Genomic DNA, 111,335 nt, shown 5'->3' with positions numbered 1-111,335 from the left:
ATCACATTCCCAAACGGAGTGAGCGTAGCGGAGCCACGAAGTGGATCCATTACCGAACGAGTGCCGGGAACGAAAGCCTGCTTGCATTGCCGAGCGAGTGCCGGGAACGAAAGACTACTTGTATACCTTCCATTTGTCAGTAAACTGTAAGTTTATGCAAATTTATGTATGTGCTTTCAAGAAACCCCTCGGTTCAGCTTGAAGAACCTAGCCTATTCTTTTATGATGTGGTACGTTTTCGAAAAATAGTTGTCCAAGGGGTTTTTATTTCATGAGGATTTCAATGAAGCAGTTGAATCGTACCTATGGTTCTCTGCATGCAGTACATGATATTTCTCTCAACATACCGTCCAATACAATCTATGGGATTATAGGAAAAAGTGGTGCGGGAAAATCTACCTTGGTACGTCTGATAAGCCTCTTGGAACGACCCGATAGCGGTGAGATCTATTATGATGATAAACGCGTCGATAATCTTCCCAAGGATGAATTAATTGCACAACGGCGGAAGATTGGGATGATCTTCCAGAATTTTAACCTGTTCTCCTCAAGAAATGCCGCAGAGAATATTGCTTATCCCATGGAGATTGCTGGAGTTCATAAGGAAGCCATTAATACCCGTGTTGAAGAATTACTTGAAGTGGTTGGACTAGCTGGAAGAGGAAAGGCCCCCATCAGTACCCTCTCAGGAGGTCAGATGCAACGGGTCGCAATAGCTAGAGCTTTAGCTAACCATCCCGATGTTCTGTTTTGTGACGAAGCTACCAGTGCATTGGATCCCCAAACTACGAGATCTATTCTCACTTTGCTTAGCGACCTACAAAAGAAAATGAACCTTTCTGTGGTTATGATTACTCACCAGATGGAAGTTGTTAGGGATGCTTGCGAACATGTGGCGGTGCTGGAAAATGGAAGTGTTGTCGAAGAGGGCAAAGTATTGGATGTATTTGCTGCTCCAGCTTCGGCCACAACCAAGGATTTCTTAGCTAATCTTGCACCTTTGGTTGAGCCTGATGAGGTCAAGCGTGACGATATGGTCCGTTGGTCCGATGAAGGAGGCCGTTTCACCTTGCGTTTCAGGGGAGATTCGACAGGAGAACCTGTCCTCAGCAGGATTCAGAAGACATACGATGTCGAATTCAATATCCGAGCTGGAGGTGTACAACGCGTATCTGGTGAAGATGTGGGAACCTTGATTTGTGATATTATCGGAGAATCAGATGAAGTTGACAAAGCGGTTGCTGCTCTTCAGCTGTCGGGAATATTGGTAGAAGAGGAGGGTCAGTAACCATGGACATGTTGTTCTCGTTAGTCTGGAATGCAACAGTTGAGACCCTCGCAATGGTATTTGCATCAACCTTATTTTCCCTTGTGTTGGGATTGCCGTTAGGGATTCTCCTCTGCATTACTGGTCCTGAGGCTCAGGGAGGAATCATTCCAAAACCAGTTTTAAACAATGTTCTGGGAAGAATCGTAAATGTCTTACGTTCTTTTCCGTTTATTATTCTCATGATCTTGTTATTTCCTTTATCGAGGATCATCGTAGGCACAAGCATTGGAACCACAGCCACAATCGTTCCGCTTTCGATAGCGGCTGCGCCGTTTGTAGCCCGAATCATAGAAACAGCGGTCAAGGAGGTGGATCCGGGGGTCATTCAGGCCGCCCGCGCAATGGGATCCACAACTATGCAAATCATAAAAAAGGTGTTGATACCTGAGGCTATGCCGTCATTGGTATCGGGAATCACCTTAACCATCATTAATCTGATTGGCTATTCAGCGATGGCCGGTGCGATTGGTGGTGGTGGATTGGGAGACCTTGCCATTCGCTATGGGTATCAGCGGTTCCGCCCAGATGTCATGTTGGTATCAGTCATCGTGATTCTGGTATTGGTCGAGGTTGTCCAAGTTGTCGGAAATAAAATTAGTGCCCGCATGATGGCGAAACGTTGAGAATTACGTATATTCCATCTACTAGATACAAATCAAAGGGAGATTTTAGTATGAAAAAAATTGCTGCAATTGTTTTGGTTTCATTGATTGTGGTTTCATCCATCTTTGCCGCCGGATCCAAGGAGAGTGTGAATACCTTGACCGTAGGCGCGACACCAGAACCACATGCTGTGTTCTTGAACCTTATCGTTGATGACCTCGCTGCCGAAGGTATTACCCTCAAGGTAGTTGAGTTTACCGATTATGTCACACCAAACAAAGCACTCGAAGATGGGCAGATAGATGCAAACTTCTTCCAGCATATCCCATACCTTGAGTCCTTTAATGAAGAGCAGGGTTATCATCTGGTTAATGCCGGCGGAATTCATATCGAACCGATTGCACTCTACTCACGCAAACATTCGAGTCTCAACGCTATCGGTCAGGATGCGACTATCGCTATCCCTAACGACCCTACCAACGGTGGACGGGCTTTGTTGCTTTTACAGAGTGCAGGTCTGATTACCTTGAAGGATGGTGCTGGAATCACTGCTACTGTGTTCGATGTGGTCGATAATCCAAAAGCTATCAAATTCCATGAGATAGAAGCCGCTTCCCTTCCCCGTGTATTGGATGATGTTGATGCTGCTGTAATCAATGGAAACTATGCTATTCCTGCCGGACTGAAGGCTAATCAGGATGGTCTTGCCGTTGAAGGCGCAGACTCCCCATACGTGAATGTCGTTGCAGTTAAGCAGGGAAGTGAAAACGATCCTGCCATCGCTGCTTTGGTGAAAGCCTTGCAGAGCAAAGAAATCAAGGACTACGTTGCCGAAAACTATCCTAACGGCGAAGTTGTGGTGGTTTTCTAGTTACTTGGGGTTACACCCACATCCACCTAGCGTTATGATGTTGATAGGAGAAAAGTCATGTCTATCGTGTACATAACCCTAATCGGCATCATCGCTATGGTGGTAGTGTCATTGATTACATTATTCAGTGTTCGAATAGGGTTGGAGCGGATGAGGATGAGAATGTCCGAATCGCTCCAATCTTCGCATAGAGAGTCGGTGGGGACGCTTACGGATATCGCGTCTCTTACTCAAAGACAACTGGAAAGTGTTAGTGTACGGACACAGGAGTTGGGAGATAAAACGGAACGGCAATTGCTTGCCATGCGAGAATCAATCGATGCCAAACTGGAGTTGATCCGTTCAGACAATGAACGAAAGTTGGAGCAGATGCGGATTACCGTCGATGAAAAGTTACATGAAACATTGGAACGCCGACTTGGAGAATCCTTCAAGTTGGTAAGTGAACAACTTTCAGTAGTCAATAAAAGTCTAGGTGAAATGCAGACACTTGCTGATGGTGTTGGAGATCTCAAGAGGGTACTTTCAAATGTAAAGTCCCGAGGTATGCTAGGAGAATTTCAACTCCATGCGATATTGCAAGATGTACTGTCACCAAACCAATATGCTATGAATGTCGCAACTAAAAAGGGGAGTTCGGATCGCGTAGAATTTGCAATCAGACTTCCTGGTCAACAGTCTGACAGGGGAAATGATGGAAGAGGTGTTTGGCTTCCGATCGATGCAAAGTTTCCAAAAGAGGATTATGAGCGGCTAGCTGGGTGTCAACAAAATGGAGATATCGAAGGGGTTGAGGTTGCAAGGAAAGCTCTTAGACAACGTCTTCGCTCTGAAGCGAAGGATATCTCTACCAAGTATTTGGATCCACCGGAGACAACCGACTTCGCTATCTTGTTCCTTCCTATGGAGGGTCTCTACGCCGAAGTACTGAATACAGAGGGGTTGGTCGACGAGTTACAGCGTAACCATCGCATCGTTGTTGCTGGGCCAACTACACTTACGGCATTGCTCAATAGTTTGCAGATGGGATTCAAGACATTGGCGATACAGAAACGATCGAGTGAAGTATGGCAGATCCTTGGCATAGTTAAGACAGAATTTTCGCGTTTCGGCGAATTGTTGGAAAAGACGAAGAAGCGTCTTGATTTAGCTTCGGGAGATCTTGATCTGGCATATCGCAGGACTGAAAGGATTCAAAGAAAACTAATATCGGTGGAGTCCGTTCCCTCCACTGGACAGGAAGAAACAGAGGAGTTGATGCAATGAAACTTACAGGAAGAAGTTTTCTCACACTGAAGGATTTCACTTCTGATGAGATAGGGTATCTCTTGGATCTCTCGGACAAGTTGAAGGCAAAAAAACTATCAGGTAACCGCGACTTGCTATTGGAGGGGAAGAATATCGTATTGCTATTCGATAAACCTTCCACACGAACTCGATGTGCATTCGAAGTAGCGGCATTTGATGAAGGTGCCCATGTGACTTTTTTGACAAATAGCCAGATGGGAAAGAAAGAGTCCATTGAAGATACGGCCAGAGTTCTCGGCCGATATTATGATGGGATGCAATATCGAGGAAGTAGTCAGGCTTTAGTAGAAGATTTAGCCAAATACTCTGGTATTCCCGTTTGGAATGGTCTTACCGATGACGACCACCCTACACAGGTTTTAGCGGATTTTATGACTGCTCGTGAGCATCTTAAGAAACCGTTGCACTCGATGAAATTCGTGTATGTTGGGGATGGAAGGAATAACATGGCCAATGCTTTGATGATCGGTGCAGCGAAAGTGGGAATGGACTATGTGATAGCAACACCGCAAGAGTTGAACCCTTCGAGATCCTTGATCGACTCACTAGCCGATGACTGCAAGAGGACCAAAGCTACCATATCCGTGGAGAGTGATCCTTTTAAGGCCGTCCAAGGTGCCGATATCATTTATACCGATGTGTGGGTCTCCATGGGAGAGGAAGACAAGATGTCCAGTAGGATAGCTCTATTACAGCCATACCGGGTTACTATGGAATTGATGAAAGCCGCCGGTAATCCCAATGTTCTGTTCGAGCACTGTCTACCGGCATTCCATGATCTTGAGACCAGTATTGGAAAAGATGTCTTCGATAAATTCGGACTAAAGGAGATGGAGGTCTCAGATGAGGTTTTCCACAGTCCATATTCGGTTGTTTTCGATGAAGCCGAGAATCGTATGCACACGATCAAAGCAGTGATGGTCGCAACAATGAGTGATAAACTCCAATAAGATTCAATATGTTACTCCCGGGAATCTTGGATAATGAGAGCTTGGTAGAAATCTATCGCCTTTCCAAGATTCTCTAGGGAGAACCGTTCATCTACATTATGCATCCGTTGCAGTTCGGACGCATTCATTATCGCAGGTGTGAAGCGATAGACATGGTCACAGATAGCTTCATAGTATAGAGCATCGGATCCCCCGGTCATGAGATAAGGAGTGGGAACCGCAGCAAAAACCTGTCTAATAGTTTTTTCGAGAATCTCGAAACCTTCTCCATCAATGCGGGAAACACGTGAGCGGATCGAATCATCAATCACCGATATTTCGATCGTATCATCAGCAACTGTTCTTTTGACCCTTTCCACAATCTTTTCTGTAGATTCCCCTGGAAGTGTACGGATATTCGCAACTGCAGAGGCTGAATTCGCAATAATATTTGTTGCGGAACTTCCTTTTACCATAGTAATGGCAAGAGTCGTGCGCACCAGTGCATTCATTGAAGGAATATGGTTGCATAGCATAACTATCAAAGGTTTGAAGAGCCATGGATTCAATAAGGGAATGGCAAGATGAAAAGGAGCTTGCTCTCCAAGAGTTCTAAAGAGCATTTTTACCGGAGAGCTGAATTGAACTCTGTTCCTTTTTGTTTCCAAACGCCAGATTGCCCTAGCCAAGGTTCCCACGGCAGTTGGATTCTGTGGACTGGAAGAGTGTCCTCCCTCTTTCGTGCAACGTAACTTGAGATTGAGATTTCCTTTTTCCGCAATACCTATCACGGCGATAGGTATGTCGATACCTGGAACAAATCCTTTTGTAACTACGCCACCTTCATCCAGAACGTAGGAGAAGCGAATTTCTTTGCTAATAAAATATTTGACGATAGAACGGGCTCCTTTGGATCCCCTTGTCTCTTCATCCCAGCCAAATGCAATATACCAAGTACGAGAAGGACGGAAATCGTCTGTGAGCAATTGCTCAATAGCCTCAAGTATTGCTATCAATTGTCCTTTGGCATCAAAACTACCTCTTCCCCAGACATACCCCTCCGCAACGGTTTTTTCAAATGGAGGATACGTCCATTCCTTTTCTTGAGCTGGAACCACATCTTGATGGGCCATAAGGAGTGCAGGAGGCCTCTCTGGAGATGTTCCCTTCCAACAGAAAACAAGATTCTTGGTATCTCCAACATCGATTCTCTCCAGCTTATTATGGATTTGAGGAAATGTATGTTCGAGATAACGATGAAATGAGAAGAACGAATTGTTCGTTTCTTGGTTGTCGTGTCCTTCAGGTTGAGCGACTGTCTGGAAGGATACCGCTTCTGCGAGATGTTCAGCGACCGTAAGAAGATTAATTCCTTCTTGGGTGGTATTGAGTCTTAGCCTAGGTCTCTTGGAAAGTCTTACCTTGACTACTAAGGTTCTTACGATGGCAAAGAGCAGGAGCGACACGATGATTGTGGCTGCAAATATGATAGTTGACTGCATGTGCTTCCCGCCTTTCTTGTTTTGGATAGTGTGTTTTACAAAATCATGGTATAGTGTAACATAAGAACCAATGAACAGAGTAGCAGGAATGATAGCATGCCAAAGAAAATCGATCATGAGGAACGGAAAGAGAAAATTCTGCAGACAGCATTGAAGGTCTTTGCGAGAGAGGGGTATCGGGACTCTAACCTCTCTTTGATAGCAACCGAATGTGGAATATCTCGACCGACAATTTACCAGTATTTCAAAGATAAGGAACAAATCTACTACTATGCTGTGAAGTTGGTGACTGGTAGGATGTTCACGAAATATGCGGATTATGCATGGACAACCACCGATGGGATAATTGTCCGTATCCTTACAATCTGTAACGATATTATCGATATTTCCACCCAACATAGGGGAGAACTTACTTCTCTAATGGATGTTATGTTGCAGTTGAAGAAAGAGGGGACTGATTTCTCCGATATTATTCTCAGGCGTACTGCCAAGCTACATATTCTCTTCAAGCGGTTGTTGCGATTAGGAATATCCATGGGAGAAGTTGTCCAATGTGATGTCAATCGGATAACTCAACACCTAGTTATTCTCTTGGAATCCTTTTGTTTCCAATTGGCTTTCCTCGATTCATTCGATGTCAATGGTTCGAAGGAGTTGGTGAATAACTATCTTGAGCTGATACGGCCGCAAGCAGACCAACGCTTCATCCGCTGACCCTTCGATATAGTCAAAAAATTTGCCCTTGCATCAATCTCTCAGTATATTACACATGGATGTACCTGTAATTCCAAGAGGTAATATATGAACATTGATAAGATGACAATCAAACTACGAGAGGCCTTACAGGCGGCCGACTCGTTGGCACACGCATACAAGAATCCGACGATTGGCCCTGAACATCTATTCCTTGCGCTACTACAGCAACGGGATGGACTACTCGTACCCCTATTCGATCGCTTGGGGGTCTCTCCTTCCATGCTAGAACAGGAAACTACGAGTATGGTGGAGCGTTTGCCAAAAGCATACGGTGATACCGCACAGAGCTCCCTTTCTCCGAAACTGGCTGAGATTTTCTATGCTGCAGAACGTGAAGCGGCAAACTTCAAGGATGAATACATCAGTGCCGAACATTTGCTACTTGCACTTTTGGTTGAGGATACACCCATCTCAACCATGCTCAGGGAACGTGGTGTCTCAAAGGATGGTATTTTGAAAGCCCTCCAACTGGTACGTGGTAACAACCGGATAACTGATGAGAATCCAGAGGATCGTTATCAATCATTAGAAAAATATTGTAAGGATATGACTGCTCTCGCAAGACAACAGAAACTTGATCCGGTGATTGGACGAGATGAAGAGATACGACGTGTCATGCAAGTTCTATCGAGAAGAACGAAAAACAACCCTGTTTTGATTGGTGAACCTGGTGTAGGAAAGACTGCTATTGTGGAAGGTCTGGCTCAGAGAATTGTCTCTCGCGATGTCCCTGAATCACTCTCATCAAAGCGCTTATTGGCATTGGATCTTGGAGCTCTAATCGCAGGGGCAAAATTCAGGGGCGAGTTCGAGGAGCGATTGAAAGCAGTCATCAATGAAGTTGTCGGCTCGCAAGGTGAAATTATTCTCTTCATTGACGAATTGCATACTTTAGTGGGAGCTGGAGCAGCAGAGGGATCTACCGATGCTTCAAATCTATTGAAACCGGCCTTGGCTCGTGGTGAATTACGTGCGGTTGGGGCAACGACATTGGACGAGTACAGAAAGCATATCGAGAGTGATAAAGCCCTGGAAAGGAGGTTTCAGCCTGTATACACTAAAGAACCTAGCGTTGAGGATACCGTTGCGATTCTACGTGGTCTGAAGGAAAGATATGAGGTCCACCATGGAGTACGGATTAAGGATGAGGCGTTGGTTGCTGCAGCGATCTTGTCAGATCGCTACATTACTGCTCGCTTCTTACCTGATAAAGCAATCGATCTAGTTGATGAGGCGGCAAGCCAGTTGAAGATGGAGATAGAGAGTCAGCCTGTGGAATTGGATCAAATCGAGAGGAAAATCTTGCAGCTGAACATTGAAGCCCAAGCTCTTGGACGAGAAACCGACAAGAAATCGATCCAACGTTTGGGGAAGATCCAATCCGAATTGGCTGACTTGCAGAGCTTGAAAGATAGTCTACAAATGCAATGGACGAATGAAAAGGAGGCTATTGCCAGTATCCGAGACAATAAAGCGAAGTTGGAGCGATTGAAACAGGAAGAGATCCAGAGTGAGAGAGATGGTAATCTAGCCCGGGCAGCCCAGATCAAACATGGGCTAATTCCCGAGTTGCTTAAGCAGATTGAAAGCCAAAGTGAGTCGTTGGACAAGGTACAGCAAGGGAAACGGATACTCCGGGAAGAAGTTTCGGACGAGGATATCGCAAGAATTGTTTCCAATTGGACAGGCATTCCAGTCACGAAGATGCTCTCTTCGGAGATGGAAAAGTACGTGAATCTGGAAAAGATTCTCGGAGAGCGAGTTATTGGCCAAGAAGAGGCGATCCGTGCAGTAAGTGATGCCATTCGGCGGAACAAGACTGGTATTGGTGATGAAAGGAGGCCTTTGGGGACCTTCTTGTTTGCCGGTCCTACAGGTGTAGGAAAAACAGAATTGGCAAAGGTTTTGGCCTCATTTCTCTTCGATGATGAGAAAGCTCTGACGAGAATCGATATGAGTGAATATATGGAGAAGTTCTCGGTAAGTCGATTGATTGGTGCCCCTCCAGGATATGTGGGCTATGACCAAGGCGGACAATTGACTGAGGTGGTACGTCGTAGGCCATATTCGGTAATCCTTTTTGATGAAATCGAAAAAGCTCATCCCGATGTTTTCAATATTCTCCTTCAGGTTCTTGATGATGGTCGTTTGACCGATGGTCAAGGACGAATCGTTGATTTTACGAATACCATTGTAATCATGACGAGCAATCTTGGCAGTGAGCTGTTGCTTTCTGCTAAGACATTCGAAGAGGCAAGGCATGCGGTCGAAAGTGTTGTCTCAAAGGCATTCAAGCCTGAATTTATCAATCGTATAGATGAAATTATCGTTTTCCATCGTTTGGAGAAGAGTCATATTAGGAAGATTGTTGGCCTGCAATTGGATATCCTTGCAAAACGATTGGCGAGACGTAATCTCACCATTACCTATGACGATACTGTTTTGGATGCAATAGCCACAATCGGTTATAACCCGGATTTCGGTGCGCGTCCACTCAAGAGAAGTATCCAATCCCTTGTGGAGAATCCGATGGCAAAAATGATCATGTCCGGGGAGTTCCTTGAAGGTGATACTATTACACTGACGGTCGGAGATGAAGGTGGTATAGATTTAGTCAATCCCAAGAAGAAATAGCAAGTAGCCGTTCATAGGATTCTGGAGTATCGATGTCGGTGATCCATGCCGGGTCATCGGTATCGAGCCTTCTTACATTCCTTGAAGCTAGGAACTCTCTCATGGAATAGGATGGGGGGAGTTTGAGAATTTCTTCACGGAGTGTATTTGCACACAGGACAGGGTGTCCAGGTATGTCCCCACAGAAGGGTCTTACAGCCTCGTAGCCCTCAAGATAGGGAGCCAGCTGTCGATAATGTTCCGATGTGATAAGTGGAGAATCCCCCATCGCGATGGTGAAGCTCTCATCCGTCTGAATTTCCGCAACCCCTGAAAGTGTAGAGGAAAATTGTCCAAGTTCCGGTGAAGGATTTCTAATAATGCGTAGGCGATCGGAACCAAGCTTCCTATAGGGTGCGAGAAGTGGAAGGATCTGTTGTTCGTGATATCCGATGATAATAAGGACTTGTCGTGAGCTTTCCAAGGCAGCTTCGAGTGAGTATCGTATGATGGATTTCCCTTTGTAGGGAAGGATGAGTTTTGGTCCTCCCATCCGGGAAGCTTTTCCAGCAGCCAATAGAACGGTAATCAAAAGGTTCTTCCTCCATTAATAGCCTACCATGATTGCAAAAAGTATGCCATTGTGATTATACTCGCATGCATGATTGCCACCTATATCAATAGTCTCTCAGTAATAATTGGCTCACTTCTTGGGTTGCTTATCGGTTCTCGACTGAAAGAACAATTCAAAGAGGTTGTTTTCACCTCCGCAGGTTTGGTTACCATTGTAATTGGAATCCAGATGGCCTTACAGACTAAAAGCTACCTCGTGCTTCTCTTCTCAATCGTCGTGGGAGGACTTCTCGGTTATCTGATCGGGATAGAAGATGCGATTCTCCGACTGGGAGACTGGATGGAAAAGAAGACCTCCAGAAAAGAGTTGGCGTCCCCTAATGGTCACACGTCAGCGGGTTCTTTGTTTGCACATGGATTCTTAAATTCCTCTGTACTATTTTGTTCTGGGGCAATGGCTGTGGTTGGATCTATTGCTGCAGGAACCCAGAATGATTATACATTGATCCTGATAAAATCTGTGATGGACGGAGCAATGGCAATCATTTTTGCTGCAGCCTATGGTCCTGGTGTTATAGGTTCTGCTGCCGTAATCTTGGTGTATCAAGGATTCTTTACTTTAGCTGGGAGTTGGCTCTCTCCATTAATGGGGGAGGCTGGGTTGGCTGAGCTTTCCGCTGCCGGTGGAGTCCTCCTGATTATGATAGCGTTCGGTCTTATCCATGTACGGCAATTCAAGACAGGAAATTTTATTCCAGCACTGTTGGTGGCACCATTCTTCAGTCGTCTCGGGACTTGGTTTGCCTCCTTCCTTCCTTGGTTGAACTGAAAAGATGACCCCCGTAAAATCAATTACGGGGGTACGCACTTAACGATCAATTCCAGACAACGACAGAAGCCATTAAAGCGAAAGCGCTCTTACCTTCGGTGTTTTTGTGCTCTCATTTCTTTCGGGCTGCCTTGAGTGTGGAGCTAGCCGACTGGTCTCTATCGATTGGAACCCGGCGAGTTTTCCAAATATCATTCGCATACTCCATAATGGTGCGGTCGCTAGAAAATTTCCCCGATGCAGCGATATTTAATATCGCTTTCTTTGCCCAGGCATCTTTGTTATTGGTATAGAGGAAAGTTGCTTCATCATGCGAGTCAGCATAACTTCGTAAATCTGCAAAGTGGAAATAGCGATCTTCGTTAAGTAAAGATTGTCTAAGTGGGTCGAAAATATGAGGTTCCATGACATTGAAATAACCTGAAAGGAAAAGATCCATAACCTTTCGGATTTCTGGGTCTCGGGTAATCCATTCGTACGGATCGTATTGTGCCCTCATCCGTTCAATTTCATCAGCTGAGTGTCCGAAGATGAACATGTGCTGCCTTCCAACCTCTTCAGCCATTTCTACTGTAGCGCCATCCATCGTCCCGATGGTCAGTGCTCCATTGCACATGAATTTCATGTTTCCCGTGCCGGATGCTTCGAACCCTGCTGTTGAGATTTGCTCAGAGAGGTCTGTTGCAGGAATCAAGCGTTCAGCCATCGTGACCCGGTAGTTTGGAAGGAAGTGGACTGAAATAAGTTCTCGTACAGCGCTGTCGTCGTTGATGACTTTAGCAATATTATTTATCAGCTTGATGATAAGTTTTGCATTGACGTATCCGGGAGCAGCCTTTCCTCCGAATATGAAGGTCGTTGGAGAAAAATCTTGTATCCTTCCCTCCTTGATCCGTTGGTAGAGCAATATGATATTGAGAGCATTGAGCAGCTGTCGTTTATACTCATGGATTCTCTTTACCTGAACATCAAACATAGAATCGGGTCTCAGTATGAGTCCACAATCCTTCTTTATGAATTCGACAGCGTGTTCCTTTGCTTTTTGCTTGATTGTAAGGAAGTCTGTGCGGAAGTTGGCATCCTCAGCAAATGGTTCCAGATCCTTGATTCTCTCGTAATCGGTAATCCAACCATCTCCAATAGCTTCCGAGATCTTCGATGCGAGCAGGGGGTTGGCATCCAATAGCCAGCGTCTTTGGGTTATTCCATTGGTCTTATTGTTGAAGCGATCTGGGAAAACAACTGAAAATTCGGGAAACATCCTTTCAGTTAGAAGTCGTGAGTGGAGTTCTGCCACACCGTTTGTGGAATGGGAGCCTATTATTGAAAGGTTTGCCATGCGGATCTGTTTTGAAGGACCTTCTTCCACAATGCTTAATCGTTCTATGGCTTGTGGACGAAGAGGGAAGAAAGAAACAGCATGCTGTAAGAATCTGTGGTTGATTTCAAAAATGATCTGGAGGTGGCGGGGAAGGATGCTCTCCAACATGGTCAATGGCCATTTTTCCAAGGCTTCTGGCATGAGTGTATGGTTTGTGTATCCCATGGTACGAACGGTGATGTCCCACGCTTCTTCCCATTCCAGGTGCTCTAAGTCTATGAGAATGCGCATGAGTTCGGGGATTGCGAGAGATGGATGCGTGTCATTCAGTTGGATAGCAGCGAATTTTGGAAGTTCTTTCCACGAAGTTTCCTGACGTTTGAACCGTCGGACGATATCTGCCAAGGAGCAGGCTACAAAAAAGTACTGTTGCTTAAGGCGCAGTTCTTTTCCCATGTACAAGGTGTCATTCGGATAGAGTACTTGGCTCAGATTCTCGGCGAGGATCTTGGAACGCACAGCCTCAACATAATCGCCCTCATTGAATTCTTGGAAATTGAACTCATCAGTCGCTTTTGCACTCCAGAGACGAAGCGTATTCACCGTCTTTCCACCATACCCAACTATTGGCATGTCGTAAGCGACACCTTGCACCTGATCTGCACTAATCCATGTATACTGGTCTCGGCCACTTTCACGGAGCGTTCGGACTTCACCTCCGAAGCCAACGGTAAAAATGATGTCTTCGCGAGCGATTTCCCATGGATTGCCGTGCCTTAGCCAATTGTCGGGCTGTTCAGTCTGCCATCCATTACGGACCTGTTGCTTGAAAATCCCATAGTTATAGCGGATTCCATAACCATATGAAGGTATATCCAGGGTGGCCAACGAATCAAGAAAACAGGCCGCTAGTCTACCGAGACCTCCATTTCCCAGCCCTGCATCTGGTTCCACCTCCGCCAATTCCTCATAGGCATATCCCAGATCGGCCATCGCATCTTTAACCTCATTCTCAAGGCCAAGATTGATGATATTGTTGGTCATTGCGCGACCCATGAGAAATTCAAGTGAAAGATAGTAGACTCGTTTGGAACCGGTTTCCCTTTGGGTCTCCCGTGATTTATGCCATTGATGGATGATCCTGTCCCTGATGGCATATGCCAAGGCGGTGTATCGTGTTATATCGGTATTATGAAACTCGTCGGCATCCAATGAATATTTCAAATGTTCGGCAAAATCGAGTGATATGGCCGCTTTTGTTGGCGAAAAACGAGTATGCTGTTCTTGTGTGCCCATAAAATCCTCCAGCAACAATAGGGTTGTCGCATCTAAAGCAATAGTATATCAATACTGTAGGCGAATCAACTGTACCAACATCCTTGGGATTAGAGTTAAAACTCTGTAATGGAAAGGATTTGTGAAATGTTGGAGTAATGTTATTGACAAAAAACAGGTGATTTGCTACGTTGACATCTGCTCGACCGCGGAACGGGGTTTCCTGTGTGTTCCGCCTAGACGCTGATTTGCCCTTGTAGCTCAGCTGGCAGAGCACCACCATGGTAAGGTGGGGGTCATCGGTTCAAATCCGATCGAGGGCTTTTTTTCTCTATGATTCGTTAGAGCGTAGCCGGTTTTTTCCGGTAAGGAGTTTTTAAGATGGCTAGCAGTAAGAAAAAGGGGCCGGTTGAAAAAATCGCCTTGCAGTGCACAGAGTGCAAGCAGAAAAATTATACTACAGAAAAAAATCGGCGGAATACCCCGGGAAAGCTTGAGTTTAATAAATACTGCCCGTTTGAGCGCAAGCATACCCTTCATCGCGAGACGAAGATCAAATAGCCTTCCAAGGCGTTCCGAGAGGCGAATAGGTCAGTAGCTCCAATGGCTAGAGCGCTGGTCTCCAAAACCAGATGTTGTAGGTTCGAGTCCTACCTGACCTGTCCGCTTCCCGTGCAAGGAGTTGGTTGATGAAGAAGTTGATTCGTTATTTTAAGGAATCTCATATTGAATTGAAAAAGGTTGTGTGGCCTACTCGGGATGAGGTGCTGACATCAACCAAAGTTGTGTTGATATCCACTGCAATCTTTGCCCTGGTCCTCGGCTTGGTTGACTTCCTGCTCGTTCAGGGTGTCGACCTGTTATTCTAGGGAGAGGTCATGGCAAAAGGCTGGTATGTCGTACATACATATTCGGGGTATGAGAATAAAATCGAAAAGACCATCCGGAAGATAATGGAAAGCGACCCGCAATTCAGCGAGGTCGTTTCCGATGTCAAGGTGCCCACAGAAGAAGTTGTTGAGGTTAAAGACGGTGTTAAGAAAACCGTCAAGCGTAAAATCCTTCCCAGCTATATTCTTGTGCAGATGGATTTACCCGAGTATCAATGGGAATTCTTTTGTTCGCAAATTAAGCGAATCCAGGGAGTAACTGGATTTGTGGGGTCTCTGGAAGGGCGTAAGCCTGTTCCACTTTCCAGTGAGGAGCTCAAGGGTATCCTTCAGAAAACCGGTGAGATCAAGACCGAGAAGGTATTGCGACCGAAGCAGTCCTTCAGTCAAGGCGAGCACGTGAAAATTGTGGAAGGACCTTTTGAGTCTTTCACAGGTGTTATTGAAGAGGTGAATATGGAAAAAGGCCGACTGCGCGTATTGGTCGGTATCTTTGGAAGATCCACCCCTGTTGAAGTTGATTTCTTGCAAGTGGAGAAGATCTAGGTCTGTTCGACTTGTTAGTTTTTTTTACATTCTCCCCACCGGATGGATCCGGTAGGTGGGAGCCTCTTCGTTGAAGGGGCGTCAAGACCAGCGCGGAGCTTAGAGCTGCCGTGTAAGGAGACATTATTATGGCAAAGAAAAAGGTAACTGCTGTTATTAAATTGCAGTGCCCAGCCCAAAAGGCTACGCCTGCACCACCGATTGGTCCCGCTCTCGGGCCTCATGGTGTGAGCGCACCCCAATTTGTCCAGCAGTTCAATGATAAGACAAAGAACTTTGAAGCTGGATTGATTATTCCAGTGGTCATCACTGTATATGCTGACCGTTCTTTTACCTTCATCATGAAGACACCGCCAGCAGCGGTTCTGATCAAGAAGGCATGCGGAATAGCCAGTGGCTCGGGTGTACCCCACACACAGAAAGTCGCTAAGTTGACACAAGCTCAACTTACTGAAATCGCTACGACCAAACTTCCTGATCTCAATGCGAACGATATTGATGCCGCCAAGAAGATTATCGCTGGAACTGCTAGAAGTATGGGTGTAGAAGTGGAGGCGGCAAAATGAAACACGGAAAAAAGTACACAGAGGCATTGAAGCAGGTTGATCGTACGAAGCAGTATACATTTATCGATGCTGCGGAATTGGTCAAGAAAGTAGCTTTTGCGAAATTTGACGAAACCGTCGAACTTTCCATGAACCTTTCCTTGAAAAAGAGCCAATCGGTACGTGATACCGTTGTTCTTCCAAACCAGTTTGCTGCAGAAAAGCGCGTGTTGGTTTTTGCGAAGGGCGATAAAGCTCAAGAGGCTTTGGATGCAGGAGCAACCTATGTTGGAGATACTGACTTGGTGGAGAAGATCCGCGGAGGTTGGATGGATTTCGATGTAGCTGTTGCGACTCCCGACATGATGAAGGATGTAGGTCGATTGGGACCGATTCTTGGAAGGCGAGGTCTAATGCCCAACCCCAAGACCCAGACGGTCACCTTCGATATCAAGGGTGCTCTCGCTGAATTGAAGCAGGGTCGTGTGGAATTCCGTTCCGACAAGACCGGTGTTGTCCACTTGGCTATCGGTAAGGTGTCTATGGATGCCGACAAGATCGCTGAGAATGCACGCATCGTGTTGCATGAAGTTTTGAGAAGGAAGCCTAGCGATGCAAAGGGTGACTTCCTCAAGAGCGTTGCACTCAGTTCCACCATGGGCCCCGGCGTCATGGTTGACGTGAAAGAGAACTAGGAGGATTGGGAAATGGCAGAATATCAGACTCGAAAAGCCCAACATAAGGTTGATGCAGTCCAGGAGATGACATCCGAATTCTCTCAGTATGATGGATTCATCTTTACCGATTACCGGGGAATGACTGTTGAGCAGATAACCACACTCCGGAATCAGCTTCGTGAGAAGGAAGCTGCATACAGAGTAGTTAAGAACCGTTTTGCTAAAATCGTCATGAGCGATTTGAAGCATGAGGGTACAAACGATAATCTTGTTGGACCGACTGCGGTCGCACTTACCAGTGGTGAGGATGCTTCCAGCCTGGCGTCGAAGATTCTCTTTGAATTTTCTAAGGGGTCCCCTTTGCAGATCAAGGGAGCTTATCTCGACGGCAAGTTGTTCAGCAAGGAAGAGATTGAGGCTTATAGTAAGTTGCCGACAAGATTGGAGTTGATTGCTTCCCTTATGGGTACCATGAAGGCTCCTCTTTCGAAACTCGCACGGACCTTGCAGGCAGTTGCCGATGCAAAGGGCGGAAATACAGAAAATTAATACGGTACTAGTCTTCACGTTCACGTAGACCTGCTATTACCGTACAAATACAAGGAGAAGATAATATGGCTACTAAAGAAGAAATTTTGGAAGCAATCGCAAACATGACCGTGATGGAGGTTTCTGACCTCATCAAGGCAATGGAAGAGAAGTTCGATGTTACCGCAGCAGCTCCCGTTGCAGTAGCCGGTGCAGCAGCCGGTGCAGCAGCTGAAGAAGTTGAAGAGCAGACTGAATTCGATATCATTCTCAAGGGTGTCGCCGATGGTAAGACTATTCCTGTCATTAAGGAAGTTCGTGCTATCACCGGTCTTGGTCTCAAAGAGGCTAAGGATCTTGTCACCGCTGGTGGAACAATCAAGGAAGCCGTCTCCAAGGAAGATGCAAAGAGCATCAAAGAAAAACTTGAAGCAGCAGGCGCTACTATTGAAGTTAAGTAACTCGATTTTTTTCATGTATGATCAGGCGTCAGCCTGAAGGGGCTAGCCACCGGGAATTTCCGGTGGCCGGTCGTGTCTTCTACATTCCGATGTGTGGGTTCTCGGACTCCTGTCCGAATCTTCCGCAACACAGACCTCCGGAGGGTAACAATGGTTGCCAAAGGCAATTCAATTACGAGAAATTTCATTGGAACCCATAGTCAAGAAGTATGTGAACTACCGAATCTTGTCGGTATACAGCTTGATTCATATGAACGGTTCCTCCAACTCGATCGTCTAAAAAACTCAGTGGAACCTGATCCAAACCATGGCTTGGAGCAGGTGTTTCAATCGACTTTTCCGATCGAGAGCCAAAACGGTGAAATGTGCCTACATTATCATGGTTATACGATCGATTACGACAACATAAAATTCTCCGAGATCGAATGTAAGCGGAAGGGTAGGACCTTTTCCGTTCCTATCAAGGCTACTATCAGTCTTGAGCTCACCGGTACAGGCGAGCTCCGTCAACGGGAAATCTTTTTTGGTGATATTCCGTTGATGACCGATCGCGGCACATTTATCATCAATGGTGCCGAGCGTGTTGTCGTAAGTCAGATTCACCGGTCCCCCGGTGTAATTTTCTCGAACGACAAAGGAGTCTACTCCTCCCGTATAATCCCTTATAGGGGATCGTGGTTGGAGTTCGAGATTGATGATAAGAAAAAAGAGCTGATCTACGCAAAGATTGACCGGAAGAAACGTATCCTGGGAACTCTATTCCTCCGTGCGATTGGTCTAGATTCACGCGAAAAGATTGTTGCTCATTTCTATAAATCCAAGATCGTCGAGCTTGCTAAGGATGCTCAAGCCAATAATGAGTTGGTTGGAGCTATCGCCTATGCAGATATCTATTCCTCAAAGGGTGGCAAGAATGCTAAAAAGTTGCTTCGTGCAGGAGATGAACTTTCTCCTACATATATAGAAGCCTTGGTAGCAGATGGGTTGTCTTCTATTGCTATCGTCGATGAAGATCATCCGGAATCATTGCATTCTCGTATGATAATCAATTGTTTTGAAGTTGAAGATGCGAAATATACCCAAGAGGGTTACGACGAGCCGATGAAGGAAGATGTCCTTTCGCCGATCTATGCCGTGCTTCAGCCGGGTGAAATGATCGCCATCGAAAGAGCTGAAAAAGATTTGCCCGATATGTTCTTCTCAAGCCGAAGGTACGATCTGGGCAGTGTAGGCCGCTATAAGTTCAATAAGAAATTCGGTACTGAAGAAGATGTTGATGATGAAGAGGCGAGTACCGATCTTACGGTTTTGGGTCCCCAAGATATCGTTAACACCATGGGTTTCTTGATCAAAGTCTATATTGGGGAAGAAAATGTCGATGACATTGACCACCTCGGGAATAGACGTGTGCGTTCGGTTGGTGAGTTATTACAGAATCAATTGAGTGCTGCTTTCGCTAGGATGGAACGGATTGCCCGGGAGCGGATGAATCTGGAGAGCAATCAGGTTAAACCGCAGGATTTGGTATCAATCAAACCCGTAGTTGCAGCGATCAAGGAATTTTTCGGATCAAGCCAATTGAGTCAGTTTATGGATCAAGTCAATCCATTGGCCGAATTGACGCATAAAAGACGATTAAACGCATTGGGACCAGGCGGTCTCTCCCGTGATCGTGCGTCCTTTGAAGTTCGTGACGTTCACTATACGCACTATGGGCGAATGTGTCCGATCGAGACTCCTGAAGGTCCGAATATTGGATTGATTGTCTCTTTGGCAAACTACACTCGTGTGAATAAGCACGGATTTCTCGAGAGCCCATATAGAAAGGTCGTCGAAGGAAAGGTTTCTAAAACATACCGTTATCTCGATGCGAATGATGAGGAGAAATTCTTCATTGCTCAGGCTAACTCACCGCTTGCTGAAGATGGCGCTTTCTTAGAAGACGATATCCCAGTTAGACGTAGCGGTGACTATACCACTCGACCTGCTACAGATGTCAAATATATGGATGTTTCCCCAATGCAGGTCATCAGTGTAGCTGCATCATTGATTCCATTCTTGGAACACGATGACGCTAACCGTGCCTTGATGGGGTCGAACATGCAGCGCCAGGCTGTACCTTTGTTGTTCCCTGAGGCTCCCTATGTGGGAACCGGAATGGAGGCGAAAACAGCGTATGATTCTGGTGTGCTAATAAAAGCTAAGCGCGCCGGTAAGGTGAGCTACATCTCTTCGACCCATATCGAAATTACTCCTGATGTGAGTGATATCGAGGGTGAAGTGGATACTTATATCGTTCAGAAATTCGAGCGAACGAACCAAGATACCTGTTTCAACCAGAAGCCGATAGTTTCTGTTGGAGCGCACGTGGAAGCCGGAGAAGTCCTTGCTGATGGACCTGCTACAGATCGTGGTGAACTCGCTCTCGGAAGGAATATTCTTGTTGGTTTTGTGCCTTGGAATGGGTACAACTATGAAGATGCAGTCCTTATTTCAGAACGAGTTGTCAAAGACGATATCTATACATCTATCCACATTAAGGAATTCTCCACCGATATACGCGAGACTAAGCTCGGACCTGAAAAATTGACTCGAGATATCCCCAATACCAGTGAGAAGAATCTGGAGCAGTTGGATGAGGATGGTATAGTTCGCGTCGGTTCTGTCGTCCGATCAGGAAATATCCTTGTTGGTAAGGTAACTCCTAAGTCAGAGTCCGATACTACTCCCGAATTCAAGTTGCTGAACTCAATTTTCGGTGAGAAAGCAAAAGAAGTCCGGGATACATCGCTTAAGGTTCCTCACGGAACCGAGGGTACGGTTATTGATATCCAGCGATTAAAGAGGAGTGAAGGGGACGAATTGCCTCCTGGCGTTGACGAAATGGTCAAAGTCCTTATTGCGACGAAACGTAAGCTCAGACAGGGTGATAAGATGGCCGGTCGTCACGGAAACAAGGGTGTCGTTGCCCGAGTTCTTCCGGAAGAGGATATGCCTTACATGGCTGATGGTACACCGTTGGATGTCTGTTTGAATCCTTTGGGTGTTCCTTCTCGAATGAATATTGGACAGTTGATGGAGACTCAGCTCGGATGGGCTGCTCACGAACTTGATGAATGGTATTCCTCGCCAGTATTCCAATCGGCATCTGTTGAGGATATCGAAGAGAAGATGAAGAAGGCAAATCTTCCAGTAACCTCTAAGACAACCTTGTATGATGGTCGCACTGGAGTTCCATTCGTTAACCCGGTATTCTGTGGATATATTTACTATTTGAAACTTCACCACTTGGTGGACGACAAGATGCATGCCCGTTCTACAGGTCCGTATTCCTTGGTGACTCAACAACCATTGGGTGGTAAAGCCCAGTTCGGTGGTCAGAGACTTGGAGAAATGGAAGTTTGGGCACTTGAAGCCTATGGTGCTGCAAATACTTTGCAGGAATTACTCACCATCAAGTCGGATGATATGAATGGAAGGGTCAAGATATATGAAAGCATCGTTAAGGGAGAACCCGCTACGAATGCCGGAATGCCGGAGGCTTTCAATGTACTCGTCCAAGAGGTTCGTGGATTGGCGCTCGATATGTCGGTATACGATTCCAAGGGACGTCAAGTTCCTTTGACGGAACGTGATGAAGAGCTTATCAATAAGCGGAACTCGATTAACTAAGCAGGAGATTTCGGATGAAGGAAATTCAGGATTTCGACAGCATCATGATAAAATTGGCCAGCCCGGAACAGATTCGGGCTTGGTCCTACGGTGAGGTCAAGAAGCCGGAGACAATCAACTACCGGACTCTACGTCCGGAACGTGACGGACTCTTCTGCGAGAAGATTTTCGGAACGACCAAAGAGTGGGAATGCTATTGTGGAAAATTCAAATCCATTCGCTACAAGGGTGTAATCTGTGACCGTTGTGGTGTAGAGGTAACCCATTTTAAGGTAAGACGTGAGCGTATGGGTCATATTGACCTGGCTTCTCCCGTTTCACATATTTGGTATTACCGATCAGTTCCCTCAAGGATGAGTCTCTTACTCGATATACCTCGTGCGGCATTGCAGTCGGTTCTTTACTACGAAAAATATGTGGTTATTAATTCAGGTGAGACCGATTTGCGTTACAAGCAGTTGCTTACTGAGGATGAATATTATCAAGCACGTGAACAGTTCGGTGAATCGTTCCAAGCCATGATGGGTGCCGAGGCGGTCCAAATCCTTTTGGAAAACTTGGACCTCGAAGCCCTTTCGGCCGAGTTGCGTGAGCAAATGGTGGCTAAAGGTGAAAAGGCTGATAAACGTTTGTTGAAACGAATTGAAGTTGTTGAAAACTTCCGCGATAGCGGGAACAAGCCTGAATGGATGATTCTCACAGTTATTCCCGTTATTCCACCGGAATTACGTCCTATGGTTCAATTGGATGGAGGTCGTTTTGCAACAAGTGATCTGAATGATTTGTACCGCAGAGTCATAAATAGGAATAATCGACTTACCCGTCTGATGTCCTTGCATGCTCCAGATATCATTATCCGCAATGAAAAGAGGATGTTGCAGGAGGCAGTCGATGCCTTATTCGACAACTCGAAGAAAAAGCGGGTAGTGAAGGGTGCGTCAAACCGACCCCTAAAATCATTGTCTGATATGCTCAAGGGTAAGCAAGGTCGTTTTAGACAGAACTTGTTGGGTAAACGTGTTGATTATAGCGGTCGTTCGGTTATTGTTGTTGGGCCCGAATTGCGGCTGCACCAATGTGGTCTTCCCTCAAAGATGGCCCTTGAACTGTACAAACCCTTCATCATGAAGAAGCTTGTCCAGAAGGGGATTGTCTATAATATTAAAAAAGCGAAGACTTTGGTTGAGCAGGAAACTCCTGAAGTGTGGGCAATCCTTGATGATGTAGTCAAGGAGCACCCTGTTCTTTTAAACCGTGCTCCGACTTTACACCGTTTGGGAATCCAAGCATTCGAACCAGTCCTCGTGGATGGTAAGGCTATCAAATTGCATCCACTCGTATGTCATGCATACAATGCCGACTTCGATGGTGACCAGATGGCTGTTCACGTACCCCTTACCCAAGCTGCACAGATTGAGTGTTGGACACTGATGCTTTCAGCCAACAACCTACTTGATCCAGCCAACGGTAAGCCGATTGTATTCCCCTCGCAGGATATGGTTCTTGGTATTAACTATCTGACTCGAGAGATGAAGGGCGCTAAGGGAACTGGAAAGTATTATGATAATATTTCTGAATTGATTTTGGCTATTGACGCCGGATCCCTCTCTTATAATGCCCTGATTAAGTATAAGCTTGCAGATGGTTCTATGGTCGAGACAACTCCAGGAAGGGTATTGTTCAATGCTGAGATGCCACCTGAAATTTCTTACCAGAATTTATGTTTTGGTGACAAAGAACTCAAACGTCTCGTTGGTGAGGTGATTCAGGACCAGAAAACTTCAGTTGCGGTGAGAATGCTCGATTCCATCAAGGACATCGGTTTCAGATATGCAACATTGTTTGGAGCTACCATCGGTCTTTCAGATATGATTGTCCCTGACGCGAAATCAACTCTGGTAGAGGCTGCTGACCAACGTCAGACAGAGATCAGAGAACAGTATCGCCAAGGTCATATCACCCAAGATGAACGTTACAACCGTGTTATCGAGGTGTGGAGCAAGACTACTGAAGATATCTCCAATTCACTCATGAGTGAGTTGAAGACTAGTCAGAACGGATTCAATCCCCTTTATCTCATGGCTGATTCCGGTGCTAGAGGTTCTAAGACTCAGATTAGACAGCTGGGAGGAATGCGTGGTCTTATGGCCAAGCCCTCCGGTGATATCATTGAGTTCCCTATCCGATCGAACTTTAAGGAAGGTCTCTCGATCATCGAATTCTTTATATCTACGAACGGTGCAAGAAAGGGTCTTGCCGATACTGCTCTAAAAACAGCAGAAGCGGGTTATCTGACCAGACGTCTTGTCGATATTGCCCAGGATGTGGTGATTAATGAAGACGATTGCGGTACCATCAACGGTATAGAACGAACGGCGATGAAAGATGGCGATGAAATCGTTGAGGCTTTGTCGGATCGTATCGTTGGTAGATATACGCTGGAGAAAGTCAAACACCCGATTACTGGTGAATTGATTCTCGATGTAAATAGCGAGATAACTGCTACCAAGGCAATTGAGATTGAGGAAGCGGGAATCGAATCTGTCCTTATCAGAACAGTTTTGACTTGTGAAGCCAGGCATGGAGTTTGCCGAAAATGTTATGGAAGAAATCTGGCTACCAATAGACCGGTAGACATCGGTGAGGCTGTCGGTATCATAGCAGCCCAGTCGATTGGTCAGCCTGGTACCCAGCTCACAATGAGAACCTTCCATATCGGAGGTACTGCTACCAGTGGTGCTGAAGAGAATAGGGTTGTATTCAACTATCCCATAGTTGTGAATAGTATTACCGGCACATTGGTTGATGCCTATGACGGATCGAAGCTTTTCACGCGGAAAGGATTCATCTTTTACTCTCGTGTGTTCAGTGAATATACAATTGGCAAAAAGAAGCTTCTCGTCGCCGATGGAGATAAGGTCGTCGTAGGTTCCCAATTGCTTAAGGAAGCGAAAGGAGAACCTGTAGTCGCTGACCAGTTGGGAATAGCCCGAATAATTGGTGACAACCTCTATGTCGTAGCTCCTGAACAACGGATGGATGTGAGAAACGGTTCGGAACTGAAAGTTGAGATTGGAAGTTATGTTTCCGAGAATTCGACTATCGTGTTGTTCGACCCCTTTAGTGAACCTATTATCGCTGAATATGAAGGTACTGTTGAATTTATCGATATCAAGCTGGGCACGACCCTCAAGGAAGAGGTTAATGTTGAAACTGGGAGTATCGAAAAGAAGATTACCGACCATATCAGTGAGACTCTTCAACCTCGAATTGCTGTTATTGGAAAGGATAAGGAGACTTTAGCAACCTATTTCCTTCCTGCCGCATCCTACTTGAATGTTGAGAATGGAGCAGAGGTGAAGAAAGGTAGGATCCTGGCCAAACTTCTCAAGGAGAGTGTGAAGACCAAGGATATCACCGGTGGTTTGCCAAGGGTTGGCGAGCTGTTTGAAGCAAGAAGGCCAAAAACCCCGGCAGTACTTGCCCAGGTGGCCGGTGTTGCTCGTTTCGGTTCAGTTGTGAAAGGAAAGAGAATCGTTATCGTTGAAGATGATTACGGTGCTGAGTACAAACATCAGGTTCCAATGAGCAAGCATCTGCTTGTCCGTGATGGTGACCATGTCGAAGCAGCAGAGCGATTGTGCGATGGTCCGATCGACCCACATGATATTCTTGATATCTTGGGTGAAAATGCTTTGCAGTCATTCTTGTTAGATGAAGTCCAGGAAGTCTATCGTCTGCAGGGAGTTGATATCAATGACAAGCATCTTGGTGTTGTTGTACGTCAAATGTTGCGTAAGGTTGAAGTAATCCGTGTTGGAGATACAAGCTTTATCCATGGGCAACAGGTCGATAAGTATCGATTCCATGAGGAAAATGCACGAGTAGTGGCTGAAGGTGGTCAACCTGCCGATGCACGACCGATGCTTCTTGGTATTACCAGGGCTTCGTTAAGTATTGACTCGTTTATCTCAGCTGCATCATTCCAGGAAACGACCAAGGTATTGACAAATGCTGCGATAGCTGGTAGTAGAGACGTGTTGCGCGGACTCAAGGAGAATGTAATTATTGGACATCTGATTCCTGCTGGTACTGGTATGAAGCGGTATCGGAATATCCGGGTTAAGGAAGATAATCCAATAGACCTTGGGGAAAGGGTGCAATCGCTTATGGGCTCACGCCGTGTAGGAATGTTCGAGGAAGATGATGATTTGGACTCGGACGATTTAGGAGAAATGATATCCGAAGGTGAAACCTCCGAGGACGATGGTGACGAGGAATAGTTCCTCTTCACCATGTCCGAATGACCGATAGAGGTTTTACATGCTGACTTTGGAGATGAGTATACATGGGGATGGCGGTAGGCTGTCCTGTCCGGTTGGTCCTTACTAGGGACCGACCGTCAAGAAGATAAAGGGAGAGTATCGTAAGATGCCAACTATTAACCAATTGATACGTAAAGGCCGGACAACGAGTGTCAACAAGACAAAGTCTCCTGCATTGCAGGGGTGTCCGCAGAAGCGTGGCGTATGCACGAGAGTGATGACCGTCACACCGAAGAAGCCGAACTCAGCTTTGAGAAAGGTCGCCAGAGTGCGTCTTTCCAATGGAATTGAAGTCACTGCCTACATACCGGGCGTCGGCCACAATTTGCAGGAGCACTCTGTTGTTCTCATGCGAGGTGGAAGAGTCAAGGACCTTCCTGGTGTTCGTTACCACATTGTTCGTGGTGCAAAGGATACTCTAGGGGTCAATGATCGGAAGAGAAGTCGTTCCAAGTATGGTACGAAGAAGCCCAAGGCTTGATGGAGGTAGACAATGGCTAGAAGAACAGTCGCTCCGGTAAGGGAAATTTTGCCTGATGCCGTATACAATAGTGTTGTTGTCGAAAAATTCATCCGCCGGATGATGGTCGATGGCAAGAAGTCTATCAGCACCAAGATCATTTACGATGCATTGGGTGTTGTAGGAGAGAAGAGTGGGGAGAATCCGCTCGAGATGTTCATCAAGGCACTTGAGAATGTGAAGCCTGTCGTTGAGGTTAAATCCAGACGTGTTGGTGGAGCTACATATCAGGTTCCTGTTGAGATCAAGGACAATCGTCGTGAGGCTTTGGCAATGCGTTGGATTATCACCGCTGCCCGTGCCCGCAATGGTAAGTCGATGAGCGAAAAGTTGTCAGCTGAATTGCTGGATGCGGTAGCCAATACTGGTGCTGCCTTCAAAAAGAAGGAAGACACTCACAGGATGGCAGAGGCAAACAAGGCTTTTTCATCCCACAACAGATAAAGACCATTCGATTTTTACACGTTGGACGCCCAGCAATGTGGCGTCCTAACTATTTTTTAGATAATCATATGCAAATTGCCAATAGGTGTTGACACAACTTTGCAAAAATCCTATATTGGCAAAGGCGTCCATAGGTATGTATGGACGTTGACCGAGCCAAACCGATCGTCCGGATCATGAAAATGGATGATAAGGTGGTTCCAGTTGCAGACTTTTTTGAAATCTGTACTATGTCGGTAAGCGTTTGAACGACTTTTCGACCTCTGGATCCTCCTTCATTCATACACATAATCCATCAGTCTGTTTGTCTCATTATTGGAAAGGTAAAGGCGTCTTGCCTTTATGGAGCATGATACAAATATTTTTGTGACTAGGAATGTCACAAGGAGGATCTGATGGCTAAAGAGAAATTCAACAGAACAAAGCCACACGTAAACGTAGGCACCATCGGTCACGTTGACCATGGCAAGACCACCCTCACCGCAGCGATTACCATGTATGCTGGTCGTGCAAGCGGCGACAAGGTTATGAAGTACGACGAGATTGACAACGCACCAGAAGAGAAGGCAAGAGGAATCACGATCAACACTCGTCACGTCGAGTACCAGACTCCTGCACGTCACTATGCGCACGTCGACTGTCCGGGACACGCTGACTACATCAAAAACATGATTACCGGTGCAGCCCAGATGGACGGTGCTGTAATTGTTGTTGCTGCTACTGATGGAGCTATGGCACAGACCAAAGAGCACATCTTGCTCGCTCGTCAGGTAGGTGTACCTGCAATTATCGTTTTCATCAACAAGACTGACCAGGTTGACGATCCTGATTTGATTGAGTTAGTCGAGGAAGAGATGCGTGATCTTCTCAATTCCTATCAGTTCGATGGTGATAATGCACCTATTGTAAAGGGTAGCGCATTTGAGGCTATGGAGCATCCCGATGATCCAGAGAAGACCAAGTGCATCCAGGAATTGCTTGATGCTATGGATAACTACATTCCACTCCCAGAGCGTGCTGTAGACCTTCCTTTCCTTATGCCGATTGAAGATATCTTCTCTATCTCAGGCCGTGGTACCGTTGTTACAGGAAGAATTGAGCGTGGTATTCTCCATGTCAATGATCCTATCTCCATTGTTGGTATCAAAGATACTAAGGATACTGTTTGTACTGGTGTTGAGATGTTTAATAAGCTTCTTGACGAAGGTCAGGCTGGTGATAACGTTGGTGCATTGCTTAGAGGTGTCGACAAGAAGGAAGTTGTCCGTGGACAGGTTCTTGCTAAGCCCAAGTCAATCACTCCCCACGCAAAGTTTGTTGGTACCGTTTATGTACTCAGTAAGGAAGAGGGTGGTCGACACTCACCGTTCTTCGCTGGTTACCGCCCACAGTTCTATTTCAGAACAACCGATATTACCGGTACTGTAAACCTTCCTGAAGGCAAGCAGATGGTTCTTCCTGGCGACAACACAGAGATTCATGTTGAACTGATCCACCCTGTCGCTATGGATAAGGGATTGAGATTCGCTATCCGTGAAGGCGGCAAGACTGTCGCTTCTGGACAGGTCATCGAGATCGTCGAATAATTTGACTAATTGTCTTGCCCGCACTAAACAGTATGCGGGCAAGACCCGTTTTTTGGAGGAATGATGGCTAAGGATAGAATTCGGGTACGGCTGAGGGGTTTTGACATTGAGCTCGTAGAGCAGAGCGCTAAGGCTATCGTGCAGACAGTAGTGAAGGCTGGTGCCAAAGTCTCTGGCCCCGTACCTCTCCCGACTCGTATCAACAAATATACTGTTCTAAGATCGCCCCATGTGAATAAGAAGTCTCGAGAACAGTTCGAGATGCGTACGCACAAGAGGCTGATTGACATTCTTGACCCTACATCGAAAGTCATGGATGCCCTCATGAAGCTTGAGCTTCCTGCTGGCGTGGATGTAGAGATTAAACAGTAATAGTTGAGGTAAGAGATGTTAGGGCTTATCGGAAAAAAAATAGGAATGACACAGGTCTTTGATGCCAATGGGCGTCTTACCCCTGTGACTGTAATAAAGATAGAGGACAATGTGGTGGTCGAGAATCGTACCGTTGAAAAGAATGGATACAGTTCTTGCGTTTTGGGCTCTTTTGACAAGAAGAAAAACCAAACCACAAAACCATATGCCGGGCAGTTTGCTGATATTTGCGCACCTAAGAAGACTTTGGTCGAGATGCGTGACTTTGATAAGGAAGCTGCAGTAGGTGATGTTCTCGGTGTAGATGTGTTTAAGGACGTCCTTTTTGTTGACGTGGTCGGTACCTCCAAGGGAAAAGGTTTCCAAGGTGGTATGAAGCGCCACGGTTTTGCTGGAGGACGCGCGACTCACGGATCCAAGTTCCATCGTGATATCGGTGGTACTGCGATGTCCTCGACTCCGGCACGTACGTTCAAAGGAACCAGAATGGCTGGACGTATGGGCGCAGACCGAGTGACTGTCCAGAATCTTCGTGTTGTTCGTGTCGATGAAGAGATGCAGGTTCTTTTGGTGAAAGGAGCGATTCCTGGACCCGCCCAGAGCGTAGTCATCGTGAAAAAAGCGAAGAAGAAGTAGAGGCGAGAAATGGAAACAAAGGTCTTTTCAATAAAAGGAGAGGAGTTGCGGACTATTACCCTTAATGACGATGTCTTTAATCGTGAGGTGAGTGATGGCTCGATTTACCATGCAGTTAATAACGAATTGGCAAATCGTCGAGTCGGTACCGCTAGCACGAAGACTCGGGGTGAAGTCAGTTATAGCAACTCGAAACCATACAAGCAGAAGGGTACGGGTAATGCCCGAGCTGGTGACAAGAAGTCACCAATCTGGAGAGGTGGTGGTACGATTTTCGGACCGAAGCCCAGAGATTACAGCTATACGTTGCCCAAAAAGGTGAAGCGCCTTGCCCTGAAGTCGTTGCTTTCACTTTCTGTAAAGGAAGAAAAGCTTGCAGTTATCGAAGATTTCACCATTGAAAGTGGTAAGACCAAGGAATTGGCCGTAATTTTGAAGAACTTCGTAACTGATAACAAGAGAACGATCCTCATCCTCAAGGATGATGATGTCATGATGCGCCGTGCTGCGAAAAACATTCCCTATTTGCATGTGCTTTCCTACAATCGGCTCTCCGCTAAGGAGTTGTTGTATGGAAGGAAGGTTTTGATGCTTGAGGGCGCCGCGACGAATCTGAACGAGTTCTACGGCGATAAACAAGGGGTCTAACGTGAGAGCAGATCAAGTAATTATTGAACCTGTGTTGACGGAGAAATCCAATCTAGCACGGGAATTGGAAATTAAGAAATACACGTTCAAGGTTGACCCGAGAGCTAACAAGTTCGAGGTTTCTCAGGCTGTCAAGGAGTTGTTCTCCGTTACACCTGTGAAGGTCAATATCGTGTCGGTTAAGGGAAAGCCTAAGTATACCCGAGGTAGGGGTGGCCATATCGCCGGAACTACTGGTGATTGGAAAAAGGCTATCGTGACGTTGGCTAAGGGTGATGTCATCCAGGCCGTCGAAGGACTCTAGGAGGAAAGCATGGCACTTAAGAAATACAAACCATATACTCCTGGCCTTCGCCAGAAGACGACTTTGGTTTTCGATGAGATTACCTCTACCAAGAGTGAAAAGTCTCTGACAACCAAACTTTCCAAGAATGCAGGTCGTGATTCTTTCGGACGGATCAGTGTTCGCCGTCGAGGCGGTGGCCACAAGCGTGCTTATAGAATTATTGACTTCAAGCGCAATAAGTTTGATATTCCAGGAACGGTGAAGACTATCGAGTATGATCCCAACAGGAGTGCGAATATCGCTCTGGTAGCTTATGTGGATGGAGAGAAGCGTTACATTCTAGCCCCTAAGGGTATCAAGGTCGGTGCAAAGATCATGAGTGGTCCAAACGCACCTCTTGAGGTTGGCAATGCTCTTCCTCTTAAGAACATTCCTCTTGGTTTAACTGTCCATAATATTGAACTACAGCTCGGCAAGGGTGGTCAGATGGTACGAAGTGCCGGACTTGGTGCTACCATTGTTGCAAAAGAGGGCGACTATGTTACTCTCAGACTGCCTTCTGGTGAAATGAGAATGGTTTTCAGCGAATGCATGGCTACACTTGGAGCCTTAGGCAATGATGACCATATGAACGTAACTCTTGGTAAGGCTGGTAGGGCTAGATGGCTCGGTCGAAGACCGAAGGTCCGTGGTGTTGCGATGAACCCTGTTGATCACCCACATGGTGGTGGTGAAGGTAGAACTGCATCCGGACGTCACCCTGTGTCTCCTTGGGGCTTGCCAACAAAGGGTCACAAGACGCGGAAGAAGAACAAGCCTTCGGGTAGTTTCATTGTTAAGAAGCGGAAGTAGGAGTAGAGAAAGTGGCTAGGTCAATCAAAAAAGGTCCTTTTATTGAGAAGAAACTCTACAAAAGGATTACAGAATCCAACAAATCGGGACAAAAACCGATGATTAAGACGTATTCCCGCACCTCTACGATTATACCTGAGATGGTTGGATATACGATTTCTGTCTATAACGGTAAGACATGGGTGCCAGTTTTCGTAACTGAAAATTTGGTTGGGCACAAGCTCGGTGAATTCGCTCCCACGCGAATCTTCCGGGGGCATACCGCTTCAGATAAGAAAGCCAGAAAGTAGTAGGTGTTGAATATGGAAGAGAAAAAAGGTTTTAGAGCTTGCGCAAAGTATTTGCCGTCTTCACCTTCAAAAGTCCGCCCAGTTGCTGACTTGGTGAGAAGAAGACCATACGTAGAGGCAATGGCTATTCTTGATGCGATGCCCCAGAAGGGTGCGACGCTTATCAAGAAAGTTGTTCAGTCTGCTGCGGCAAATGCAATGAGCCAGAACAAAAAGCTTGATGAAGAACAGCTAATTGTTTCTCAACTGTTTGTCGACGATGGTCCACGCATGAAGCGTGTATGGCCGCGTTCACACGGACGACGCGACATTCTCTTGAAGAGACAGTGTCACATCACTGTTGTGCTTGACGAAAAGGTGGGGAAATAAATGGGCCAGAAAGTTAATCCTATCGGACTTCGTTTAGGAGTCAATAAAACTTGGAAATCCAAATGGTATGTCGATCCTAGAGAGTATGCGGCAACCTTGCATGAAGATTTGAAGCTGAGGAAGGTTTTGCTTTCCTGTCCTGAAGTTCAGGGAGCTGAGATTTCTGATGTCGAGATTGTTCGTAAACCCCAACGTGTTTCGTTGACCATTTCGACTAGCCGGCCTGGTATCATCATCGGATCCAAAGGTTCGAATGTTGAGAAGCTTGGCGCTAGACTCCAGGGTCTAACCGATAAGAAGGTGCAGATAAAGATCAAGGAGATTAAGAAGCCTGAGGCTGATGCTCAGTTGATTGCGTTGAATGTCGCTCGGCAGTTGACCAATCGTGGTTCACACCGCAGGGCATTGAAGATGGCGATCTCCAAGGCTATGCAAGCTGGTGCTCAGGGTGTCAAGATCAAGGTTTCCGGGCGTCTTGGTGGTAAGGAAATTGCTGGTTCCGAATGGTTGAAAGATGGAAGAATTCCATTGCACACGCTAAGAAGCGATATCGATTATGGTTTTGCTCAGGCCAACACCTCCTTTGGTGCGATTGGTGTCAAGGTGTGGGTCTACAATGGCGAGATTCTTGACAAATCGAAGAAAGACGACGCTGGTCTTTTAGTGCGCAAGTCCGCACGAGAACGGGCCGAGAGCGTTGAGGCGAGGAGTTAGTACATCATGCTGAGTCCAAAAAGAATCAAATATAGAAAGAAGCAGAGGGGTAAGAGGGACGGAGTCGCACATCGTGGCAATTATCTTGCTTTCGGTGAGTTTGGTCTCATGGCTACGGAACCAAAGTGGATTACCAACCGCCAGATCGAAGCTGCTCGTATTGCAATGACCCGTCATATCAAACGTGGTGGTAAGGTTTGGATTCGGATTTTCCCGGATATGCCTTTCACCAAGAAGCCTGCAGAAACTCGCCAGGGAAACGGTAAAGGTAGCCCTGAGGGTTGGGTTGCAGTAGTTAAGACTGGTGCCGTCATGTTCGAGATGGGTGGAGTTCATGAAGAGCTCGCTCGCGAGGCTTTGCAGCTTGCAGCCTCTAAGCTCCCGATCAAGACGAAGTTCATCATGAGAAGGGAAGTGGAGTAGGTTATGAAGAATTCATATACTGATTTGACTTATGCGGAATTGGTCGCCAAGAGGGACGAGCTTCGCAAAGAGGCCTTGAACCTGAGAATGGCGAAAGTCCTTGGACATGTGGAGAATCCGTTGGCTGTGCGAACTACCCGAAGGAAGATTGCTCGGCTCAACACCCTCATTCACGAGTATGCGCTAGGCATACGCACAAAATCCAACTAAGTGAGGTTCGCGTCTAATGGAAGCTAATAAAAAAAGGTACACCGGAATGGTGACGAGCGACAAAATGGACAAAACCATTGTTGTGGCGATTTCGACTAGAAGACTGCATCCTCTCTATAAAAAGTATGTGACCCGCACTAAGAAAGTGAAGGCACATGATGAGAGAAATGACGCCCATACTGGTGATACCGTACGTGTGGTGGAATGCCGACCTATCAGTAAGGATAAGTGCTGGCGCCTTGAGCAGATTATTGAGCGGGCGAAGTAGTAAGGAGCAACGTCATGGTACAGATGCAGACATATTTGAACGTAGCAGACAACAGTGGTGCCAAGCGGGTTCAGTGTATTAAGGTTCTTGGTGGAAGCCATAGAATGATCGCTGGAGTTGGAGACATCATCGTAGTTGCTGTTAAGGACGCACTCCCCAATGGCGCCATCAAGAAGGGTGACGTTTTGAAGGCTGTGATTGTCCGTACTAAGAAAGAATACCGGAGACCTGACGGTACCTATATCAGGTTCGATGACAACGCTTGTGTTGTAATCGATGCCAACAATAACCCGCGCGGTAAGCGTATCTTTGGGCCTGTTGCTCGCGAACTTCGTGAGGGTGGGTTTGTGAAGATCGTTTCTCTTGCGCCGGAAGTGTTGTAGGAGTTTGTAAGATGAAACTGAAGAAGAATGACAACGTCAAGGTTCTCGCAGGAAAAGACAAGGGTAAGACCGGTCGTATCCTGAAGATAGACCATGAGAGCCAGCGGGTCGTCGTCCAGGGAGTCAATATGGTCAAGAAGACCATGAAAAGACGTTCCCAACAGGATCAAGGCGGCATTAAAGAAATCGAGGCACCGATTCACGTTTCCAATGTTGCCTTCTTATTGAAGAATGGTCAGACTTCGAAAATCGGCATGAAGGTTGATGAGAAGAGCGGTAAGGTTAGATACGCCAAGAAAACCGGGGAAGTGATCTGATGGAAAAGTTTATACCAAATTTGAAAAAGACTTATAAAGAAAAGGTTGCACCTGAACTCTTCTCTGAATTTGGCTATAAGTCCAAGATGCAAATTCCTGGAATCGAAAAGGTCTCTGTCAGTGTTGGTGTCGGAGAGGCTATTGCCAATAAGAAGCTTCTTGATGCTGCTGTCAAAGAACTTGAGCAGATTACTGGTCAGCATGTGGTCAAGACGAAAGCTAGAAAGTCCATTGCAAACTTCAAGGTTCGTGAAGGACAGGAGATTGGAGCTGTCGTAACACTTCGTGGCGATAACATGTGGTTCTTCCTTGAACGCCTGATTGGCATCGCCTTGCCGCGTGTTAAAGACTTCAAGGGCGTCAAACCCAATGCTTTCGATGGTAATGGAAATTATTCACTCGGAATTACCGAGCAGATCATTTTCCCTGAAATCGATTACGATAAAATCGAGCGTGTTAGTGGTTTGAACGTTGCTATCGTGACTTCGGCCAAGACCGATGAAGAGGGTTTCGCCTTACTTAAGAAGTTGGGCATGCCTTTTGCTAAATAAGGTGGAGTAGAACAAGATGGCAAAGAAATCAATGATTATTAAGGCGAACAGAACGCCGAAGTATAGTACCAGGAAGGTCAACCGCTGCAAGATTTGTGGACGACCCCGCGGTTATATGCGGAAATTCGAAATGTGCAGGATTTGCTTTCGGAAGCTTGCCAGTGAAGGGCAGATCCCTGGCGTTACCAAATCCAGCTGGTAGGAGATTAACATGGCTATAAGTGATCCTGTTGCCGATATGCTGACAAAAATCAGAAATGCTAGCATGGCTAAGCATGAGAAGGTTGAAATTACAACATCCAAAATGAAGCTTCAGATTGTTAAGATTTTGAAGAATGAAGGATATGTCAAGAATTTCAAGAAAGTTGTCAATAAAGACGGCGTAAATATGATTCGGATATTTTTGAAATATGATGAAAAGCAGAACCCGGTTCTCCACGGTATCGACAAGATTTCCACACCCGGAAGGCGTGTGTACTCTGGATATCGCGATATGCCGAGAGTCTACAACGGCTATGGTGTAGTTGTTGTTTCCACTTCTTCGGGTATTATCACGGGTAAGAAAGCTAGCGAGAAGAAGGTCGGTGGTGAACTGATCTGTTCAATTTGGTAAGGTGGTGAACTATGTCTCGAATAGGTAAGTTACCGATAGCATTGCCCAAGGGAGTAACTGTCAAAGCTGTTGATGGTGTCATCTCCGTTGAGGGACCGAAAGGGAAACTGGTTCAGAATTACCGTCCTGAAGTGGAAATCGAGGTTTCCGGCGATCAAGTGGTGGTGACCAGAAAAGATGACAGCAAGGGAAGCAGAGGCTTTCATGGCTTGTATCGTCAGCTGATCAGTAATATGGTGGTTGGAGTATCCTCTGGCTATACCAGGAAACTGATTATCAGCGGAGTTGGTTATCGTGCTGAAGTCAAAGGTAATCTTTTGGCACTCAACCTTGGGTATTCTACTCAAATTGAGTTCATGATTCCTTCCGATGTTCAGATTGCTTGTGAAAATCCAACTACAGTCGTGGTTACAGGTATTGATAAGCAGAGAGTCGGTCAGGTCAGTTCGGAAATCAGATCTCTGAGAACTCCTGAGCCTTATAAGGGCAAGGGTGTCAAATACGAGGATGAGGTTATTCGGCGAAAGGTCGGCAAGTCTGGCGGTAAGAAATAGGTAGGGTGAACAAATGAATAGAGTTTTGGATAAGAATAGAAAGCGCGCAAAGCGTAGGGTTCATATCAGAAAGCGTATCTCCGGTACCGCAACAAGACCGCGAATGACTGTCTTCAGAAGCAATAGTCACATGTATGTTCAAGTCATTGATGATGTTGCAGGGCACACTATCGTTTCAGCCAGTAGCTTGGAAGCTGAAATGCGTGATCTGAAGAATACGGTTGCCGATGGAGCAAAGCTGGGTGAAGTGGTCGGAAAGCGACTCCTTGAGAAGAAGATTGATTCTGTTGTGTTTGACCGCAATGGATACCTCTTCCATGGAATTGTGAAGAGTATTGCCGACGGTGCCAGAAAAGCCGGAATCAAATTCTAGGGGGATATGGTGGATAGGTCAGATAGAAATAGAGACAGCGAATTCGTAGAGAAGTTGGTAAAACTCAATCGGGTTTCCAAAGTTGTAAAAGGTGGAAGACGGTTTTCATTCTCAGCTCTAGTTGTTGTTGGAGACCAGAATGGTAGGATCGGATATGGTTCCGGTAAAGCCAATGATGTCGCCGAATCAATCAGGAAGGCTGTGGAAAAGGCTAAGGAAAGTATGATTACCGTTCCTATGGTCAAAGATACCATTCCTCACGAAATTGTCGGAGATTTCAAGAGTGCGAGTGTATTGCTCAGACCTGCTGTTCCCGGTACCGGTGTAATCGCTGGTGGTGCAGTTCGTCACGTTATGGATGCTTGTGGCATCAAGGACGTTTTGAGCAAGTCTCTCGGTTCCAAGAATAGTGTCAATACGGTTAAGGCGACCTTTGTTGCCTTGGAAAGCCTTTTCGATGCCAAGGAACTCGCAAAAAGCCGGGGTAAATCCCTGAGCGAGATGTGGGGGTAGATCCATGGCAGAAGCAAAGAAGATGAAGATTACGTTGGTTAAGAGTGTTATCGGGAGCCTTCCTGCACAGAGGAAGACCGTAAAAGCTCTTGGACTCAAGAAAATCGGCAGCTCTGTGGAGCATGAGGTTAATCCCGCAATCAAGGGGATGGTCCGTGCCGTTGCCCACTTGGTGAAAGTCGAGGAGATGTAACATGGGACAGATCAAAGCACCTGTTGGTGCCAATACTAAGAAAACGATCGTAGGTAGAGGCTCTTCTTCGAAAGGTCGTACCTGTGGTCGTGGTAACAATGGACAGAATTCCCGAAGTGGTGGTGGAGTACGACCTGGATTCGAAGGTGGTCAGATGCCTTTGTACAGACGTGTAGCCCGTCGTGGATTTTCAAATTATCCATTTAAAGAGGACTACGAAGTGGTCTCTTTGGATGCTGTTTCCAACTGGTTTGAAGATGGTGAAGTGGTGAACATTGATTCGCTCAAGGACAAGTGTCTGGTCAAAGGCGCTAATGCCAAAGCCAAGGTCCTTGCCAATGGAGAGCTCACGAAGAAAGTAATCTTTGAAGGACTCAAGATATCTGCAGCTGCGGTCGAGAAGATCAATGCGGCAGGTGGCGAAATCAGATAAAAAAGAGGATCGCAATGTCTAACTCCTTAGTGAATATGTTCAAGATCGAAGAACTCAGGGAAAAGATCCTCTGGACCTTCCTGTTTCTTGTTGTGTTCCGGGTTGGGGCTTTTATCCCAATCCCGGGAATCGATCCTGAAGTACTGAAACTCTACTTCCTGTCACAGAGTAATTCGAGCACAATCGGACTTACCGAGTACTTGAATTTCTTTGCTGGTGGAGCTTTTTCCAACTTTTCTGTATTCATGCTTGGAATCATGCCTTACATCTCAACTCAGATTATTTTCCAGTTGTTGATGTTGGTCGTTCCCAGTTTGAAGAAGCTTACGGAAGATTCCGCAGGCAGAAAGAAGATGCAACAGTACACCCGTTATGGAACTATATTGGTTTGTCTTGTCCAGTCATACGTGGTTACCGTATACGCGAATTCGATTCCTGATGTAATGACATTAGGAGTTCTTCCGTTTACTTTGATTGCCATGTTGTCTGTAACTACAGGCTCCATGTTCTTGGTATGGGTCGGTGACCAAATCACCCAACGAGGAGTCGGTAACGGCATCTCATTGTTGATTTTCGCCGGTATTGTTGCCCGAATTCCCGATTCGTTGGTAACATTGTTCAGAAGTGTTCAATCCGGGATTCTCAATCCTATCGTTGTATTGGTTGTCTTTGCCATGTTCGCGGCAGTCGTGGCGTTGGTTGTATACGAACAACGTGGTCAGAGAAAAATTCCGGTCCAATATGCGAAGAGAGTGGTCGGGAGGAAGATGTATGGTTCACAGAGCACATACATACCCTTCAAGATCAATCCTTCCGGAGTCATTCCCGTAATATTCGCTTCAGCATTGCTTTCATTCCCGTTGCAGATAGCTGCATCTTTGGGACCTGAAATTCGATGGTTGCAAGCGGTTGCGAATTGGCTTGACCCGCAGGGCGCACCCTATCTGATCATCTACACCCTGCTGATCATTGCTTTCGCTTTTTTCTATACCCAGGTCAGTTTGAACCCAATCGAAATGGCCAAGCAGATCAGGGAGAATGGTGGTTCTGTTCCTGGTGTACGTACCGAAAGGTTGGAAGAGTATCTTACCAAAGTGCTTAACCGAATCGTATTACCTGGTTCATTGTTCCTCGCATTCATTGCCTTGATTCCTACGGTGGTGCAGAAGTTCTTCAATTTCCCCGCTTCCGTGGCGATGTTGCTCGGCGGTACATCTTTGATCATTATGGTTGGTGTCGATCTTGATACCATGAGCCAGATTGAAGGTATCATGAAGATGCACCATCACGATGGGCTCACGAGCAAGGGAAAGATAAAAGCAAGGAATCTATAGGAGATAAATGAAATGAAAGTACGGGCAAGTGTCAAACCAATGTGCGACAAGTGCAAAGTCATTCGACGGGCTGGGGTGGTTCGCATTGTTTGCGAAAATCCCAAGCACAAGCAGAGACAGAGATAAAGCTGACAGCAGCATGTGAGAGGAGGCCAGTTAATGGCGAGAATTGCAGGTGTTGATTTACCAAACAAAGCGGTAAAGATTGCATTGACTTATATTTACGGAATTGGAAGAGTCTCCGCAGAGGAGATTTGTAAGAAAGGCAACATCAATCCCGATGAACGGATGAATAATTTGTCCGCTGATGATGTCAATGAATTGCGAAAACTTATTGAGAGTGAATACAAGGTAGAAGGTCGTTTGAGGACCGAAGTAGCTCTTAATATTAAGCGTCTGATGGATATCGGATGTAATCGTGGTTTGCGACATAGGAAGGGATTGCCAGTTCGTGGTCAAAGGACCAAGACGAATGCAAGAACCCGAAAGGGTAGAAAGAAGACCGTCGCCGGTAAGAAGAAATAAGGAGAATTGAAAGTGGCTAAAGCAAAACGCAAAGTCAAGAAGACGGTATACGAAGGAAATGTCTACATTCAGGCGACGTTCAACAATACCATTGTGACAGTCACCGATTTGACCGGAAACGCAGTTTCTTGGGCGAGTGCTGGTGGTCTCGGTTTTAGGGGTGCTAAAAAGTCTACTCCTTACGCAGCTCAAACAGCTGCCGAAACCGCTGCAAAGAAGGCTATGGACTATGGTCTTCGCGAGGTGAACGTTTTCGTGAAAGGACCAGGTGTTGGTCGTGAATCGGCTATTCGTTCCTTAGGTGTGTTGGGTCTTAAAGTAAGAAGCATCAGAGACGTGACTCCCATCCCGCACAATGGTTGCCGTCCGCGGAAAACCAGAAGAGTCTGATAAGGAGTAGGTGATAAGATGGCTAGATATACAGGACCAAAGTGCAGATATTGCCGTGCAGAAAAGACAAAGTTGTTTCTTAAGGGAGAACGTTGTCACACTGGTAAATGCCCAATAGCAAAGAAGGCTGGTACACCAGGAAAGGATCCCCGTGCACGTTCAAAGAAAATGACCGACTATGGAATGCAGCTTCGGGAGAAGCAGAAGTTGAAGAGAATGTATTGCATGCTCGAGAAGCAGTTCAAGCTTACATTTGATGAAGCTGCTCGCGTTCCAGGAAAAACAGGTGAAAACCTCATCATGTTGCTCGAACGTAGGTTGGACAATGTAGTCTTCAGACTCCATTTTGCCAACAGTCGTAACCAAGCTGCCCAGTTGGTCAATCATGGACACGTATTTGTCAATGGCAAGCGGGTCGATATTCCCTCCTATCGTGTAAAGGTTGGTGATGAAGTTGCAATCGGACCACATGGTCAGAAAATGATCATCATCAAGGAAAATCTTAAGGAGTTCTCGAAGTCTGGTGTCGCACCATGGCTTTCACTCGATCCCGATACCATGAAAGGATCGTTCTTGGCGGTTCCAAGACGTTCGGATGTTTCCGAAGTCGCCGATATTAAAGAACAGCTGGTTGTAGAACTCTATTCTCGTTAAGGAGTAAACATGGCACGTAAAAACCTGTTGAAAGGATTTAAGAAGCCGAAAGGAATTACCTTCGAACATAGCTTGGTAGAACCCGATTCGGGTAGGTTCATAGCCTATCCGTTCGAGCGTGGTTATGGTACCACTGTCGGCAATACATTGAGAAGGATTCTGCTCTCTTCCATCCAGGGATACGCCGTTACAGCCGTGAAATTCACCAGCTTCAATGAGGATGGGGTTCCCCACCTTGTTTCAAGCGAGTTTGAACCGCTTCCTGGAGTTGTTGAAGATATTCCGGATATCATAGCCCGCATCAAGAAGTTGCAGGTAAAGATGCCTGAGGATGTCGAAGGTACAATGCTCTTGGTTGAATGTAAAGGACCTGGAGTCGTTACCGGTGCGAATCTCGAGATGAACAATGTTGAAATCACGAACAAGGACATGGTCCTGTTCAGCATGATGGAAGATGCGAATATTGAAATGGAACTTCAGATCGACTTGTCGAGAGGATATGTTCCCGCTGAAGTCAATGAGAAGTACATTGAGGAAGTTGGTACTATTCCAATAGATGCGAACTTCTCTCCTGTGACTCGCGTCAAGTACGAAATCGAACCAACCCGTGTTGGACAACGTAATGATTATGACAAGCTCATTCTTGATGTTTTCACAGACGGTAGTATCTCTCCGGAGAATGCACTTGCCGAAGCTGCGAAGATTGCGAAAGATCATTTCTCGATTTTCATCAATTTTGATGAAAGTTTGGTAAATAGCAGCGATGAAGTGGATGAAGAGGAAGAACGGATTAAGAAATTGCTCAACACCTCGGTTGAGGAGTTGGAGTTGACTGTCCGCTCAAGCAACTGCTTGAAGAACGCTAATATCAAGACCATCGGTGATCTTACCAAGAAAACTGAGGAAGAGATTGCGAAGACAAGGAATTTCGGTAAGAAATCTCTGTCTGAGATTAAAGAGAAGTTGAAGGAATGGAATCTAAGTCTTGGTATGACCGATTACAGTGTCCTGAAGAACTCGATCAGAATACCAGGGAACAAGGAAGAAGAGAATGAAGCATAGGATTGGTTTTAATGCATTGAGCCGACGTTCCGGCCAGAGAAAGGCGCTTAAGCGCAATATGGTGACCTCGCTTTTCAGATACGAACGTATTGAGACAACCAAAGCGAAGGCTAAGGAAGTGCAGCGCACGGCTGAGAAGATGATTACCCGCGCGAAAGTCGATTCGGTCCATTCCCGTCGTATGATTGCACGTGATATCAAAGATGAAGCGGTACTCGCCAAATTGTTTACACAGATCGCACCGCTTTTCAGTGATCGTAACGGAGGGTATACCCGTGTATTGAAGACTGGCAATCGCCAGGGTGATGCTGCTGAAATGGCAATTCTTGAGTTGGTTGTAAAGACTGAGAAGCCAAAGAAGAAAGCAGAACCAAAGAAAGAAAAGGAGTCGAAAAAGGCTCCTAAAGAGAAGACCGAAGAATAATTGACAACTTGGTCGCTCTTGTAATCTATTACAAACAACCGTTAATGGCCGCCAACCTCAGTTGGTGGCCTTAATATATATAAATGAAAGAGTTATGTTTGGTGAAATTTTGAAGTGTTCCATATTCGCTAACTGCTGTCACTTGACAATCGTTTAGTTCCTCCCGTATTATTGTTTCATTACAATGGGGGAATTACTATGAATATGTTTGTACTTATCCCTCTTTGTCTTGGTTGTATCATTCTAGGTTGGCTAATTCGTTGGATGTATGCGAGGTTCAAGCTTACATCAATTGAGCAGAAAGCTGTTCGATTGAGTCAGGAAGCGATAAAAGAGGCAGAAGCTAAAAGTAAGGAGCTTCTCATTGAGACTCGTGATCAGTTGTTGAAAGAACAACAGCAACAAGAACGTGAGGCGAGAGAACGCAGAAGTGAGCTTCAGAGAACAGAACAAAGACTGTTGAAGAAGGAAGAAAATTTAGAACGAAAACAAGCGGAACTAGATGTCCAAAAGAGGCAACTGGTAGACAAAGAGACTACGTGTACCCAGCGCGAAAAAACGTTGAGTGAAATGGAAGAGAACTGGGTACGTGAATTGGAACGGGTTGCAGGAATGACCTCGGAAGAGGCCAAACAGGCAATAATTGAGACTTTGCAGAACGATGCTAAACGTGATGCTCAGGTAATTATCAACAAAATTGAGCAAGATGCCCAATTACGTGCTGATAAATTAGCAAGGGATATCATTGTTACTTCGATACAACGTCTTGCAACGGAAGTAAGTTCAGAGGTCACCGTCACTACCGTAAGCCTTCCAGGCGATGAGATGAAAGGAAGAATCATCGGAAGGGAAGGTCGGAATATTCGGACTCTCGAAACACTTACAGGTGTTGATGTCATTATTGACGATACTCCTGAAGCCGTTGTGATTTCTTGTTTCGATCCTGTTCGAAAAGAAATCGCCCGTGTTGCATTAGAACGGCTTGTTCAAGATGGCCGAATCCATCCTGCTAGGATTGAAGAGGTTGTTGCGAAAGTTACCAAAGAAATTACTCGGGTGATCATGGAAGAGGGAGAAAAAGTGATTTTCGACCTTGGAATCCATAACATTAGCCAAGAGATGGTAAGAGCTTTGGGCCGTCTTCACTTTAGGACTAGTTATGGTCAGAATGTCCTAAACCACTCAAAGGAAGTGGCCGTTCTTGCAGGCATGATAGCTGCTGAAGTAGGTGCGGATAGGGACATCGCAAGACGTGGAGGATTGTTGCACGATATCGGTAAAGGTATAGAATCGGATGGTGATGCGAACCATGCTGAGATGGGTGCTGATCTAGCCAAACGTTTGGGAGAGGATCCCCGGGTGATCAATTCGATCCTGTCACACCACAATGATATCGAACCTTCCTGCATCGAATCGGTTATTGTCCAGATTGCGGATGCTATCTCGGCAGCCCGTCCCGGTGCGAGAAGAGAGACTTTGGATAACTATATCAAACGACTTGAGAGCTTGGAGCAGATTGCTGAAAGTTTCACTGGTGTTGATAAGGCTTATGCAATACAAGCAGGTCGAGAGTTGAGAATTTTGGTCAATAACGATAGTGTGACCGATGATGGTGCAAAAGATATCGCAAAGGGTATAGCTGGTCGAATCGAGGCCGAATTACGCTATCCTGGCCGAATTAAGGTTACTATTATCCGAGAGATGCGTGTTGTGGAATACGCTCGCTGATTATAAGGATTGTATGTCTAAACAACGAACAATTACGGCTCTGTTACTCGGGGATGTCATTGGACAGCCCGGGGGCAGAGCCCTTTTTATGGGATTACCCCAACTGATTAAGAAATTACGGGCAGACTTAGTAGTGATCAATGGTGAAAATGCGGCAGATGGCTTCGGACTTACGGAAGATTTGGCTCGTCAGTTTTTTTCATTGGGTGTCCATGTAATTACAACAGGCAATCACATCTGGCAGCGTGAGGAGATAAGACCATTTCTCGATAAGGATACACGTATCCTTAGACCGGCAAACTATCCAGCGCAGGTTCCTGGGCATGGCTATACGGTCCTAGAAATTGGAGGTCTCTCTGTAGGAGTAGTGAATCTTCAAGGAAGACACCAAATGGTTCCAATCGATTGTCCTTTCCAGACAGGAGCTGCTGTAGTTGAGAAGCTGAGAAGACAGACAAAGTTGATATTCGTCGATTTTCATGCCGAATCGGCAATGGAAAAAGAAGCTTTGGCGGCCTATCTCGATGGAAAGGTTTCTGTAGTGGTAGGAACCCACACGCATGTGCAGACTGCCGATGAACGGATTTTGGACAAGGGAACAGGTTATATTACCGACTTAGGGTTGAGTGGACCTATTGGTGGAGTAATTGGCTCAGATCCGAATATCGCTATAGAACGTCAACTGACCCAAATACCTTTAAGGAACCAAATTCTCGATGCCCCTTCATATCTACAAGGAGTGGTATGTTCTGTTGATCCTGATACCGGGAAAACCGTATCCATCAAAAGAATTAGTGAGCAATTTGGATTATAAGGCTATTGTTATGGCTACCCAACGAAAGAAGAAAGCATTAATCAAGCTCATGCAGGAACAATATCCAGACTATGATAAAATGCAACTTCGGGCTTTTATCGATTGCCGACAGGTAATAGTCGATGGAGAGACCTGTGTGGACTCTCAAGCAATTTTTCCTGAGAACTCAGTAGTTGGATTAAATCTCTCCAAGTATGTTTCTCGAGGTGCTTTGAAACTTGAACATGCTCTGACTACCTGGAACATAGGTATTTCTGGTCTTGTGTTTGTTGATGCAGGATCTTCTACTGGTGGCTTTACTGACTGTCTATTGCAATCTGGAGCCAGAGCGGTACACGCTGTTGATGTGGGGTACAACCAACTCGATTATCGATTGAGGACAGATGCCCGAGTGATTGTCCATGAAAGACAGAATATCATGCAAGTTGAACAGCTGGACCCTCGACCTGATGCCGCTGTTGCGGACCTCTCCTTTCGTTCGATTACAGGCGCTGCCAGTCATATCCTCTCATTGACCAAAGATTCATGGTTGATATCCTTGATAAAACCTCAATTTGAAATCCCCAAAGGGACAGATGGTTTTTCGGGTGTCGTCGATGATGGTGAAACCATTAAAGAGATCCTCTTCTTGGTCTATGCGCAGTTAGCAACAGAGAATGTAGGAATAGAGGCGATAATCGAGTCTCCCATACAAGGAAGGAAAGGGAATCGCGAATTCTTGGCTTTGCTTAAACCAGGCCTTAGAATGGATGAGTCTGTTTATAGGAATACTATTGAGCTTTTGATTGGCGTTCCTCAATAATTTCTTCTATAGGTTTGCCTTCGATGAGCAGAACCATATCCCTGATTTCTCTATTGGAAAGAAGATTCCTTCGCAGTTGTTCAATTTTTAACGCATGCGATGCTAATTCCCACGGAGTTTCTTGAAGGAACTCATCAGAGAGGTCGATGAATGCAATATCGTTGGAAACTGTCAACCCGATTAGTTGGGTTTCCTTTGGGATATGGCTAATGGCTCCTTCTGATAATGCCGTAGATGTTGGTCCGTGGAGAATTGCTTCAACGATTGCATGGGTGTTTGGATTGTTTTCAGTTGGAACGAGAAAGGTTACGTAGGAGAATTCATGTGAATTTGTTACCGGGATAGGGAACTGTAAAGGAATTTCCGTGATGGGGTCATCCTGATTTCTGGCTTGCTCCAAATAGGACGATACCAAGGGAACCATCTGGGATTCATGGATAGCCATGCGCATTTTCGGTAGGGTAACCAGAACCAGAACCACAGAGAAAATGATGACAACCAACCACCCATATAAGAGCCATGGCTGTTTTGAATTATTCGGGTTTTCGTCCATACCTAAGCATACAACAGAACCGATACCTAATGCGAGTATCTATTTACACAGCGGATAAAACCCCGTATGATAATTTCATATATGAGGATTCTAAAAGGTATCGCAGCATCTTCGGGCATTGGTATCGGTAGGGTATTTCTCTACGTACATGAAAAGCTCGTGGTTCCCCATCAGCCAATAGATGAAGGGAAAACCGAATCTGAACTGACTCGGTTCAAAAGTGCGCTCGATACTGTTGCCGAGGAATTGGAAGGAATGGGGAAAGCGGCTATAGCCGAGGATCACCGAAAGATTTTGGAGACCCACCTTCTTATGATCCAAGATCCCGACTTTACCGATGCAGTCGAGAATCTCATCCATACGGGGCATATCTGTGCCGAGTGGGCTGTGGAACAGGTCCTCTCGGGGTTTATTGAGATTTTGGAATCATCCGAAGATGCGATGCTCCGGGAAAGGAGTGCCGACCTTTACGATATCGGTTGGCGCGTCATTCGACAAATGATGGGAAAACGACGACCTGATCTCGCAGCCATTAGTGATGAAGTAATCTTAGTTGCAGATAGCCTTCTTCCTTCTGAGGCGCTGACTCTTGATCCATCCAATATTAAGGCAATTGCCTTAAATGGTGGCGGTAGGACTAGTCATGTTGCTATTTTGGCTAGGGCTCTACAGATTCCGACTGTCGTTGGGTTGGGAAATATTACCAGTAAGGTTGCCAAAGGTGACGAGATAATTGTCGATGGCAATCTTGGGGAAGTCTCTCTTCGTCCGAGTATCGCTTCAGCGAAGAAGATGCGCGACAGATACGCTCGATGGGTTGAGCATGAACAAGAGTTGCATGAGCTTGCGTCATTCGAGGCTGTTACAAAGGATGGCCATCGGGTCTCCCTTAAAGCAAACATCGAAACTGTAGATGAAGTTGATTCTGTATTGGATCATGGAGCTAATGGCATAGGATTATTTCGATCGGAATTTCTCTTTTTGAAACCAGGAGGAGCTTCTGAAGATGAACAGTTCGAAGCCTATCGACGGGTTCTTGAGCGTGCAAAAGAGAGTGGACCTGTAACCATACGGACAATCGATGTCGGAGGAGACAAGGTTATTCCCGGAATGGAGGGGTTGGGAGAAGATAATCCTATCCTTGGATGGCGTGCAGTACGGTTCTGCCTTTCACGTAAGGACATCTTCAGAGTCCAGCTCAGGGCGATGTTACGAGCGAGTGCTTACGGAAAGTTGAAGATCATGTTTCCAATGATCAGCGGCCCCGAAGAACTTGAGAATGTACTGCTCGTATTGGAGCAAGTGAAGGAAGAATGTAGGAAAACCGGTATTCCTTTCGATGAAGATATCGAAGTAGGAACAATGATAGAGGTTCCATCCGCTGCATTGTGTGCCGACTTGCTCGCACCAAAAACTGATTTTTTCTCGATAGGTACAAATGATTTGATCCAGTACACTATCGCGGTAGATAGGGGAAACGATAAGATAGCCTATCTCTACCAACCTTTCCATCCAGGCGTTCTGCGATTGATCAGAATGATTGTGGAGAAAGGACATGATGCCGGAATTCCCGTTGCTATGTGCGGTGAAATGGCTGGCGACCCACTCTCAACTGTTTTACTGTTGGGAATGGGCTTGGACGAGTTAAGCATGAGTCCCCAGAGTTTACTGGAGATAAAGAACATCATCCGCTCTATTACATTGGCAGAAGCCAAGGAATTGGTCGAAAAGGTGATGAAGATGGACTCGTTCATCAATATCAATACATATGTAAGGGAATGGATGCATGATAGATTCGGAGACTTTGTCACTGCGTGAGCTGGGACTACCAATTATTGCAATTATCGGCCGGCCGAATGTCGGCAAATCGACTCTGTTTAACAGACTCGTAAAAAAAAGAAGAGCCATCACTGATGCGATGCCAGGGGTAACGCGAGATCCCATACCTGAAAGATGGTTATTGGGAAACCATCCTGTACTGTTGGTGGATAGTGGTGGAGTCAAGCTTGATCAGGAGGGCTTGGACTTTCTGGTAACACAAAAAAGCCTAAGTCTTCTGGAAATCGCAGATGCCATCATTATGCTGATGGATTGTACTGAAGTGACTGCAGAAGATGAGATGCTTATAGATACCCTGAGACCATATTCCGATAAGGTCATCATTGCGGTCAACAAGATAGACGATCCGGTGAGGGACAATCTTGTTTGGGATTATCATCGTTTTGGATATCCACGAGTCGTGGGAATGTCTTCTGCACACGGATTAGGTATCGACGTATTGGAAGAGACCTTGCTCGAAATGTTGGAGATGGTTGAACTTGATGAGGCCCCTGAAACTGAAGAGAGGGTTCGGGTTGCGGTATTGGGAAAACCAAATACAGGGAAATCCACCCTCACGAATCTTCTAACAGGAAAGGATACCTCTATTGTAAGTGATATCCCTGGAACGACTCGGGATGTCATTATGGGAGACTTTACGTACAAGGGAACTCCATATACGATTCTCGATACAGCGGGAATACGGCGAAAAAGCAAGGTGGATGAAGATGTGGAGTACTATTCAGTAAACCGCGCTATAAAGACTATCGATGAGGCGGATGTGGTCCTCCTTATGATCGATGTCACTACCGGGCTCGTAGACCAAGATAAGAAGATCGCACAGCTGATTGTTCGAAGAGGAAAGGGCGTAGTCCTGGTTTTCAATAAAATCGATCTACTTAAGGGCGTTGAAAATGAATTGGATGCCATTAAAGATAGGGCACGATTCCTCTTTCCCATTCTCTCTTTTGCTCCCATAATGCCCATCAGTGCAACCGGAGCAGTGGATATTGGGAAATTGCTCGATTGTGTCTGGTCGGTTTGGAAACAATTGAACAAGAGGATAGAGACGGCACAACTGAATAATTTTCTCCGTGATTGGTCGGAAGCATATCAACCACCTAGAGGTTCAAGAGGTCACTTCAAGGTCTACTATGGGACTCAGGTCAGTGCGCCTCCTGTTAGATTCCTCTTTTTTGTAAATAGGAAAAAGGATTTTCCTCAAGGATATGTACAATACTTGAAAAATTGCATCCGCCGAGATCTCGGGTTTCCCCAAATTCCTATCGAGATAGAGTTGAAGGAACGACGAAGAAATACTCCCGCAAATAGATTGTAATGAAAATCAAAGTTGTTTGTTTTGATATAGATGGGACTTTATATCCAAAGTGGATTACCGACTTGAAGTTGGTACGTTCATTCTTCCCATCCCCGCTCCTTGCTCTGCGTATTCAGCGTTTCCGTGAACATATGCGTAGAGAGGAGGCGGAGAAGACTATTCCTCCGGATAGTCAGGGATTCCGATTACGTCAGGCAACGTGGGTGAGTAATCAATCCATGAGCAAGGCTGAGGGAGAACGTGTGGAGAAGATGGCAAGAAGGATAGAAAAACAGTTTTATGCCAACTGGCGGAAAGCTTTTTCATCTTTGCCTCCATATGCCGGAATGAGAGGAGTTCTTGAAACCTTACGGTCTCAGGGGATGAGGATAGCAGCTCTTTCGGATTTTCCGATCGGGAGTAAACTGGAAGCCTTGAAAGTGGATGATCTGGTTGAATATGCTATATGTACCGAAGATTCAGGGTATCTAAAACCTCATCCTGAGCCTTTCTTGATGCTATGCGAGAAAATGGGTGTTGAGCCGATTGATGTTCTGTATGTCGGTGACAGCTGTAGGAAGGATATGTTCGGGGCCTCTCGTGTTGGGATGAAAACAGCATTGATTGATCCTTCGGCCAAGAGAGAGAATCGAATGAACAGATCCTCTCGTGGATGTCAGCATGCAGATATGATCTTCTCCAATTACTCTGAGTTTATGGAGCGACTTGAAAAAATGCTCCAATAGGGGGTTGTGATGTGGGAAATGGTACCAATTGTCCTTTCGATAGGGTTATTTTTTCTCACACTGATCATTATTTTCACTCTACGGAATGCCGATAAGAAAGATCGGCGTTTGGAAATCATGCGTCAGTATGTTGGACAATATATCACTGAAGTTAAAAGAGCCGAAACAGAACTGCACGAGACTATAGAAGATGTTGAAGGTCGACTTGAAAAAAGTAGACTCGAGATGGAGCGATTGATCGATCAGATAGGACAACAGCGGAAGGGTTTGCTCGAACATACCGATGATTTGGAAGAACTACAGAAGACTTTGACGTATTATCACGAAGTTTTAGGTCAACTAGGAGCAATGACAGAGAAGGCGGAACTTAGGACCAGACAGGTCAAGGACGAGGTCAGAAAAGTTGAGTCTGTTCATGTGACCATTGAAGATTCTCTCGCTAAGATCGCTGAGTCCGAAGAGAGCCTTCGTGAAATGCAAGAACGATTACACCATATGTTGGAACAGCATCAGGTGAGAACTGAGAAGCAGATGGAAGAGTCTGTTGCAGATGCCAAAGTAAAGATTGAGATGCTGTTGGATGATTCCCTCAATCATACGGATGCAACTTTCCAAACAATGATAACCACAGTTCAGGCATTTTTGCGCGAACTCAACAATAGGACTGAACTTCTCGAGGGAGTGGTCAAACGATTATCTTCTCAGTCTATGGAAATTCTTGATGATTTGGTTGAAAAGGTTTCAACCACTAAGGACTCTATACGAGAACATGATGAGAATCTCGTCTCGATATCCAAAAGACGCGAAGAACTGGAAGTAGCTGTGGCTGAACTGGCAGAGCGTAAGTCAACCTTGGATAAAGAGCTTTCCCAAACGGAAAATTTGGTAGCCACAAACGAGGAAACTCTAAAACAAGCGCAAGATGAATTGGATGCCGCTCTTAGCGAACGCCAACGGATTATTGAAGAAGAAGAGCGTCGCGAGATGGAACTTAGGGCACGTCTGGATAATCCTGAAATTATCGCTGATGAAGTTGATTTGGATCAGGTTGTCCCACTGTTTACCCCTTCCGAGGACCCTGAACTGGACGAGGAACCTGAACTAGACGATGAACCTGAACTAGATGAGGAACCTGAACTGGACGAGGAACCTGAACTGGACGAGGAACCTGAACTGGACGAGGAACCTGAACTGGACGAGGAACCTGAACTGGATGAGGAACCTGAACTGGACGAAGATAAGTCTAAACGAAAACGAATAGAATCTGCACACTACGAACCCGAAGAAGACGAAGAAGAGATCGTTCTAGATGAAGATGAAGAGTTTGTCTAAAGATCTGTCGATGGTATTGCGATAAACTTCCTCTCTATGATACATTCCACAAGTACCGAGGAATCGGCAAAAATTTGAGAATGTCCTGTACCTACCTGCCGAAGACCGGTGCGTAATGCAACGGTTGGTCGGTATCCCCAAAAAACAAACCACCGTTGACTTAATTTTCGCATCATTAGAGAGGGTGGTTGTATGGCAAAATTTATTTTCGTTACAGGTGGAGTAGTCTCATCTCTCGGCAAGGGAATTACTGCAGCCTCGTTGGGATGTCTGCTCAAAAGTAGAGGTTTATCGGTTACCGTTTTGAAGTTCGATCCATATATCAACTTTGATCCGGGAACAATGAGCCCCTATCAGCATGGAGAGGTCTTTGTTACCGACGATGGTGCTGAAACCGATCTCGATCTCGGGCATTATGAGCGTTTCCTCGATATTTCCATCGGCAAAGCCAACAATGTTACAGCTGGTAAAGTCTACTGGTCCGTAATTCAGAAGGAACGTCAAGGGGAATATCTCGGAGGTACGGTCCAAGTTATACCCCACATCACGAATGAAATTAAAAGTCGACTCCATAGCCTAGCAGAAACTACTAAAGCTGATATTGTGCTGGTAGAAATCGGTGGCACGGTTGGCGATATCGAAAGCCAGCCATTCCTTGAGGCGATCCGTCAGATGAAACGGGATCTTGGCAAACAAGATACACTATATTTGCATGTAACACTTGTTCCCTATATTGCTGCTGCCGGAGAATTGAAGACAAAACCAACGCAACATAGTGTGAAGGAGTTAAGAGGTATCGGAATCCATCCCGATTTTATCATTTGCCGATCCGACCGACCTTTGCCTCCAGGAATGGCAGATAAGATCGCCATGTTCTGTGATGTGGAGAAAGAGGCTGTAATTCCAAATCCAGACTTGCCTTCAATCTACGAAGTTCCTCTCCTTTTTGAAGATGAAAATCTGGATGCTCTTGTGCTACAACGATTGGGATTGGAAGCAGGTATTCGTCATATGTCTGATTGGCATGCTATGGTTGAAAATCGAAGGCACCCTGAACGAAAGGTCAGAATCGCCTTATCAGGAAAGTACGTAGAACTTTCAGATGCCTATATCAGTGTGGTTGAATCGTTGAATCATGCGGGATTCCATCATAGGACAAAAATCGAATTGATCAAGATCGATTCAGAGATCCTTGAGGAAATGGACGAGGATGCTTTCAATGAACAGTTTGAGGGAGTCAGCGGTATTGTTGTGCCAGGTGGATTCGGACTCAGAGGAATCGAGGGTAAAATCAAGACAATTCAATATGCCCGTGAGAAGAAGATCCCCTTTTTAGGACTTTGTTTGGGCATGCAGTGTGCAGTTTCTGAATTTGCACGCAATGTAGCAAAACTTGCTGGAGCTGGTAGCTCTGAATGGTATCCCAATACCAAGTATCCAGTGGTGGATTTGATGCCTGACCAAGAAGGAGTGGAAATGGGAGGTACTATGCGGTTGGGATCTTATCCGTGTGTGATTTCGGATCATGATACGCTTTTGTACAAATCATATGGGAAAGAAATGATCGATGAACGCCACCGACATCGTTACGAATTCAATAATACGTACCGTGATGCTCTCTCAAAAGCTGGAATGCGTTTCTCAGGTCTCTCTCCCGATGGATTGTTGGTAGAAGCTGTTGAAATTCCTGATCATCCTTGGTTCGTTGGTGTGCAATACCATCCCGAATTTAAAAGTCGGCCAAGCATTCCCCATCCTTTATTCCGGGATTTTGTTGAGGCAGCGATTAAAGTCACCCGCATTTCATAGTGTAAAGAGATTCATATAAATCACTTGACGGTACCTTTTCCTAGTGAGTATGTTTGATGGGACTGCCAAGGGTGGATGGCGGATCATGCAGTAACATGAATGAACTCACGACTTTGGTAGTAAATAGAAATACGTATGTACAGGTAAGACATGAGCAAAAAAGAAAAGAAAGAGAAAAAAAATGCAGAGCCGCAGGAAACTGTGACCGAACAGCCTGTAGCTGTAGCAAACTTAGAAGAACAGCAAGAATCGGCAATTTCTCCAGAGGAGGCGCGCATTATGGAGTTGGAAGCAGAAGTAGAGCGCCTTTCAAAAGAATTGGTGGAAGAGAAAGAGACCTATTTGAGAAAGTTTGCTGATATGGATAACTATCGCAAACGTTTGGTGCGAGAGAAAGAGACCGCTGTACAGTATGCGAATGAACGGCTTTTAAATGACCTCATTCCCATATTGGATGATTTTGATCGTGCAGTTGATGCTGGCGAACAGTCTGTCGATGTAAAGACCTATTCTGAAGGAATAAAGTTGATCCGTAAACAATTGTTGGACACCTTGGATCGGAACTGGGGTCTTAAGCGGATGGATGGAATCGTCGGTAAAGAGTTCTCACCCCATGAACATGAGGCAATGATGATGGAAGAAGATGAAAAATTTGACTCCGAAACAGTCCTTGCCGAATTGCAAAAGGGTTATTATCTTCATGATAGGGTTTTGAGGACAGCGAAAGTTAAGGTTGGAAAACCGCTTTAATTTATTTGATAAAATAGAAATGAAGGTGTGGGTATTTTGTGGTCCATATCTTGTTTACAAATGTTGATGGTGAATTTCAAGGAGAAGAACCATGGGTAGAATAATTGGAATTGACTTGGGAACGACAAATTCATGTGTCGCAGTCATGGAAAATGGAGACGCTACAGTCATCCAGAATGCGGAAGGACAGAGAACAACTCCTTCTATTGTAGGATTTACAGCTAAAGGAGAACGCTTGGTTGGACAACCTGCGAAGAACCAGATTGTAACCAATGCGGAAAACACAGTCTCTTCAATCAAACGTTTTATGGGACGCCGGTTTGCCGAAGTTCCATCAGAACTGCAAAAGGTCTCTTATAATGTCAAGGCAGGGCCTTCTGATGAGATTCGTGTTGCCATTAGGGATAAAGAATACTCCCCACAGGAAATTTCTGCTGCAATCCTTCAGAAGATGAAAAAAACAGCGGAAGATTATCTTGGTGAGTCCGTAACAGAGGCTGTCATTACTGTACCAGCTTATTTTAACGATGCTCAGCGTCAGGCAACCAAAGATGCTGGAAAAATTGCTGGTCTCGATGTTAAGAGAATCGTAAACGAGCCTACTGCAGCGGCTCTTGCATATGGCTTGGGCAAGGATGCGAGTAAGGAAGAGAAGATAGCTGTTTACGACCTCGGTGGTGGAACATTCGATATCTCCATCCTAGAATTGGGTGATGGTGTTTTCGAAGTCAAATCGACAAATGGTGACACTCACCTTGGTGGAGATGATTTTGACCAGATTATTATCGATTGGTTAGTAGATAGCTTTAAAAAGGAATCTGGAATCGACCTGTCGAAAGATAAGATGGCTTTGCAGAGATTGCGTGAAGCCGCAGAGAAAGCAAAGATCGAGCTTTCCAGTACAAAGGACACCTCGATTAATCTTCCCTACATAACTGCTGATGCCTCTGGGCCGAAACACTTGCAGATAAACCTAACTCGTGCCCGCTTTGAGCAGATGGTTTCCGGTTTAGTGGAAAGAAGTCGAAAACCTTGTCTCAATGCTTTGAAGGATGCCGGCTTGTCTCCTAGCGATATCGATGAAGTTATTCTTGTTGGTGGATCAACAAGAATTCCTGCTGTCCAAGCAATCGTGAAAGAGATTTTCCAAAAGGAACCCCACCGCGGAGTGAATCCGGATGAAGTAGTTGCCATGGGTGCTGCTATCCAGGGAGGTATTCTTGGAGGCGATGTCAAGGATGTACTCCTGCTTGATGTAACTCCTCTCTCTCTTGGCATTGAGACCTTGGGCGGTATATCAACCAAGCTGATTGAACGGAATACCACAATCCCAACAAGGAAAAGCCAAATCTTCTCAACCGCTGCCGACGGACAGACCGCAGTCTCGATCCATGTGTTGCAAGGTGAACGTGAAATGGCGAGTCAAAACAGGACATTGGGCAAATTCGATTTGATAGGAATTCCTGCGGCACCACGTGGTGTTCCCCAGATTGAAGTTACCTTTGATATCGATGCTAATGGTATTGTCCACGTAAGTGCCAAGGATTTGGGTACCGGTAAAGAACAGAAAATTCGAATTGAGTCTTCTTCCGGATTATCTGAGAACGATATCGAAAAAATGGTCAAGGATGCCGAACTTCACGCCGAAGAGGATAAGAAGGAACGTGAGAAGATTGAAGTTCGTAACGAAGCTGATAGTTTGCTCTATTCGACCGAAAAGTCTTTGAAGGATTATGGCGATAAGATCTCTGATGAAGAAAAAGCCAAGATCGAGAGTGCTATGGCTGATTTGAAGAGTGCCATGTCTTCCGATTCGTTGGAGGATATCAAGTCGAAGACCGAAGCTCTTCAACAGGCTGCATACAAATTGGCAGAAGAGATGTACAAAGCTACAGCAGCCCAGCAGGGAGGATCCGACCAAGGTGATGGAGACGCTTCTGCTGAGGCTTCAGAAGGAAAGACTGATGATGGTGTCGAAGACGCCGATTACGAAGTTGTCGACTAAACGAATTTAACTGAAGGAAGTGTTGCACCGTGGCAAAACGGGATTATTATGAAGTCTTGGGGGTTTCGAAAGGAGCCTCCCAAGACGAAATTAAAAAAGCCTATCGAAAATTGGCAATAGCTAACCACCCGGATAAAAATCCTGGGGATAAGGCAGCTGAGGAACGATTCAAGGAAGCTAGTGAAGCCTACGAGATATTGAGTAATGAGCAAAAACGACAGGCTTACGATCAATATGGATTTGCAGGTGTCGAAAATGGTGGTGCACAAGACTATTCAAATGTGTATCGTGATTTCAGTGATTTGTTTGGTGGTGGATTTGGTGACATTTTCGGCTCCTTCTTCGGTGGTGGAGGCGGTCGATCTTCGCACGGATCTCGTGGTCCAGCTGTAGGGTCGAGTTTACGTTATGATGTCGAAATAGATTTCAAAGAGGCTGTTTTTGGAACTAAGGTAGAAATCTCGTATTCACACCAGGTCCATTGTTCAACATGTAATGGATCTGGAGAAAAGAGTGGTTCTGGGAAAAAAGTTTGCCCGACATGTAATGGTGTTGGTCAAGTAAGACGGAATTCCGGATTCTTTTCGATTGCCTCGACTTGTCCGACCTGTAATGGTGAAGGGTATATTATCGAGAACCCTTGCACCGAATGTCACGGGTCAGGCCTAATGAGGAAGAAACAGAAACTCAAGGTTACTATTCCAGCAGGTGTAGATACGGGGAATCGAATTTCTATCTCTGGGATGGGAGATGCAGGACCAAATGGTGGCCCTTCGGGTGACCTGTTCGTCTATGTGAATGTCAAACCTCATTCCTATTTTGAACGATCGGGAAATGATCTCTACTGTCAGATTCCAATTTCCTTCACTCAAGCTGCTCTTGGTGGTGATATTGAGGTGATGACTATAGACGATGTAAGGGTAAAGGTTGCAATTCCAGCTGGGACCCAACATGGGAAGGTTCTTCGTCTACGCAATAGGGGTGTTCCGAAGTTGCGTTCATCGTCAGACCAGCGGGGAGACCAATATATCAAACTGGTTATCGAGACACCGCGAAAGTTAAATCGTGAAGCGAAGAAACTGTTGAACCAGTTGTCTGAAGTCTTGGGAGAAAACAAGCGTCCCGAGCCGGTACCATTTACCGAATAGGGAGTTTTATGGCTGACAGGATATTTGGATTTCATGCAATCGAAGAGGCTCTAAAAGAGGCTCCGGCAGGGAGTACTCTCTTCATTTGTAGAAATATGGAGAAAAGAAACACTAGACTGGAGTCTTTGGCTCGTCAAAATGGCTCGGTGGCTATTCGAAAGATCGCGAAGATCGAAATGGACCGAATGACGCAGAATGCAGATCACAGAGGTGCTATGCTCGAATTGGGTGTGACTCGTGATAGGAAAGGTTCCGCGGTAAAACAAAACTCCATATCGGTGAAGGATTTTCTCTCCACATTACCTGAAGATAAGCCAGCTGTGGTGCTTGCACTTGATAGCATTACCGATGTACATAATTTGGGTGCTATACTTAGGAGTGCCGATCAGTTCTCCGTTGATTTGGTAATTGTGCCCGAGAGGCGTAGCGCGCAGACAAATGAAACGGTCAATCGTATATCAAGTGGAGCTGCTCAATATGTTCCTGTCGCATCAGTTTCCAATCTTGTGAGAGAACTCGAACAACTCCAGAAGCACAATTTCTGGGTCTATGGTGCCGATATGGGGGGCGCTCCCTCCTATGCAACGAAATTTCCAGTGAGAACTGTCTTAGTGATGGGTTCAGAGGGAGATGGCCTTGGGCAGTTGGTCGAGAAACGGTGTGACCATCTTATATCGATTCCCACCTCGGGACATGTCGATTCCTTGAATGTTTCTGTCGCAACTGGAATTCTTTTATATGAGTTCAGACGACAACAACCTGTACACCAATAGTTAATCTTGGAAAAACTTATTACCGATATCGTTACGGTACCAGGCTCCTTCGAACTGGACCGTATCGATATATTCATAAGCTTGCTTGTTGGCTTGGATAATATTTTGTCCAATACCGACAATGGTCACATTACGGCCACCAGTGGTAACAGCACGCCCTTCCTTTTCCATAACAGCACCATAAAAAACCATTGGTTTGGTCTTCAGTAGGTTGTTTCGGATAATATTCGGTAACGGTTTTACTTCATTACCAATGACCGGCTTGTCTGGATACCCTTGGCTAGCTACAACAACTGCAACAGCTGATTTGGTTGATACCTCAAGTTCAAATTCTTTTACTCTATCTTCTTTCATAGCATGAAGAATTGCGATGATGTCAGACTTTATGAGTGGTACAATAGCCTGTGTTGCCGGGTCGTTGAAACGTACATGGTAGTCAACAAGTACTGGTCCGTTATCGGTGAGTATAACACTAAGGGTAAGAACCCCTTTATAGGCAAACTGTTCAACTTGCATGCCGTAAAGAGTTGGTTCAATGATAAGATCGATTATTTGTTGTTGGACATATTTTGGGAGAGGTACTGGACAGATAGAACCCATTCCACCGGTTGCTGCTCCGGCACCACCTTCTTCACTTTTTGTATAGTCGCTGCAGAGGGGTAGCATAAGGTATCCATTATTATCGGTGAATACAGTTATAGTTATTGCCAATCCATCCAAATGGTTTTCAACAAGTAGGTTGTCCTTTTGCAGGATTTCCTTTCCGAAAGTCATGAGGGTTGTATAATCATTCGAATCGATCATAATCCTGCTGGGGGCCATTGCATTTCGCTTCAGAACGAAGCTTTCGCCTTCATGGCGTTGCAGATAATTCGATAACGATTCTTCATCGGAAAAGATCTTATAGGGTGGAGTAGGAATATTGTGTCTTGCTGTGAAGGTTCTGGCAAAATAGCGGTCCCCTTCAAGTTTCAAAGCATTACCTGGAGCCCCGAACGTATCGATTCCTCTATTGTTCAGATAATCGATTACTCCTGTGAAAAGAGGAGCCTCGGTTCCAACGAATACGAAATTGATTCCATGCTTCTTACAGGCAGCATATACCGATTCGGGTGATGAGGGATCTACGTCCGATAAATTCTCTGCTATCGCGGATGTACCGATATTTCCCTGGGCTACATAGAGACCGTCGATGAATTTGCTTTGGGAAAACAACCAAGTCATCGCATGGTCTTTTGCGCCAGAGCCCAATACAAGAACTCTCATGTCTTCTCCTTCCCCCATAAGTGGTAACGGGACTCCATGAAAACTACCATGTAACGATTGATAAGGTCAACTCTCAGCGATTCACCAAGCATTCCGTGATTCTTCAACGAGTTCCTTGCAGACCTCTTCATAATCGGAGAAAGAACTGGAAGTGACTAAGGCTTGCTTTGCCTTGGATGCATGAGGAATTCCCTTTAGATATGCGGCGGCATGCTTACGCATTTCCCGGCACGCTAGTCTCTCTCCAACATCTTTTCCCATACGATCCAGTTGGCGAAGTAGAACTGAAACCCGTTCTTCGACTTGGTGGAATGGAGCATCCTCCCCATGTATGAGAAGGTTATAGGTATCGGTGAAGATGAAAGGATTTCCCAGAGCCCCTCTCGCAAACATGACTCCATCAATATGTGTCTGTTCCAGAAGATTTTTGGCGGCAAGTGGAGTAAACAAATCCCCAGATCCAAATACCGGCACCTGCGGGTTTCTTTTTGTGACAAAGCTCTTTAGATCTGCCAAAGCTTCCCAATCTGCAGTACCGGAATAACCCATCGCTCTTGTTCTAGCATGCATGGTTATCATATCGGCTCCTGCGGAGAGTGCTGCATCGGTAGTTTCCCAATAATTGATGGTTTGTACATCCCATCCAAGTCTGATCTTTACAGAGACTGGGACGTTCATAGATTTTTTAAGTATAGCGACAATATCATGGATTTTTTGTGGTTCTCTCAACAGGGCTGAGCCTGCTCCAATTTTAACGACTTTGGGGACAGGGCAACCACAATTAATATCAACCACCGTTGGGTTGGAAAGTTGCAGTCTCTCAATGCTCCTCTGGGCTACCGAGGCTTCATCCATGAAAATTTGGACACCCAGTAAAGGTTCGTTCTCAGCTCTCGTTAGGAGTTTTTCGGTATGCTCGCTACCGCGCGCCAAGCCTTCGGCACTTACCATTTCAGTATAGGTGAACGAAGCCCCATGCTCGATACAGACAGATCGAAAAGCTCTATCGGTATAACCGGCTAGAGGGGCAAGAAATAGATTCCCGTCAATCGTGATGTTTCCAATATTGACGGGATGATAGAGAGTTACGTTAGTTTTTCCGTGTGCCATATGTTCCGTTATACGTCTGCAGGAAGATGGAAAGCCCTTAGGCTATTCTCGTATAGAGCCTGGGCTGTTTCTTCCAGTGACAGCTGCTTTATCTGGGCTATTGCCTGGGCTGTCTCGACCAGATACGCCGGTTTATTTCTCTTGCCCTTGTAAGCAGAGGGGACCATGAATGGACTTTCCGACTCAATCAGAATTCTATCCAAAGGAAGATTTGCTATCGTCTCATGTAAGTGCCGTACATTCTTATAGGTAATATTTCCAGCAAAGGAGAAGAACATAGGGAGATCCAAAGCCTCACTAGCATAGAACCAATCCTCGGAATAGCAATGGAAGATACCACCTTGTTCGCCTAACCGTGTTTTTAAGATATCTAGGATATCTCTGCCCGCCTCCCTGTTATGGATAATTACCGGCATTTGAAGGCTCCTGGCAATATCGAGTTGGCGAATGAACAGTTCAACTTGGGAATTCTTGTCACCAAAATTCCTATAATAGTCCAAACCGATTTCACCGATTGCGACAACACGGTCAAGTTTTGCAAAGGTTTGTAATTTGTGTTCCCAATTCATTCCAGGGTTTGTGACTTCTGATGGAGATACGCCAACCGCATGGAAAACTCCTGTAGCTGTACGCAGGTTTTCATATACCTGTTCAAAGTCATGCAAACTGTTGCAGATGCTGACGATATGGGAAACCGACTTTCGTTTCGCGAGTTGTATGATGAGCAATTGCTCCATCTGGTCTTCATGTATCAGGCCGATATGGGCATGAGTATCAAATAATTGCATGGTTTTTCCTGATGTTGATAAGAATTATGTCTTCAATAGACTTTACATGAAGATAGCATGAACCAATGTCGCCGTCAAGGAGGATTTATATTTGACAATTTTAGCCCTTCATGATAGCGTAGGTTAATCTTGCAGGATGTAATGTATTCCTGCTTAAGAAAATAAGGATATTCATGAAAAAAGATAAAAAATACCATGGTGACCGTCATGGGGATGCACAACAGAAGCAGCAAACCCAGAGGCCCGAATATGGATTCATATATTTGATTAAAAATCCATCGTCAAACGAGTTGACCGTTTGTGCCTCCGAAGAGAAACTCGAACGGGGCGCACATGTCATAGCTCCGTCGAGATATGGGCTAGATTATGGGATGGTGGTAGGTTCCGCAATGGATATGGGGCAATATGAACCCGGTTCCACTGAGGTTCAAGGTGCTTGTCTCCATGGGGACTCTTTTGACGAAACCTTTCCATTAGATGCCGATCTTGCCGCATCGGCAGATCCTGAGGGTGTTGTCGAAACACATCCGGTAGAACAGCGGTTGGAGGAGCAGGATCAATCTATTCCAATCGATATCCCGGATAACCCAAAGCCGAGTCCCTGTGCTTCCTGTTCAGATTGTAACAATACCAAAGTACAGAGTTGGAGTGAGAAGCCAGTCAAGATAACAGGAGATGTAGATTGGATTGAACGTTTGGCAACAAAGGATGACTACAGTCGTTATCTTGAGCTTAACAAAATGGAGGATGAGGCCTTAGTCCTTTGCAGAGAGAAAGTCCTTTCTCATGGGCTCGACATGAAATTGGTATCAGCTCATTATTTGTTTGGTGAACCAAAAGTCATTTTCTTCTTCACAGCAGCGAACCGTGTCGATTTCCGTGATTTGGTTAAGGATTTAGTTTCTGTTTTCCGCATCAGGATAGAATTGAGGCAAATCGGAGTGCGCGATGAATCCAGAGTGCTTGGAGGCTTAGCGGTATGTGGTAGGGATTTCTGTTGTCATGCAATTACCGACAAACTCAATCCTGTTTCGATCAAGATGGCGAAAGAGCAGAATCTTTCATTGAATTCGACAAAAATATCGGGCCCTTGTGGACGCTTACTTTGCTGTCTTTCCTATGAATATGATTTCTATGTTGAGGAGAAGCGCAATCTTCCACAGGAGGGTAGTCGGCTCAAAATTCAGCATGAACTGATGAAAATTACTGAAGTTAATCTACTTTCACGCAAGATTTCACTTATCGGACCAGAGGGTCGGCATTTGACCATTCCTTTTTCAGCGGTAAATTTCAATAATGAGCACTCTAGGTGGGAAGTAGACCGCGACTATCTAGACGAATTTCTCTCGAATTGATACAAACTATTGTATTGACCGATTTTACGGAGTATGGTATTTTGTGTATCCGTTGGTTCAGAGATACAAATAATTCCCTTGAACTTATATAATTGAGAAACCTTTGGAGGTATTACGTGTTCAACAGCAGCTCGGCCGCTAAAAGAGAGCGCCAGAATCAAAAACGAAGATTGAGGAACAGAGAGACGAAAAGTGCAGTCCGTACTGCGGTCAAGGGGTTCCAGCTTGCGGCTCAGTCCCAAGACAAAGATCTCGCAAAAGAGAAGTTTGATAAGGCTATCAAATTGATCGACACTGCCGGTAGTAAAGGCGTTTTTCATGCCAATGCCGTCTCTCGAAAGAAATCCAGACTGGCTGCACAGTACAACGCTTTGAATAAAGCGGAGTAGCATCCTCGTCAACTGTTTATTCTATAAGGAGAAGGTCCATGGCAAACAATAAATTGACAAAGGCTGAAATTATCGAGAATATCCAGACCAAGCTTGGTCTCAACCGTCCCGATGTACACAGTGTGATTGATGAATTTTTCGAAGAAGTCAAACGTGGTTTGGAAGAAGACCGTGTTATTGAGCTTCGTGGATTCGGTACTTTTGAAGTCCGCACGAGGAAAGGTCGTGATCGGGCTCGCAATCCCAAGACTGGAGAGCTTGTTGCCGTGGACACTCATGGCGTTGCAATCTTCAGGCCTGGAAAAGAGTTGAAGGACTTTGTCTGGAAGCTTCGCCAAGGCGAAGAAAAATAATTTCGGATACCTGTGGATGTAAATAGAAAAAGAGGCTTTGGAACCTATGGCCTCGAAATCTTGATACTGATAGCAATATCAGTAGTCTATTCTTTTGCTTTCCCTGGCTTCCTGTCTGAAAAGGGTTTCGGTGCGATTGCATTTTTTGCACTGATACCCCTTTTTGCGGTTATCCGCCAGACTACTTGGAGAGCCATTCCTTTCTACGGGTTCATTTTCGGGTTCGCCTTTTATACTTGTTTCAATTATTGGCTCACCACTTTCCATCCACTCGCAATCTTGCTGGTCCCCATAATTAAGGGTGGGGAGATGGTGATGCTGTTTCCAGCACTTAAAGCTGCTGATCGTTGGTTCAAGCGGTATGGTTTTCTTGTACAAGCGATCATCTGGGTTGCTTATTCCTATCTTAGTCAGACCTGGTTTGCAGGATATCCCTATGGGACGATCAGTTCAGCAGCATACCTCTACCTGCCTTTCATTCAGATAGCAGAATTTTCTGGAATCTGGGTAATTACATTCATCATGATATTGCCCCAATCGTTTCTAGGACGGTATGTCGCCGACCAATTTACCGCTGTCCGCCAATCATTCGGAACATTTCTAAAAAATTATTTGCCCCTGGTTGCTACTTATGGTGTGATCATCGTGTTGGTCCTTTCGTATGGATTTATCAGTATGTCGAATTGGAATTCAAATGAACCTGAACTTACGTGGCGAGTTGCTACCATCCAACATAGTGCTGATTCATGGAAAGGTGGGTATACAACCTATAAACGGAATTTCAATAATCTTCGTACCATGAGCTTACAAGCTTTACAGGAAGATCCAGACATGATCCTATGGTCGGAAACTGCATTCGTGCCCTCTGTCTATTGGCATACTACCTATAAGACTGACGAAGCTACTGCTGACCTAGTCGATGAATTCGTAGCTTTTGGTAAATCGTTGCCTGTCCCATTACTTACCGGTAATCCCGAGGGTGTATTGGATGATCCCGATGCCTCACCACTCAAACCTGATGGAACATGGAACCGAAAGGACTACAATACTGTGATTATGTTCGAAGGTGGTGAGATAAAGAACACCTATCGCAAGCAGCATCTTGTACCGTTCACTGAACATTTTCCCTATGAAAAAGAGCTGCCATGGTTGTATAACTTGCTTCTTGCGAATGATTACAATTGGTGGGAGAAAGGGTATGATCCAGTTGTCTTCGAAACCGATGAGGGTGTAAAATTTTCAACGCCAATTTGTTTTGAAGATGTATTCGGGTATCTCTCTGCAGGATTTGTCCGAAATGGAGCCGATGTTATCGTAAATATGACCAACGATAGTTGGTCGGGTGCCGTGTCTGCAGAGATGCAGCATCTTGCATTGGCTGTTTTCCGATCGATTGAGAATAGGCGTTCTACTGTCCGTGGAACCAACTCCGGTATCACGGCTGTAATTCTTCCTACGGGAGAGGTTGTGGATCCGATGGAACCTTTCACCCGTGGGTGGCATATCTATGATGTTCCTGTTCATTCTGGATCTGGACACACAATTTATACTCGCTATGTCGATATACTCGCATACATAGCTATCTACCTTTCTATCGGATTGCTTGCCTTTGGGGCGGTGTCTCGTATCATTCGTTGGAGAAAGGAACGGCAAAATGGCTAACGGACATGCGACAGTCTCTCTTTGTATTATAGGTACTGAAATCACACGGGGAATCATCAGCGACAAACATGGCAATCTCATGGCTAGGGAACTTACTAATCTCGGTTATGAAGTCAACCGGATTGTTATTGTTCCTGACGATGGGTCACTCGGTTCCATCTTGGAACAGATTATTCAGGAGACGGAAATTGTCCTGCTTACCGGAGGACTTGGACCAACTAGTGATGATATGACCCGTCAGGTGGTTGCTGATCTGGCAAAAGTACCGCTCGTGCAGGATGAAGATGCCTATAAGTCTCTTTATGAGAGGATTGGTGATCGGATAGTAGGCGCGAACCAGCGACAAGTTTGTTTTCCTCAAGGCTTTCAGGTCATTCCGAATCCCAAAGGAACCGCTCCTGGCTTCTCTGGGCTAATTCCTGTTCGAGAAAAAGACGGTACCATGAGGGATGTATTATGTTTTGCCATGCCAGGACCTCCTGTGGAAATGCATGAAATGTTCTATGGTAGGATTCTCCCTACTCTTGCCGATAAGATTGGAAAGAATTCGGTTGGTCGTGATGAATTTTCGTGTTTCCTCACACCAGAATCAAAACTTGAGGAAATTTGTGCCGAATGTGCCCGTGATGCCATTCTTTGGGGCACACGTGTGCAAGAATACCGTATTAGTCTCTATCTCAATGGGGGATCCTCTGAATCACGGGAACAGATGGCGCAAGCCATAGGAGAGCGGTTGGGTGTCGGTTTGCTCTTCAAGGGAAATATCGAAGTTATGGATTTACTCAGTGGTCAACTTCTTAACGATAGAGGCTTATTGGCCAGTGCAGAATCTTGTACGGGCGGGTTAGTTGGGAAATTAATGACCGACAAGGCTGGGAGTTCTGCCTGGTTCTGGGGGTCTGTCGTATCCTATGCTAACCGCGCTAAAGAATTATTGCTAGGAGTTCCCCCGCAGACCATCGAAAAGTTCGGAGCTGTATCGGAGGAGACCGTCCTCTCAATGGCTCAAGGATTGTTAGAACGTTCGGAGGCGACATTGACTATTTCAATCTCCGGAGTTGCCGGTCCGGATGGTGGTACAGTCGAGAAACCTGTGGGAACGGTATGGCTTGGATTTGCCAATGATACAAGAACTTCTCGTGCAGTAAAAATCCAATTCAGCTCGTATGGAAGGAGTTCTGTACGAAGAAGGGCTGCCGTTGCAGCCATTTTGCTTGCTTACTTTTATGCAAAAGGGGACGACTTGCTTGACATCGTGAGAACGTGGCAATATATTTAATGTATCCCGCGGGATTGCCTTTTACCTACCCAAACAGAAAAGATTTCCTGCGAAATCATACATCAAGAACGAAATAGACAAAGCTAACAACAAGCTCGTATCCCTGTGGATTCGATTCTTTGGAGATTATCAATGACATCAGAATATGACAATGGTCCTGAACTGTTCGCAGTTCCCGGAGAAGGGAACTCGGAATCTTCTGGATCACAGAAAGGACCGAAGCGTGTCGTAAGACGAAAAAACGCTGATGCGTCTTCGCCAGTGGTGGTTAAGATCAAATCGGTAAAACCTGCGAACACAGAACCTGCATCAGAATCTACTAGTGCTACTGATTCTGGCGGGCAACCTCCAGTTAAGAAGAGAGGTCGTCCACCAAGAAAGAAACAAAATGATGTAGTTCCGCCTCCTGCGGTTGAGGAGAGCCCGAAGGATAGAACTCCTTCCCAGCAACCGAAACCCCAAAACCAAAGCCAAAATCAGGGACATTCGTCACCGCAGCAATTTAATCGACCACAATCTAGACCCCATCAAGGTGGGAAACAGAACGGTCGGCAAAAGCAAAATTATCAGAAAAATAATCATAATCGTCAGAACAACCGATCGAATTCACAGGTTGAGGATATTCCCGTTGAAATCTACGTGGAAGACCCAAATGCACCAAGGATCACAGTTAACGATCTGACTAAGACAACCTTACCGGTATTGCGCCAAAAAGCCTTGGAATTTGGCATTTCTCAAGAAATAATACTGGATCTGAAACGTCAGGAACTTATTGTGGAAATACTGAAGGCTCATACCGCAGCTGGAGGTGTTATCATGGCTTATGGAGCCTTGGAAGTTCTTCCAGACGGCTATGGATTCCTTCGCTCACCCCAAAACAATTATCTCAGTGGTCCAGAAGACATTTACGTTTCCATATCGCAGATAAAGATGTTGAGTCTCAAAACTGGAGACACAGTAGAAGGGCAAATCCGAACTCCTCGCGATGCCGAACGGTATTTTGCGATGATCAAGGTCCAGTCGATAAATTTTGAAGCTCCTGAACTTGCGCGGGCTAGAGCAGGGTTCGATTCCCTGACACCCCTATACCCCGATTCCCGATTGAATTTGGAGTCTGAAGAATCCGATATTTCTACAAGAATTATCAATCTCTTTTGTCCAATCGGAAAAGGACAGCGAAGCCTGATTGTTGCACCTCCTCGTGCCGGAAAAACTATTCTTATGCAGAAGATCGCAAATGCGATATCAACCAACCATCCGGAGGTCTACCTCATGGTTCTGCTCATTGACGAGCGTCCTGAAGAGGTCACCGATATGCGAAGGACAGTAAAAGGCGAGGTTATCGCATCAACCTTCGATGAACAGGCTTCCCGTCATGTCTCTGTTGCTGAAATGGTGATTGAAAAAGCGAAACGTTTGGTCGAACATAAACGAGACGTGGTTATATTGTTGGACAATATTACACGATTAGCCCGTGCTTATAACCAGACTGTTCCAGCCTCGGGAAAAATTCTTTCCGGTGGTGTGGATTCCAATGCACTCCATAAACCAAAACGATTCCTTGGAGCAGCACGAAATATTGAACATGGTGGAAGTCTTACGATCATTGCCTCTGCCTTGATTGAGACCGGCTCTCGCATGGATGAAGTCATATTCGAAGAGTTCAAAGGAACAGGAAACAATGAGATAGTTCTTGATAGACGTATGGCTGAGCGCCGATTGTATCCCGCTATAAATATTAAGAAGTCGGGAACACGACGTGAGGATCTTTTGCTCTCTCAGGAAGAAACAGCAAAGATCTGGGCGCTTCGGAATGCCATCAATCCAATGGAAGATATCGAGATGACAGAGCTCCTCATTGACAAAATGAAGAAAACAAAGAATAATGAGGCGTTTCTCCGTTCCATGAACACCGGAGTCATGTAGGGGAGAGGGAAAATGAAGTCGTCCTTCTGTCAAGGCACACAGCCGTAGCAGAGGGTAGCAGTATAGATATTGGAGGAATAGAAATGAAAGAGGGAATCCATCCCAAGTACGAATTGACCAAGGTTACCTGCGCTTGCGGGAATGTGTTTGAGACGAAGTCTACCGTCAAAAACCTCGATATTGAAATTTGTAGTGCATGCCACCCGTTCTTCACCGGCACCCAGAAGCTGGTTGATACGACTGGTCGTGTTGAAAGGTTCAAGAAGAAATACGGCCTTTCTGATAAATAATACTATCAGTATCAGACGAAACCGCTTCTGTACAGGAAGCGGTTTTTTATTGCAATCTCCTTGTTCTTGGCCTAAGATTGAGACATAAAGGACCATATGAAACAAATTTTGGAACTCCATGAACTAGAATATGAGGATAAGCCAAGCAAAGTAGTGACTGTTCCGGGAATTGTGACATTCTTAGGAGAGTTCGCCGATTATTGCAAGGGTTTTACTCTGTGTGGAGCTGCCACGACTTCTTTGGAAGTGGCCATCTCGCCACGTTCAGATCAAAGTGTCCGTCTTTTTATGGCCCCCATGAAGGATCGTAAGAGATTCAATATCCAGAATATCAAATACCGACGTGAAGACCGGTGGGCGAATATTATTAAAGGTGTTGTCTCAATTCTTCATGCACGAGGATTCTCCACCGGTGGTTTCAATCTTACCTTTTCTGGAGGGTTGTTGGCAAAAGATGGAAGTATGGTCGACTCTGCAATTGCATTGGGGTCAGCTATTGCACTCCGGGAAATTTTTCATCCAGAATTGAATTTGGATGATTGTCCTGCAATCGGATATTCGGCAATATCTTCGTTCGTCAGCGAAGAGTGTAGGCTTATTACCTTTCTTGCTATGTTGCAAGTGAATAGAGATTCTTTACTTCTATTTGATGTCCATCACCTCACGAGTGAGAGGATTCCCCTTTCAAAGGATGACAGTTCCTATATTCCCATGATTGTGGAGAGTAAAATTTCTCCCCACGCGTTACGGGAAGAGTTGGCTATAAGAAGGAAAGAGAGTAAAGCAGCCTTCGAAAAGTTCAGGGAAGTTTTTCCCGGTGGATTGGTCCGTGATATTTCGGAGCAAGAAGTAAAGGAATCGGTCAATCTTTTGAGTGAGGAAGAGAAGAGGATTTGTCTCTACGTGCTCTCGGAAAGTCGCCTTGCTCGTGAGGGTGCTCGTCTGCTTGCACAAAAAGATATGGTGATGTATGGTAAGGTTCTAAGCAGGGTACAGGCAGGATTGCGGGATGTTTTTGAAGTCACCTGTCCGGAAATTGACTGGCTTACAAAGCGAGCCACTGAAATCAATGGATGTCTAGGCGCAACCATGATCACCACAGGTTCCAGCGGAACTATTCTGGTGTTGCTTTCCCGTGATTCCTTGGATCTGTATACCGCTAGAATGGAGGAGTACGAGCATATCTTTGGTTTCAGACCCACATGGAGTGCATACAAACCTGTGGAAGGCCTTAAGATTGACTCATATACGAAATGATCATACTGTTGACCAACGATGATGGCTACCAGTCTGCTGGTATCACTACATTAGAAACGGTATTACTCGAAGCTGGCCATGAAGTATGGGTTTGTGCGCCTTCGGACCAGAGAAGCGCCCAATCCCACGCCATGACACTCAAAGGGAAAATTAAATTCATCCGTTACGATGCAAGACACTACCACTGTAGCGGCACGCCTGCCGATTGTGTTCTTTATGGTCTCAATGGTAATGCGCTTCCGGTAGTTCCCGATGTGGTCATTTCGGGAATTAACCATGGATATAACGCCAGTACTGATATTCTCTATTCTGGAACCGTAGGTGCTGCAAGTGAGGCTGCTTTGCGGGGAATTCCTGCAATCGCCATTTCCGCAAGGGCTGACAAACATAGTGGTGAATATCCTTTTGTGGAAGCTGCGACTTTCTTGGTTGAAAATCTTTCGTCTTTCCTTCCTCTTTGCACTCGGGAAGTATTACTCAATATCAATGTACCACCTTCTCCGAATGGAAAATGGAAGGTCGGTATGATAGGACAGCTCGAATATTTCGATGTGGTCGAACGCAGTTCCTCCGCAAGATCTACCAGTTATGATGCATCTTCGACAAAACTCGGCCTTGCGTATGGAGACGATACACTCGATGCCAATGGAATCGAAATCGGCGATGAGATGACGCTTACTTTGAAAACTGAAGTTCCTCCCGAGCTGGTCAGAACAGAAATGGAGAGTGACTATCAACTTCTGGGAGAGCATTATATCTCTGTTACTCCTATCATGGTCCACCCTGTAGTTGATATGGAAACTGTGAAAAGCCTCGAACTCTTGCGAAGGGGAGTCTGATCCATGCGACAAGCGTCTGCTGCTTGGGAAGCAAAATGTTCTCGTTGTGGTCTCTGTTGTCATGAGAAGGTCATTGTCGGCAAGACAGTGATGTATGACCTGGATTCTTACTGTGAACACTATGATCCAAAGACGCATCAGTGCAAAATCTATTTTGAACGACTTGAAGAACAATCCCGATGCAAACGGGTTTCCCGATTTGCCGCAATGTTCGCATCATATTTACCCGAATCCTGTGCCTATGTACAATGGGCTCGCTCGAAACATCTCCGGTTTGCTCTTCGAAGAAAGATAGAATTTTCCCGTAGTGGAGATCGTGGAGATTCCAGCGAAGACGATGATCCTTCCTCTTTAATTGTGACTCAGTGAGTGACTTGACCCAACGGGTCCCAGATTCGTATGTTTTAAAGAGAGAAGGTACATGAAAACAGTATATTTAGATAACAATGCAACAACTCAGATGGCCCCAGAGGTCATTGAATCGGTACAGGGAAGTTACGATCTTTATGGTAATGCTTCCAGTATGCATGGATTCGGGAGGATTGCCGCAGCTGCGGTTGAAGACGCCAGGAATTCTGTCGCACGAATGATTGGTGCCGATCCCCACGAGATTATTTTCACCAGTGGAGGATCGGAATCCGATAATGCCGTATTTGCGCAGGCACGCGAAATGATTGATGATGGTGCTAAAAGAAAACGTATCATCACATCAACAATTGAACATCCTGCTATCATAGAGACCTGTCGTTATTTGGTGAAAAGGGGATATCTCATCGACTACGCACCTGTGGATAAAACAGGAAAAGTCAATCTGGATGCTTTCCGTAAGCTCTTGGGTCCAGATGTTCTGCTTGTGTCTATCATGGCAGGGAACAATGAGACTGGAACCATTCAGGATATTCCTACGATCACCAAGATGGCACATGAGTTCGGAGCTTTGATGCATACCGATGCAGTCCAGGCTATCGGGAAAATGGATGTTGATGTCCATGCATGGGGGGTAGACTATCTAAGCCTGTCCGGTCATAAATTTTACGGACCGAAAGGAGTAGGAGCCCTCTATATCCGCAAAGGCGCACCTTTCGAAGCTTTTGTAAAGGGCGGTCATCAGGAAGACGGCAAACGTGCAGGAACCTATAACAATGCTGCTATTGTAGGAATGGGAATTGCAGCCGATCTGGTTATAGAGACTTCAACCGAAGAACGAATTACCTTATGGCGACTTCGTGAAAAACTCAGGAAAGGATTACAGGAAAGAATTCCTGACGTGGTGGTCAATGGTCATCCTACCGAGTGTCTACCTGGGACATTGAATGTCTCGTTTGCGGGAGCTGAGGGGGAGTCAATTCTCCTGATGCTCGATTTCGAGGGAGTTTCTGTCTCGACAGGATCCGCATGTGCGACCGGTTCTTTGGAACCCTCGTATGTCTTGCTGGCAAGTGGGCTAGATGTCGAATTGGCGCATGGTTCAATCAGATTCAGTCTTGGTAGGTTCAATACTGAAGATGATATCGATTATGTTCTCGAGAAAATGCCGCCTATTATAAAGCGGCTGAGGGAGATTTCTACAAGATGAATAAGAATAGTTCCGTTTGGGTATATACAGATACAGTAAAAGAGCACTTCATGAATCCCAAGAATGTATGGGAAGATGACACTTTCATTCCTGATGGCGAAGGCCTCGTAGGGTCTATGGCATGTGGAGACCAAATGAAGGTAGGTATTACTGTCAAGGATGACAAGATTACCGATCTAAAGTGGCAGACGTATGGATGTGCAAGTGCTATAGCTAGTACCTCCATGATGTCTGAAATTGCAATCGGAATGACCTTGGAAGAGGCTTACCAGCTGACTCCAGCAATGATTACTGATCGTTTGGGAGGTTTGCCGCAACACAAATTCCATTGTTCAGTATTGGGAGATAAGGCTTTACGAGCTTCAATCGACGATTATTTGGAAAAACAGGGTCGAGAGAATCCCTATAAAAAGAGGGTAGCGAAAGTAATTTGCGAGTGCAAGAATGTTACAGACCAAAGAATTGAGGAGCTTGTGAAGAGTAAAGAGGCTACGACTTTAGACGAGCTACGTGATATTACCGGTTATGGAACCGTCTGTGGGAAATGCCAGTTCAAGGTCCAACAACTGTTTGACGAGTTCAAGCATATCTACGATGTATGACACTCTGAGTGGAACTCGCTGCCGCCGATGAATTCGCGTAGCAGCGAGTCACTTGGAACCAGATCTGCCGGAATCGGATACACATTCTCAAGGAATCCCAAAAGCCTTCGGGCTGTCGGATATGCGTCGTAAGCTTCAGGTTTAACTGTTTTAAGTAATGGCTCTGCATAAGGTTTGAGTACCGGCAGCTCATATTCCAAGGCAGAGTTTATCATTACATCAGCTTGGTTTTGGAATGGGAAGATATGGCGGGTTTCTCCCCGTTCTACCGAAGGCCACATCTCCAATGTCTGTTGGGCTGTAGTACTTCTCGTCCGATTGTCTCTGACAATTCTACGGAGTATGCGGTTATCTGTAGTCGAAATCCGGTTGTGGTCATCCAAGTTCAGTTGTGTGAGAGCACTGATGTAGATCTTAAATGTCGTGCTCCGGTCGATTCCTGGAATCAACATGGGGTTGAGACCATGGATACCCTCGATGACTAATATGGTGTTGTTTTTGAGATTAATGGGTTTCCCTTCATAATATCGTCTTCCATTTTCCCTGAAATCGAATTTGGGTAAATCTACCGCTTCCCCGGCGTAGAGATCTTTGAGGTTTTGCTGGAATAACTGAAGATCTAATGCTTGGAGCACTTCAAGATCTGGTTTCCCCTCGTCATCCAAGGGAGCCTGGTCCTTAGGTCGGTAATAATTATCCAGAGATATCTGGATAGGGTTGAATCCAAGAAGACGTAATTGGATTGACAATCGGATAGCGAAGGTTGTTTTCCCAGAGGATGAGGGACCGGCGATAAAGACAACCTTTACAGTGCCTTTTTGTTCCACCATATCGGCAATCTGGGCAATTCTCCGATGTTGCAGATCCTCATTCATACGTATGAAAGTAAATATTTCCTGCGAGCCGCAGATATTATTCATCTCTCCCAGGCAATTCACTTTGAGGATATTTCCCCATATCTTATTCTCCCTGAATACTGAGAACAAGAGCGGATTGTCTCTGAATTTTGCGATATGGAGAAAGTCGCTCGATAGTGGGTAACGAAGAAGCATTCCCCTGTCTCCATATGGTTTGAGTTCCCAAATCTCAACCAAACCAGTGAACGGCAAAAGTGGTTCATAGGTGATATCCATGAACTCTCCGCAGCGAAACAATTCCAATGTTGGATCATTTCGGTAGGATAGCAACATCTCTGTAGCCAAATATCCTTTATCTTTGAAATGCCTCAATGCATCATTATAGGAGACAGTACCCTGGTGAATAGGTAGGTTGGCATCAACCAGTTCCCTCATCGCCTTTGCGAGTAACTTCACATCATTTTCATCCAATGCGTATATACCATCGAAGGTATAATAGAACCCATCTCCCAGAGCATGACCTACAATCAATCTTCGCTGTGGGAAAACCTTTTCACTGGCATAGGCGAGAAGATAACTCAGTGTGTGTCTATAGATCCGTTTCCCGAGATCGGAGAATAGTCTTACAGGTTCAATATCGGCATCTACCGATAATTTTGCACCAAAGGAGAGGATTTCATTATTCATGCGCAGGGCAATCACCGGATTCTCTCCATAAGATGGAGTACTCGAATTGAGTTTGAGTTCATGGGAGACGATAGCTGAAACGCGGGTTCCAGAGGGTACTTCGATTTTTTTATTCCCAAAGCGTAAATTGATAATGTGCTCCATTGTGATTACCTTCTCAGATCCTGTTTGAATTTGTATCGAACCATGTCCTGGTCGAGAGGATATCCCCAGTAGGCAGCTTCAAGTACTCTGATGATGTCCTGCGTATTGGCGGTATGACGGCTGGTCAGTAAATCAACAGAATTGTGGATAGCCTGGGCAAGTGTTTCCAATTGTTCTGGCCGGATCAGTCTCTCTTTTCCCTCTGTTTTTCTAATGTCGTGGAATCGCATAGGAGCAGGAGTAGAAAGTGATTTCGTTAGGCTATCGAAAAATTGAGATACCCAATCAATGGTTGCGAGAGCGGCATATTCAGTAGTAGAGGCATCTTCGGTTCCGTCATCCTTAGAGACTTCGATTTCACTGCTTACTTTGGCAAGGATCATTTCATTGCCACGTAAATTGTATCGCAGTGCATGGGGCAGTAGGATCATCATACAGTGCCCATAGGGTATTCCGACAAACTTCTCTATTACGATTGCACATGCGTGCGCTATACCAGCCTTCGTTGTAGAGGCTGCATATCCAGCCATTTGGGAGGCTACAGCAATCCCTTCTCTCGCCTCCAAGTCATGGGGGGAGTGTACGATTCGGAATGCATGTTTTTGTAATAATTTAATAGCCTGAAGTGCATAGGTTTCTGTAAGTTGGACAGATAGCGTGCTGGTCAAGGACTCCATAGCACGTCCGAGAATCGCTGCAACTCCCATTGCAGTCTGCAGCGATGAAACGGCTTTTGTCATTTTAGGATCGATAATAGTAACATCGGGTAATAGATTGAAATGCTCAAATCGCAAAATACGTCCATGCTCACGATCGTTCAGATAGGCTACCTGGGTGGCACCACTTCCAGAGCCTATTGTTGTAGGGATGAGAATGAGAGGGCAGGGAGTGTCAAACACCTGTAAGGTGAATCCTTCATTATTTTCGTCTGTCGCGTCTATTCCATGGATTGAGAGTTTTACGGTCTTAGCCAGATCCATTACTGTACCGCCACCAACAGCGACTATTCCATCATTGCCTTGTTTTTTAAAGAGTCTCGTCAATTCTCTTGTCGTCTCGCTTGTGATTTCTTCAGATGATAAAATAGAAAAACTTGACGGGATACTCACATGGGTCTGGGTAGGATGCTCCCACCCAGATACCAGTAGATCCTTATCACCAATCAATGCTGCACCGTTGCTCATTACTATTAGAGGGTTATGGCATCCAAGGGAGGCAAGTAGCTCTGGAAGTAGCCTCACGGCATCCTTCCCAAATATTGTTCTTACCCGATTTTTAAGGGAGTAGTCGACAAATGCTTTCATCACGACCTCCTCTCAATGGGAAAGTGAGCTAGGAAAGAGACCAATTCTTCCTCATGGTCTTTATCGATAAAAAGGCTTTTCAATTCACCGCAAAGTTGCTGCAATACTTGGTCGGTTCCTTTCGGTTCGGTCAAAGAGAGCCATGCCTTGGAAAATTCAATTGGATCCATCCCTCTCAATAATCGCTTCATATGTGTGTAGAGTGGGCGATGTTGTTTATCTATGAGTGAGAATACAGCGGGAAGCATTGCTGCTGTGGTTTGGTATTGGTCTGCAAGACCTGAAATAGCCAGGTGTTTGCAAAAATTGATGATAGTGGATTCTCCCCTATTTTGTGCACATATTCCCGCCGCATGGCTCGTGGAGATCGCGAATAGTGTACAATCGATCCATCGTTGTCCGGTAAGCCCTGGTTCAAGGAGGAGTTCCATTGTCTGGTGAGCATGTTGAAGACCCGATTCTGCTATACCCATCAACATGGGATTTTCGTTCTCCAGCAAGGATGTACAGATATGCATCAGTGCACTACATACGGTTCTTGCCACATTCTTTGGTGTTGTGGCACGCGTCAAGCGTCCGTCTCCAATCGTATGGGAGGGGAATTGAACAGAGAATTCGGAGCAGTCACTCTCGCCACAAGGAACGACAATTGTCTTGAGTTCTTGTGCTGCAATTTTCCCTTTTCCCAATGTATCGGAATCTCCTGCGAGTAGGATTCCATCATGACCTTGTTTTCGAATATATTGCCCCATCTCTGTAAGATCCGAAACATTCGTCGATGAGGTTATGATTGAGCTATTGCTTTCCCAATCGATATGGCTTTTACCATAAACATGGGAGAGGATTTTCTTGATACTCCTTTGTTGAACAATTTCGTCTGGGAGTATCCAGAAGGGATTTTCTACCGCCAAGTCGACCAATAGTCCAGGTAAGGAATTCAGAGCGATTCTACCTATCGTGATTGGTGTAGCTACTTGGAATGAAGAGATTGGGCCGTGTATTGATTCTGGCGTCATGTCTTCACTCCTCTCGTACGGATCTTCTCGAAGAGATAGCGAATCCGCCGTTTTTGGTATTCCAAAGGTGGAAATACATCGTTTGCAATCGCACGCGCTTTTTTCATGCCTCCAGTGTATGGCAAACTTTGTTGGATAAGTCGTATGAGAGACATCACTAATGGGCTTGGTCCCTGAACCCGGATATCTCCCGTTGCGATAATCTCTGATAGCATTCTTTTGGCGCAGAATAACTCATATAACCGTTGGAATGATGTACAATGGATCCGGATCTTCGACTGGGAGGGGAGGTCTGTGGTAACCTTGGTAAACTTTAGATCGGATTTGACCAGCTCCAATACATACTCCGAGCATTCGACCTGACAACTGAAGGAAATGATAGTTCCGTCTGGAATCGAATCCAATTCGAGTCTAACTAGAGGGTCAATTTGGGCAGAAAGTCCAATTCGTGTCCAAAGGGTTTCCAATGTATGAATGACCCGAAGCCGTCTCATGGGGTTGCCACCTCTTACATCATTCTAATAGGTGTAATCGTGTTCTGCAAGGTACAACACGATGGCCTAAAGGAGTTTAGTGGATACCCATGATTGACAGGCGGGGAAGCTGTCGATAGATTGGATGAAAGAAGAGGTGAAAAATGACGAAAGTGGGCGGAGGACGACAATATCTCGTAATCGACCTTGCTACCGAACAATGGGAGGTTCGTCTCATACCCGGTTTCACATTTGAAAAATATTTGGGAGGTGAAGCACTCGGGCTCTATCTTTGGTCCCAACATGTCGTTCTTGATAAACCTGTCGCTGGGCAACCTCTCTGTATCACGCTTGGGGCTCTCTCCGGTTCAGGAGTTTCTTGTTCCTCTACACTCTCAATTATCGGTCGTAGTCCAGCATCCAATCTTGTTGAAAGTTCGACAGCAATTTCCAGCTTTTCCCACGCGATGGTATCTTGTGGCTGGCAGGCTATCATATTACAGGGTGTCGCTAGAAGACAGATGACCTTGCACATCACCCCCGATTCGGTTGATTTTCGACCTTCTGAAAAACTTATTGGCAAGTATACTGGTGAAACATTGGACCAATTGCATGAAGATAGCGACATGGCGGTCATCTGTATAGGTCCAGCAGGAGAAAATGCTGTGCCGTTTGCAGCCTTGGTAAGTGAGGAAACCACTTTGGACCGTCATGGATTCGGTTCCAACCTTGGGCAGAAACATATCAAAGCAATTGTCCTTTCCAGTGGTTCAGTCGCCTATAGTCCCTTCAATGTGCAGGAGTTCGAGAAAGTCTCTGCAGAAATCAAGAACGTGCTTGATAAGAGTCGGTATGTCAAAGCCTACTCCAAATCAGGGCCTCTCCAGCTCATGGAAATAGCCCGTATGAAGGGTTTTGCTGCGGTCGAAGGACTGACAAAAAGAACTGATCCCCGCATGTTCCATTTAGGTGGTAGCGAATGTGCGAGGAAGTTTGCTTTGGAAGTTGCTACATGCGGTGAGTGCACCCTTTGCTGCAAACGATATGTCATGCGTCCCGGGGGACAAGATTTGCCACTCCCAAATACTTTGGAGATGATGGCATTGGGATCGAATATTGGCAATTATGACCCCATGTTGGTGATGCAGTGGAGAGTCCAGTGTATAGAGCTTGGATTGGATCCGATCGCTGCTGGAGTTGTCATTGGTAGCTTGATGAGCGAAAATCGTGATAACGACGATGATGAGTCTCTTCAGTTGTCGTATGGTGATACCGAGAGGATTCCCAAGATAATCGACATGATAGGGCATCAAGCGGGATACGGTATGACTCTTGCAAATAGGGCAACAGACAGTCAGGTCCATGGTAGGGTAATGACTCCATTCGATCCTAGAGGTGCTTGGGGCCAAGCTCTCTTCACTGGAATGCGGGAGGACTTTCCTCTCATACCAGAATTGATCTTTCCTTGGCTACCTACCGTTAGTATGCGTGCAAAAGCCGAATGGGTGGTTATTCAGGAAAATTTGCTTGCCATGATGCGTTCTATCGGTATGTGTGATGATTTTATCATTCCTCTATTATTTGAAGGGAGAGGAAACAATCTTAAGGCTTTTATTCTCTCTAAGATGTCGTACTGGCCATCCAAGGCAAAGTCTCTCATAGATTTGGAACTGATTGCTGCTATTGTCTCTCATTTTACGGGTGTAGGGTCGACTGCTGGTAATATTCTCGATGTTGGTCGGCGTGCTGTATCACTCAAACGTAAAATCAATGGTATCGAGGGATATCCAGCGAATATTCCTCAACGGTTCATGATAGATCCACAGAGTAATCACCAACAATCGGTCACGATTCCCTTCAAACAGATGGCGGCACGTTACCAACTGATGAGAACTTTGGATTTGGGAGAGATCGAGGAGGAATGAAATCTGACTACAAGAACTATTCGATCGATCATATTCCTGAAATTGCCTCTTGTTATTCTGATGCTGTCACTTTTTGTCTCTTCGCTTGCTGCTGAACATCGTCCCTCTAGCATATCCAGCCTTGTTTTCAATGATAGTGTTACACTTGGTCTCTCTGATAACCCCGATGATTTGCGTTCGTATGGGATGCAGATACTTTTCCACCACGAAAGTGGATGGGAAGTCTATTCATCGATCTTTGGTTTGACCTTTCGTGATCGGGAATCCCAAGAGGGGAAGCGTTATGATGAATTTATATTGCAAGGAGGTCGACTGTTCCATTTCCATATAGGCGATGGAGAGCCCGATATGATGATCGATCTGGCTCCCTACGTGGGTGTCATTATGGCGGGAAATCTTGGGTTGGATCATGCACAGAATCTAGTTCATGAAGTGCTTGATATCACTTTGGTGGATTTGCCCTATGAAGGTGATAATCTGAGAGTGAGTCCCCATGTGGGATCTATGGCTGCGTTCGTGTACAAGGAGAAAGCTCCCTGGTTCTCCTCCTCTGATTTGATTTTTCGTGCTGAAGTCGAACTTTCCCACGCACTTTCTTATAAAAGCTCAGTCTCTACCCATATATCAGTCGGCCAATCGACTTCTTCGGTAAGTGATTTCGCAGTTGGTCTGGGGTATGTATGGGCTCATGTGTATGACGATTGGTTCACCCATGAAATGGTGACGATGAGTGAGACTGGGGTGATTGGGCTATTACGTTGGCACTTTGGGGTAATCTCCTTTACTTACCAATGGTATCTCGAACGTTTACAAGGTTATGGAGGATTGGGGTTCGATATTGATTTGGGAGAAAATATCCGATGGCAACGAAATGATGTCGTCCTCTCCATGGGCATGACCATTCCTGAGCGAATGACGGCAACCTCTCTCCGCTATAAGATTATTGATGAGCTGAGTCTTTCCATTACCAATATGTTCAAGATGGTGCCTCTGAGTAGTGATGAGAGGACTCGGGAGATCGTCTCCATATGGACACTCGGGGGCGATTATGAGTTTTCCCGTTTGAGTCTGGGATGGATGCGTCCCTTCGTTAGTAGCGCTCTAGGTCTCAAACGTGTGCTTGTGATGGAGGACGATACCGATTCTGTGATTGATAGTAATGGACGAGTCCGTAGTTTCTCTGCGATAAAATTCTTGGCTGATGTACAAGCAGGATTACGTTTCTTTACCGATGGCAGGCTCCAGTACCAAGGAGTAGCCTATGGGTTGGAAATTTCTGCAGGGCTACATTATGGAAGCACAGAAGCTATCCAAGTATTCGGTGTTTATGATCTGAAAATGGTGGAAGTATGGCGACCGTATGTAAAGGTAGCGATTACCGCAGGATCCCATCTATAGGTTTTTTTACTTCAATTTCATCTGTTCCAAAATTTCTCCGGTCGCAAGGATTTTTATGGCAATTCCTTCAGGGGTAATCAGCGCATATGTTGGTGCTTTTCGATCTCTTGGTGATGAAGCCGATCCTGGGTTCAAATGAATTGGCTGCTTTTTGGGATGTTCGAGAAGACTTCTATGAGTATGTCCGCTGACGAAGATATCGGTTGAAGCAAGTGCTACAGGAGCACTTTCCCAGTTGGGAATGAGATGTCCATGGGTCAAAAAAATGATTCTTTTCCCCATATGTAAAACGGCATATTGAGTAGGTAATGGGAAGGCAGCTTCAGAAAAACTCCAAGCGGAGTCACAATTACCCCGAACAAAGGTAGATGCAATGGGGAGATGGCGTAGTTTCGAGACTTTTGCTGCTAATCTATCAATTCCGAGATCGCCAGCGAACAGAATATGGTCTGCCTGTTCATGTTCAATTTTCGAGATGATCCTGTCTATTGCTTGCATGTCTCCATGTATATCCGAAAACACTAAAATCCGATCCATGCCATTAGATTACGACTCTCTGGGACGATAGGCAAGTATCTGACAATTATCCACAACTTATGCACACGTTGGAAAAGCGAATTTCAACGTGTGCTTTTTCACGCGGGATATTGTTTAATCTACAGCCAATCATCAGCTTGCCCACTAGCGATTCCCGCCTTACAATAGGAGCGGAGGAAAACATGGAAACCAACCATCTGCTTGCCAGTGACAGTAAGGAAATATTTTACCGTGTCTGGCTACCTGAGAACAATAATATCCATTCGGTCTTGCATATATACCATGGTATGGCGGAACACAGCGCCCGGTATGATCGGTTCGCTACGTATCTCAATTCCCTTGGTATAGCCGTCTATGCCCAGGATCATCGCGGCCATGGAATGACTGCCAGTGATGATGAACTCGGGTGGTTCGCTGACAAGCGAGGTTGGTTACGCGTCGTCGAGGATGGGTATGAGTTGGATGAATTGATACATAAGAACCATCCAGGAAAGGACTTGTTTCTATTGGGACATAGTATGGGATCATTTCTTGTACGGTCTCTCATTCCATTGCATCCTCAATTGTATCGAGGTGCAATCATAAGCGGAACAGGTGCTAGCCAAGGTCTGCTTGGAGTAGTCGGAAAACTTATTGCGCAAATGCGATCATTGAAAAACAGTGGACGTAAAGCAGACCCATTCTTGGATAATCTCAGCTTTGGGTCCTTTGGAAGGGATTTTCAACCACAGAAGACCAGCTTCGATTGGCTCAGCCGAGATGAGCAAGAGGTCCAAGCCTACATCGATGATCCTCTTTGTGGATTTGTTTGCTCCTCCCGCTTTTTCATTGACCTTCTTGATGGCATTGCAATGGCGAATAGTAAGCGTCTTATGAAAAGAATTCCCAAGGACTTTCCTATGCTTATCATCAGTGGTGCGAATGATCCTGTGGGAGGGTATGGTAAAGGAGTTGAGAAAGTGTATAAAAGCTACTTGCATGCCGGATTACGGGAGGTGACTATCAATCTCATCAAAGGTGCCCGTCATGAGTTGCTTAATGAGAAAAACCGTGAGGATATCCACAAGCTGTTGGGTAGGTGGCTTGAATACCATAAGTCAAGAAAAAACCGGTAACGGGAAGTGTCATGAGAAAGAAGAAAACATCAGGTCCATCTGTCTTTAAAAGGTTGATCATATTCCTTGAAGTTTGGTATGGCAAATTTCTCAAGGACCGTATATCCATTCTGGCTTCTGGCATCGTATACACAACGCTGATTTCGATTGTACCTTTTATCTCTTTCCTGGTTGCATTTTTGTCCCTATTCAATGTTTTGCAGCCTTTCTATAATCTCCTAACCGAGCTTTTTACCGCAATTTTCGGAGATATGGCGGGTGGACAGCTGGTCACTATGATAGAACGATTCAGTGGAAATGCAAGTGGATTGGGCATTTTTGGTCTTGTCTCATTTATTGTAACTTCTATCCTCCTATTCAATAAAGTCTGGGCTGTCGTGAACCAACTCTACCGATCTGCCCAGACAAATATGAGTGTTGTCCGTCGTTCAGCCGGTTTCTTGGTCGTACTGATCATGGGGGCAATCCTCTTAGGTGCCTATATCAGTGTAAAGTCTTTATTCAGTTCCTGGGTAGTGAAAGTCCTCGGATGGAATATCTATGACAATGCATTTTTGATCATCATCCGATTTCTTGGCCCCTGGGTAATAGGTTGGCTATTCCTCTTTCTCATTATTAAGATAGCTCCCAATGCCAGAGTCAGTTCCGCCAGCGCTTCAATCGGTGCCTTGGTGGGCACGGCGGGCATGTATGTAGTGAATGCCCTGTTTTCCATGCTGATTGCGAAAGGATTTGACTATTCTGTGATTTATGGTTCGTTTGCTGCTGTTTTCCTTTTTCTCCTTTGGATCTATATGATTTGGATTGTAATTCTCGGAGCTGTTGAGGTGAGTTATGTCCATCAGTACCAACCGGAGAAAGCGACATTGGTTAAACCGGTATCACCAGCTGAACAATTGGCAAATGGGGTGAATATTATGATGGTGATTGGGCAAAAGTACCGAAATGGAGGAGGGGAGACCAAGATTCGGGATATTACAGATCGATTGCTCATGAACGAACGACAACTGTACTCAGTGCTTGATCTTCTGGTTGAAAAGAAGTTTATCATCCCTACCAACCCTACACGAACCGCCTATGTACCTGCTCGACCTCTCGATGATTTGAAAGTCGTTGAATTGGTTGAGGTGCTGTATGGAGAGGTCTATCTGGAACAGAATTTGGATACGATAGGAGACTCTATCGCCTCCCAGATAAATGAAAGGGGAATAAAAACATTGGGAAAGCTCAGCGTGTCGAATCTTGTGGAACGTGTTTGAACGCTATGTTCAACCCAAGGCCACATCTAGGATCATCATTACCGTGAACCCTAAAATTGTTCCAAATGTAGCCAGATGAGTTCCCAAGTGGTCTTTTCCCTGTTGCGATTCGGGTATAAGTTCTTCAACCACGACATAAATCATCGCTCCCGCAGCAAAGGCTAATGCGTAGGGAAGGATCGGCTGCATGGTCGTTACCAGAAGAGCTCCGAGCACACCGGCTATGGGTTCCACGATGCCAGAAGCCTGTCCATACATGAACGATTTTCTGCGGGTAAGCCCCTCTCTTCTCAATGGGACAGATACAGCTGCTCCTTCGGGGAAGTTCTGGATTCCTATACCAATAGCAACAGCCATTGCCGATAGTACGGTTATATCACTCTGGCCGGAGGCTGCAGCACCGAAGGCGACTCCGACTGCCAAGCCTTCGGGGAAATTATGTAAGGTGATAGATAGTACGAGAAGGATGCTTCTTCGTAAATGGGTAGGAAGTCCTTCTGCCTTATCTCCCTTTTGTGAGTCCATATGGATATGGGGTATTAGTTGGTCTGCCAGCCAAAGGAATGCTGCACCACCGAGAAAACCGATTGCCGCTACAAGGTAAGCGGGAATCGGGGAAATGCTCTCAGCCATTTCGATTGCAGGTGCGAGCAGTGACCAGAAACTGGCAGCTATCATCACTCCACTGGCAAAACCAAGCATCATATTCAGGACATGTGGTTTGATCTCCTTAAAGAAAAAAACCATAGCAGCCCCTAATGCAGTAAGACCCCATGTACCCAAAGTTGCTATGAAGGCGAGAAGAATCGGTTGTTCAACAAGGCTCTGCATGATTGGAGGCTCCCTTATATAAAAGATTTGGAATGAATTCATCATAAGCGCTCCCACTGATGTGGTCAATAATATGGTATAGTTTCCACAAGAAAGTGCAAAAGGGAGGCATGGTATGGAAAATCATACGTTACAGAAGTTTGATCTTGTGGATACTTTACGTTGGCCAGCGATGCCCGATCCCCATGATCGATATGGGATGGTCTGGATTTGGCCACGGTCAAAGGTGCGGGCTTTCGAACAGATACATCCTTCCAATGCCCATGGTGATGGATTCTTACAATTCCCCTATGCCCTTGCGGTTTTCGATCGGGATGATCGACATATCTTGAGCGTAGTAATCGAACAAACCGACTACAGGGTGCTCTCCCAATTGACAGGAGAACGGATCAGTGAATTCACTGGAGGCAAGGGTGGCTATCTTTCGCCAGCCATGGTCGCACGTTACGATGCCCACAAGCATGATGAGCTCGGACCTTATGAGGGAAGCATGGAGATTGACACAGTTATGGAAATACTTGTGGATATTATTGCGGATACCTTGGACCTTTGGGATGAGCCGATCCGGAGGAAAATCGATTGATGAAAGTGGTTCGTTTTACCACAATTCTGTTGACAGGATAACCATATCTTTCTAGGGTTCTTCTGGTAAGGAGATTTGGTATGTCAACTCATGTTCGTTCCCTGTCTGTCTTGTCGGTAATGATAGCATTTGGAGCTTTGATAGCCGCTGGATTTGGTTTGCTCTCCTATTCACCTGTAGGGGATATACCTCAGAGTGTAGTTTCTCTATATGGTGAGACAGTTGTATTGGATGGGAACGGTCTCTATGCTCGTGATTCGATCTCTTGTGCAGCACAAGCCCGTGGTCAAGATGCAGTTACTCTTCTTATCGGCGTACCCTTGCTCCTTGTTGGCACCTATCTGATGCGAAAGGGAAGTCTCCACGGGAAAATGTTACAGGCGGGAGCTTTAGGTTATATGCTCTATACCTATGCATCATATTCATATCTTTCTATGTACAATGCACTTTTTCTTCTCTATGTAGTACTGTTCGGTCTTTCTCTGTTCGCTTTCATCATAGCTTTTAGGTCATTTGAGGAGCGGGAGGTTGCCGATTCCCTTAAAGTTGGGTATCCAAGAAGATTTCTTGGAGGGTATTTGATTGGTATGGGAATATTGCTTGCGCTTATGTGGATAGGGAGGATTGTACCTGCCCTAATGGAGGGTACCGCTCCTGTTGGTATTGAACACTATACGACACTGGTGATACAAGCTAGTGATCTTAGTGTAGTAGTTCCGGCTGCAATAATTACTGGAATATTGATGATAAAACAAAGCACCCTGGGTGCGACTTTGGGTGCAGTCCTATTCATCAAGTTGGCGACGATGGCTATGGCCTTATTTGCGATGATGTTGATGATGTATCGTTCTGGTGTTCACCTTGCAACAGCTGAGGTGATCATATTTTCAGTTTTACTCGTTATAGGAGTCATAGCATCACTGGTCATGTTCCTCTCTGTGAAGCGCACTGGGGGCACAATCCAGTAAGGTAAAGGGTGTGGCTCGAGACCTTCAGTCCAAAATCCTTTTGATAACTTTCTATGAGAGGTTCTATCCTACAATCCCCAAGGTCAATGAACGTATGGCATTGTTCGCAATGGAACCAATGGTGATGACAACACAAAGAATCCGATTGCTCCGATACCGTATAGTACCGTTCCGTCCCATGCTCACTGCAATGGAGAACGAATGAATCGGTATATCCTTTTTCTTCAAGATAATGGAGGGTGCGATAGATGGTGACAGGATCGCAGACGATATCTATCCTCTCTCGAATTTCCCCTGCCGACAACGGTTTTTCGGCTTGTTGAATAACTGTGAGTGTAGCTTTTCTCGCCCTTGTCATGGTTAGGGAGTCTCCTTGGTTTTTCGGTTTTTTCTCGCCATCATCCTAGCCACTGAGAAGGAGAGGAATACTGCTCCTGCGAAGACAACTACCATGGCACCGACGGGAAGATCGAATGACCACCCTGCAACCAATCCTCCAATAGAGAAGATTGAGGAGTAGATCCAAGCCATCAACATCATTGACAACATATTCCGTGCTGAAAAACCTGCTGTGCCGGCAGGAAGCGTGAGCATGGCTATTACCATGACGATTCCTACGAAGGTTTGCAATAGGACAATGGCAATGGCTGTAATACTGAGGAGGATCAAGAATACTACATTGGTGGGAATTCCCTTGACTTGGGAAAATTCATCATCAAAAGAGGTCGCTTCCAATTGTGGATAAAAGCGCCATACTAAGACTATCACGATAAGATCCAAAGCTGCCAGTAATACCAGATCTCGGCTCGAGATAAGCAGGATGTTACCGAACAGATAACTCGAAGGATCGGTATACCCTGGGGTTTTTGCCATGAATAATACCCCGATACTCATTCCTATGGCCCAAATCGCATTAATGACAGTGTCTTGTCTCTGTTGAGCACGCATGGATACCATTCCTATGACCAGAGCGGCGAGTACAGCAAAAACTATCGCACCAACGATAGGTGGAAGATTGGGAATAATCCCTGTTGCTGCCAAGTAGAGTGCCATTCCGATTCCTCCAAGTACCGCATGGCTTATTGCCCCAGCAAGACCAGCGATCCGTCTCACGGTGACAATGGTGCCAAGGATACCGAACAAAATCGATGAAAGAAGACCTGCGAACAAAGCATTTCTCACAAAGGGCATCGATGGATTGAACAGTGCATCTATAAAGCCACTCATGACTGGCCTCCATCGGAGCAGCAACAACTGTCTTGTAGCGTGCTGTCATGTAAGACTTTCAAAGCCTCTCCTCCAAACAATTGTGCTGGTGCATCCTTCGTGGGTTCTATACGGTGTTGGACTATGGTCCTACCAACCTTTTGCGGCCCGACATCTCCAACACAGAGTACACGATCAGTGAGTGAAGAGACGAAGCCGGTATCATGAGTCACTATGAGGATAGTTGTTTTTCCTTTAAGGTTTCCGAGGGCACCGAAAAGACGTCTTTCACTCTCTGCATCCATATTTGCAGTTGGTTCGTCCAATACCAACATATCTGGTTTTGCACTGAGGGCTCGTGCAACCAGTACCCGCCGTCTCTGTCCTCCCGAAAGCGCATGGTAGGGTCTCTGGGCAAGATTTGTAAGCTCCATATCCTGCAATGCTTCATTAACAGCTATGCGGTCCTCTTTAGAATAGGTTCGTAAGAAGGGCTTAATTCTACCCATTCTGACAACCTCCTCAACTGTGATAGGGAAAGTAGGATCATAATCGGCATGTTGAGGTACATACCCGATACGCTCCCGTCCAGTTTTCGCAGGCGCATCGAACAGACGTACACTTCCTTTGCCCGGTTCTATCAGACCAAGGACTAGTTTGAGTACGGTTGATTTTCCTGCGCCATTAGGACCGACAAGAGCTACGAACTCACCCTCGTGGACATGGAATGAAGCCTCTTCAAGTACCGGGACATTGCCATATGAGAATAGAACGTGTTGGAATTGTAGAATGATTGGCCTATCGGGGTGGCTATGTGGTTCAATTCGGTTGGTCTTCATTGTGAACCTCCATCTTCTATGAGAGAACGTTTTAGAGTCTCCCCTATAAGTCTAATGTTCTCTATCCAGTCGTATGCGAGTGGGTCCAGAGGTAGTACCATTGCACCGATTGAATCGGCAATGCTCTGTGCTGCATTGACAGGAAATTGTGCTTGGACGAATATTGCTGGGACATCGGCCTCCTTTGCTTCAGAGATGAGCATTGAAAGGTTTCTAGCAGTCGGTTCCTTCCCGCCTGTCTCCACAGCCTTTTGGTCGATGCCGAACTCGTCCAGGAGGTATCCGAAAGAGGGGTGGTATACGAGTACAGAACTTCCCGCCAGTGGCGCCAATTCAATCTCCATTTGGGCGAATAGATCGTCAACTTGAGAGAGAAACAATTGGAGATTGTTCCTATAGGTTGTAGCATGTTCGGAATCGATGGTGACTAACGCATCGGTAATGTGGCGTGCCATGATCTTCATGGGTTCTTTTCCCAACCATGAATGGCGGTCGAGATTGCCTTCATTATCGTGCTCGTCCTCATGGAGTTCTTCCTCCTCGTCCTCATGATCGTGTTCTTCGAGATATCGGAATTCTATTCCCGCAGTTCCATCGATGACTAAGAGGTCGGGATACATAGACGAGATTTTTGGTATCAATGCCGTTTCAAAATCTGTACCACTGGTTATCCAGACGTCTGCTTGGGATAACGTCGCCATCTGTCGCGGGGTAGGCTCGTATGAGTGGGGATTCTGCCCAGGTCCAACCAGTACAACGGTATCCACAAAGGTAGAAGCGATCTGATCGACCACATACTGTTGTGGAACAATACTCACTGCGATAGTAGGTTTTCGGTTCTCGGTTTCTTCTGTTTCTGTGGTTCCTCTAGCTAATAATGGCATCATACCAATCAGAATGAGCAACAGATAGGTTGTTACTGTCTTTTTCATATTGTGGACTCCTTTCAGAAATATATGAAAGGTTGATACAAAATGCAAGTGACTTGCAAAAATTAGGGCTAGCAAAATTGGACTCTTCTGGTAAAAATAGAGTATGGTAAAAGATACGATTGCTATTCGAACATACAAACATCTTGATGATGACCTCTTTTCCCAGGTGATGGTACTCAAAGAATCCGTTGAAGAATGTGAAGGACTTGAAACTGGCATCGGATTTGATGAAGCTTTAAATTTTCACTCTGATATGCATGCCTATGTGGTAGCTTCTGTCGGCGATACAGTAGTTGGTGTAACTACCATATTTGCTCCTCAACCCAATGAAGGTGAGATTGCAGTATGTGTAGCCATAGGATATCGTTGTCGGGGTATCGGAAAATCGATGGTTAGTCTGGCGATGGCTAACTTAGCTCGATTCAAGATACAAGATACGCTACTTCTCTGTGACAATAAATCGGAAAGCGGGAGGTATTTCATAGCCTCGCTACAAGGCGAAGATCTTTTTCATGAGTATTCGATGCTGCTAGAAGATACTGACTCACTACATACGGGAACCTCCGTTGTTATTCGACCTGCAGTATCGTCCGATATAGAATCGATGGCTACGCTCTGTGCAGCAGCTTACGAAGATCCCTATGATGAGTCGCTTGGTTTTATACGGGCGGCTATGGGAGCTGTGCAAAGGACTGGGTATATTGGTGAATTGGCAGGTATTGCTGTGGCATCCTGTTTTGTCAGCAGAAATGAAAAGGGGATTTCCATTAATACGGTAGCTGTCGATCCTTCACACCAGCGAAAAGGAATAGCGACCGTCTTTCTTTCAAATATTATTAACCTACTTCTCTCTGAACGGAAGCCTATTGTATTGGATGTGAATAGTAGCAACTTACGTGCATTAGGTCTCTATAAGAAATTGGGATTCGTCATTACATCTGATATAGGCTATTACAGGATTCCTCCCACTACCGATTAATGAATCGGTCATACAATTGTTCCAACTTTCCCATTGATTCCAGGGAAAATGGTCCTTTTACATAACCTGCGATTGTGTTATCTGGAAGGACAAGGACTACTGTAGCTTGGTCATCCAATGGAATTCCTGCTTGTTCGGCAAAAGTTTCGGTATCTTTGATGAAGATCACGGCTGCCAGCTCTTCCAGAACGATATCTTTGTAGCTTTTTCCAATACCTCTTCGAATCACACCATGGATGAATCGAGGAGCTTCTATAATCGGGAAATGATAGAACGCCAATGTCTTCAAGGGAGTATTTCGGACCTTGATTTCACTATCCCATCGGAGAAGGTGCTTTTGTTGTATTTCTCCACTTTCGCGTGTTGTCCCCATAGCTAACGCGAACAGGACAGGCTTGTTATCCAAAGCGTCAGTAGGGAAATTAAAATCATCGCCTGCTACAGTGCTTGCTTCATATTGCTGGAAACTACCGCCAGGGAGTGATCCAAGTGTAACGAGCATGATACATACGACGTATATAAGTTTCTTAAGCATGTATTTCTCCCTTTGCGTGTTTCGTGGAAAAAACCCGCCACAGTTGGATAAGTGCCATAGGAATGAGTGCCCCAGCTAGAACCTCAAACCATTGGATGCCGGAAAGAGGAGTGGTTTCCAATACATGATTGAGAAATGGTAAGTAGATTGCCATAATCTGTAGTCCAAGAGAGATAACCAATGCCATAACAAGGAATCGGTTGCGGAATATCCCTTTGTCGAACCCAAAAGAATCTTTCTCCCGTACATTGAAGATATGGGCAATCTGACCAAGAGCCATCGTGGTGAATGCCATGGTCCTTACCGTGTCCTCTTGTAGGCCTGACCGGATACCAAGAATGAAGACTACCATGGCTCCTACGCTCATGAGTGCACCATTGCCCAAGACACGGACAAGGAATGAGCGGGTCACGATAGCTTGTTTTGGATTCCTAGGTTTACGTTTCATGACACCATTCTCACCCGGTTCCCAAGCTAGGGACATGGCTGGTAAGACATCCACAACTAGGTTGAGCCAGAGAATTTGCAAAGCCAAGATCGGCATAGGAAGCCCTAGTACAATAGCTATAAAGACAACGAATATCTCGATGAAGTTGCACGAGAAGAGGAAGTATACGAATTTCTCAATATTATCGAATATGATTCTTCCTTCGCGTACCGCATCGACAATAGTGGAGAAGCGGTCATCGGTGAGGATCATATCAGACGCCTCTTTTGCGACTTCGGTACCACGGATGCCCATAGCAACACCGATATCGGCACCGTTGAGAGCGGGAGCATCATTGACTCCATCGCCTGTCATCGCTGTTATTTCATGCTCGGCCTTGAGAGCGTGAACAATCTGCAATTTATTCTCGGGTGATACACGTGCAAAAATGCTGGTATTTCGTATTCGTTGGGTAAGTTCCTTTTCAGACATGTTGTCCATTTCTTTCCCAGTGATGACCTCACCTTCGATATCCATTCCAATCTGGCTGGCGATGATTTTCGCCGTCTTGGGATGGTCTCCTGTTATCATGATGACTCTGATACCTGCTTGACGAGCTTCAGATATGGCTTGCTTCACATCATTACGTGGAGGATCGATGATCCCAGCAAGGCCAAGAAGCTCAAAGCCTTCTCCCAAAGCCTTCCGCATAGAGGATTCGGATCCATCTCCCCGATAATCGGCAAGGTGTCCTATGGCTAGGACTCTCATCCCCTCTGAAGCAAAACCGTCGTTTGCCTGTTCGAGATCCTTGGCGATTCCCGGGCTACACTTTGAGAGCTCGGCCAATACATCGGGAGCTCCCTTGATATAGATGGATTTTCCTTGGGAGTGTGTGTAGGCGGTAGCCATATATTTTGCCTTTGAGTCGAAGGGGATTTCTCCGATACGACGGTAATTGTCCTCTTCAATACTATCCCTGTCTATAGAAAGCTTTCTTCCCAAAACAATGAGCGCACCTTCTGTAGGATCTCCAATTACTGAATAATCTCCATCAGTTACCAAAGTCGCATTACTTGAAAGGACACCTGCTCTGGTAAAAGCAAGAAGATTGTCATGTTCGGTGGGGTTGATTTCCGTTCCTTCCTGATACAAAGTCCCCTTTGGCTCGTATCCATTACCCTCTACCGAATAGAAGGCCTTGTCCGCTAGGTATACCTGGGTTACCGTCATCTGGTTCTCAGTAAGGGTGCCCGTCTTGTCAGTACAAATAACTGTAGTAGAGCCGAGAGTCTCTACAGCTGGGAGGTTTTTCACCAAGGCATGGTGTCTTGCCATGATTCGCATGCCGAGAGCCAGGGTAATGGTCGATACTGCGGGAAGTGCTTCCGGTACAGCGGCTATTGCAAGGATGATACCTATCTTGATCATCTCATAGATCTCTTTTCCGGTTATTATTCCAGCGATCGTTACCACAAAGGCAACTGCCGCCGAGATAATGATGAGAGTCTTGCCTAGACGATCGAGCTGCTCTTCGAGTGGAGTATCTGATTCCTCTTGCTGATCCAACATATCACTGATACGTCCGATTTCGGTTTTCATTCCAGTACCGGTAACAATCACATAAGCATTTCCACGTGTGGCGGCTGTTGCTGCATGTACCATGTTTGTCCTGTCACCAATGGATACCTCACTCTCTTCAATGATATGTGACTCTTTTTCTACGGGCTCTGATTCTCCAGTCAGGGCAGATTCATTGGTTGCCAGGTTTGTAGAGCGGATAATCCGACCATCTATGGTAATGGAATCTCCCTCTTCAATGAATACCAGATCACCGGGTACCAACTCGGTTGATTCTACCTCCCGTATTGAGCCATCCCTGATTACTTTCGCTATCGTCTTCACCATGTTTTGCAAGGCTTCAACCGATTTTTGGGCTTTGAATTCGGAAATGAATCCAGAGAAGACCGCAATAAGAATTGCCACGATAACCGCAATCCCTTCTACTGTATCTCCCATGATGAAGGCTACTGCAGCAGCAACCACCAAGAGATAGACAATGATATTATTCAAATTGGCAAGGAGAATCTTCCAAGCTGAGACTTTTTTTCCACTCTCTATCGCATTTGGGCCAAACTCCTCCAGTCGGCGAGATGCCTCCTGGTTTGATAATCCATTTTCTCCATGGGTTTTCATGTCTGCGATGATATCTTGCTCGCTGAAACTGTAAGGTGGTTTTTTCAAGGGGTCCAAGGGGGTCCTCCTGTTGTTTCGGATGGTGCGAGTATAACATATCGGAGGAAAGGGTGCTAAGAATTCCTTGCTGTAGTCGATAGAGTACAATTTACCTATATTTTTTGGTAAAACATGAAGTGAGGATTATTATGAGCGATATACATACGTACCATACTCAAGTACAATGGAGCACGCAAAGAAAAGGAAAGTTGGCAACCAAGGGGATGCCGAATATTGAAGTCGCAACACCGATTGAGTTTCCTGGTGGACATCCCGATATCTGGTCTCCTGAGCATCTTTTTGTAGGAGCTGCAGAAATCTGCCTTATGACTACATTTCTTTCGATCGCAGAGAAATCGAAGTTGGAATTCTTTAACTATACTTCCGAGGCTGAGGGAACCATGGAGAAGGGCGAAGGTGGACTCCAGTTCACAAAGATAACGATATATCCGAAAGTTGTTGTCGGGAAGGATTCAGATGTGGAAAAGACCATCAAACTACTGGAAAAAGCCGAAAAATATTGTCTCATCTCCAATTCCATGAAGACTGAAGTACGTATTGATGTCTCTGTCTCAGTACGGAAAGAGAGCTGACCGTTACAAGAGGAAAATTTCCTTCTCCATAAATACCTCGACGATTTCAGGATCGAATTGAGTTCCAGAACATATTTTTATTTCTTCAACAGCTATTTCGGTCGGAAGAGCTGAACGGTATGCCCTATTACTTGTCATGGCATCAAAAGCATCAGCTAGACTTACAATACGAACATCGAATGGAATTTCTTCACCTTTCAGTCCATCGGGATAGCCTGTTCCATCCATCCTTTCATGGTGGCTGCGGATAATCGGTCGATACGGTTGGAACATTTCGATATGGTTGATTATCCTTTCACCAGATATCGGGTGCATCCGGATGATATCAAACTCCATCTGCGTCAACTTGCCTTTCTTATTGAGTATTTCCTCTGAGATGCCAATTTTCCCAATGTCGTGCAAGAGTGCCCCGCCTTCGAGTATAGCCAATCGTTCATGTGATAATCTTAAGGCTTTGCCCAGAGCTACAGATATGTTGCGGACTCTATTGCAGTGTCCTTTGGTATAAGCATCTTTCTGTTCAATGGTTTCCGAGAATGCTTCAAGTGTTGCTCTAGTGGTATTCTTGAGTGCCTCCATTGCCCGGCTAAGTTCTATTTCCAATCCCTTCTGATAATCTTTCTCTTGTGATTGTCTGGACTCCCGTTCTTTCTGTAGGGCAGATTTGGATATGGTCCGATCAATACAAGCGAGAAGAGTTTCCCTTCGGACAGGTTTTGTCAGATAATCGGAGGCTCCTGCCCTAATTGCCTTCATTCCTGTATCCAGATCATTAAACGCAGTGAGCATTACGACTGGAATTGACGAGTGTTTTCGCTGAATAACTTCGAGCATTTCGAAACCACTGGGACCTGGCATCTTAATATCTAAGAGAACCAAGTCAATAGTCTCCCCTTTGGCTAAGAGTACATCCTCCAGCTCATGTCCATTTTTACAAGGAGTAACCTGATAGCCCTCCTTGGTGAGAAACAGTTGTAGGACCTTGCGGATTGCCGGATCGTCGTCAGTTGTAACAATGTGCTTGTTCATCGGCCTTTTCTCCCAGAATATAGATTCTTTAGTGATATGATAAATGGAGTGTTCTGCCTATAGTCATTATAGGTGGGAAATAACTTGGGAAAGAGAATGATATCTTCAATGCTTATAAGGATAAGATTGCAGGCAATCAGCCCCACGCAGAGTAGCGTGATGTGGAAATTCCAGAAATAGAAGGCAACCAGTACATTTATTTTGGTGTACCAGAGGAATCCAGGATGTCTGGAAAAACGGTAGGTTCCCTCACTATAGAGAGTTCCAGCTTTCGATGAAAAAAGAGCTGTCTCTATGAAAACCGAATATATAAGCAGGAGACCGAAAAGGGTTATCAGCAGGATCGTAGTTAGGACGATTGCCTTGCCATGGGGTGATGTATAGGTGGCGAATAGATATACATAGGGAATAGCCGTAATGAAGAAACCCAAAGAGAGGATTCTCTTCAGTGAAGATTTGTTGTACAACATCGCTACATCATGGAATCCAGATAATAAATATCCTGCGAATCCCACTATAAATAGTTTGATAAATTCCATAGACTTCCACTATAATAGTACAAGTTGCGTACATTTGGATAGTACAAAAAGGATTTCGCATGATCATTGATATTTCCACCATCATTCCCGCTGTGGCCTTCATCCTCTATGTGTCCTTTGCCAGCTTTGGTTTTCTCCAGTATAAGAAGGATCGTTTCTATTGGTCTTTCCAGCTCTACATGATTTTCGTCTCCATCTGGAGTTTCGGATCGATGATGATGCACCTCAATAGTACAGTCTTCACGCCACTGTTTTGGAATAAGGTGATGTTGATTGGTCTGCTTGCTGTTCCTTTCGCCTTGGGGAATTTCATATTGGACATCCTGGAAGTACACACCAAGATAATCAGACGGTTCATCTATTCCAGTTATTTACTCATTATACCGCTCACCTACCTGAATATTACCGGGAACATCGTCCATGATGCCGGATTCACCAGTAGTGGCGTCTTTTTCTATCAGTTGGGTCCAGGTGCGGTGTTCGCCTATTCGGTAAGCTATGTTTACCTGCTTTTTACCTTAGGAGTACTGCTTTTTAGGACAAAACGAAAACCATTGAAAGGCCGCCATAGCAATCTCCTACCTCCTCTGGTTGGTGTGGTGATCATGCTCGTAGGTACATTCATGAATATTTTTCCTGCTCTCGGAAAATATCCTATTGATATCTTCACTGCGACAATCAACGCGATGTTGCTCTTCTATACCATTTATAAATTTAAGTTGATCAACTACTCTCGTTTGGGTCTCAAGATCATATATTCAACAATCCTTGCAATAATTGCATCCATCTCATATTACCTTATCATTTCAATCATCAGATTGTTCAATCCATCGTTCGTTCCTGGAGATGTCTTCCAACTTTCGATGATCCTTGGTATATCCACAGTTCTTATTTTCCAGCCTATCCGTAACTTCTTTACCTATATCGTCGATAATGTACTTATACCACGACGTCATCCATATCAGACCACGATCAAGAAGCTGAGTAAGCGGTTGACTACGATTGTCAATCTTCGGGAACTTGGACACGAGGTAGTGGAGAATCTCAGTACTGGGTTGAAGACAGAGTGGGTCTTGTTTGTCGCCAAGCGTATTGATGATGCCGATAAATTTATTCTCATTGCCAACAGCAACTGCCCGACCGAGCTCCATGATGGTAACGAAGTAGTCTTTTCCTTCTCGGATTCGGTCAATGAGACGCTTCAGAGGTTAAGCCGTGAAAACATCTCATCGATTATCAGTCTCAAACCTGAAGAGCCGAAATTTATCGTAGGTTCGCAACTTCCTCCTACCGATGTGATCATTCCCCTTATTTTCCGCAAACAGATTGCCGGTTATATCCTGATCGGCTTTAGTCAAATGAAGTCTATGCTCACTTCGATTGAGATGGAAGCCTTGGAGATCCTGGCAGCCCAGAGTTCCCTATCACTGGAAAATGCCCTCTCATTTGAGAAATTGAAAGTCCAGGGTGATGAACTCACCATGAGCAAGAACAAGTTGGAGGCTATCTTTAATGGAATCGCCTCACCTGTATGTCTCATTGATATCGATTACTCCATCCAAGAGGCGAATACCGCTGCAGTAACGCTGTTCGGAAACAATAAGAAAGAGCTCATCGGAAGCAAATGCTATAGAGCGTTTTTCCAGCGGAACAAACCCTGTCGCTTTTGCCAAGGACTGGAATGTCTTCATTCAGGTGTGGTACAGGAGACTGAAGCGGAGGTTGCAGAGAGTATCTATTCTTTCCAATTCCACAATGTTCGAGTTCCTGAAAACTCCAAGAGTGTCTTTATTGAGATTATCAATGACATAACCGAGCAGAAGAACCTTCAAGAGGAGCTGGTGAGAACAGAGAAGATGGCTGGTATCGGTACTTTGGCGGCTGGGATAGCTCATGAGTTGAACAATCCTCTTGCAGGAATCTATGGAACGGCGGAGGTCATGCTATCGGAAGTAGAGGAGTCTACGCCACATCACGAGTATCTTTCCGATATCCTCTCCTATGCAAAGACAGCAGCCGATGTAATCAAAGAACTTTCTATCTACTCCCGAAAGGAGGAGGTAAGGGAACTCCAACAGGTTGATATCATCAAAGTGCTTGAATTCTCTCTCCGTTTGGCGATGCGCGGTATAGATTCCAGCAGTATTACCGTTAAGCGGAATTATCATGCCCTGCCGATTATCGAAGCCAATGAGGGCAGTTTGCAACAACTGTTTCTTAATTTGATTGTAAATGCAATCCAAGCTATGGACGGGGATGGCACGCTCACATTGACTTGTTTTGAGAAGGATGAATTTGTTCATATAAGGGTAAGCGACTCGGGGTGTGGTATTCCTGAGGAGCATCTTAGCCAAATATTCACACCTTTTTTCACAACTAAAGCCCCAGGTACCGGTACCGGATTGGGATTAAGCAATTGTTATGGGATTGTTGAGAAGATGGGCGGTCGAATTCGGGTACGGAGTGAGGTCAATGTGGGTTCAGAGTTTACGACAATATTTCCTCTCAATGAGGCGGGTAGGGAAGCGATCCGCTTCAGAATGGTAACCGATCAGGCAAGCATGAATGATGTTTTCTTTATCCAGAGAAAAGTTCTCGTTGGAGAAAAAGGCTATATGGAGGAGACGATCCATAGGGCAGAGGACGAGAAAGCCACCCATATTCTGGCTTTCAAAGGTCTACAACCTGTGGGAACGGTCTCTTTGATTACCTCCGATACTGTTTGGCCACTTCCGATATCTCGCTACTTCGATGCCGATGCCGTCTTGCATTCCAGGAAGTGTTCTGAGATCATTCGTCTCGCGGTACTACCGGAAATGCGTAATACTTCGGTTTCTATTGGATTGATCGTCTTGGTATTTCTCTTAGCAAGAAGCAAGGGTATAGAGGATGTCATCATTGATGTATTTTCGGATGATACCAAGACCATCAAACTATACAAGAAATTTGGTTTCCGTGAGGTAGGAACCTACTTCTCTCCCTCCGCTGTCACTGTTTTGGCCTTACAACACAAGACAACCCAGGAGAAGGATAAAAGCCAGCTACGTCACTTCGTACGACCGTTATTCAAGCGTCTACGCCCGCTATTTGATTTTGGTCCTTATACCAAGGGGGTACTGGCAGAAATGGACAAAATCCTCAGTACCGATGTAGAAGATGGCGGAGATGAGAGTGAAGCGGAGGTAGGCTGAGAATTTCTATTCCCCAACGAAAGCTTACTTGCATACCTTTCATTCCAGCATGGATAACCATGAGACTACGAGTCGCTTGGTCTACGTTCGTTCAGCAATCCTCTTTTTCTGAGTTTTTTCAATAGCATCTACGATCTTCTCGTATCCTGTACATCGGCAGAGATTTCCTGCGACCTGTTTACGGATTTCCTCCCTGGTGGAGGGTTCTTTCCTTGTAATGATAGGGATGGAGGACATGATGAACCCTGGCGTACAGAATCCACATTGGACAGCGCCTTCATCAATGAATGCCTGTTGAATATCGCTGATGGTTCCTTTCACATTGCTCAGGCCTTCCAAAGTCAAGATGTCTTTACCTTCTGCCCAAATTGCTAGGTAGATGCAGGAGTTGAATGGCAGACCGTCAATCAGTACGGTACATGCTCCACACTCACCGACATCGCAACCGTGTTTTACACTGTCCAATCCTGCCTCTCCCCGTAACATATCGGTCAAAGAGGAGCGGATATCGATATAATATTCCCGTTTCTTACCATTGATGGTACACGTAATGAGTTTGTTAGCCATTGATTTTGCCTCCAGCTTTTTCGATAGATGCTACGGTTGCCCGTCGTGCAAGCTCCTTCACCAGATGCAGCCGGAATTCCTTTGCCGCCCGCCAGCTACTCCGGGGAGAGACATCCGAGAGAGCTCCTTCTCCTATAAGATCAAGCAACTCGGTATCCAACGTATGTCCATTGGCACTTTTTTCTGCGGTGAATGACCGAATGGGAGTCGGGGCAGCCACGCCGAATGCTATACGCAACCGTTTGATGCTTTTCTTGTTCTTCGTAAGTTTCACATTCACAGAACATCCCAACGTTGCGATATCCATTGCTTTACGCATAGCATACTTGATGTAGTGCCCATGGGTATCTTCGTAACTATCCTTTGGAATTCGAATGGCGGTAAGGATTTCGTCAGCACGAAGATCCACTTTGCCAGGGCTAAGGTTGAATTCGGCGAAGGGAAGATTTCTCACTCCATCTACGCTGGACAACTCCAATATGGCATCGTAGGCTTTGAGTGTTGAAGCCGAATCGGCACTGGTTACGCCATTACAGATATTACCTCCAATGGTCCCGATATTCCGTATTTGAGGTCCTCCGATTTGATCGACGGCCTCTCCAAGTACCGGGATGTGTTCTTTGATCAGTGGATGGGAAGTAATACCCGAGAAGCTCGTAAGCGGCCTGATGAGCAAGGTTCCGTCATTCTCCATATAGACTCCACGTAATTCGTCGAGTTTGAAGATACTGATGAGATTACAGCCAGCCAGTTTACCTTCGCGGAGTTTAATGAAAATATCGCTTCCACCGGCAAGGACCAAGGCTTCAGGGTGTTCTTTTCTTAGTTTCAGGGCTTCTTCCACAGAACTAGCTTCGTAGAGTGTATTGAAATCGTACATCTTGGTCTCCCTTTAATTGAAAAGTCCCGCCTTCTCGAAGGCAAAAAAGAGTTTTTCTGGATTGAGCGGTATAGAATCGATAGCAACCCCGGTAGCATTGAGAAGCGCATTTCTCAGTGCTGGAGCCACAGGAATGATCGGTGGTTCTCCGAGGGACTTGTTCCCATATGGTCCTGTCGGATCTACTGTTTCGACAAATTCTGCGTGAAGTTCAGGAGTGTCCAAAGCCGTCATAAGTTTATAATCGAGCAGATTGTCATTCAGCATGCGACCCGTCTTTGGATCGAATTTCAGGAATTCGGTAAGACCGTATCCCAACCCCATACTCATTCCGCCATGGACCTGACCTTCGGCTGTCTGTTTGTTGATGATCCGACCAGAATCGTGCACATTTACAATATCCAAGACCTTGATCTGGCACATGGGGATATCGACTTCGATTTCAACGAAACACGTTCCGAACGAATAGGTATTGTCGCTACAATGGTGTGTCTCTTCGGCAGCAATATGGTTTGAGTGAGTCAGACTGTAACAGGCCTCTTCGGCAACCTGGGCAACCGAAATGAGCGGTTTATCCTGGTTTTTATGTACCACCTGATTGTCCTGTATCTCCAAATCCCAAGCATCCTTGTCCAACATGGTACCTGCGAATTCAAGAATTTTCTTTTTCAGGGATTCGGCTGTCTTCTTTACCGCCATACCCGATACGTAAGTCTGCCGGGATGCATATGCACCCGTATCATAGGGCGTTACATCGGTATCCTGTTTGCTAAGGATATGTATTTTGTCCATAGTGAAACCAAGTGTTTCGGCAGCCATCATGCTGAAGACTGTGTCGGCACCTTGTCCAATTTCGGTTGCTCCCATCTGTAGCTGTGCAGAACCATCCTGATTCAGAAGCATGCGACAAGCTGAAGTTTCCAAACTGATAGGATAGACGCCTGTCTTGTAACAGAAAATGCCCATCCCGACACCTTTTCTTATGGGTCCGCTTTGTTTGGCATATTTCTTCCGTTTCTTGGTGTAGTTAAGGTAAGCATCGCCTTTTTCGATACATTCGGACAAACCAGTGGAATGGCAGGTAATGGTGGTGATCGGGTCTACCCATCCCAGCTGCATCATATTCTTCTTCCTGAATTCCAGGGGGTCGAAACCAGCTTTATTCACGATGTCATCCACATGCGCTTCAAGTGCAAATGCGATTTGTGGGATACCGTAAGCACGCATCGCTCCGGCGGTCGGCATATTGGTATATACCGTGTAGGCGTTTCCTTTAATGGCTCCAACGGGATACATCATCCTAAAACCGTTCACCGCATTGGCGACCAAGGCATGGGCGTGGGAAGCATAGGCGCCTTGATTGGAATAGGCATCAATTGAACGTGCTGCGAAGGTCCCGTCTTTACGTACATAGGAAACAATGTGGAATTGCATAGCATGTCGTGTTCGTGTGCAGGCAAAGGTCTCTTCGCGTGTATATTCCAGTTTTACCGGACGACCTCCCACTCGGGTAGTGAGGAAGGCATTCAATGGTTCAGTGAGGGCATCCTGTTTGTTTCCGAAGCCTCCTCCGATATACGGTTTGATGATACGGATATCGCCGTAACCGATTCCTAATGCTTGCGAGCAGATGCGTCGCACGATATGGGGAATCTGGGTGGAACTTACCACGACAATTTTCCCCGCTTCCATGTAGGCGAATGAGAACGCGTTCTCTATATGGCAGTGTGATACGATTGGGGTTTGGTAATCGCCTTCAATTTTTATGAGATCCGGCTCTTCGATCGCTTCTTCAAAATTGCCTACTTCATAGTTCGAGTGGACCACAACATTGTCGGGGCGCTCCTCATGGATAGCCATAGCTCCCGGTTTCATGGCCGACTCAACTGAGAGAATAGGCATGTACTCATCGTACGTTACTTTGATCTTCCTGATTGCTTGCGAAGCTGCTATCTCATTTTCTGCGATAACTGCAGCTACATCGTCTCCATAAAATCGTACTCTCGTATTGAGAAGCTTCCTATCGGCGATATCCTGATGCTTCTTTTCGGTCGACCACGGATGTCCGGCAGTGGGAAAATCGATATCGGGTACATCGAAGCAGGTAACGATATCTATGACACCGGGAACTTTCCATGCTTCTTCAAGATCGAAGGATTTTACCATTCCGTTGGCTATCGTGCTGTGCAGCACTTTGGCTACCAGGGCATGAGGACTGACCAGATCGCCAGTATATTTTGCTTGGCCAGTCACTTTTTCCTTGGCATCCACTCTATTCAAGGATGTTCCGATTATTTGCATTTTCCCCTCCTGTTCGTGGGACGAGACCTGTGGCACGTAGTGTTGGTATGGCACATCGCCGTTAAGCTCTCCAGGTAGTGCCGAAAGGACCACCACCCGTCTCTTTCCATGTTACAACAAAATGCAACAAATTCAAGATTTTTTCGCAGATTCAATGAAATTAACCATCAATCAAACGATAGATTCCTTCGGGAATAGAATCCAAGGAATCACTCGAAAAAATCATCCTCAGTGAGTACGATAGTCCAAGGATCCACCAAGGGGAACCATTCTCTTACCAACATATAGTCATCCAAATCATAGGCGACTACCAAAAGGCTTCGGGTATCTCCCGATACAAGGAACTCTTCAAGAAAAGGCATCTTCTCCAGAGGAATGTTGATACTCTGATAATCGTATAGACTCTCTCCTTGTAATAGTTCCCAACTGAAATCGAGATTCTCCTCCATTTCCGGTGTCAGTAGGTAGAGTTCTACAATCTCGTATCCACATTGGTTTTCGATGTTTAAAATCTCTTGCTCCAATTCATCCACGATTGGCTCATAACGGTCGCCTGCAGTCAGTATGAGATCCAAAGAATCGAAATCGGGATACCATTCACGATAGTAGGCGTTCATCATGGCATCTTGGGCTTGGACATGGAATAGTTGACCATAACGGTAGAGGATAGCCTCTTGAAGATCCGGATGGTCTGCCAGTTGAATCTCTCTAGTCTCGGAGGGGAGTAGCGGCTGTCCTGCAAGAAGGTTCGTGCCAAATTCATCCACCGCCAGCATATCGTTGGTGAAGATATCCAAGTAGGTAATAATGTTTATAGTATCGTTATGAACAGTGAAATGAGTAGGGGTTACCACTGTGGCCAGCCACTCACTCTCATCCATAGGCTCTTCTATGATAAGTACACCCTCAAGATCTTCTTCGATGGGGAAGCCGTCGTCACCTATGAACACAAATACGGTGTTCCAACCCTCATAGGAATCTGTCTTGGTATATTCAGGACCTTCCTGGATTTCGATAGTGACTTCACCTCCAGCTTCATAGGTAATCAGGCCCATAGAAACAGCAGCGCTTCCAATACTCGAATCGAGAGTAAATATGTCAGTACCATCGTATGGTCGAGCATACCCTCCTGGTGGTAGGGATACCGTCTCCCTGTGGCCATACATGCCACGCCAAGGTTCACCAGTAGTCTCCCATGTGATACGTAATGGACTCGATTCTTCAGATATTGGGATGGCATCCTCTATTTGTTCTTCTACCACAGGTTGCTCGGAAACGATGGTGGTACTCTCGATAGAGTCGGTCGAGGTGGTGCAGGAGATAAGGAGCAACACACTTATAAGGACAATCCAGAGGCTTCGGTATCTCATGGACAAGCCCTCCTTTGTCGCCTATAGTGTAGCGCTACTTGAGCAAGAGAGGGTAGTAAAATTTTCAGTAGTCCGTTCGACTATCCAGCCTGATAGCTGCAGACCTAATTCATCGGCAAGTTCAAATGCTCCTACTCCATGGAGATTAAGATCCTCCGGACGGTGTGCATCACTATTCACGATTACAGGTACATCATAATTTGTAGCAAGTTCCCAAAATTGTCGCATAGGATACATCAGTCGCTTGCCCTCGGTCGTATCTATCATAGGTTTTCTACAACCATATCCGTTGATCTCGAGGGGAAGATTCTGACTTGCTGCCGCTTCAAGGATGCTTTTCGAACAACTGATTGCTTCTGCGTCCCACGTAGTATAGAACATACCGAACAAATCTGGATGTACACCGAAGTGGTAGTTTCCAGAAAGGATTCCATTGATATAACGGTCTGTATAGGTATGGAGCCATCGTTTATCAGAGGAAAGTTTCTTTACGAAGGTATCGTTCTTTTCGGGTGTATCCAGATAGTGGACACCAAAGGCCAGATAGTCAGCTCGGTTTCCCTCGTGAAGATGTTCCCTATACCAAGAAACATATCGCGGGTCATGGTCACATTCGAAACCACAGAGGATAGTTATATCCTTCTCTTTCCTTTGCAAAGTCCTGCATTCCTGCACATATACGTCGAGTTGGGAAAAATCCATACGAGAATTTCTCCAACGGTGGTCGGGAACCGGACAGTGTTCGCTGAATCCCAAGAGTGCAAGATTGGCATCTTTGGCCGATTGTATATATGCGGAAAGTTCTCCCGTACCATGGCCACAATACCATGAGTGGGTATGGAGATTTGCCTGTCGTGGTGCAACGTGTGTTGTTATGCTGTTGGTCATGTTCCCAGTATCGCAAATTTAGATGAAAACCACCAGATGTGTTAAAGCAAGACACCCTTCTTGAATACCATGATAGCCCGGTAGTCGTTCAATTCTCCCTTTGTTTTCTTTCCCGATGCTATATCAAGAACGAGCTTCCATAGTTCCTCGGTCGCATCTGCAAAGGACGTTCCATTGAGGATTTTGCCGGCATCGTAGTCGATCCAATTCGGCTTATTATTGGCAAGGGTCGAGTTCGAAGAGACCTTTATCGTAGGCACCATGCTTGCCAAGGGATTGCCTCTACCGGTAGTGAAAAGGATGATTTGTGCTCCCGATGCCAGAAGGTTGGTGATGGAGACGTTGTCGTTTCCTGGTCCCTCCAGTAGATTGATTCCAGGTTTTTCTCCCTGTTGTCCATAGGTAAGGGTATCGGTGATGGGTGATGATCCACTTTTTTGGATGTTCCCCAATGATTTCTCCTCCAATGTTGAGATACCTCCTGCTTTATTGCCGGGTGAGGGATTCTCATAGATTGGCATGTTGCAGTCCAAATAATAGTGCTTGAACGAGTTTATCAACGAAACGATCCTATCGAAGGTCTGCCTACTATCGGCTCGGTCCATAAGATACTGTTCCGCTCCAAACATTTCCGGTACTTCGGTAAGGATACCGATTCCACCATGATCTACTAGACGATCGGATACATGACCGCACAGGGGGTTCGCGGTAAGACCCGAGAATGCATCGGACCCGCCACATTTCAAGCCGACTATCAACTCGGAAGCGGGGACTTCAGAACGCTGGTCATCCTTCATCTCCTGAAGTAGATCTTCAATAAGGGCTAAGCCGGCTTCGATCTCATCGCCAACGATCTCTTGGGTGACCATGGTCTTTAACCTTCTGTTATCATAAGAGCCCAAGACGGGTAAGAAGTGGTCAAGATCGTTGTTCTCGCATCCCAAGCTAACCAACAGCACACCACCGGCATTTGGATGTTGGACAATGCCTTTGAGTATCTGTTGGCTAATTTCGGCATCATCTCCCATTTGAGAACACCCTGTATTGTGAGGAAGGGATAAAATACCATCACAGCAATCGCCGAAGCGGGCAGTGGCAGCTTTAGCTAAGGCATCGGTAGTATGGTTGACGCACGATACCGTTGGAATGATCCATATCTCATTGCGGGTTCCTACCAATCCAGTATCGCGACGGTACCCCATAAATGAATCAAGAGTACTTCTATTGCCCGCGAATTCATTTTTGGAGGGATTGTATGCATAGTCAAGCAGACCTTCCAACTTGGTTTTGAGGTTATGTGTATGGACCCACGAACCTTGTTGGATATGTTGGGTAGCAGCTCCGATGGGTGAACCATATTTTATGACATCGGAGCGGGGAGCTATATCCGTAAGGGCGAACTTGTGGGCTTTCGGAATAGGTTCAGTCAGCGCAAATTCCGTTCCCTCCCATCTGATTTCCGTTCCAGTGGGTAAGTCTGCCAAAGCTACCAGGACCGTATCTGAAGGGTTAACTTTCATGTACTTTCTTTCCATTTTCAGCTCCATTAGGTTGTCTTGGCCCCTATTGTAACCTAACTTGAAGGGGAGGCAAATACGTACATATGCTTTTCTTCCAACTACTCAAGACCTATTCTTAAAGAGGGGAGCGTCTCCAGTTTATAAGAAAAACATAAATGAAATATCTTCTCTTCATTTCAGGACACACGGAAGGTATTGCTTTCTTATGAAAAACTTTCACTTCGTTTAACGTTGAAACAGGACCAGCTGCACTGGTCCTGTTTGATTCGGGAGGGATATTCCCTTCAAAAGGATAAATCTACAGTAAGCCGATCTCACGGTAATAGCGGGCAGCTCCTTCATGAATGGGGAGACCTGCGAGATCCTGGACAGCCTCTGCCGGGTTGACCTTCTTCAGGGGAGCCTGGGTCTCTTTCAACTCATCGAAGTTTTCCCAGAAGGTTTTGGTTAGATCGTAGATGACATCATCATCGACTCTGGCATCGGTACAGATAGTGATCTTGATAGCGGAGGTAAGGACATCATCGTCCTGCCCTGGGTAAGTCCCTGCCGGAATCGTATAAGCACCGTACCAAGGGTACTGGCTCTTGAGTTTTTCGATAAGACTCTCTTCGATATTCACCAACTTTCCACCAGCTGTGGAGAGCATTTCGGTAACAGCCGCATTGGGGATACCAGCCATGATCCAAGCTCCGTCAAGTTGCTTGTTGCGCATGAGGTCGATTGCTTCGGTAAAACCGACATACTGGACACGCAAGGCATCGGGATAGTTGATTCCACTGGTCTTCAGATGGATCGCTGTCTCGACTTCCGTGGTGGATCCGGGAGCACCGGAGGCAAATCGCTTTCCTTCCAAATCAGAGAGGGAGTTGATGCCGCTGTTTTCGGTAACCACCACCTGGTTTGGGTTGGAGTACAGTCCGATCATAACACGAAGATTGGGGTTTGCACGTCCTTCGAATGAACCGATTCCATTGAATGATTCATACATGATGGAGGTTACGGCTACTCCGAGCTGGGCTTCGCCATCAGCTAGCATGTTGAGGTTTGCGATTCCACCTGCACTCGCTTGAGCACTGGCACGAACGTTGGGCAATTTGGTATTCCACAGATTGCTCATGGCTGACCCGAGAGGATAAACGGCTCCTGTCGTCGCTGCGGTAGGAAAGTTGATTACCGTCTTTTCGACTTGGGCACTTGTTTCCTGCCCTCCGGCAGCAAATACCATTGATGGCACCAGTAGTGCCACAAGTACGATCATCACACTGATTCTTTTCATATTTTTTCTCCTATAAGTGATCTTTTTTGCATGAATTGTATGACTGTGATCGAACCGAATACTGCCAAAGCGATAAGGTCGGTGATCATCTTCGTCTCTATGAACAACAAACCCGAGACGATAAGTAGAATTTTTTCTATGGTGTGAAGCTTTCGGAATAGATATCCCTGTAATCCGGCAGATAGGGCGATTACCCCAATACTCGATGTTGCGATAGCCCGGAGAGTAAGCATGAGCGGTATGTCTGCAACGGTACCGAGGAGCAATATCGGGTTATCCAGGAAGAAGAAGGGGAGGACAAAACCGGTAAGGCCGAGTTTCACAGCGATGAGACTGGTTTTAGTCTGGTCTGAATTGGCTATTCCACTAGCTACGTAACTACTCATGGCGACTGGTGGGGTGATATTCGATAGACATGCATAGATCAGGCAGAACATATGTGCTGCCATAGGGATAGCCCCTGCCTGTATCAGTACTGGTACAGAGACAGTGGATACGATAACATAGGCGGCTACTCCGGGAACCCCCATTCCAAGGACTATGCTCATAATCATGACCATGAGTCCTCCAAGATAGAGCTGCCCCTCTCCTACGATTCTCAGGACGATATACCCAAAGCTCAAGCCAAGACCGGTGAGGGATACGGTTCCGATGATAACTCCGATGATTGCGCAGCTCATGCCAACGGTGATAGCGGATCGGGAGCCCTCGACGGTAGCCTTTATGATGGTAGACCATGTCATGCGGGTCTCTTTACGGAGCCACGATGCTGCGACTGTGGCGAAAATAGATACCACTGCGGCGAATAGCGGAGTGTAGCCAAGGCTGAGCATCACAAGGAGCACAACGAGTGGAATCATGAGGTGGCCCTGTTTCTTGAGCACCTCCAGGGCTTGGGGAATATTTTCCTTGCTCAATCCTGAAAGGCCTAATCTCTTGGCTTCGAAGTGGACAGCGAAGAGGAGGGTAAGATAATAGAGGAATGCCGGTATGCAGGCTGCGAGCAATACGGTGGTATAGCTGACTCCCATGAATTCGGCCATGACAAAGCCAACAGCTCCCATGATAGGGGGAGCGAATTGTCCACCGGTGGAAGCCACCGCCTCGACTGCAGCTGCGAATTCTTTCTTATAGCCGGTCTTTTTCATCATAGGGATGGTAATGGTCCCAGTTGTAGCGACATTGGCGATTGCAGATCCATTGATCATTCCCAACAATGCACTCGCAAGGACGGCTACCTTGGCGGGACCTCCGGCACTTCTTCCCACCATGGTCAGTGCGATATCGTTGATAAATTGGCTGAATCCACTGTATTTCAGATACGATCCGAACAGTACGAAAAGGAAGATATAGGTTGCACTTACGCCGATTCCTACGCCGAAGATTCCTTGGCTCCCCCAGATCATATGGTTAAGAACACGTTTGAGACTGAATCCAACGTGTCCGAGTTCTCCTGGGATGAGCATGCCGAGGAAATTGTAGAGGAGGAAAACAAGACCCAAGACGGCCAAGTTCTTGCTTGCCCGGCGGCCACCTTCAAATAGGAGAACAAGTGTGATACCGGCTACAATGAGGTCTCCCGTCAACAGGTAGCCTCCACGCTTGGCTATTTCGGTGTAATTCTTTAAAAGGTATGCGAAGACGAACATGGTGGTTGCCAAAAGGGCGATATCCCAGATGGGGGGTAGTGCTCTCTTTCGTTTTTCCTTTGTGAAGGTGGGGAAGAGAAGGAAGGTGAACCCGAGGAGGAAGAAGAGGTGCCAGGTTCGCAGTGACATGGCATCAACCATTCCCAATGTATTCGCATAGACTTGGAATGTTGCCCAGACCAAAAATAGAATGGTTATCGTTTGTCCTAATGGTCCAGTATAGATCCGCAATTTGCTATCGGCTTCTTTTTCACCTAAGAGTTCTTGTGCTTTGAGTTCTTCTTCTGTTAGTGAGACAGGCGTTTGTTGTTCCATGCATATTCCCCAAAATTACCTCCCAATCTATTGGTAGTTTACGGTTTTGTCAATTTGGATATGCAGAATTTTGTATATTAATAGGAAGAGTATGCAAAAGTGTCTTTATCTCCAGTGCTTGATGAGCGAGTGATGATATCGAGGTCTTTTGCAGGGAAAGGCCTTTCCCTACGCTCCTATCGTCTATATCGCCACCTTATCCCTTGCTCCCATACTGTTTGCAAGTCGGTGGCGGACGATGCGGTGCTACCTATTCATAGGAATTGTATTGCAAATAACTGGTTAACATGATATGTTAATCATATTGTACAAGGAAGGGCGATGGAGATCATTTTCAGTACGAAGAAACTACAGAGGCAATGCAGTGTTCACCGTGAAATGAATAAAGCTTTCGGAGAGAGACTGGGAAAAAAACTAGGACAGAGACTCATGGAAATAAGAGCTGCTGGTTCTCTTGAAGATCTTTCACATCTACCACCGACTAGATGTCACGAATTGGAAAATAGAAAGGGTGTCTTTTCTGTGGACGTCGAACACCCGTATCGATTGCTTTTTAAACCAGCACATGTCCCTATGCCAATGAAGCAAGATGGAGGTATTGATCGTCAGTCTGTGACTGAAATAGAAGTCCTGGCAATTGAAGATACCCACGATAAGAAAAATCAAAGAAGAGGCTCGAGATGAGTAAGAAGAAAAATAGAAACCAAACCTTCGGTTATGACCCGGATTATGCAATAGCACCAGGCGAAACGTTACGTGAAGTACTTGATGGATTGTCGATGACACAAAAGGAACTTGCCGCAAGGACAGGTCTTACGGAACAGACAATCGTTCGTATTATGAAAGGGCTTCAACCGATAACATTTGAAACGGCAATCAAGCTTGAAATGGTTACTGGTGTTCCTGCACGAATGTGGAACAATCTGGAAATGCAATATCGCGAACAATTGAGTAAGATCATACAATCAAGAGAGTTGGAACAAAGCAAAGAATGGTTGAAGAGTATTCCGATTCTTGAGTTGAAAGCACGAGGGGTCTTACCTGATGTTTCTGATACTGCAAGTATTGCTCGAGAGGCATTGAGGTTCTATGGTGTCTCGAATGTTGATGCTTGGCACGATGTTTGGACAAATCCAGAAGTAGCTGCCAGGCGTTCTGATTGCTTTGAAACACACATTGGGGCTGCTTCCGCATGGCTTCGCCTAGGTGAAATCGAAGCCCGTAAGATTGTATGTGAACCTTTCAACAAAGATCTATTCAAACAAGTCTTGCATGAAATCCGAAGAATGACGGTCTTGGCACCAGAGCAATTTCTTGACCAATTGAGAGACGCATGTGCGCGGGCAGGGGTTGCCTTATCCTTGGTGAGGGAGTTTAAAAAAGTTCCCTGGAATGGTGCTTCAAAATGGCTTTCGCAGGATAAAGTGATGATATTGTTGAACCTGCGAGGAAAAGGTGAGGACATATTCTGGTTTTCCTTTTACCATGAGGCGTACCATGTATTATTTGGAGAAAAGAAACGACTTTATATCGCTGGAAAGAATTCTACCGATAGTGAAGAACAAAAGGCCGATCGTTTTGCAGCGAATACATTGATTCCAAAGAAATTTGATGCGGTAATTGCACATATCACAACTCGTCAAGAAATCATTGATCTAGCACAAGATCTTGCAATCAGTCCAGGTATAGTGGCTGGAAGATATCGACATCTCACAGGGAATTGGTCATATTTCAAAGATCTGACAAGAACTTTCACTTGGGAATGACCTTTCTGCAACCCATAAGATTTTATACCGGGTACTTGCATCATTAATTATTAGATAAAAATAGGTCCTGTATAACAGGAATTATGCTATGCTTACCTACACAAGAGAGAAATCACTATGGATGAAATACAAGAGCTGACCGATCGGATCCTTGCATTCCGTGAGGCACGGGACTGGAAACAATTCCACACTTATAAAGATGTTGCTATTTCCTTGGTTTTGGAGGCTACGGAATTGTTGGAGCACTTCCAGTGGAAAAGTACCCAGGAGGTACTCGATCACATGGAAGGACAAAAGCGGGAGATAGGAGAGGAGCTAGCCGATATCCTCTATTGGGTACTCCTTCTAAGTCATGATCTTGATATCGATATCAAAACTGCATTTCTGGCGAAGATGGAAAAGAATGCTAGAAAATATCCGGTGGAGAAGGCGAGAGGAACACATAAAAAAATATACCGAACTCTATGAAAAATAGTTTTGGATAGTGAATAGGAGTTGTCCTTGTTGGTATACCAGGGCGAAAAAAGTCAATTTCTCGACGATGTCCTCAATGGTTTTATCGATGATAAGATTGAGCAACAAATGCGTACCATGTTACATCGTTCTGTGGGTGCCAGTGAGAAGCGTTCATGGCAGCACTCCATGATGTACATGTCCCAGGTTTTGCACGATGACGGGATTCCCCAAGATGCGGGAGTCGCAATCGAGTTCACCATTCCCCAGAGTTCCAAGAGAGTCGATTTCATCATCTCTGGATTGGATGATGAGCAAAGACATCATGCGGTTATCGTGGAGCTGAAGCAATGGAGCGAGGTCTTTCCGATAGAAAACATTGATCAACTTCTCGCAGTAAGTTCTCCCGATTTATCCCATGAAGTCATAACCAAATTCCAAGGCCGTCCACATACCACGGTGCATCCATCCTACCAAGCCTATAGCTATAAGACACTCATTAGTGATTTCAACGCGAATGTCCAGGATATTCCTATACACCTCTCTCCATGCGCCTACTTACATAATTATGAAAACTCTGATGAACAAGATCCCCTATTCTTGCCCCATTTCAAGGAATTTATTGACCAGGCTCCCGTCTTCTGCCGGGGAGATGCCCGGAAGCTTCAGCAGTTCATAAAACAATTTATCCGCAAGGGTGATCGTAAACAGACCCTTGTCTATATAGAGAATGGCGATATCCGTCCATCGAAAAGTCTACAGGATGCATTGCTTTCTATGATACAAGGGAAACGAGAATTCCTGCTCATAGATGAACAAGAGGTGGTATTCCAAAGAATCATTTCCCTCGCCAAGCTGTGCACAAAAGATTTTAGGAAGCGGGTAGCTATAATCTCAGGTGGTCCAGGAACCGGTAAGACTGTAGTCGCTATCAATTTGCTAGTCAGGTTGCTCCAAGAAAAACAA

General features: G+C 45.6%; 114 protein-coding genes and 2 tRNA genes (1 of these 116 only partly in view). 87 read left to right on the top strand and 29 right to left on the bottom strand.

Annotation, left to right across the window (positions count from 1 at the left end):
* Nucleotides 1-271: 271 nt before the first annotated feature.
* Genes ACODJP_RS04295 through argF form a run of 5 tightly spaced genes read left to right on the top strand, consistent with a single transcriptional unit; the run spans nucleotide 272 to nucleotide 5,062 of the window.
* Complete coding sequence (locus ACODJP_RS04295) at nucleotides 272-1,288, top strand: methionine ABC transporter ATP-binding protein (RefSeq protein WP_422478817.1); 1,017 nt, start codon at nucleotides 272-274, stop codon at nucleotides 1,286-1,288.
* 2 nt (nucleotides 1,289-1,290) lie between these two features.
* Nucleotides 1,291-1,953, top strand: a complete 663-nt coding sequence (locus ACODJP_RS04290) for a methionine ABC transporter permease (protein WP_422478815.1) — start codon at nucleotides 1,291-1,293, stop codon at nucleotides 1,951-1,953.
* Between the two features lie 50 nt (nucleotides 1,954-2,003).
* Nucleotides 2,004-2,804 carry a MetQ/NlpA family ABC transporter substrate-binding protein gene (locus ACODJP_RS04285; protein ID WP_422478813.1) on the top strand — a complete coding sequence of 267 codons (801 nt, stop codon included), beginning with the start codon at nucleotides 2,004-2,006 and terminating at the stop codon, nucleotides 2,802-2,804.
* Nucleotides 2,805-2,861: 57 nt separating this feature from the next.
* Nucleotides 2,862-4,070 carry a DNA recombination protein RmuC gene (locus ACODJP_RS04280; protein WP_422478811.1) on the top strand — a complete coding sequence of 403 codons (1,209 nt, stop codon included), beginning with the start codon at nucleotides 2,862-2,864 and terminating at the stop codon, nucleotides 4,068-4,070.
* Nucleotides 4,067-5,062 (top strand): ornithine carbamoyltransferase, encoded by a 996-nt coding sequence (gene argF, locus ACODJP_RS04275; RefSeq protein WP_422478809.1) that lies wholly within the window; start codon nucleotides 4,067-4,069, stop codon nucleotides 5,060-5,062. The genes ACODJP_RS04280 and argF overlap by 4 nt, the downstream gene beginning before the upstream one ends.
* 11 nt (nucleotides 5,063-5,073) lie before the next feature.
* Here the strand turns inward: argF and ACODJP_RS04270 are convergent, their stop codons facing one another.
* The gene (locus tag ACODJP_RS04270; RefSeq protein WP_422478807.1) at nucleotides 5,074-6,543 is read right to left on the bottom strand and encodes a M20/M25/M40 family metallo-hydrolase; all 1,470 of its coding nucleotides are present in this window, start codon (nucleotides 6,541-6,543) and stop codon (nucleotides 5,074-5,076) included.
* Nucleotides 6,544-6,639: 96 nt separating this feature from the next.
* Between ACODJP_RS04270 and ACODJP_RS04265 the strand changes: the two genes are divergently transcribed.
* Nucleotides 6,640-7,257, top strand: a complete 618-nt coding sequence (locus ACODJP_RS04265; RefSeq protein WP_422478805.1) for a TetR/AcrR family transcriptional regulator — start codon at nucleotides 6,640-6,642, stop codon at nucleotides 7,255-7,257.
* A gap of 87 nt (nucleotides 7,258-7,344) precedes the next feature.
* On the top strand, nucleotides 7,345-9,933 hold the full coding sequence (gene clpB / locus ACODJP_RS04260; RefSeq protein ID WP_422478803.1) for an ATP-dependent chaperone ClpB: 2,589 nt from the start codon (nucleotides 7,345-7,347) through the stop codon (nucleotides 9,931-9,933).
* On the opposite strand, the gene ACODJP_RS04255 is transcribed toward clpB, so the two are convergent.
* On the bottom strand, nucleotides 9,914-10,504 hold the full coding sequence (locus tag ACODJP_RS04255) for a nucleotidyltransferase family protein (protein WP_422478801.1): 591 nt from the start codon (nucleotides 10,502-10,504) through the stop codon (nucleotides 9,914-9,916). The genes clpB and ACODJP_RS04255 overlap by 20 nt on opposite strands.
* Nucleotides 10,505-10,573: 69 nt before the next feature.
* On the opposite strand from ACODJP_RS04255, the gene ACODJP_RS04250 reads away from it, so the two are divergent.
* Nucleotides 10,574-11,314 carry a DUF554 domain-containing protein gene (locus ACODJP_RS04250; RefSeq protein WP_422478799.1) on the top strand — a complete coding sequence of 247 codons (741 nt, stop codon included), beginning with the start codon at nucleotides 10,574-10,576 and terminating at the stop codon, nucleotides 11,312-11,314.
* A gap of 112 nt (nucleotides 11,315-11,426) precedes the next feature.
* Here the strand turns inward: ACODJP_RS04250 and ACODJP_RS04245 are convergent, their stop codons facing one another.
* The gene (locus ACODJP_RS04245) at nucleotides 11,427-13,931 is read right to left on the bottom strand and encodes a glycogen/starch/alpha-glucan phosphorylase (RefSeq protein WP_422478797.1); all 2,505 of its coding nucleotides are present in this window, start codon (nucleotides 13,929-13,931) and stop codon (nucleotides 11,427-11,429) included.
* Nucleotides 13,932-14,160: 229 nt separating this feature from the next.
* On the opposite strand from ACODJP_RS04245, the gene ACODJP_RS04240 reads away from it, so the two are divergent.
* The 45 genes from ACODJP_RS04240 to ACODJP_RS04020 all read left to right on the top strand — a co-directional run bounded on the left by ACODJP_RS04240 (nucleotide 14,161) and on the right by ACODJP_RS04020 (nucleotide 44,835).
* Nucleotides 14,161-14,233: transfer RNA gene (locus ACODJP_RS04240), tRNA-Thr, on the top strand.
* A gap of 58 nt (nucleotides 14,234-14,291) precedes the next feature.
* Nucleotides 14,292-14,471: a 50S ribosomal protein L33 gene (rpmG, locus tag ACODJP_RS04235; RefSeq protein WP_422478795.1), complete on the top strand. Its 180-nt coding sequence runs from the start codon at nucleotides 14,292-14,294 to the stop codon at nucleotides 14,469-14,471.
* A gap of 27 nt (nucleotides 14,472-14,498) precedes the next feature.
* Nucleotides 14,499-14,572 (top strand) — tRNA-Trp (locus ACODJP_RS04230).
* A gap of 27 nt (nucleotides 14,573-14,599) precedes the next feature.
* Nucleotides 14,600-14,779, top strand: coding sequence for a preprotein translocase subunit SecE (gene secE / locus ACODJP_RS04225; protein WP_422478793.1), 180 nt, complete (start codon nucleotides 14,600-14,602; stop codon nucleotides 14,777-14,779).
* Nucleotides 14,780-14,788: 9 nt separating this feature from the next.
* Complete coding sequence (nusG, locus tag ACODJP_RS04220) at nucleotides 14,789-15,346, top strand: transcription termination/antitermination protein NusG (protein ID WP_422478791.1); 558 nt, start codon at nucleotides 14,789-14,791, stop codon at nucleotides 15,344-15,346.
* A gap of 128 nt (nucleotides 15,347-15,474) precedes the next feature.
* Nucleotides 15,475-15,912 carry a 50S ribosomal protein L11 gene (rplK, locus tag ACODJP_RS04215; protein ID WP_422478789.1) on the top strand — a complete coding sequence of 146 codons (438 nt, stop codon included), beginning with the start codon at nucleotides 15,475-15,477 and terminating at the stop codon, nucleotides 15,910-15,912.
* Nucleotides 15,909-16,586, top strand: coding sequence for a 50S ribosomal protein L1 (gene rplA, locus ACODJP_RS04210; RefSeq protein WP_422478787.1), 678 nt, complete (start codon nucleotides 15,909-15,911; stop codon nucleotides 16,584-16,586). Before rplK ends, rplA begins: the two co-directional genes overlap by 4 nt.
* Before the next feature lie 12 nt (nucleotides 16,587-16,598).
* Nucleotides 16,599-17,117 carry a 50S ribosomal protein L10 gene (gene rplJ / locus ACODJP_RS04205; protein WP_422478785.1) on the top strand — a complete coding sequence of 173 codons (519 nt, stop codon included), beginning with the start codon at nucleotides 16,599-16,601 and terminating at the stop codon, nucleotides 17,115-17,117.
* 65 nt (nucleotides 17,118-17,182) lie between these two features.
* The gene (rplL, locus tag ACODJP_RS04200) at nucleotides 17,183-17,557 is read left to right on the top strand and encodes a 50S ribosomal protein L7/L12 (RefSeq protein WP_422478783.1); all 375 of its coding nucleotides are present in this window, start codon (nucleotides 17,183-17,185) and stop codon (nucleotides 17,555-17,557) included.
* A gap of 150 nt (nucleotides 17,558-17,707) precedes the next feature.
* Entirely contained in the window at nucleotides 17,708-21,229 is a 3,522-nt protein-coding gene (rpoB, locus tag ACODJP_RS04195) for a DNA-directed RNA polymerase subunit beta (protein WP_422478781.1), read from the top strand.
* Between the two features lie 14 nt (nucleotides 21,230-21,243).
* Entirely contained in the window at nucleotides 21,244-25,512 is a 4,269-nt protein-coding gene (gene rpoC, locus ACODJP_RS04190; protein WP_422478779.1) for a DNA-directed RNA polymerase subunit beta', read from the top strand.
* A gap of 148 nt (nucleotides 25,513-25,660) precedes the next feature.
* Nucleotides 25,661-26,035, top strand: coding sequence for a 30S ribosomal protein S12 (rpsL, locus tag ACODJP_RS04185; RefSeq protein ID WP_422478777.1), 375 nt, complete (start codon nucleotides 25,661-25,663; stop codon nucleotides 26,033-26,035).
* 12 nt (nucleotides 26,036-26,047) lie between these two features.
* On the top strand, nucleotides 26,048-26,518 hold the full coding sequence (gene rpsG, locus ACODJP_RS04180) for a 30S ribosomal protein S7 (protein ID WP_422478775.1): 471 nt from the start codon (nucleotides 26,048-26,050) through the stop codon (nucleotides 26,516-26,518).
* Between the two features lie 395 nt (nucleotides 26,519-26,913).
* The gene (gene tuf, locus ACODJP_RS04175) at nucleotides 26,914-28,104 is read left to right on the top strand and encodes an elongation factor Tu (protein WP_422478773.1); all 1,191 of its coding nucleotides are present in this window, start codon (nucleotides 26,914-26,916) and stop codon (nucleotides 28,102-28,104) included.
* A gap of 63 nt (nucleotides 28,105-28,167) precedes the next feature.
* Nucleotides 28,168-28,476 carry a 30S ribosomal protein S10 gene (gene rpsJ, locus ACODJP_RS04170; RefSeq protein ID WP_422478771.1) on the top strand — a complete coding sequence of 103 codons (309 nt, stop codon included), beginning with the start codon at nucleotides 28,168-28,170 and terminating at the stop codon, nucleotides 28,474-28,476.
* A gap of 15 nt (nucleotides 28,477-28,491) precedes the next feature.
* Nucleotides 28,492-29,112 (top strand): 50S ribosomal protein L3, encoded by a 621-nt coding sequence (gene rplC / locus ACODJP_RS04165; RefSeq protein ID WP_422478769.1) that lies wholly within the window; start codon nucleotides 28,492-28,494, stop codon nucleotides 29,110-29,112.
* Between the two features lie 9 nt (nucleotides 29,113-29,121).
* Nucleotides 29,122-29,760 (top strand): 50S ribosomal protein L4, encoded by a 639-nt coding sequence (gene rplD, locus ACODJP_RS04160; protein ID WP_422478767.1) that lies wholly within the window; start codon nucleotides 29,122-29,124, stop codon nucleotides 29,758-29,760.
* Nucleotide 29,761: 1 nt separating this feature from the next.
* The gene (rplW, locus tag ACODJP_RS04155) at nucleotides 29,762-30,064 is read left to right on the top strand and encodes a 50S ribosomal protein L23 (RefSeq protein ID WP_422478765.1); all 303 of its coding nucleotides are present in this window, start codon (nucleotides 29,762-29,764) and stop codon (nucleotides 30,062-30,064) included.
* A 9-nt stretch (nucleotides 30,065-30,073) separates the two neighbouring features.
* The gene (gene rplB, locus ACODJP_RS04150; protein ID WP_422478763.1) at nucleotides 30,074-30,898 is read left to right on the top strand and encodes a 50S ribosomal protein L2; all 825 of its coding nucleotides are present in this window, start codon (nucleotides 30,074-30,076) and stop codon (nucleotides 30,896-30,898) included.
* Between the two features lie 11 nt (nucleotides 30,899-30,909).
* The gene (gene rpsS / locus ACODJP_RS04145) at nucleotides 30,910-31,188 is read left to right on the top strand and encodes a 30S ribosomal protein S19 (RefSeq protein ID WP_422478761.1); all 279 of its coding nucleotides are present in this window, start codon (nucleotides 30,910-30,912) and stop codon (nucleotides 31,186-31,188) included.
* Between the two features lie 12 nt (nucleotides 31,189-31,200).
* Nucleotides 31,201-31,557 (top strand): 50S ribosomal protein L22, encoded by a 357-nt coding sequence (gene rplV, locus ACODJP_RS04140; RefSeq protein WP_422478759.1) that lies wholly within the window; start codon nucleotides 31,201-31,203, stop codon nucleotides 31,555-31,557.
* Complete coding sequence (gene rpsC / locus ACODJP_RS04135; protein WP_422478757.1) at nucleotides 31,558-32,271, top strand: 30S ribosomal protein S3; 714 nt, start codon at nucleotides 31,558-31,560, stop codon at nucleotides 32,269-32,271.
* 6 nt (nucleotides 32,272-32,277) lie between these two features.
* Nucleotides 32,278-32,694, top strand: a complete 417-nt coding sequence (gene rplP / locus ACODJP_RS04130; protein WP_422478755.1) for a 50S ribosomal protein L16 — start codon at nucleotides 32,278-32,280, stop codon at nucleotides 32,692-32,694.
* 3 nt (nucleotides 32,695-32,697) lie between these two features.
* Nucleotides 32,698-32,904: a 50S ribosomal protein L29 gene (gene rpmC, locus ACODJP_RS04125; protein WP_422478753.1), complete on the top strand. Its 207-nt coding sequence runs from the start codon at nucleotides 32,698-32,700 to the stop codon at nucleotides 32,902-32,904.
* A gap of 16 nt (nucleotides 32,905-32,920) precedes the next feature.
* Nucleotides 32,921-33,172: a 30S ribosomal protein S17 gene (gene rpsQ, locus ACODJP_RS04120; protein WP_422478751.1), complete on the top strand. Its 252-nt coding sequence runs from the start codon at nucleotides 32,921-32,923 to the stop codon at nucleotides 33,170-33,172.
* Nucleotides 33,173-33,186: 14 nt separating this feature from the next.
* A complete protein-coding gene (gene rplN / locus ACODJP_RS04115) occupies nucleotides 33,187-33,555 on the top strand; it encodes a 50S ribosomal protein L14 (protein WP_422478749.1) in 369 nt (122 codons plus the stop codon).
* A gap of 11 nt (nucleotides 33,556-33,566) precedes the next feature.
* Nucleotides 33,567-33,872, top strand: a complete 306-nt coding sequence (gene rplX / locus ACODJP_RS04110) for a 50S ribosomal protein L24 (RefSeq protein ID WP_422478747.1) — start codon at nucleotides 33,567-33,569, stop codon at nucleotides 33,870-33,872.
* Nucleotides 33,872-34,423, top strand: a complete 552-nt coding sequence (gene rplE, locus ACODJP_RS04105; protein ID WP_422478745.1) for a 50S ribosomal protein L5 — start codon at nucleotides 33,872-33,874, stop codon at nucleotides 34,421-34,423. Before rplX ends, rplE begins: the two co-directional genes overlap by 1 nt.
* A 16-nt stretch (nucleotides 34,424-34,439) precedes the next feature.
* On the top strand, nucleotides 34,440-34,625 hold the full coding sequence (locus tag ACODJP_RS04100) for a type Z 30S ribosomal protein S14 (protein ID WP_422478743.1): 186 nt from the start codon (nucleotides 34,440-34,442) through the stop codon (nucleotides 34,623-34,625).
* Between the two features lie 9 nt (nucleotides 34,626-34,634).
* Nucleotides 34,635-35,036, top strand: coding sequence for a 30S ribosomal protein S8 (gene rpsH / locus ACODJP_RS04095; protein WP_422478741.1), 402 nt, complete (start codon nucleotides 34,635-34,637; stop codon nucleotides 35,034-35,036).
* 11 nt (nucleotides 35,037-35,047) lie between these two features.
* The gene (gene rplF, locus ACODJP_RS04090; RefSeq protein WP_422478739.1) at nucleotides 35,048-35,590 is read left to right on the top strand and encodes a 50S ribosomal protein L6; all 543 of its coding nucleotides are present in this window, start codon (nucleotides 35,048-35,050) and stop codon (nucleotides 35,588-35,590) included.
* A gap of 13 nt (nucleotides 35,591-35,603) precedes the next feature.
* A complete protein-coding gene (rplR, locus tag ACODJP_RS04085; protein ID WP_422478737.1) occupies nucleotides 35,604-35,963 on the top strand; it encodes a 50S ribosomal protein L18 in 360 nt (119 codons plus the stop codon).
* A gap of 9 nt (nucleotides 35,964-35,972) precedes the next feature.
* On the top strand, nucleotides 35,973-36,476 hold the full coding sequence (gene rpsE / locus ACODJP_RS04080; protein WP_422478735.1) for a 30S ribosomal protein S5: 504 nt from the start codon (nucleotides 35,973-35,975) through the stop codon (nucleotides 36,474-36,476).
* A gap of 4 nt (nucleotides 36,477-36,480) precedes the next feature.
* Nucleotides 36,481-36,669, top strand: a complete 189-nt coding sequence (gene rpmD / locus ACODJP_RS04075) for a 50S ribosomal protein L30 (RefSeq protein ID WP_422478733.1) — start codon at nucleotides 36,481-36,483, stop codon at nucleotides 36,667-36,669.
* Nucleotide 36,670: 1 nt separating this feature from the next.
* Nucleotides 36,671-37,102: a 50S ribosomal protein L15 gene (gene rplO, locus ACODJP_RS04070; protein WP_422478731.1), complete on the top strand. Its 432-nt coding sequence runs from the start codon at nucleotides 36,671-36,673 to the stop codon at nucleotides 37,100-37,102.
* Nucleotides 37,103-37,116: 14 nt separating this feature from the next.
* Nucleotides 37,117-38,436 carry a preprotein translocase subunit SecY gene (gene secY / locus ACODJP_RS04065; RefSeq protein WP_422478729.1) on the top strand — a complete coding sequence of 440 codons (1,320 nt, stop codon included), beginning with the start codon at nucleotides 37,117-37,119 and terminating at the stop codon, nucleotides 38,434-38,436.
* 12 nt (nucleotides 38,437-38,448) lie between these two features.
* Nucleotides 38,449-38,562, top strand: coding sequence for a 50S ribosomal protein L36 (gene rpmJ / locus ACODJP_RS04060; RefSeq protein WP_422478727.1), 114 nt, complete (start codon nucleotides 38,449-38,451; stop codon nucleotides 38,560-38,562).
* Between the two features lie 33 nt (nucleotides 38,563-38,595).
* A complete protein-coding gene (gene rpsM / locus ACODJP_RS04055; RefSeq protein WP_422478725.1) occupies nucleotides 38,596-38,961 on the top strand; it encodes a 30S ribosomal protein S13 in 366 nt (121 codons plus the stop codon).
* A gap of 12 nt (nucleotides 38,962-38,973) precedes the next feature.
* The gene (gene rpsK, locus ACODJP_RS04050) at nucleotides 38,974-39,351 is read left to right on the top strand and encodes a 30S ribosomal protein S11 (protein ID WP_422478723.1); all 378 of its coding nucleotides are present in this window, start codon (nucleotides 38,974-38,976) and stop codon (nucleotides 39,349-39,351) included.
* Nucleotides 39,352-39,369: 18 nt separating this feature from the next.
* Nucleotides 39,370-40,005, top strand: coding sequence for a 30S ribosomal protein S4 (rpsD, locus tag ACODJP_RS04045; RefSeq protein WP_422478721.1), 636 nt, complete (start codon nucleotides 39,370-39,372; stop codon nucleotides 40,003-40,005).
* Nucleotides 40,006-40,014: 9 nt separating this feature from the next.
* Complete coding sequence (locus tag ACODJP_RS04040; protein WP_422478719.1) at nucleotides 40,015-41,067, top strand: DNA-directed RNA polymerase subunit alpha; 1,053 nt, start codon at nucleotides 40,015-40,017, stop codon at nucleotides 41,065-41,067.
* Nucleotides 41,057-41,491 carry a 50S ribosomal protein L17 gene (gene rplQ / locus ACODJP_RS04035; RefSeq protein WP_422478717.1) on the top strand — a complete coding sequence of 145 codons (435 nt, stop codon included), beginning with the start codon at nucleotides 41,057-41,059 and terminating at the stop codon, nucleotides 41,489-41,491. The genes ACODJP_RS04040 and rplQ overlap by 11 nt, the downstream gene beginning before the upstream one ends.
* A gap of 198 nt (nucleotides 41,492-41,689) precedes the next feature.
* Complete coding sequence (rny, locus tag ACODJP_RS04030) at nucleotides 41,690-43,219, top strand: ribonuclease Y (protein WP_422478715.1); 1,530 nt, start codon at nucleotides 41,690-41,692, stop codon at nucleotides 43,217-43,219.
* A 13-nt stretch (nucleotides 43,220-43,232) separates the two neighbouring features.
* A complete protein-coding gene (locus ACODJP_RS04025) occupies nucleotides 43,233-44,033 on the top strand; it encodes a TIGR00282 family metallophosphoesterase (protein ID WP_422478713.1) in 801 nt (266 codons plus the stop codon).
* 10 nt (nucleotides 44,034-44,043) lie between these two features.
* A complete protein-coding gene (locus ACODJP_RS04020) occupies nucleotides 44,044-44,835 on the top strand; it encodes a TlyA family RNA methyltransferase (protein WP_422478711.1) in 792 nt (263 codons plus the stop codon).
* On the opposite strand, the gene ACODJP_RS04015 is transcribed toward ACODJP_RS04020, so the two are convergent.
* Complete coding sequence (locus ACODJP_RS04015) at nucleotides 44,804-45,388, bottom strand: GerMN domain-containing protein (RefSeq protein ID WP_422478709.1); 585 nt, start codon at nucleotides 45,386-45,388, stop codon at nucleotides 44,804-44,806. The two genes, ACODJP_RS04020 and ACODJP_RS04015, sit on opposite strands and share 32 nt — an antisense overlap.
* Before the next feature lie 81 nt (nucleotides 45,389-45,469).
* Between ACODJP_RS04015 and ptsP the strand changes: the two genes are divergently transcribed.
* From ptsP to rlmB, 9 genes are all read left to right on the top strand, one after another.
* Nucleotides 45,470-47,206, top strand: a complete 1,737-nt coding sequence (gene ptsP, locus ACODJP_RS04010; protein WP_422478707.1) for a phosphoenolpyruvate--protein phosphotransferase — start codon at nucleotides 45,470-45,472, stop codon at nucleotides 47,204-47,206.
* A complete protein-coding gene (der, locus tag ACODJP_RS04005) occupies nucleotides 47,175-48,545 on the top strand; it encodes a ribosome biogenesis GTPase Der (RefSeq protein WP_422478705.1) in 1,371 nt (456 codons plus the stop codon). The genes ptsP and der overlap by 32 nt, the downstream gene beginning before the upstream one ends.
* Entirely contained in the window at nucleotides 48,545-49,270 is a 726-nt protein-coding gene (locus ACODJP_RS04000) for an HAD family hydrolase (protein ID WP_422478703.1), read from the top strand. Before der ends, ACODJP_RS04000 begins: the two co-directional genes overlap by 1 nt.
* Nucleotides 49,271-49,279: 9 nt before the next feature.
* Complete coding sequence (locus ACODJP_RS03995) at nucleotides 49,280-50,602, top strand: LA_3659 family protein (RefSeq protein WP_422478701.1); 1,323 nt, start codon at nucleotides 49,280-49,282, stop codon at nucleotides 50,600-50,602.
* A 192-nt stretch (nucleotides 50,603-50,794) separates the two neighbouring features.
* On the top strand, nucleotides 50,795-52,411 hold the full coding sequence (locus ACODJP_RS03990) for a CTP synthase (protein WP_422478699.1): 1,617 nt from the start codon (nucleotides 50,795-50,797) through the stop codon (nucleotides 52,409-52,411).
* 150 nt (nucleotides 52,412-52,561) lie between these two features.
* Nucleotides 52,562-53,161 carry a nucleotide exchange factor GrpE gene (gene grpE, locus ACODJP_RS03985; RefSeq protein ID WP_422478697.1) on the top strand — a complete coding sequence of 200 codons (600 nt, stop codon included), beginning with the start codon at nucleotides 52,562-52,564 and terminating at the stop codon, nucleotides 53,159-53,161.
* A gap of 91 nt (nucleotides 53,162-53,252) precedes the next feature.
* Nucleotides 53,253-55,166: a molecular chaperone DnaK gene (gene dnaK / locus ACODJP_RS03980; protein WP_422478695.1), complete on the top strand. Its 1,914-nt coding sequence runs from the start codon at nucleotides 53,253-53,255 to the stop codon at nucleotides 55,164-55,166.
* A 29-nt stretch (nucleotides 55,167-55,195) separates the two neighbouring features.
* Complete coding sequence (dnaJ, locus tag ACODJP_RS03975; RefSeq protein ID WP_422478693.1) at nucleotides 55,196-56,314, top strand: molecular chaperone DnaJ; 1,119 nt, start codon at nucleotides 55,196-55,198, stop codon at nucleotides 56,312-56,314.
* Nucleotides 56,315-56,322: 8 nt separating this feature from the next.
* Nucleotides 56,323-57,087, top strand: coding sequence for a 23S rRNA (guanosine(2251)-2'-O)-methyltransferase RlmB (gene rlmB, locus ACODJP_RS03970; protein WP_422478691.1), 765 nt, complete (start codon nucleotides 56,323-56,325; stop codon nucleotides 57,085-57,087).
* On the opposite strand, the gene purD is transcribed toward rlmB, so the two are convergent.
* From purD to ACODJP_RS03955, 3 genes are all read right to left on the bottom strand, one after another.
* Entirely contained in the window at nucleotides 57,088-58,353 is a 1,266-nt protein-coding gene (purD, locus tag ACODJP_RS03965; protein WP_422478690.1) for a phosphoribosylamine--glycine ligase, read from the bottom strand. It lies immediately after the preceding gene.
* A gap of 81 nt (nucleotides 58,354-58,434) precedes the next feature.
* Nucleotides 58,435-59,463, bottom strand: coding sequence for a tRNA dihydrouridine synthase DusB (dusB, locus tag ACODJP_RS03960; protein ID WP_422478688.1), 1,029 nt, complete (start codon nucleotides 59,461-59,463; stop codon nucleotides 58,435-58,437).
* 8 nt (nucleotides 59,464-59,471) lie between these two features.
* On the bottom strand, nucleotides 59,472-60,251 hold the full coding sequence (locus ACODJP_RS03955; RefSeq protein ID WP_422478686.1) for a TatD family hydrolase: 780 nt from the start codon (nucleotides 60,249-60,251) through the stop codon (nucleotides 59,472-59,474).
* 173 nt (nucleotides 60,252-60,424) lie between these two features.
* On the opposite strand from ACODJP_RS03955, the gene ACODJP_RS03950 reads away from it, so the two are divergent.
* The 12 genes from ACODJP_RS03950 (at nucleotide 60,425) to ACODJP_RS03895 (ending at nucleotide 71,779) form a co-directional block, all read left to right on the top strand.
* The gene (locus tag ACODJP_RS03950) at nucleotides 60,425-61,606 is read left to right on the top strand and encodes a PSP1 domain-containing protein (RefSeq protein ID WP_422478684.1); all 1,182 of its coding nucleotides are present in this window, start codon (nucleotides 60,425-60,427) and stop codon (nucleotides 61,604-61,606) included.
* 116 nt (nucleotides 61,607-61,722) lie between these two features.
* Nucleotides 61,723-61,995, top strand: a complete 273-nt coding sequence (rpsT, locus tag ACODJP_RS03945; protein ID WP_422478682.1) for a 30S ribosomal protein S20 — start codon at nucleotides 61,723-61,725, stop codon at nucleotides 61,993-61,995.
* A 38-nt stretch (nucleotides 61,996-62,033) separates the two neighbouring features.
* Entirely contained in the window at nucleotides 62,034-62,348 is a 315-nt protein-coding gene (locus tag ACODJP_RS03940) for an HU family DNA-binding protein (RefSeq protein ID WP_422478680.1), read from the top strand.
* Nucleotides 62,349-62,360: 12 nt separating this feature from the next.
* Nucleotides 62,361-64,010, top strand: coding sequence for an apolipoprotein N-acyltransferase (gene lnt / locus ACODJP_RS03935; RefSeq protein ID WP_422478678.1), 1,650 nt, complete (start codon nucleotides 62,361-62,363; stop codon nucleotides 64,008-64,010).
* Nucleotides 64,003-65,289, top strand: a complete 1,287-nt coding sequence (locus ACODJP_RS03930) for a nicotinamide-nucleotide amidohydrolase family protein (RefSeq protein ID WP_422478676.1) — start codon at nucleotides 64,003-64,005, stop codon at nucleotides 65,287-65,289. Before lnt ends, ACODJP_RS03930 begins: the two co-directional genes overlap by 8 nt.
* Nucleotides 65,290-65,421: 132 nt before the next feature.
* Entirely contained in the window at nucleotides 65,422-67,215 is a 1,794-nt protein-coding gene (rho, locus tag ACODJP_RS03925) for a transcription termination factor Rho (protein ID WP_422478674.1), read from the top strand.
* 83 nt (nucleotides 67,216-67,298) lie between these two features.
* Nucleotides 67,299-67,505 carry a 50S ribosomal protein L31 gene (gene rpmE, locus ACODJP_RS03920; RefSeq protein ID WP_422478672.1) on the top strand — a complete coding sequence of 69 codons (207 nt, stop codon included), beginning with the start codon at nucleotides 67,299-67,301 and terminating at the stop codon, nucleotides 67,503-67,505.
* A 96-nt stretch (nucleotides 67,506-67,601) separates the two neighbouring features.
* Entirely contained in the window at nucleotides 67,602-68,762 is a 1,161-nt protein-coding gene (locus ACODJP_RS03915) for a galactokinase (RefSeq protein ID WP_422478670.1), read from the top strand.
* Nucleotides 68,759-69,601, top strand: coding sequence for a 5'/3'-nucleotidase SurE (gene surE, locus ACODJP_RS03910; protein WP_422478668.1), 843 nt, complete (start codon nucleotides 68,759-68,761; stop codon nucleotides 69,599-69,601). Before ACODJP_RS03915 ends, surE begins: the two co-directional genes overlap by 4 nt.
* 3 nt (nucleotides 69,602-69,604) lie before the next feature.
* Entirely contained in the window at nucleotides 69,605-69,970 is a 366-nt protein-coding gene (locus ACODJP_RS03905) for a hypothetical protein (RefSeq protein WP_422478666.1), read from the top strand.
* 52 nt (nucleotides 69,971-70,022) lie between these two features.
* Nucleotides 70,023-71,177, top strand: coding sequence for a cysteine desulfurase family protein (locus ACODJP_RS03900; protein ID WP_422478664.1), 1,155 nt, complete (start codon nucleotides 70,023-70,025; stop codon nucleotides 71,175-71,177).
* Nucleotides 71,174-71,779, top strand: coding sequence for an iron-sulfur cluster assembly scaffold protein (locus ACODJP_RS03895; RefSeq protein WP_422478662.1), 606 nt, complete (start codon nucleotides 71,174-71,176; stop codon nucleotides 71,777-71,779). The genes ACODJP_RS03900 and ACODJP_RS03895 overlap by 4 nt, the downstream gene beginning before the upstream one ends.
* Here the strand turns inward: ACODJP_RS03895 and ACODJP_RS03890 are convergent.
* From ACODJP_RS03890 to ACODJP_RS03875, 4 genes are read right to left on the bottom strand one after another with little or no spacing between them, the layout of a single operon-like run.
* Entirely contained in the window at nucleotides 71,767-73,467 is a 1,701-nt protein-coding gene (locus ACODJP_RS03890) for a nucleoside kinase (RefSeq protein ID WP_422478660.1), read from the bottom strand. The genes ACODJP_RS03895 and ACODJP_RS03890 overlap by 13 nt on opposite strands.
* 5 nt (nucleotides 73,468-73,472) lie before the next feature.
* Nucleotides 73,473-74,771, bottom strand: coding sequence for an iron-containing alcohol dehydrogenase (locus ACODJP_RS03885; RefSeq protein ID WP_422478658.1), 1,299 nt, complete (start codon nucleotides 74,769-74,771; stop codon nucleotides 73,473-73,475).
* Nucleotides 74,771-75,787: a hypothetical protein gene (locus ACODJP_RS03880; RefSeq protein WP_422478656.1), complete on the bottom strand. Its 1,017-nt coding sequence runs from the start codon at nucleotides 75,785-75,787 to the stop codon at nucleotides 74,771-74,773. Before ACODJP_RS03880 ends, ACODJP_RS03885 begins: the two co-directional genes overlap by 1 nt.
* Nucleotides 75,784-76,281 (bottom strand): hypothetical protein, encoded by a 498-nt coding sequence (locus ACODJP_RS03875; RefSeq protein ID WP_422478654.1) that lies wholly within the window; start codon nucleotides 76,279-76,281, stop codon nucleotides 75,784-75,786. The genes ACODJP_RS03880 and ACODJP_RS03875 overlap by 4 nt, the downstream gene beginning before the upstream one ends.
* Nucleotides 76,282-76,424: 143 nt before the next feature.
* On the opposite strand from ACODJP_RS03875, the gene ACODJP_RS03870 reads away from it, so the two are divergent.
* Entirely contained in the window at nucleotides 76,425-78,185 is a 1,761-nt protein-coding gene (locus ACODJP_RS03870) for an aldehyde ferredoxin oxidoreductase N-terminal domain-containing protein (protein WP_422478652.1), read from the top strand.
* A gap of 60 nt (nucleotides 78,186-78,245) precedes the next feature.
* Nucleotides 78,246-79,583: a hypothetical protein gene (locus ACODJP_RS03865; protein ID WP_422478650.1), complete on the top strand. Its 1,338-nt coding sequence runs from the start codon at nucleotides 78,246-78,248 to the stop codon at nucleotides 79,581-79,583.
* A 6-nt stretch (nucleotides 79,584-79,589) separates the two neighbouring features.
* Here ACODJP_RS03865 and ACODJP_RS03860 read toward each other — a convergent pair whose 3' ends face one another.
* A complete protein-coding gene (locus ACODJP_RS03860) occupies nucleotides 79,590-80,120 on the bottom strand; it encodes a metallophosphoesterase family protein (RefSeq protein WP_422478648.1) in 531 nt (176 codons plus the stop codon).
* A gap of 182 nt (nucleotides 80,121-80,302) precedes the next feature.
* Between ACODJP_RS03860 and ACODJP_RS03855 the strand changes: the two genes are divergently transcribed.
* Together ACODJP_RS03855 and ACODJP_RS03850 are read left to right on the top strand one after the other, a co-directional pair.
* Entirely contained in the window at nucleotides 80,303-81,235 is a 933-nt protein-coding gene (locus ACODJP_RS03855) for an alpha/beta fold hydrolase (RefSeq protein WP_422478646.1), read from the top strand.
* A gap of 11 nt (nucleotides 81,236-81,246) precedes the next feature.
* Nucleotides 81,247-82,494, top strand: coding sequence for a YihY/virulence factor BrkB family protein (locus tag ACODJP_RS03850; RefSeq protein WP_422478644.1), 1,248 nt, complete (start codon nucleotides 81,247-81,249; stop codon nucleotides 82,492-82,494).
* A 9-nt stretch (nucleotides 82,495-82,503) separates the two neighbouring features.
* Here the strand turns inward: ACODJP_RS03850 and ACODJP_RS03845 are convergent, their stop codons facing one another.
* A complete protein-coding gene (locus ACODJP_RS03845) occupies nucleotides 82,504-83,325 on the bottom strand; it encodes a ZIP family metal transporter (RefSeq protein WP_422478642.1) in 822 nt (273 codons plus the stop codon).
* A gap of 115 nt (nucleotides 83,326-83,440) precedes the next feature.
* Here ACODJP_RS03845 and ACODJP_RS03840 point away from each other — a divergent pair, with 115 nt between their 5' ends.
* Both ACODJP_RS03840 and ACODJP_RS03835 read left to right on the top strand, forming a co-directional pair.
* The gene (locus ACODJP_RS03840; protein ID WP_422478640.1) at nucleotides 83,441-83,908 is read left to right on the top strand and encodes a hypothetical protein; all 468 of its coding nucleotides are present in this window, start codon (nucleotides 83,441-83,443) and stop codon (nucleotides 83,906-83,908) included.
* Nucleotides 83,909-83,988: 80 nt separating this feature from the next.
* Complete coding sequence (locus ACODJP_RS03835) at nucleotides 83,989-84,876, top strand: hypothetical protein (RefSeq protein WP_422478638.1); 888 nt, start codon at nucleotides 83,989-83,991, stop codon at nucleotides 84,874-84,876.
* On the opposite strand, the gene ACODJP_RS03830 is transcribed toward ACODJP_RS03835, so the two are convergent.
* Genes ACODJP_RS03830 through ACODJP_RS03815 form a run of 4 tightly spaced genes read right to left on the bottom strand, consistent with a single transcriptional unit; the run spans nucleotide 84,833 to nucleotide 87,853 of the window.
* Nucleotides 84,833-85,234 (bottom strand): Fur family transcriptional regulator, encoded by a 402-nt coding sequence (locus ACODJP_RS03830; protein WP_422478636.1) that lies wholly within the window; start codon nucleotides 85,232-85,234, stop codon nucleotides 84,833-84,835. The two genes, ACODJP_RS03835 and ACODJP_RS03830, sit on opposite strands and share 44 nt — an antisense overlap.
* A gap of 2 nt (nucleotides 85,235-85,236) precedes the next feature.
* Nucleotides 85,237-86,103 (bottom strand): metal ABC transporter permease, encoded by an 867-nt coding sequence (locus ACODJP_RS03825; RefSeq protein WP_422478634.1) that lies wholly within the window; start codon nucleotides 86,101-86,103, stop codon nucleotides 85,237-85,239.
* Complete coding sequence (locus tag ACODJP_RS03820) at nucleotides 86,100-86,921, bottom strand: metal ABC transporter ATP-binding protein (RefSeq protein ID WP_422478632.1); 822 nt, start codon at nucleotides 86,919-86,921, stop codon at nucleotides 86,100-86,102. The genes ACODJP_RS03825 and ACODJP_RS03820 overlap by 4 nt, the downstream gene beginning before the upstream one ends.
* Nucleotides 86,918-87,853 (bottom strand): metal ABC transporter solute-binding protein, Zn/Mn family, encoded by a 936-nt coding sequence (locus ACODJP_RS03815; RefSeq protein WP_422478630.1) that lies wholly within the window; start codon nucleotides 87,851-87,853, stop codon nucleotides 86,918-86,920. The genes ACODJP_RS03820 and ACODJP_RS03815 overlap by 4 nt, the downstream gene beginning before the upstream one ends.
* A gap of 103 nt (nucleotides 87,854-87,956) precedes the next feature.
* On the opposite strand from ACODJP_RS03815, the gene ACODJP_RS03810 reads away from it, so the two are divergent.
* Nucleotides 87,957-88,832: a GNAT family N-acetyltransferase gene (locus ACODJP_RS03810; RefSeq protein ID WP_422478628.1), complete on the top strand. Its 876-nt coding sequence runs from the start codon at nucleotides 87,957-87,959 to the stop codon at nucleotides 88,830-88,832.
* Here the strand turns inward: ACODJP_RS03810 and ACODJP_RS03805 are convergent.
* Both ACODJP_RS03805 and ACODJP_RS03800 read right to left on the bottom strand, forming a co-directional pair.
* On the bottom strand, nucleotides 88,822-89,367 hold the full coding sequence (locus ACODJP_RS03805; protein WP_422478626.1) for a hypothetical protein: 546 nt from the start codon (nucleotides 89,365-89,367) through the stop codon (nucleotides 88,822-88,824). The two genes, ACODJP_RS03810 and ACODJP_RS03805, sit on opposite strands and share 11 nt — an antisense overlap.
* Nucleotides 89,360-92,047: a cation-translocating P-type ATPase gene (locus ACODJP_RS03800; RefSeq protein ID WP_422478624.1), complete on the bottom strand. Its 2,688-nt coding sequence runs from the start codon at nucleotides 92,045-92,047 to the stop codon at nucleotides 89,360-89,362. The genes ACODJP_RS03805 and ACODJP_RS03800 overlap by 8 nt, the downstream gene beginning before the upstream one ends.
* A 131-nt stretch (nucleotides 92,048-92,178) precedes the next feature.
* Between ACODJP_RS03800 and ACODJP_RS03795 the strand changes: the two genes are divergently transcribed.
* Nucleotides 92,179-92,622: an OsmC family protein gene (locus tag ACODJP_RS03795; RefSeq protein WP_422478622.1), complete on the top strand. Its 444-nt coding sequence runs from the start codon at nucleotides 92,179-92,181 to the stop codon at nucleotides 92,620-92,622.
* Between the two features lie 3 nt (nucleotides 92,623-92,625).
* On the opposite strand, the gene ACODJP_RS03790 is transcribed toward ACODJP_RS03795, so the two are convergent.
* Nucleotides 92,626-93,651, bottom strand: coding sequence for an HD domain-containing phosphohydrolase (locus ACODJP_RS03790; protein ID WP_422478620.1), 1,026 nt, complete (start codon nucleotides 93,649-93,651; stop codon nucleotides 92,626-92,628).
* Nucleotides 93,648-94,190, bottom strand: a complete 543-nt coding sequence (locus ACODJP_RS03785) for a hypothetical protein (protein WP_422478618.1) — start codon at nucleotides 94,188-94,190, stop codon at nucleotides 93,648-93,650. The genes ACODJP_RS03790 and ACODJP_RS03785 overlap by 4 nt, the downstream gene beginning before the upstream one ends.
* A 59-nt stretch (nucleotides 94,191-94,249) precedes the next feature.
* On the opposite strand from ACODJP_RS03785, the gene ACODJP_RS03780 reads away from it, so the two are divergent.
* Nucleotides 94,250-97,381 carry a GNAT family N-acetyltransferase gene (locus tag ACODJP_RS03780; protein ID WP_422478616.1) on the top strand — a complete coding sequence of 1,044 codons (3,132 nt, stop codon included), beginning with the start codon at nucleotides 94,250-94,252 and terminating at the stop codon, nucleotides 97,379-97,381.
* An 81-nt stretch (nucleotides 97,382-97,462) separates the two neighbouring features.
* Here the strand turns inward: ACODJP_RS03780 and xdhC are convergent, their stop codons facing one another.
* The 8 genes from xdhC to ACODJP_RS03740 form a co-directional block, all read right to left on the bottom strand.
* Entirely contained in the window at nucleotides 97,463-97,948 is a 486-nt protein-coding gene (gene xdhC, locus ACODJP_RS03775) for a xanthine dehydrogenase subunit XdhC (RefSeq protein WP_422478614.1), read from the bottom strand.
* Nucleotides 97,941-98,828, bottom strand: coding sequence for a xanthine dehydrogenase subunit XdhB (gene xdhB / locus ACODJP_RS03770; protein WP_422478612.1), 888 nt, complete (start codon nucleotides 98,826-98,828; stop codon nucleotides 97,941-97,943). The genes xdhC and xdhB overlap by 8 nt, the downstream gene beginning before the upstream one ends.
* Before the next feature lie 12 nt (nucleotides 98,829-98,840).
* Nucleotides 98,841-101,129: a xanthine dehydrogenase subunit XdhA gene (gene xdhA / locus ACODJP_RS03765; RefSeq protein WP_422478610.1), complete on the bottom strand. Its 2,289-nt coding sequence runs from the start codon at nucleotides 101,127-101,129 to the stop codon at nucleotides 98,841-98,843.
* 209 nt (nucleotides 101,130-101,338) lie between these two features.
* Entirely contained in the window at nucleotides 101,339-102,499 is a 1,161-nt protein-coding gene (locus ACODJP_RS03760) for an LCCL domain-containing protein (protein WP_422478608.1), read from the bottom strand.
* A gap of 21 nt (nucleotides 102,500-102,520) precedes the next feature.
* Nucleotides 102,521-103,387 carry a histidinol-phosphatase gene (locus ACODJP_RS03755; protein ID WP_422478606.1) on the bottom strand — a complete coding sequence of 289 codons (867 nt, stop codon included), beginning with the start codon at nucleotides 103,385-103,387 and terminating at the stop codon, nucleotides 102,521-102,523.
* Nucleotides 103,388-103,428: 41 nt separating this feature from the next.
* Nucleotides 103,429-104,922, bottom strand: a complete 1,494-nt coding sequence (locus tag ACODJP_RS03750) for a UxaA family hydrolase (protein ID WP_422478605.1) — start codon at nucleotides 104,920-104,922, stop codon at nucleotides 103,429-103,431.
* Nucleotides 104,923-105,205: 283 nt separating this feature from the next.
* The gene (locus tag ACODJP_RS03745; RefSeq protein WP_422478603.1) at nucleotides 105,206-106,186 is read right to left on the bottom strand and encodes a TAXI family TRAP transporter solute-binding subunit; all 981 of its coding nucleotides are present in this window, start codon (nucleotides 106,184-106,186) and stop codon (nucleotides 105,206-105,208) included.
* Nucleotides 106,183-108,150 carry a TRAP transporter permease gene (locus ACODJP_RS03740; RefSeq protein WP_422478601.1) on the bottom strand — a complete coding sequence of 656 codons (1,968 nt, stop codon included), beginning with the start codon at nucleotides 108,148-108,150 and terminating at the stop codon, nucleotides 106,183-106,185. Before ACODJP_RS03740 ends, ACODJP_RS03745 begins: the two co-directional genes overlap by 4 nt.
* Nucleotides 108,151-108,471: 321 nt before the next feature.
* Here ACODJP_RS03740 and ACODJP_RS03735 point away from each other — a divergent pair, with 321 nt between their 5' ends.
* The 4 genes from ACODJP_RS03735 to ACODJP_RS03720 form a co-directional block, all read left to right on the top strand.
* The gene (locus tag ACODJP_RS03735; RefSeq protein WP_422478599.1) at nucleotides 108,472-108,834 is read left to right on the top strand and encodes a type II toxin-antitoxin system RelE/ParE family toxin; all 363 of its coding nucleotides are present in this window, start codon (nucleotides 108,472-108,474) and stop codon (nucleotides 108,832-108,834) included.
* Nucleotides 108,831-109,916 (top strand): helix-turn-helix domain-containing protein, encoded by a 1,086-nt coding sequence (locus ACODJP_RS03730; RefSeq protein WP_422478597.1) that lies wholly within the window; start codon nucleotides 108,831-108,833, stop codon nucleotides 109,914-109,916. The genes ACODJP_RS03735 and ACODJP_RS03730 overlap by 4 nt, the downstream gene beginning before the upstream one ends.
* Before the next feature lie 117 nt (nucleotides 109,917-110,033).
* The gene (locus ACODJP_RS03725) at nucleotides 110,034-110,384 is read left to right on the top strand and encodes a nucleotide pyrophosphohydrolase (protein ID WP_422478595.1); all 351 of its coding nucleotides are present in this window, start codon (nucleotides 110,034-110,036) and stop codon (nucleotides 110,382-110,384) included.
* A gap of 33 nt (nucleotides 110,385-110,417) precedes the next feature.
* Nucleotides 110,418-111,335: the start of a DNA/RNA helicase domain-containing protein gene (locus tag ACODJP_RS03720; RefSeq protein ID WP_422478593.1), read on the top strand. Its footprint extends 990 nt past the window's final position; only the first 918 of its 1,908 coding nucleotides appear in the window; its start codon is at nucleotides 110,418-110,420; the stop codon falls past the right edge of the window.

Source organism: Pleomorphochaeta sp. DL1XJH-081, assembly GCF_049310885.1.
Taxonomy (GTDB): Bacteria; Spirochaetota; Spirochaetia; order Sphaerochaetales; family Sphaerochaetaceae; genus CAYZJV01.
This window is presented reverse-complemented; position numbering and strand designations above follow the sequence as displayed.

Excerpts from the sequence above, each read along its gene's own strand:
- ACODJP_RS04295 (WP_422478817.1), top strand. The coding sequence starts at position 272 with ATGAGGATTTCAATGAAGCAGTTGAATCGTACCTATGGTTCTCTGCAT.
- ACODJP_RS04290 (WP_422478815.1), top strand. The coding sequence starts at position 1,291 with ATGGACATGTTGTTCTCGTTAGTCTGGAATGCAACAGTTGAGACCCTC.
- ACODJP_RS04285 (WP_422478813.1), top strand. The coding sequence starts at position 2,004 with ATGAAAAAAATTGCTGCAATTGTTTTGGTTTCATTGATTGTGGTTTCA.
- ACODJP_RS04280 (WP_422478811.1), top strand. The coding sequence starts at position 2,862 with ATGTCTATCGTGTACATAACCCTAATCGGCATCATCGCTATGGTGGTA.
- argF (WP_422478809.1), top strand. The coding sequence starts at position 4,067 with ATGAAACTTACAGGAAGAAGTTTTCTCACACTGAAGGATTTCACTTCT.
- ACODJP_RS04270 (WP_422478807.1), bottom strand. The coding sequence starts at position 6,543 with ATGCAGTCAACTATCATATTTGCAGCCACAATCATCGTGTCGCTCCTG.
- ACODJP_RS04265 (WP_422478805.1), top strand. The coding sequence starts at position 6,640 with ATGCCAAAGAAAATCGATCATGAGGAACGGAAAGAGAAAATTCTGCAG.
- clpB (WP_422478803.1), top strand. The coding sequence starts at position 7,345 with ATGAACATTGATAAGATGACAATCAAACTACGAGAGGCCTTACAGGCG.
- ACODJP_RS04250 (WP_422478799.1), top strand. The coding sequence starts at position 10,574 with ATGATTGCCACCTATATCAATAGTCTCTCAGTAATAATTGGCTCACTT.
- ACODJP_RS04245 (WP_422478797.1), bottom strand. The coding sequence starts at position 13,931 with ATGGGCACACAAGAACAGCATACTCGTTTTTCGCCAACAAAAGCGGCC.
- rpmG (WP_422478795.1), top strand. The coding sequence starts at position 14,292 with ATGGCTAGCAGTAAGAAAAAGGGGCCGGTTGAAAAAATCGCCTTGCAG.
- secE (WP_422478793.1), top strand. The coding sequence starts at position 14,600 with ATGAAGAAGTTGATTCGTTATTTTAAGGAATCTCATATTGAATTGAAA.
- nusG (WP_422478791.1), top strand. The coding sequence starts at position 14,789 with ATGGCAAAAGGCTGGTATGTCGTACATACATATTCGGGGTATGAGAAT.
- rplK (WP_422478789.1), top strand. The coding sequence starts at position 15,475 with ATGGCAAAGAAAAAGGTAACTGCTGTTATTAAATTGCAGTGCCCAGCC.
- rplA (WP_422478787.1), top strand. The coding sequence starts at position 15,909 with ATGAAACACGGAAAAAAGTACACAGAGGCATTGAAGCAGGTTGATCGT.
- rplJ (WP_422478785.1), top strand. The coding sequence starts at position 16,599 with ATGGCAGAATATCAGACTCGAAAAGCCCAACATAAGGTTGATGCAGTC.
- rplL (WP_422478783.1), top strand. The coding sequence starts at position 17,183 with ATGGCTACTAAAGAAGAAATTTTGGAAGCAATCGCAAACATGACCGTG.
- rpoB (WP_422478781.1), top strand. The coding sequence starts at position 17,708 with ATGGTTGCCAAAGGCAATTCAATTACGAGAAATTTCATTGGAACCCAT.
- rpoC (WP_422478779.1), top strand. The coding sequence starts at position 21,244 with ATGAAGGAAATTCAGGATTTCGACAGCATCATGATAAAATTGGCCAGC.
- rpsL (WP_422478777.1), top strand. The coding sequence starts at position 25,661 with ATGCCAACTATTAACCAATTGATACGTAAAGGCCGGACAACGAGTGTC.
- rpsG (WP_422478775.1), top strand. The coding sequence starts at position 26,048 with ATGGCTAGAAGAACAGTCGCTCCGGTAAGGGAAATTTTGCCTGATGCC.
- tuf (WP_422478773.1), top strand. The coding sequence starts at position 26,914 with ATGGCTAAAGAGAAATTCAACAGAACAAAGCCACACGTAAACGTAGGC.
- rpsJ (WP_422478771.1), top strand. The coding sequence starts at position 28,168 with ATGGCTAAGGATAGAATTCGGGTACGGCTGAGGGGTTTTGACATTGAG.
- rplC (WP_422478769.1), top strand. The coding sequence starts at position 28,492 with ATGTTAGGGCTTATCGGAAAAAAAATAGGAATGACACAGGTCTTTGAT.
- rplD (WP_422478767.1), top strand. The coding sequence starts at position 29,122 with ATGGAAACAAAGGTCTTTTCAATAAAAGGAGAGGAGTTGCGGACTATT.
- rplB (WP_422478763.1), top strand. The coding sequence starts at position 30,074 with ATGGCACTTAAGAAATACAAACCATATACTCCTGGCCTTCGCCAGAAG.
- rplV (WP_422478759.1), top strand. The coding sequence starts at position 31,201 with ATGGAAGAGAAAAAAGGTTTTAGAGCTTGCGCAAAGTATTTGCCGTCT.
- rpsC (WP_422478757.1), top strand. The coding sequence starts at position 31,558 with ATGGGCCAGAAAGTTAATCCTATCGGACTTCGTTTAGGAGTCAATAAA.
- rplP (WP_422478755.1), top strand. The coding sequence starts at position 32,278 with ATGCTGAGTCCAAAAAGAATCAAATATAGAAAGAAGCAGAGGGGTAAG.
- rpmC (WP_422478753.1), top strand. The coding sequence starts at position 32,698 with ATGAAGAATTCATATACTGATTTGACTTATGCGGAATTGGTCGCCAAG.
- rpsQ (WP_422478751.1), top strand. The coding sequence starts at position 32,921 with ATGGAAGCTAATAAAAAAAGGTACACCGGAATGGTGACGAGCGACAAA.
- rplN (WP_422478749.1), top strand. The coding sequence starts at position 33,187 with ATGGTACAGATGCAGACATATTTGAACGTAGCAGACAACAGTGGTGCC.
- rplX (WP_422478747.1), top strand. The coding sequence starts at position 33,567 with ATGAAACTGAAGAAGAATGACAACGTCAAGGTTCTCGCAGGAAAAGAC.
- rplE (WP_422478745.1), top strand. The coding sequence starts at position 33,872 with ATGGAAAAGTTTATACCAAATTTGAAAAAGACTTATAAAGAAAAGGTT.
- ACODJP_RS04100 (WP_422478743.1), top strand. The coding sequence starts at position 34,440 with ATGGCAAAGAAATCAATGATTATTAAGGCGAACAGAACGCCGAAGTAT.
- rpsH (WP_422478741.1), top strand. The coding sequence starts at position 34,635 with ATGGCTATAAGTGATCCTGTTGCCGATATGCTGACAAAAATCAGAAAT.
- rplF (WP_422478739.1), top strand. The coding sequence starts at position 35,048 with ATGTCTCGAATAGGTAAGTTACCGATAGCATTGCCCAAGGGAGTAACT.
- rplR (WP_422478737.1), top strand. The coding sequence starts at position 35,604 with ATGAATAGAGTTTTGGATAAGAATAGAAAGCGCGCAAAGCGTAGGGTT.
- rpmD (WP_422478733.1), top strand. The coding sequence starts at position 36,481 with ATGGCAGAAGCAAAGAAGATGAAGATTACGTTGGTTAAGAGTGTTATC.
- rplO (WP_422478731.1), top strand. The coding sequence starts at position 36,671 with ATGGGACAGATCAAAGCACCTGTTGGTGCCAATACTAAGAAAACGATC.
- secY (WP_422478729.1), top strand. The coding sequence starts at position 37,117 with ATGTCTAACTCCTTAGTGAATATGTTCAAGATCGAAGAACTCAGGGAA.
- rpmJ (WP_422478727.1), top strand. The coding sequence starts at position 38,449 with ATGAAAGTACGGGCAAGTGTCAAACCAATGTGCGACAAGTGCAAAGTC.
- rpsM (WP_422478725.1), top strand. The coding sequence starts at position 38,596 with ATGGCGAGAATTGCAGGTGTTGATTTACCAAACAAAGCGGTAAAGATT.
- rpsD (WP_422478721.1), top strand. The coding sequence starts at position 39,370 with ATGGCTAGATATACAGGACCAAAGTGCAGATATTGCCGTGCAGAAAAG.
- ACODJP_RS04040 (WP_422478719.1), top strand. The coding sequence starts at position 40,015 with ATGGCACGTAAAAACCTGTTGAAAGGATTTAAGAAGCCGAAAGGAATT.
- rplQ (WP_422478717.1), top strand. The coding sequence starts at position 41,057 with ATGAAGCATAGGATTGGTTTTAATGCATTGAGCCGACGTTCCGGCCAG.
- rny (WP_422478715.1), top strand. The coding sequence starts at position 41,690 with ATGAATATGTTTGTACTTATCCCTCTTTGTCTTGGTTGTATCATTCTA.
- ACODJP_RS04025 (WP_422478713.1), top strand. The coding sequence starts at position 43,233 with ATGTCTAAACAACGAACAATTACGGCTCTGTTACTCGGGGATGTCATT.
- ACODJP_RS04020 (WP_422478711.1), top strand. The coding sequence starts at position 44,044 with ATGGCTACCCAACGAAAGAAGAAAGCATTAATCAAGCTCATGCAGGAA.
- ACODJP_RS04015 (WP_422478709.1), bottom strand. The coding sequence starts at position 45,388 with ATGGACGAAAACCCGAATAATTCAAAACAGCCATGGCTCTTATATGGG.
- ptsP (WP_422478707.1), top strand. The coding sequence starts at position 45,470 with ATGAGGATTCTAAAAGGTATCGCAGCATCTTCGGGCATTGGTATCGGT.
- der (WP_422478705.1), top strand. The coding sequence starts at position 47,175 with ATGATAGATTCGGAGACTTTGTCACTGCGTGAGCTGGGACTACCAATT.
- ACODJP_RS04000 (WP_422478703.1), top strand. The coding sequence starts at position 48,545 with ATGAAAATCAAAGTTGTTTGTTTTGATATAGATGGGACTTTATATCCA.
- ACODJP_RS03995 (WP_422478701.1), top strand. The coding sequence starts at position 49,280 with ATGTGGGAAATGGTACCAATTGTCCTTTCGATAGGGTTATTTTTTCTC.
- ACODJP_RS03990 (WP_422478699.1), top strand. The coding sequence starts at position 50,795 with ATGGCAAAATTTATTTTCGTTACAGGTGGAGTAGTCTCATCTCTCGGC.
- grpE (WP_422478697.1), top strand. The coding sequence starts at position 52,562 with ATGAGCAAAAAAGAAAAGAAAGAGAAAAAAAATGCAGAGCCGCAGGAA.
- dnaK (WP_422478695.1), top strand. The coding sequence starts at position 53,253 with ATGGGTAGAATAATTGGAATTGACTTGGGAACGACAAATTCATGTGTC.
- rlmB (WP_422478691.1), top strand. The coding sequence starts at position 56,323 with ATGGCTGACAGGATATTTGGATTTCATGCAATCGAAGAGGCTCTAAAA.
- purD (WP_422478690.1), bottom strand. The coding sequence starts at position 58,353 with ATGAGAGTTCTTGTATTGGGCTCTGGCGCAAAAGACCATGCGATGACT.
- dusB (WP_422478688.1), bottom strand. The coding sequence starts at position 59,463 with ATGGCACACGGAAAAACTAACGTAACTCTCTATCATCCCGTCAATATT.
- ACODJP_RS03955 (WP_422478686.1), bottom strand. The coding sequence starts at position 60,251 with ATGCAATTATTTGATACTCATGCCCATATCGGCCTGATACATGAAGAC.
- ACODJP_RS03950 (WP_422478684.1), top strand. The coding sequence starts at position 60,425 with ATGAAAAAAGATAAAAAATACCATGGTGACCGTCATGGGGATGCACAA.
- ACODJP_RS03940 (WP_422478680.1), top strand. The coding sequence starts at position 62,034 with ATGGCAAACAATAAATTGACAAAGGCTGAAATTATCGAGAATATCCAG.
- ACODJP_RS03930 (WP_422478676.1), top strand. The coding sequence starts at position 64,003 with ATGGCTAACGGACATGCGACAGTCTCTCTTTGTATTATAGGTACTGAA.
- rho (WP_422478674.1), top strand. The coding sequence starts at position 65,422 with ATGACATCAGAATATGACAATGGTCCTGAACTGTTCGCAGTTCCCGGA.
- rpmE (WP_422478672.1), top strand. The coding sequence starts at position 67,299 with ATGAAAGAGGGAATCCATCCCAAGTACGAATTGACCAAGGTTACCTGC.
- ACODJP_RS03915 (WP_422478670.1), top strand. The coding sequence starts at position 67,602 with ATGAAACAAATTTTGGAACTCCATGAACTAGAATATGAGGATAAGCCA.
- surE (WP_422478668.1), top strand. The coding sequence starts at position 68,759 with ATGATCATACTGTTGACCAACGATGATGGCTACCAGTCTGCTGGTATC.
- ACODJP_RS03905 (WP_422478666.1), top strand. The coding sequence starts at position 69,605 with ATGCGACAAGCGTCTGCTGCTTGGGAAGCAAAATGTTCTCGTTGTGGT.
- ACODJP_RS03900 (WP_422478664.1), top strand. The coding sequence starts at position 70,023 with ATGAAAACAGTATATTTAGATAACAATGCAACAACTCAGATGGCCCCA.
- ACODJP_RS03895 (WP_422478662.1), top strand. The coding sequence starts at position 71,174 with ATGAATAAGAATAGTTCCGTTTGGGTATATACAGATACAGTAAAAGAG.
- ACODJP_RS03890 (WP_422478660.1), bottom strand. The coding sequence starts at position 73,467 with ATGGAGCACATTATCAATTTACGCTTTGGGAATAAAAAAATCGAAGTA.
- ACODJP_RS03885 (WP_422478658.1), bottom strand. The coding sequence starts at position 74,771 with ATGAAAGCATTTGTCGACTACTCCCTTAAAAATCGGGTAAGAACAATA.
- ACODJP_RS03880 (WP_422478656.1), bottom strand. The coding sequence starts at position 75,787 with ATGACGCCAGAATCAATACACGGCCCAATCTCTTCATTCCAAGTAGCT.
- ACODJP_RS03875 (WP_422478654.1), bottom strand. The coding sequence starts at position 76,281 with ATGAGACGGCTTCGGGTCATTCATACATTGGAAACCCTTTGGACACGA.
- ACODJP_RS03870 (WP_422478652.1), top strand. The coding sequence starts at position 76,425 with ATGACGAAAGTGGGCGGAGGACGACAATATCTCGTAATCGACCTTGCT.
- ACODJP_RS03865 (WP_422478650.1), top strand. The coding sequence starts at position 78,246 with ATGCTGTCACTTTTTGTCTCTTCGCTTGCTGCTGAACATCGTCCCTCT.
- ACODJP_RS03860 (WP_422478648.1), bottom strand. The coding sequence starts at position 80,120 with ATGGATCGGATTTTAGTGTTTTCGGATATACATGGAGACATGCAAGCA.
- ACODJP_RS03855 (WP_422478646.1), top strand. The coding sequence starts at position 80,303 with ATGGAAACCAACCATCTGCTTGCCAGTGACAGTAAGGAAATATTTTAC.
- ACODJP_RS03850 (WP_422478644.1), top strand. The coding sequence starts at position 81,247 with ATGAGAAAGAAGAAAACATCAGGTCCATCTGTCTTTAAAAGGTTGATC.
- ACODJP_RS03845 (WP_422478642.1), bottom strand. The coding sequence starts at position 83,325 with ATGCAGAGCCTTGTTGAACAACCGATTCTTCTCGCCTTCATAGCAACT.
- ACODJP_RS03840 (WP_422478640.1), top strand. The coding sequence starts at position 83,441 with ATGGAAAATCATACGTTACAGAAGTTTGATCTTGTGGATACTTTACGT.
- ACODJP_RS03835 (WP_422478638.1), top strand. The coding sequence starts at position 83,989 with ATGTCAACTCATGTTCGTTCCCTGTCTGTCTTGTCGGTAATGATAGCA.
- ACODJP_RS03830 (WP_422478636.1), bottom strand. The coding sequence starts at position 85,234 with ATGACAAGGGCGAGAAAAGCTACACTCACAGTTATTCAACAAGCCGAA.
- ACODJP_RS03825 (WP_422478634.1), bottom strand. The coding sequence starts at position 86,103 with ATGAGTGGCTTTATAGATGCACTGTTCAATCCATCGATGCCCTTTGTG.
- ACODJP_RS03820 (WP_422478632.1), bottom strand. The coding sequence starts at position 86,921 with ATGAAGACCAACCGAATTGAACCACATAGCCACCCCGATAGGCCAATC.
- ACODJP_RS03815 (WP_422478630.1), bottom strand. The coding sequence starts at position 87,853 with ATGAAAAAGACAGTAACAACCTATCTGTTGCTCATTCTGATTGGTATG.
- ACODJP_RS03810 (WP_422478628.1), top strand. The coding sequence starts at position 87,957 with ATGGTAAAAGATACGATTGCTATTCGAACATACAAACATCTTGATGAT.
- ACODJP_RS03805 (WP_422478626.1), bottom strand. The coding sequence starts at position 89,367 with ATGCTTAAGAAACTTATATACGTCGTATGTATCATGCTCGTTACACTT.
- ACODJP_RS03795 (WP_422478622.1), top strand. The coding sequence starts at position 92,179 with ATGAGCGATATACATACGTACCATACTCAAGTACAATGGAGCACGCAA.
- ACODJP_RS03790 (WP_422478620.1), bottom strand. The coding sequence starts at position 93,651 with ATGAACAAGCACATTGTTACAACTGACGACGATCCGGCAATCCGCAAG.
- ACODJP_RS03785 (WP_422478618.1), bottom strand. The coding sequence starts at position 94,190 with ATGGAATTTATCAAACTATTTATAGTGGGATTCGCAGGATATTTATTA.
- ACODJP_RS03780 (WP_422478616.1), top strand. The coding sequence starts at position 94,250 with ATGATCATTGATATTTCCACCATCATTCCCGCTGTGGCCTTCATCCTC.
- xdhC (WP_422478614.1), bottom strand. The coding sequence starts at position 97,948 with ATGGCTAACAAACTCATTACGTGTACCATCAATGGTAAGAAACGGGAA.
- xdhB (WP_422478612.1), bottom strand. The coding sequence starts at position 98,828 with ATGTACGATTTCAATACACTCTACGAAGCTAGTTCTGTGGAAGAAGCC.
- xdhA (WP_422478610.1), bottom strand. The coding sequence starts at position 101,129 with ATGCAAATAATCGGAACATCCTTGAATAGAGTGGATGCCAAGGAAAAA.
- ACODJP_RS03760 (WP_422478608.1), bottom strand. The coding sequence starts at position 102,499 with ATGAGATACCGAAGCCTCTGGATTGTCCTTATAAGTGTGTTGCTCCTT.
- ACODJP_RS03755 (WP_422478606.1), bottom strand. The coding sequence starts at position 103,387 with ATGACCAACAGCATAACAACACACGTTGCACCACGACAGGCAAATCTC.
- ACODJP_RS03750 (WP_422478605.1), bottom strand. The coding sequence starts at position 104,922 with ATGGAAAGAAAGTACATGAAAGTTAACCCTTCAGATACGGTCCTGGTA.
- ACODJP_RS03745 (WP_422478603.1), bottom strand. The coding sequence starts at position 106,186 with ATGAAAAGAATCAGTGTGATGATCGTACTTGTGGCACTACTGGTGCCA.
- ACODJP_RS03740 (WP_422478601.1), bottom strand. The coding sequence starts at position 108,150 with ATGGAACAACAAACGCCTGTCTCACTAACAGAAGAAGAACTCAAAGCA.
- ACODJP_RS03735 (WP_422478599.1), top strand. The coding sequence starts at position 108,472 with ATGGAGATCATTTTCAGTACGAAGAAACTACAGAGGCAATGCAGTGTT.
- ACODJP_RS03730 (WP_422478597.1), top strand. The coding sequence starts at position 108,831 with ATGAGTAAGAAGAAAAATAGAAACCAAACCTTCGGTTATGACCCGGAT.
- ACODJP_RS03725 (WP_422478595.1), top strand. The coding sequence starts at position 110,034 with ATGGATGAAATACAAGAGCTGACCGATCGGATCCTTGCATTCCGTGAG.